The organism is Pseudomonas sp. JUb52 (assembly GCF_004341115.1).
Taxonomy (GTDB): domain Bacteria; phylum Pseudomonadota; class Gammaproteobacteria; order Pseudomonadales; family Pseudomonadaceae; genus Chryseomonas; species Chryseomonas oryzihabitans.
In genome coordinates this window covers 112076-225011 of the sequence record NZ_SLYS01000002.1, presented here as the reverse complement: position 1 = coordinate 225011, position 112936 = coordinate 112076, and the positions used below count along the sequence as shown (strand labels likewise).

The following is a 112936-nucleotide window of genomic DNA, read 5'->3' as shown; positions in this document are numbered from 1 at the left end:
CGACGGGCGCCCGGCCAGTTCGTGGTCGCGCCGGCAGGCCAACACGAATTGCTCCTGCACCAGGGGCACGAATTCGATGTCCGGGTGCTGACCGCTGAGCATGTTGATGCCGAAGTCGGCTTCGCCGCGCAGCACGGCTTCCAGTCCGTCGTTGGCGCTGAGGTCCAGCAGGCGGATGCGGATCTTGGGGTATTGCTCGTTGTACTGGCGGATCACCGAGGGCAGGAAGTAGAAGGCCGCGGTGGGGATGCAGGCCAGGGTGACCTGACCGGTCTGGCGCTCGGCCAGCTCGCGGATGCTGAGGATGGAGTCCTCGAAGTCGTCCAGCAGCCGCCGCGCCTTGGGCAGGAAATCGCGCCCGACGCTGGTGAGGCCGACGCGACGAGTGGTGCGTTCGAGCAGGGGCGTACCCAGGCCGTCTTCCAGCTTCTTGATGCGCCGGCTCAGGGCCGGCTGCGACAGGTGCAGGGCATCGGCGGCCTCGTGGAAGCTGCCCAGTTCGGCGATTTTCACGAAAGATCGAATGTCTTGCAGCTCGTAGTCCATGAACGCCCCGTTTCGGAAAGCCGGCTTTATTGATTATTCAAGTGGAATAATAACGCTGATATTTGCATTGGATAGATTTATATCCGGCTGCCAATCTTGTTCCCAGAACATCAATAACCGCTATTGATCAATAAGAGTCAGCAGTCATGCAACGTATTCCCTGCGTTCTCATGCGAGGCGGCACCTCCAAGGGCCCCTTCTTCCACGCCAGCGACCTGCCCAGCGATCCCGCCGCGCGCGACGAGATGCTGATCGACCTCATGGGTGCCGGCCACGAGCTGGAAATCGACGGCATCGGTGGCGGCAGTCCCCAGACCAGCAAGGTCGCCATCATCAGCCCGTCCAGTCATCCCGATGCCGACGTGGATTACCTCTTCGTCCAGGTGATGGTCGCCGAGCGGCGCGTAGATACCGCACCCAACTGCGGCAACATGCTCTGCGCCGTGGGGCCCTTCGCCGTGGAGCAGGGGCTGGTTGCCGCGAGAGACGGCAAGACCCTGGTGCGTATCCGCAACCTCAACACCAACAGCTTCGTCGATTCCCTGGTGCATACGCCCGGCGGCCTGGTGCGCTATGAAGGCGACACCGCCATCGACGGCGTGCCCGGCACCGCCGCGCCGGTGCAGCTGACCTTTCTCGACGCCGTGGGCAGCAAGACCGGCACGCTGTTTCCCACCGGCCAGGCCACCGACGTCTTCGACGGCGTGCCGGTGACCTGCATCGACATGGCCATGCCGATGATGATCGTCGAGGCCCGCCACCTGGGCGTGACCGGCAGCGAGCGGCCGGCCGAACTGGACGCCAACGCGGCGCTGCTGGCCCGGCTGGAAGCCCTGCGTCTGCAGGCGGGTCGGGCCATGGGCCTGGGCGATGTCAGCGGCAAGGTGATCCCCAAGCCGGTACTGATCTCCCCGCCCCAGCAGGGCGGCACCCTGCAGGTGCGCTATTTCATGCCGCACAGCTGCCACCGGGCGCTGGCCATCACCGGCTCCATCGGCCTGGCCACCGCCTGCGTCACCCCGAAGACCGTGGTAATGGCGCTGCTCGGCGAGTCGGCGCGTGACCTGACCCACGTCCGCCTGGAGCATCCCAGCGGCGGGATCGACGTGGTGCTGTCGCGCGGCGGCGCGGACGGCACTACCATCCAGGCCTCGGTCGTCCGGACCGCGCGCCGTCTGTTTTCCGGTCATGTCTATGCGCCTACCGCGCGGAGGCTCGCCGGCTAACGCGACACCCCCAACCACCAGCGCATCCGCACAACTTCAATAAATGGTGATGCCCCATGAAACTTGCCAAATCGCTGTACTTCCAGATCCTCTGCGCCGTGGTCCTCGGGGTGCTGGTCGGTCACTTCTGGGCGCAACAGGCCGTCGCGCTCAAGCCCCTGGGTGACGCCTTCATCAAGCTGATCAAGATGATGATCGCCCCGGTGGTGTTCTGCACCATCGTCACCGGCATCGCCGGCATGACCGACAAGAGCACCCTGGGCCGGTTGATGGGCAAGACGCTGCTGCTGTTCCTGGTGCTCACCGTCATCAGCCTGTTCATCGGCCTCGGCGCGGTCTATCTGTTCCAGCCCGGCGTGGGCATGAACATCGATCCCGCGACCCTGAGCACCGCCAGCATCGCCCAGTACACGGCGTCGGCGGCCAAGCTCAGCGTGGTGGACTTCTTCATGCACATCATCCCGGACACCTTCATGGGGGCGTTCAACAAGGGCGAGGTGCTGCCGGTGCTGTTCATCGCCGTGCTCTGCGGCTTCGCCCTGTCCGCCATGGGCGAGCGCGGCCGGCCGGTGCTGGACGTGCTGGAGTCGGCGTCGCAGATGGTCTTCCGCATCTTCGGCTACCTGATGCGCTTCGCCCCGGTGGGTGCCTTTGGCGCCCTGGCCTTTACCGTCGGCCAGTACGGCATCACCTCGCTGGGCTCCCTGGCCAAGCTGATCGCCACCCTCTACATCGCCTGTGCCTTCTTCGTCTTCGTGGTGCTGGGCGCACTGTGCCGCTCGCGCGGCTTCAGCCTGTGGAAGCTGTTGCGCTACTTCCGCGAGGAATTCCTGGTGGTGCTGGGCACCTCGTCCACCGAGCCGGTGCTGCCGCGCATGCTGCAGAAGCTCGAAGGCCTGGGCTGCAAGAAGGGCGTGGTCGGCCTGGTGCTGCCCACCGGCTACTCCTTCAACCTGGACGGCACCGCCATCTACCTGTCGCTGGCCGCGGTCTTCATCGCCCAGGCCTGCAACATCGACCTCACCGTCGGCCAGACCCTGACCATGCTGGCGATCATGCTGCTGTCCTCCAAGGGCGCGGCAGGGGTGACCGGCAGCGGCTTCGTCGCCCTGGCCTCGACCCTCACCGTGATCCACGACATCCCCCTGGCGGGGCTGGCGCTGCTCATCGGCATCGACCGCTTCATGTCCGAGGCCCGCGCTCTCACCAGCCTGGCCAGCAACGCCGTGGCCACCGTGGTGATCGCGCTGGGCGAGGGCGCCTGCGATCGCGACAAGCTGATGCGCGCCCTGGCCAGTGGCAAGGCCGAACCCGTGGCGCTGCCCGAGGCCGCCGAGTGGACGGCACCGGACGTTCGTCCCCACGCCTGATCGTTCCAACCCCGCTACCGCTGCAATCCCACCTCCGCGCCGTCAGCTGGCCGGAGGCGGGGATCGGCTGGCCCGCGGCCGGCCAGACCCACAACAAGAACAAGGGATATGCCTATGCTCGCGCTTCTCGGTCTGATCATGGTGGTGACCTTCACCTACCTGATCATGAGCAAACGTCTGTCGCCCATCGTGGCGCTCACCGTGGTGCCCATCGTCTTCGCCCTCATCGGTGGCTTCGCCCCCACCACCGGCAAGATGATGCTCGACGGCCTGAAGATGGTGGCGCCCTCGGCGGCGCTGCTGCTGTTCGCCATCCTCTTCTTCGGCCTGATGATCGACGCCGGGCTGTTCGATCCGCTGATCCGCAAGATCCTCAAGCGCGTCAACGGCGACCCGGTCAAGATCGCCATCGGCACCGCGCTGCTCTCGCTGCTGGTGGCCCTGGACGGCGATGGCACCACCACCTACATGATCACCTGCGCGGCCATGCTGCCGCTGTACAAGCGTATCGGCATGAATCCCATGGTGCTGGCGACCGTCTCCATGCTCTCGCTGAGCATCATGAGCGGCATGAGTCCCTGGGGCGGCCCGGCCACCCGCGCCATCGCCGCGCTGGGGCTGGACGCCACCGCCTACTTCATTCCCATGCTGCCCACGGTGATCGGCGGAGCGGCCTGGGTGGTCTTCACCGCCTACCTGCTCGGTCGCCGCGAGCGCGCGCGCATCGGCAACGTCGCCCTGGAGAGCGGCGGGGCGGCCGGCGGCAAGTGCTACATCGAGGAGATCCTCGGTGATTCGCCGACCAAGCGGCCGCGCCTGGCCTACGTCAACCTGGTGCTGGTGATCGCGGTGATGACCGCCCTGGTCATGGGCGTGATGCACGCCGCCATCCTGTTCATGATCGGCTTCGTGCTGGCGCTGATGATCAACTATCCGCAGCTGGAGTTGCAGAAGGAGCGCATCCTGGCGCACTCCGGCAATGCCATGACCGTGGTGCTGCTGGTGTTCGCCGCGGGCATCTTCGCCGGCATCTTTTCCGGCACCAAGATGGTCGATGCCCTGGCCCAGACCCTGGTCGACTGGATTCCGCCGGCCTGGGGCCACTGGTTCCCGCTGGTGGTGGCCATCACCAGCATGCCGCTGACCTTCGTGCTGTCCAACGATGCCTACTACTTCGGCGTGGTGCCCATCCTGGCCAACGCCGCCGCGGCCTACGGCATCGATCCGGTGGAGATCGCCCGCGCCTCGGTGCTGGGCCAGCCGGTGCACCTGATGAGTCCGCTGGTGGCCTCGACGCTGCTGCTGGTGGGCATGGTCGACCGCGACATCGGCGACTTCCAGAAGGCCACCGTCAAATGGGCGGTGCTGACCTCCCTGGTCATCACCGCCATCGCCCTGCTCACCGGCGCCATCTCCTTCTTCGTCTGACGCCGGCGGCCTGGTCCTTATTGCTGCGTGGGAATGGGCTTGAGACCGCTGTCCTCGATGGCCTTGGCGGCGTCTTTCGAGGCCAGGTACTGCAGCAGGGCGCGCGCGGCATCCGGGTGCGTACTCTTGCTGACCACGGCGCCGGAGTAGAGGGTCATCTTCTGCGCCTGGTCGGGGATCAGGCCGACGATGTCGATGCCCTGCACCGGCTTCAATTCGCTCAGCTGCTGAAAGCCCAGCTGCGCCTCGCCACGGGCGACGACTTCGCCCACCGGCTCGGCGGGGATCATGCGCGCCTTGGCCTTGAAGGCATCGCTCAGCTGCATGCGCGGGAAGAGGATGTGGGCTAGGTAGACGCCGCTGGCGCTGTCGGAATAGGCCACCGACTGGGCGCCTTCCAGGCTCTGCTTGAAGGCCTCCATGGTGGAGATGTCCGGCTTGGGCGCGCCCTTGCGCACCGCCATGGCGATGAAGGATTGCCCCAGGTCGACGCGGCTGTCCTTGAGCGCCTGGCCGTTGGCGACCAGCTTGTCCAGCGCCGAACCCACCATCAGCACCACGTCGGCCGGCTCGTTGCGGGCCAGGCGCTGGGGGATGGCCTGGGGCGTGTCGCCCATCGACGGCGCGGCGGCGATGTCCAGTTTCACGCCGGTGGCCTTTTCATAGGCCGGGGCGACTTCGCGAATGGCGCCCATGATGCCGCCCGAGCTCAGCACCGTGAGGGTGGTGACGGGTTGCGCGGCCAGCAGCGGCGTGGAGGCCAGCAGCAGGGCGCCAAGGGCGAGGGTGGGCAGACGTCGAAACATGGTGAGGACTCCAGGGTGAAAAGACCGACGATAGACCGCGGGCGAGGCGGAAGCGCGTTAGTCCGAATGAAGAAAAATTTAATTTACCGACCTGGTCGTTTTCCCTAGGGTGTCCGGTCCGCCAGACCGGGCGCCAGATCCAGAGGCCATCATGACCCAGGCTTTGGTCATCGAAGACGACGAGGTGACCGCCCACGCCATCGCCAGCGAATTGCGGGCGCAAGACTATCAGGTACGTTGGGAAAGCACCGGCCGCGAGGGCCTGGCCGCGGCCATCGCCGGCGGCCACGACATCATCACCCTCGACCGCATGCTGCCGGACTTCGATGGCCTGACCATCGTCAGCACCCTGCGTGGCCTCGGCATCGCCACCCCGGTGCTGATGCTCAGCGCCCTGTCCGATGTCGACGAGCGCGTACGCGGCCTGAGGTGCGGCGGTGACGACTACCTGACCAAGCCCTTTTCCCTGGTGGAGATGATGGCCCGCCTGGAAGCGCTGCTCAGGCGGCCGGGCGCGCAGTCCGCCAGTCACCAGTTGCGGGTCGGCGAGCTGACCCTGGACCTGATCGAGAACACCCTGACCCGGGCCGGCGAAGCCATCGCCCTGCTGCCCACCGAATTCAAGATCCTCACCTACCTGATGCGCAACGCCGGGCAGCTGGTGACCCGCACCATGCTCTTCGAGCAGGTCTGGGGCTATCACTTCGATCCGGGCACCAACATCATCGACGTGCACATGGGGCGGCTCAGACGCAAGATCGAGCGGGCGGGGCGGCCGCTGGTGCATACCGTTCGCGGAGCCGGCTATGTCCTCGTCGTCCCGGACTAGGCGCTGGCGCTCGGGCAGCAGCCGCCTGCTGGCACTCTATGCGCTGCTCTTCGTGGCCTGGGGAGCGGTCTTCACCGGGGTGCTCTACTGGCAGATCTCCGGTTACCTGGGCGCCGTGGCGGAGCGCACCCTGCTGCAGCGGGCGCACTACTACGGCAAGGTGGCCGATGCCGACCTGCTGGGCGAGCTGCAGGCCAGCGAGGTCTATTCCATGCCCGGCATCGACGCCTACGGCCTGTTCGAGGCCGATGGGCGCTATGTGGCCGGCAACCTGGTCAAGCTCCTGCGCAACCTGCCGGACGACGGCCGGGTGCACTACCTGCAGCGCGGGCTCAGGACCACCGACGCCCTGGACGAGACCCGCAGCAGCCATGCCTTTCTGCAGCGCCGCGCCGACGGCCGCATCCTGGTGCTGGCCCGCGACGGCGGCTCCATTTCGGCGGTGGGCGGCATCATCGGCCAGGCGCTGTTCTGGGGCCTGTCGCTGACCCTGATCCCCGGCCTGGTCGGCTGGCACCTGTTGCGGCGACGACCGCTGCGGCGCGTCGAGCGCCTGCAACGCAGCCTGGAACGGATCGTCGCCGGTCACCTGGAGGAAAGCCTGCCACTGTCGCCGCGCCACGACGAGCTGGACATGCTGGCCGATGCGGTCAATACCACCCTGGCGCAGCTGGAGCGCTCGATGCACGAGGTGAAGGGCGTCTGCGACGGCATCGCCCATGACCTGCGCACGCCACTGACGCGGCTGCGGGCGCGCCTGCACCAGCTGCAGCAACTGCCGCTGGCCGAACCTCAGGCCGAGAGCCTCGGCGAGGCGCTGGCCGAGACCGAGGCCATCATGTCGCGCTTCCAGGGCCTGCTGCGCATCTCCGAGCTGGAGGACACCCGGCGGCGCATGGCCTTCGCGCCCCTGGACCTGGCCGCGCTGCTGCGCCAGGCCCATGACTTCTACGAACCCCTGGCCCAGGAAAAGGCCCAGACCCTGAGTCTGGAACTGGGCGAGGCGCTGCCGGAGGTGCAGGGCGACGCCGAGTTGCTGTTCGAGGCGCTGGTCAATCTGCTCGACAACGCCCTCAAGTTCGCTCCCGAAGGGGGCAGGGTGCGGCTGGTGGCGCGTGGCGTCGGCCTGGCGGTGCGCATCGAGGTGATCGACGACGGCCCCGGCATTCCCGAGGCCGAGCGCGAGAGCGTGCTGCGCCGGCTCTATCGCGGCGATGCCAGTCGCCAGCAACCGGGCTATGGCCTGGGCCTGTCGCTGGTGGCGGCCATCGTGCGGTTGCATGGCTTCAGCCTGAGCATCGAGGCGGCCGAACCGGTGGGCGCGCGGGTGATCATCACCAGCGCCGGGTGAGGTGCGCCTTCCTAAATTTTTCTTCATTTTGCTTCATTTGAGACCGGGGCAGGGCTCTCCCAGGATGGCGGGCCCCTCCTGCCACACCGGATCTGCCGCTCGTGAAACACCCCTTGCTACTGGGCCTCGCCGCCCTGGGTCTCGCCTGGCTCGGCCAGGTCGAGGCCGCGCCCGCCGCTGCGCCCGCCGCCACCGTGCTGATTCCTTCGCCACCCCAGCTCTCGGCCAAGGCCTGGGTGCTGATGGACGCCACCACCGGCCAGGTGATCGCCGAAGAGAATGCCCACGAGCACCTGCCGCCGGCCAGCCTGACCAAGCTGATGACCGTCTATGTGGCGACCCGCGACATCCAGGCCGGCCAGCTCAAGGCCGACGACCCGGTCACCGTCAGCGAGCACGCCTGGCGCACCGAAGGCTCGCGGATGTTTCTCGATCCGCGCAGCCAGGTGTCGGTCCACGATCTCCTGCAGGGCATCGTCATCGACTCGGGCAACGACGCCAGCGTGGCCCTGGCCGAGCACATCGCCGGCAGCAACGAGAGCTTCGCCAGTCTGATGAACGCCACCGCGCAGCGCCTGGGCCTGCACGACAGTCACTTCATGAATCCCACCGGGCTGCCCGACCCCGAGCACTTTTCCTCGCCCTACGACATGGCGCTGCTGGCCCGCGCCATCATCCAGGACGAGTCGGCCTACTACGAGCTCTATGCCAGGAAGTACTTCACCTGGAATGGCATCCGCCAGCCCAATCGCAACCTGCTGCTCTGGCGCGACCACACCGTGGACGGCCTCAAGACCGGGCATACCGAGGCGGCTGGCTATTGCATGGTGACCTCGGCGCTGCGCGACGGACGCCGACTGATCACCGCGGTGTTCGGCTCCAACTCCATCAACAACCGCGCGGCGGACACCCAGAAGCTGCTGACCTATGGCTATCGCTTCTTCGACAACCTGAGCCTCGACAAGGCCGGCGTCGCCCTGGGCACCCCGGCGATCTGGGAGGGCGAGCAGGCGACCCTGCCGGTGGGCGTGACCGAGGACGTGGTGCTGACCCGCCCCAAGGGCCAGCAACCGCCCGAGCGCCGGCTGGTACTGAACGAGCCGCTGGTGGCGCCCATCGCCCAGGGCGCGGTGGTCGGCCGCCTGGAGCTGGTGGAGGGCGACCGCGTCCTGCAGACCCGCCCGCTGGTGGCCCTGGAGGCGGCGGCGCAGGGCGGCTGGTGGTCGCGTTGGCCGGAGCACCTCTACCGGCTGGTGCTGCACTGGTTCGGCCGGGTCTGACCCGCGCGGGCGGCCTCAGGTCGCCTGCTGCAGGTGCTCGCGCAGAAAGGCATTCATCCTTTCCAGGGTCCAGCGCACGCCTGGCAGCACCCCGAGCATCTCGATGAAGCCATGGATCATGCCCGGCAACTCGTGGTACTCCACGGCGTTGCCGGCGCCGATCAGCGCCTGGGCATAGAGGCGGGCATCGTCGCGCAAGGCGTCGCATTCGGCGCCGAAGATCAGCGCCGGCGGCAGGTTGGCGTGGGAGGGGGCATAGAGCGGCGAGACGCGCGGATCGCGGGTGTCCACGTCCTGGAGATACATCCCGGAGAAGTAATCCATCATCGGCCGGGTCAGCGGCGGGACCTGGGCGTTCTCGATGCGCGAGGGGTGATTCCAGGCCTCGGGCGTGTTGTCGACGCCGGGGTAGATTAGCACCTGGGCCTTGAGCCTGAGCGGTCCTTCGCGCAGGTGCAGCGCGGCCATGGCCGCCAGGCCGCCGCCGGCGCTGTCGCCGGCCACGGCGACGCGGTCGAGATCGAGATTCAAGGCGCTGCCGGCCTGGGCCAGCCAGTGCAGGGCGGCCAGCACATCGTCGGGGCTCGCCGGTGCCGGATGCTCGGGGGCGAGGGCATAGTGCACCGCCAGCACCGCGAAGCCGGTGCCCAGGGCGATCTGGCGGCAGAGCGAATCATGGCTGTCCAGGTCGCCGATCACCCAGCCACCGCCGTGCAGATAGACCACCAGCGGGCGCGGTCGATCGTCTTCCGCATAGGGGCGGTAGAGGCGCAGCGGGATGGGGCCGAGCGGACCGGGAGCGCTGAGCGCGTCCACCCGCGTCACCGGCGCCGGCGGCAGGCCGAGGGTGCGATTCAGCTGCACATAGGCGGCGCGCGCCTGCGCCGGGGTGAGGCTGTCCAGCGGCGGCTGCGGGTGGGCGGCCAGCCGCGCCAGCAGGCCGGCAACCTCGGGACTGAGGCGCGCGAAGACGTCGGGCATGGGGCTTCTCCTGTGGTCCCGGGCGCCAGGATGGACGCCGGGTCGCCGCCAGCCTCGCCGCAGGCTTGGGGCGGGTCTATCGATCAGATGAACGATGGCGGCGGCTGTTGGACCTCGGCTAGCCCGCGGCCGTTGCGCGGGCGCGCCCGTGGCTGAGGGTGGCCTATCCTGCATCTGAACGATAGGCGCGCCGCTGCGGTACGGTAGACTCGGACCCAAGCCAGGCCTCGTCAGGGGGCCGGCATCCTACCCAAACAATCAAAACAATGGGGGTAGCATGGATCAGTCAGCCGTCGTTTCCTGCAGTGTGCCCAGCGACGTGGTCGCACGCTTCAGCCAGGTCGTCCTGGCGTTGCAAGCCCGCCTGCGGGGCGGGGCCATCACCGAATTCCATGCCCAGGCCCTGGCGCAGCTGCAGCGCCTGGTCGCCTTCGACAAGGCCTGGTGGGGCAACTCCGCCTGGCGCGACGGCGTCCCCGTGGCGCACAGCACCTTTCTGCTGGGGCTGCCCGGCAGCTATACCCGCGAATGGGATGCCCTCAAGGCCGACGACCGCACCCTCGGCGACCTGCACCTGGTGCAGGGACGCTGCCAGGTGTTCGACTGCCGCGACCTGACGGCCTCGCCGAGTCTGGCGGCCCTGGGGCAGCGGTATGGCCTGGCCCATGGCCTGCGCATCGTGCTCACCGACGACCAGACCCGCCTGGGCGTGCACCTCACGCTGTTCCGCGAAGATCCCACCACCCCCTTCACCGCCCTGGAATGCCAGCTGGTGGAATGGCTGATGCCGCACCTGCTGCATGCCGAGCGCGAGAGTTGCCTGCGCACCCTGGCGACCCTGAGAGACAGCCAGGGCAGCTTCGACGAACTGGCCCTGGCGGTGTGCGATCGCTATGGCGTGCTGCTGTCCATGGAGCCCGGCTTCGCCGCCCTGCTGGCGGGGGAGTGGGAGGGCTGGCAGGGCAATCGGCTGCCGCCCGCCTGCGATCCCCAGGGCACCTACCAGGGCCGTACCCTGCAGCTCGATGCCCAGCCGCTGGGCGATCTGCTGCTGCTCAAGGCGCGCCGGCGCAGTTCGGCGGAACGCCTCAGTGCCCGCGAGCTGGAAGTGGCCCAGTGCTTCGCCCTCGGCCAGACCTACAAGGAAGTCGCCCGCAACCTGGGCATGGCGCCGGCCACGGTCCGCCATCACCTGAGGCGCATCTACGAGAAGCTCGGCGTCAACCGCAAGGCGCAGATCGCGCAACAGGTCGCCGCCGCGCCGGACTGATCTCCCCCTGATCCCTATGCCAAGACCGGGCGCCTCGCGTGCCCGGTGAGGCCTCGCTCGCCCGCTCGAAAGCCCTGAGGAATCCCGCCATGCCGTCTCTGCCCGGAATGCTGACCCGCGCCGCCGTCCTGTCACTCGCGGCGCTGGCCGCCACCACCCACGCCACCGAGAAGGGCATGCCGACCACCGCCGCCGGGGTGCAGGACTTCGGCGCCGGCTTCATGCCGCCGTCGACCCCGGTCGGTACGGTCGGCATGCGCTTCAGCGACTACCAGGCGCGGGTGATCAAGGACAGCCATGGCCGGGACGATGGCAACGATTTCAACATCAACGTCCTGGCCATCGGCCTGGCCTATCTGCGCATGACCGATCAGCAGCTGTTCGGCGCGCGCTACGGCTTCGGCGCGGTCTCGGTGTTCTTTCGCATGGATGCGGACCTCGGTATCAACGCCGGCGGGCAGCGGGTGTTCAGCGACAGCGCCGAGCTGTTCCGCCCGGCCGACCTGCAGCTGATCCCGCTGATCCTCGCCTGGGAGCCGGCGCCCGGCGTGGGCATCAACACCCAGCTGTCGATCCAGGCGCCCACCGGCGACTACGACAAGAATCGCCTGGTCAGTCCCGGGACCAACCACTGGACGGTCTCGCCGATCTTCAATGCCAGCTACATCAGCCCCAGCGGGCTGGAGCTGTCGTCCAGCTTCCAGGTCGACATCAATGCGCGCAACTCGGCCACCGACTACCGCAGCGGGGTGGAGTATCGCCACGAATTCGCCGTGGGCCAGCACGTCGGTCCCTGGACGGCGGGGCTGGGCGGCTACTATTACCGCCAGCTCAGCGACGACGACGCCCCCGGCCTGACCCGTGGCAACCGCGCCCGCACCCTGGCGCTGGGGCCGGCGCTCAGCTACTTCGACCCCGCCTCTGGGCTGCCGGCCATCTGGCTGCACGCCTACAAGGAATTCGAGACGCGCAACCGGGCGGAAGGCTATACGGTGGCGCTGAAGATCGGCGCCAGCTTCTAGCGGGGTGGACTAGCCGCCCATCATCTCGCGCACCCGCGCCGCCAGGGTGTCCACGGCGAAGGGCTTGGTCAGGATCTCCATGCCGGGGTCCAGGTGGCCGTTGCCGATGGCGGCGTTCTCAGCATAGCCGGTGATGAACAGGGTCTTGAGCCCCGGGCGTGACTGGCGCCCCGCATCGGCCATCTGCCGGCCGTTCATGCCACCGGGCAGACCGACATCGGTGATCAGCAGATCCAAGTGCACATCGGACTGCAGGATCTTCAGGCCGGTGAGGCTGTCGGCGGCTTCGATCACCGCGTAGCCGAGGTCTTCGAGGATATCCACCACCAGCATCCGCACCGTTGGCTCGTCGTCGACGATGAGCACCGTCTCGCCCTGGGCGCTGCCGGCCATGTCCAGGCGCGTGGCCAGGTCTTCGTCGGCCGGCGCCTCGCCTAGGTAACGCGGCAGATAGATGCACAGGGTGGTGCCCTGGCCGACTTCGGAGTAGAGCCGCACCTGGCCGCCCGACTGGCGCGCGAAGCCATAGATCATCGACAGGCCCAGGCCGGTGCCCTGGCCGATGGGCTTGGTGGTGAAGAAGGGCTCGAACACCCGGGCCGCCACCTCGGGCGGGATGCCGACCCCGGTATCGGTCACGCACAGCGACAGGTACTGGCCTTCCGGCAGATCCTGGGCGCGGGCGGTCTCGCGATCCATCCAGCGATTGGCGGTCTCGATGGTGATGCGGCCGCCGTCGGGCATGGCGTCGCGGGCATTGATGCACAGGTTGAGCAGCGAATTTTCCAGCTGGCTGGGATCCACCAGGGCGGGCCAGAGGCCGGCGGCACCGACCGTCTCGACCTGGATGCTCGGACCCACGGTGCGCTGGATGAGGTCGGTGAGGCCATCGATCAGCTGGTTGACGTCCACCGGTCGTGGCGCCAGGGTCTGACGCCGGGAAAAGGCCAGCAGCCGGTGGGTGAGGGCGGCGGCGCGCTTGGCCGCGCCCTGGGCGGCCACCAGGTAGCGATCGAGTTCGCGCAGCCGACCCTGGGCGATGCGCGTCTCCATCAGTTCCAGCGCGCCGGAGATACCGGCCAGCAGGTTGTTGAAGTCGTGGGCGAGGCCGCCGGTGAGCTGGCCGACGGCTTCCATCTTCTGCGACTGGCGCAGCTTTTCCTCGGCCTGCATCAATTCGGCCGAGCGTTCGGCCACGCGCACCTCCAGGGTGTCGTTGAGGGCGCGGAGGGCGGCCAGGGCCTTGTCGCGCTCGGCCTCGATGGCGCGGCGCTCCTCGACGTCGATGAGCACGCCGGGAAAGCGCAGCGGCGTCCCGTCGGCGGCATGGTCGACCCGGCCGTTGGCCTCGATCCAGTAGTAGTGGCCGTCGGCGCGGCGCACCCGGTACTGATGGGCGAAGGATCCGGCCTGGGCGATCACCACCTCGATGGCCCGGGCGAGGCCCTCCTTGTCATCGGGATGGACGTTGGTGACCACCTGCGCCAGGCTCAGGCCCTCGCGGCCCAGCTGCGCATCGAGGCCGAAGACCGTGGCGAAGGCTTCGTCCACGGTGAATCTGTCGGTCGGCAGGTCCCAGTGCCAGGTGCCGATGATGGCGCCCGCGGAAAGCGCCAGCTGCACCCGCTCGATGTTCTCCCGGGCCAGGGCCTCGCTGACGCGCAGCCGTTCCTCGGCGTTGCGCCGCTCGGTCACGTCGCTGAAGAGGATGGCGATCTGGCGCTCGTCCGGGTCGCCGACCCGCACGGCGCGCACGTCGAACCAGCGTTCGAAGGTGTTGGCGTAGTTCTCGAAGGTGGCCGGTTCGCCGGTCTTGGCCACATGGCCATAGGTGTCGAACCAGAACTGCTCCAGGTTGGGGGCGAACTCGGTCACCCACTTGCCGCGCAGATTGACCCCGGCCTGGCGTTCGAAGGCCGGATTGGCCTCCAGGAAGCGGTAGTCGATGGGTTTGTCGTCGGCATCGAATTTAACCTGGACGATGGCGAAGGCCGAGCCGATGGTCTCGATGATGGCGCGAAAGCGCTCTTCGCTCTTGCGCAGGGCGGTTTCCGCCGTCTGCAGCTGACTCATGTCCAGCATGGCGCCGATCATCCGCGTGGGGCGGCCGTAGACATCACGGATCACCCGACCGCGGTCGAACACCAGCGCATAGGAGCCGTCCGCACGCAGAAAGCGGTATTCGTCGGTCCAGACCAGGCCGTCGCCATCGATCACCCCATGGATGGAGGCGTCGATCCGCGTGCGGTCGTCCGGATGGATCTGGGCGAGCCACCAGTTGCCGGTAGAGTCCACCGCTTCCGGGGCGTGGCCATAGGCCGTGGTCAGGGCTTCGTTCCAGCGCACCTGGCCGGTGCTGAAGTCCCAGTCCCAGATGGCGTCGTTGGTGGCTTCGGCCACCAGCCGGTAGCGTTCCTGGGTTTCCTTGAGCGCCAGGCCCGCCAGGTGTTCGACGGTACGATCGCGCAGGATCTTGACGAACCCCAGGGGCTCGCCGTCGTCGTCGGTCAGCGCCATCATCTCGCCCGAGGCCCAGAAGCGCTGGCCGTCCTTGCGCAGGTGCCAGCGCTCGTCCATGGCGCTGCCATCCCGCAACGCCTTGGCCATCTCGTACGCGGCACGACGGTTGGCCCGGTCCTCAGGGGTGAAAAAGCGCGAGGCATCCTGGCCGATCATCTCCTGGGCGGTCCAGCCCATGACCTGCTCGGCGCCCGGATTCCAGTCCGTGATGAGCCCCTCGCGGTCGCAGACCACGATGGCGAACTGGGTGGTGCTTTCCAGCACGGCGCGGCTGCGTGCCTTGCTGGGGCGGCGGGGGGCGTCTTTGTCCGGCAGGGCCTCCTGCAAGGCGGCGCGCAGGCGCAGCACCTCGGCTTCGAGTTCGGCGCGCGTCAGCGTGGCCAGGGGTCCCTCACTCATCTTGCTGGGCATCCTCGGGGGAAGGGATCTTCAGGGTCGTTCGACCGCAAAAAGTCGGAGAGTGTGGCAAGGGCCCGCGAGGGCGAAAAGGCCCTGCCGCTGATCGGCAAACCCGGCGGATCGGTGGCTTGCCGGTGGCCGGGCAAAACCGCTGCATGCCAGCGAAACGGTGCGCTCGCGCGGGCTCCCGGGCTAGACGAGGGCAAGCGCAGCGGCGGCTGGCCGGCAGCCGGGGCCCAGGATCGCGCTGTGCCCGCGCGCCTGACCGTCCGGCCCGGGGGACGAACGGTCAGGGGCTGGAACCCGGTCGGCGCGTGGGCTCTCTACGGTTGCACGCGACGGGTTCGGCAAGGGCCCGCGTCCGTCTCTTCGACCGCTCCAGGAGCACCACGCCATGGCCACGGAATCTTCCCCCGCAACCACCACGCTCAAACGCGCCATCACCCTGCCCATGCTGCTGTTCTTCATTCTCGGCGACGTGCTGGGCGCGGGTGTCTATGCCCTGGCGGGGACCATCGCCGGGCGGGTCGGCGGCGCCATCTGGGCCCCGCTGCTGATCGCCTTGCTGTTCGCCCTGCTGACCGCCGCCTCCTATGCCGAGCTGGTCACCAAGTACCCGAGGGCGGGCGGCGCGGCGGTCTTTGCCGAACGCGCCTTCGGCCGGCCCTGGCTGTCCTTTCTGGTGGGTTTCTCGATGCTGGCCGCTGGCGTCACCAGTGCCGCGGGGCTGGCGGTGGCCTTTGCCGGTGGCTATCTGCAGGCGCTGGTGCCCTGGCCGGCCGGCTGGGTCTGCCTGGCCTTCCTGGTGCTCATCGGCCTGCTCAATGCCCGGGGCATCAAGGAATCGCTGTCGGTCAATTTGGTGATGACCCTGGTCGAGTTGTCGGGCCTGGTGATCGTCATCGTGGCGGCGGCCTGGTTCATCGCCCAGGGGCAGGGTGAGCCCGCGCGGCTGCTGGAGGTGGATGCGCCCTCGGCCACGGTGGCCATTCTCAGCGCCTCGCTGCTGGCCTTCTATTCCTTCGTTGGCTTCGAAACCTCGGCCAACCTGGCCGAGGAGGTGCGCGATGTCAGCCGCGTCTATCCGCGGGCGCTGTTTGGCGCCCTGGTCATCGCCGGCATCGTCTACATGCTGGTGGGGGCGGGCGCCGCGCTGGTGCTGCCGGTGGCGCAGCTCAAGGCCTCGGGCGCGCCGCTGATGGACGTCCTCGGCGCCTCGGGGCTGGGCGTGCCGACCCGGCTATTTGCCGTCATCGCCCTGATCGCGGTGGCCAATGGCGCGCTGCTGACCATGATCATGGCCAGCCGCCTGGCCTACGGCATGGCCCGCCAGGGGCTGTTGCCGGCGGTGCTCGGTCGGGTGCTGCCGCGGCGACAGACCCCGGGGGTCGCCATCCTCGCCACCACCGCGGTGGCCATCGCCCTGACCTATACCAGCACCCTGGATGTGCTGGCCGAGACCGTGGTGCTCTTGCTCCTGGTGGTGTTCATCAGCACCAACCTGGCGGTGCTGGTGCTCAAGCGCGACCGGGTCGAACACCCGCATTTCCGCGTCCACTGGCTCTTTCCGGTGCTAGCCCTGGCCTCCTGTGCGCTGCTCCTGGCCCAGCAGGGCGCGGCGACCTGGTGGCGCGCCGCGCTGATGCTGCTGGTCGGCGCCGCGCTCTATGGGCTGACGCGGCTGGCCGGCGCGCGCCGGGTCACCGCCTAGCCGCCCACCAGCGCATAGAGGGTCTGCATGTCGGCCGGCTTGGTCAGGTGATGATCGAAGCCCGCCGCCAAGGCCTCGGCCTTGTCCTGGGCCTGACCCCAGCCGGTCATGGCGATCAGCTTGACGGCCTGCCCGGCCGGGATCCCGCGGATCGCCCGGGCCAGTTGGTGACCGGTCAGCCCCGGCATGCCGATGTCGGAGATGACGATGTCGGGGCCATAGCTCTGGAACAGCGTGAGCGCCGCCTGGCCGTCGTAGACGACCCGTACCTCGTGGCCATCCAGCTCCAGCAATTCGGCGATGGTGTCGGCGATGTCGGGGTTGTCGTCCGCCACCAGGATCCGCCGGGTGGCCGGCAGTGCTGGCTCCGCTGCGACGGGCTCGGCAATTGCCGCCGGAGGCGCCACGGTCAGCGGCAGGCTCACGGTGAAGCGGCTGCCCTGACCCAGGCCGGCGCTGGTCGCGGTGATGTCGCCACCCTGCAGCCGCGCCAGTTCGCGGGACAGCGCCAGGCCGATACCCAGGCCCGGCGAGCGTTCCGCCAGGCGCGGATCGATCTGGCCGAACATCTGGAACAGATCGGTCAGGCGTTCGGGCGCGATGCCGATGCCGTTGTCGGCGATCTCCACCCGCACCTCGTCGTCGCCCGTCCACACGGCGAGGGTGATGCGCCCACCCGCCGGCGTGTAACGGGCGGCGTTGCCCAGCAGGTTGATGAAGATCTGCTCCAGGCGCAGCGTATCGGCGTACAGCCAGAGCGGCGCCTCGGGCAGTTGCAGCATGAAGCTCTGACCCTTGTCCTGCATCGGCGCCTGGGCCGCGTCTGCCGCCGCCTGGAGCACCGTCTGCAGGGTAACGAAGGCATTGTGCAGGGTGATGCGCCCAAAGGTGATGCGTGAGATGTCCAGCAGATCGTTGAGCAGGGCGCCCATGCGTTCCACCTGCCGCTCGATGGTCTGGCAACTGCGCTGTTGCTGTTCGAGCGAGGCCTGGGGCGCGGCGATCAGCGCCGCCGCATGGCGGATGGGCGCCAGAGGGTTGCGCAGCTCATGGGCCAGCACGGCGAGGAATTCATCCTTTTGCCGATCGTTGTCGCGCAGCTGCTGTTCCTGGCGCTTGCGCTCGGTGATGTCGAGAAACCAGACCGCCACGTTGCCGTCGAAGGGCGTGGCGCTGATCTGCAGCCAGCGGCTGGTGCCACTGGCATCGGCGCCCTGTAGTTCGACGGACCAGGCCGCCTCGTCGGCCTGGTGCTCACCACAGGCCTGCAGGATGCGCGGACCGGCCCAGGGCAGGCTGGGATGCGCGGCGCTGCCGTCGTGGCCCAGGGTGGCGGCGCCGATGGGGTTGAGATAGTCCCAGACGAAGCCGCCTTCGGCAGCGGGCACGGCGATGCCGAAGGACACCTGCGAGCTCTCCAGCGCCACCCGCAGGCGGCGTTGCGAGTGCAGCGCCGCCTCCTGGATCCGGGCGCGATCGATCACCAGCGCCGCCTTGGAGGCGCACAGATCGGCCAGGCGCTGCTGGCGCGGCGTGGGTTCCCCGGCCTCCGGCAGGTGCACGGTGAGCGCGCCGAGGGTGCCGTGCAGGGTACTGCGCAAGGGCACGGCATGCAGGGCGGCAAAGCCCAGGCGGCGGCCAAGCGTGGCCAGGGCGGCGAACTCCGGCGCGGTCGCCAGCTCCGGTATCACCACGCGGGTACCGCTGCGCAGGGCGGCGGCACAGGCGCTGTCCTCGGGCTGCAGGGCGGCCAACTGGTCCTGCTCCTCGGCCGCGAAGCCCGGCGCGAAATACAGCTGCGGCGGCTTGCCGTCTTCCAGCAGCGAGACGCAGCCCAGGGACGTCTGATGAAAGTGGCAGAGGACCTCGAGGATCTCCCGCAACTGTTGCGACAGCGAGGGCAATTGCAGCAGACGATGATTGAGCCGTTGCAGGACCTCCAGATCGGCGACCTGCAGCTGCAACTGTTCCTGACTTAGCTGCAGGCCCCGCAGGTAGTCGTCACGCTCCTCTTCCAGCAGCCGGCGGGCGTCGGCTGCGGCCAGCAGGGCTTCGCCGACCTGGCGGATCTCCAGGACGTCACTGTCCGGCAGCACGAGTGGCTGGCGCTGGCCCAGCGCCTCGGCGGCGGCCTGCAGCGCCTGTACCGGCTGGCTGATGCGCCGCGACAGCAGCAGGGCCATCGCCCAGGCGAAAGCCACCGACAGCACCAGGCCGCCGCCATAGAGGGCGAAGGAGCGATTGGCGGCCGCGGTCACCTCTTCGGTGGGGATGGCGGTGGTCACGGTCCAGCCGGAATCGGGCAGCCGCACGAAGGCGGTATAGACCTGGCGGCCTTCGCGGGTACGGGCGGTGCCAACGCCTTCCTCACCCGGTTGCGTCAGGATCGCCGCCAGGCCTGGCAGGGCGGGCTCGCCCAGGCTTTCCTCATGCAGACTGGTACGGGCAATGCGCAGGCCATGGCGATCGAATACCGAGCCCACCCAGTCCTTGGGCAGGGCGCGGGCCAGACGCGCCGCGCGGATGCTTTCCGGTGTCATCACCGCGGTCAACACGAAGCTCAGCCTACCCTCACGCTGCACCGGCACCCTCACTGGCAAGGCCAGCTGGCCGGAGGGCCCCTTGCCCAGCTGACCGATGACCGGGCGCCGTCGGGCGACCACCTCGGCGAAGCTTTCCGGCTCGGCCAGCGAGCCCGCGGGTCGACGCTGTTGCGTCGAGATGCGCCGGACCACCTGGCCATCCGGTGTGGCGAGCAGCACCGAGCGCCATCCCGGCGCCAACGGCAGGACCCGCTCGACCAGGGTGGCGAAGCCCTCCAGGTCGCCCGCCGCCAGCAGGGGCGACTCGGCCAGGGCCTGGAGGATGGTCACCGAACGGCGCAGTTCGCTCTCGATGGTGGTGGCGGCCTGGCGGCTGGATTCCAGCGCCCGCTGTTCAGCTTCATGCTGCTGGTGATGGACGAGCAGCCACAGCCCCAGCCCGGCAATCAGCGCCAGGGGCACGATCCCGGCGAAGGCGATGGCCAGCAGGCGGTTGCGCAGCGGGACCAGGTGCGCGGGGCGGGACTTGATAGGCGACATGGGCATTTCGATGGTGGAGAAGGCTCATTCTAGCTTGAGTTCGAGTGGTCCTTTGCCAGGCTTGAGCTCCCGTCGTCGGGCCGGTGCATATCGCTGCAGGCCGCGCCAGCTCTAGCCTGCAGCTTATCGAGGGGGTGCCGCTGATCGGCGATGGGTGGCTATTCAGTCAAGGGACGGTGACGCCGAACAGAAGGAGGTGAATCTGCCCTGTCTGCCCGGAGTCATTCCATGCGCACCCTGAGATTGTCGGCCCGTTCGGCCGTTTGCTTTGCCGCCGTCACCCTGTTGCTTCTGGTACTGGCGGTCACCTCGGCCGTCGGCCTGAATTCGCTCTATAAAGCGGAGCAGGACGTCGAGACCAACTGGATGGCCAGCATCGCCCAGACCGCCAAGATGGATACCCTGGTGCTCCGTCTGCGCCTGGAGACCTTGCGCATGGTGGCCTCGGAGGACGACCAGATGAAGCAGACCGCTGCTGCGACCATCGCCCAGACGCGCGGCCAGCTGCAGAAGGAGGTGGCGGCCTATCAGGCCCTGGTCGCCTCGCCTGAGGAGCAGCGGTTGGCCGATGCCGTGTCCGCCGGAGTCAAGGCCTACGACGCACGGCTCGACGAGATCGTTGCCATCGCTCGGACGCGTCCGGCCAGCGAAGGGACCGCCTACGTCAATGCCAACATCCGTCCGCTGACCAACGACCTGCAGGAGAAGATCGTCGCCCTGGGTGACTTCAACCAACGCGGCGCCAAGCAGGCGGGCGAGCTGGCCAACCAGACCTATAGCCGTAACCTCTGGCTGCTCGGGATCATCTCCGCCGTGGCCGTGGTCCTCACCGTGGTGCTGGCCGTGCTCTATACCCGCAGCATCCTGCAGCCGCTGCGCCAGGTGCTGGCCATCAACAAGCGCATTGCCGAAGGCGATCTGCGGGTGTCGGTTGTGGCAGAGGGTCGCGACGAGATGGCCGACCTGATGCGGGCCACGGTGCAGATGCAGCAGACCCTGCGCGACACCGTCAGCCACATCGGCGAAGCCTCGACCCAGCTGGCGTCCGCCGCCGAAGAGATGAATGCCGTGACCGAAGAAGCCAGCCGTGGCCTGCAACGTCAGAACGGCGAGGTGGAACAGGCTGCCGCGGCGGTCAACGAGATGACCGCCGCCGTGGAGGAGGTGGCGCGTAACGCCGCCTCGGCCTCGACCTCGGCGCAGCAATCCGAGCGCTCCACCGGCCTGGGCGCGGCCCGCGTCACCGAGACCGTCAATGCCATCAACTCCCTTACCAGTACCGTGTCCCACACCAGCGAGCAGATCGTCGCTCTGGCCGGACAGGCGCAAGGCATCGCCACCGTGGTCGATGTGATCCGCGGCATCGCCGAGCAGACCAACCTGCTGGCGCTGAACGCCGCCATCGAAGCCGCCCGGGCCGGTGAACAGGGTCGCGGCTTCGCCGTGGTCGCCGACGAGGTGCGCGCCCTGGCCCACCGAACCCAGGAATCCACCCGCGAGATCGAGCAGATGATCGGCGGCATCCAGAGCGGTTCGGAAGGCGCCGTGCAGGCCATGCAACGCAGCCGCGACGAGGCCACCGCCACCCTGAAGATCGCCCACGAAGCCGGCGCCGCCCTGGAGGAGATCGCCCGCTCCATCACCGAGATCAACGAGCGCAATTTCCTCATCGCCACGGCTTCGGAAGAGCAGGCCCAGGTCGCCCGATCGGTGGACCAGAATCTGGTCAGCATCCGCGATCTGTCGATCCAGACCTCGGCCGGTGCCCACCAGACCGCCGCGGCCGCCCATGAGGTCTCACGCCTGGCGGTGGACATGAATCGCCTGGTCGGTCGCTTCTCGGTCTGATCCAGCTGAACGCCTGGAAAGGCCCTGCCGAGAGCCCCTCGGCAGGGCCTTTTCGTTTCCAGTCTCCCGGCAGGCCGGCATGGCAGGACCAGCGGTCGGGAACCGGTCCGGGGTGCCAGGGGTCTGCAGCGAAAGATCCCAGGAGAGACGGCCATGTACCTCATCCAGTTGCTGCTACCCCTGAACGACAACGACGGCCAGCGCCTGCCCGGGGCGCTGTTCCAGGAGGTCCGTGAGGAACTGGTGGCGCGCTTCGGCGGGCTGACCGCCTTCAGCCGGGCGCCGGTGGAGGGCCTGTGCCAGGACGAGGCGGAGCGCGTCGAGGACGACGAGTTGCTGGTCTACGAGGTCATGACCGAGGCCTTGGACAGGGCCTGGTGGGCGGACTATCGGCGCCGGCTGGAAACGGCCTTTCGCCAGCGCGAAATCCTGATCCGCGCCCAGCCGACCGAACGCCTCTAGGCCTCGGCCAGCACCACCCGCGCCCGGCCGGCGCGCTTGGCCTGGTACAGGGCGCCGTCGGCGCGGCGGATCAGTTCATGGACATTGAGGCTGCCATCGGTGCAATGGGCGATGCCGATGGAGGAGGTGGTCTGGAGGCTGATGCCCTGCAGCTGCCAGGGTCGCTGCAGGGCACTGCACAGGCGCTCGGCCAGGGCCAGGGCCGCATCGGCGGAGGTCTCGCGCAGGAAGACGATGAATTCGTCGCCGCCGATCCGGCCAAGCAGATCGCCAGTGCGCAGGCAGGCGCTGACCCGGGCGACGAAGGCCACCAGCAGCAGATCGCCGAATTCGTGGCCGAATTCGTCATTGATGGCCTTGAAGCGGTCGAGGTCCAGATAGAACAGGGCGCAGGGCAGGTGGCCGGCAGCGCCAGCCCGGTAATGCGCGATCTGGTCGAGGATGCTGCGGCGGTTGGCGATGCCGGTCAGGGCATCCAGGTAGGCCAGTGACCGGAAGCGTCTTTCGCTCTCCTGCAAGGCGGTCTCGGCCAGTTTGCGCTCGGTGACGTTGCGACTGACGATGGTCAGCAGCCGCCGTCCACCCTGGGCATCGAAGTGCGGGGTCTTGACCACTTCCCAGGTATTGATGCGACCGTCCGGGCCCAGGAAGGACTTTTCGATCTGGGTGGGCGCGCCGTTCTGCCAGGCCTGTTCGTCGGTGTTGATGTTGTAGCGGAAGGCCTCGGCATGGGTCGGAAACCGCTCGATCAACTCGACATCGGTGATGCCCACATAGTCGAAGCCGACCATGGCATAGGCTTCGAGCACGATGCGATTGACGAATAGCCAGCGCCCCTGGCCGTCCTTGGCGACGATGAACTCCTGGATCGAATTGAGGAGGGTGCGCAGATCGACGTCGGAATCGGCGGGGGACATGGGCAGGGCCTGGCGGTCGCATGGGTTTCCAGGCTATCGGCCTGCCAGGGTAGGAAATGAGGTCCCTCGTCGGGTCACCCATCGCCTGGCTAGGAAGGTGGCTACAGGCGAAGCGGCGCGGACCGGCCGCCGACGAACGGCAGTGTTCCCGAGCCTGCGCCTTTGACGGCCACAAGCGAGGCGGCACGCTACAGCGCGGGTTCGGTCAGGAACCTAGGTCTCTCCCATGGGCCGAATGAGGTATTCATCAGCTGCCAGATGTGCCCCTCATGCAGACCACGACAAGAGCCGTTACCGGCCAGCACGCCGCCTCGAACCCGGTCACTCTCCAACCTGCCAAGGCGCTCTACCAGGCGTTGCTGGTAGACCACCCGGGTGCCCAGGCGCAGGAGCGGGCCCGTCTCTTTCTCGACGACCAGCTGCAGGCGGTAGCCGGCATGACCGCCGACCTGCCGGAAGACCCCGACGGCCTGGAGGCCTGGGTGCTGGAGAACAATGCCCGGGTCGGCGCCCAGTACCGCGACTACCTGGCCGCACGCAAGGCCGGAGCGCCGCGCCGCTATTTCGGCAACAAGGCCCATGCGCTGTATTTCCTGCGCGGCGTGGCGCCGACCAAACTGGTGGATGGCGCCTGGCTCTATGGCACCTTGGCCCACTGGGACGACCTGCGCTATCGCGCCGCCATCCAGATCTACCTCGAAGAACTGGGCGACGGCCAACCGGACAAGAATCACGTGGTGCTCTATCGCAAGCTGCTGGCGAGCCACGGCTGCGAGGACTTCGCCGACCTGAGCGACGATCACTATGTGCAGGGCGTCATCCAGCTGGCCCTGGCCCATAACGCCGATCATTATCTGCCCGAGGTGCTGGGTTTCAACCTGGGCTATGAGCAACTGCCGCTGCACCTGTTGATCACCTCTTACGAGCTCAACGAACTGGGCATCGACCCCTATTACTTCACCCTGCACGTGACCGTCGACAACGCCGGCACCGGCCATGCGCGCAAGGCCCTGCAGGCGGTGCACGACGCAATGCCCGCCGAAGGCCGCGCGGCCTTCTACCAGCGCGTGGTGCAGGGTTATCTGCTCAACGAACTGGGCGCCAGCACCAGCTCGGTGATCGCCGGCTTCGACCTGGAGCAGGCGGTGATCGAGGTGCTGGCGGAAAAGAGCAGCGTCGGCCGCTATGTGCATTCCGACTATTGCCGCATCGGCGGACGCAGCGTCAGCGACTGGCTATACGATCCGTCGCAGATTCCGGACTTCCTCCAGGTGATGCAGGAACAGGGCTGGATCAAGCGCCACGAGGACCCCACCAACAGCCGCTTCTGGCGGCTGATCCAGGGCGAACGCGCGGAGATGTTCGGCGTCTTCACCGCCTACGAGCAGCAACTGATCCACGACTGGATCGCCGGCGATTTCGTGCACAACGGCGCCCGCAAGCAGGCCACTGGCGAGCGGGTGGCCGTGCTGCCGCGCCGCGAGGTGAGCTTTCGCGCCCGCCAGCGCCAGCAGGAACGCCTGTGCCCGGCGCTGGAAGCGGAGCAGGGCGGGGCGGCCAATGCGAGCAGGGCCCAGACCAGCGATTTCGACAGCGAGGAAGCCGCACTGGAGCAACGGCTGGCAAGCCAGCCCAGTCGCGCCGCCGCCATGGCGCTGCTGGTCGAGCAGCTGTCGCCGGCGCGCCATCACAGCCGCGCCGGCCTACTGGCGACGCGGCTGTTCGTCTCGCTGTTGGGCTGACGCCCAGGCCAGGACCCGCGAGGGTCCTTTTTTCATTTCGATTGCCACCTAAGGACCTGCCCGTGACGGCCATGGAACACCCCGAACACCCCGCGACGACCCCGGACTCGACCAAGGCGCTGGAGCTGTTGGTCGAGACGCTGCGTGCAGCCGACTATCACTTCATCACCCCGACCCCGGCCTCTCACGCCCGGGTCAATGCCCGACCCGGCAATGCCTGGGCGCGGGATCTGCAAGGCGTCTTCGGCTGGAGCCGGCCGTTTTCCCGCGAGGTGCTGCCGGAGTCCCTCATCGACGCCCTGGCCGCGGCCGAGCTGCTGACCCCGGTGCCCGGCGGCTGGCGCAGTCGGGTGCGGGTATCGAGCCTGGGCGATCAGCTGTTCGTGCATTCCGCCTATCCCACCGAAGAAGCCGATGCGGTGTTCTTCGGCCCCGATACCTATCGCTATGCCAATGCCCTGGAAGCCCAGTTGCGCTTCGAGACCGAAACCATCCGCCGCGCGGTGGACATCGGCAGCGGCGCCGGTCCCGGTGCCATCCTGGTCGCCCTGGCGCGGCCCGATGCCGAGGTGCTGGCGGTGGACATCAACCAGCGCGCCCTGGCACTGACCCGGGTCAATGCCGCGCTGGCCGGAGCCGACAATCTGCGGGCGTGCTACAGCAACCTGCTCAAGGACGTGGACGGAGACTTCGACTTCATCCTGTCCAATCCGCCCTATCTGGTCGATCCGGGCGAGCGCGCCTATCGTCATGGCGGCGGCCCGCTGGGCGCTGGTCTGTCGCTGGCCATCCTCGACACGGCGCTGGAGCGCCTGGCACCCGGTGGCACCCTGCTGCTCTATACCGGCGTCGCCATGGTCGAGGGGCGCGATCCCTTCCTGGAAGAGGTCCGCACGCGTCTGGCCGACCAGGACGTGGCCTGGCGCTATCGCGAGCTGGACCCGGATGTCTTCGGTGAAGAACTGGAGAGCGGCGTCTATGCCCATACCGATCGCATCGCCGCGGTGGTCCTAACGGTGACCCGACCGCACTGAGGGCGTACGCCAGCGGCTACACTGGCGGGCACGTCTTTATTGCCCACCCGTGTCCCGGAGTCCGCCATGCAACTGCTGCTGAACCAGACCTCGCCCTATGCCCGCGCTGCGCGCGTCACTGCCCTCGAAGCCGGCTTCGGCGCGCGACTGACACTGGTGTGGAGCGATCCCTGGAACGACGATCCGACCTTGCTGGCAGCCAACCCGGGCAACAAGGTCCCGGTCCTGATCACCGACGAGGGCATTGCCCTCAGCGAGACCCTGCTGATCTGTGTCCATCTGCACCAGTTGGGTGGCGGCAGTCCGCTCGCGGCCGAACGCCTGCAACTGGCCGGCCTGGGCCAGGGCCTGATCGACGCCGCCTTCGGCACGGTGATCGCCCGCAAGCATGGCGGCGCGGCCCAGGATGACTCGGTGCTGGGTGCCCGCCGACTGGCGGCCATCGACCGGCTGCTGGCGCGCTTGGCGGAGACGTCCGCGCTGGAGGCACAGGACCTCGATTTCAGCCACTACCTGGTGGCTGTCGGCCTGGACTACCTGAGCTTTCGCCTGCCGGAGATCGACTGGTCCGCGCACCGACGGCTGGGGGCCTTCCACCAGCGCCTCACCGCACGCCCGAGCTTTAGCGCGACGACCTTCCAGTAGGGCGAGAAAAACCCCACGCGGCCGGCCGCGTGGGAAAGGCCTACAACTCGATCAGGATCTTCAACTGGGTCCCGGCCTTGTCCAGCAAGGCCTCGAAGCCCTGTTCCACGACGTCGTCCAGGGCGATATAGCGGGTCACCACCTTTTCCGCCGGCAGCTGGCCACTGGCGATCAGGGCTGCTACCTGGGGCCACATCAGCGTCGAGTAGCACCAGGAGCCGCGCAGGTCGACGTCCTTGTAGGTCAGGGTGAAGCCGTCCAGCGCTGGCGGCTTGCCCTGCATTCCCACCTGCACCACCACGCCCTGGCGGCGCACCGCTTCCAGGCACAGCCCCAGCGGGGCCTCGGCGCCGACGCATTCGAAGGCCACGTCCACTCCGACGCCACCGGCGGTGTGGGCGCGCACCTCGCGTAGCACATCGGTGCTGCCGGGATTGAGGGTGATGAGGCCGTCCACCAGGCGCCGGGCCATCTCCAGGCGGTTGTCGTTGAGATCCACCAGAAAGATTCGAGTGGCCCCGGCGGCGCGCGCGGCCATGACCTGCAACTGGCCGATGGGCCCGGCACCGGCCACCAGCACGCTGTCGCCGGGTTTCACCCCGCCCCTGTGGGTGGCGTAGACGGTGACGGCCGTGGGTTCGATCAGCGCCGCGTGCGCGGTGCTGAGGTCGTCCGGCATGGGGATGGCGTTGTAGTCCTCCACCAGGGAGTACTCGGCCATGCCGCCCCAGGGATGGGACAGGCCGATGATCGCCAGCTGTTCGCTTAGCTGGTACTGGCCGCGGCGGCCGTAATAGTCGTCCCGCGGCGAGACCATGGGCTGGATGGAGACCCGGTCACCGGGTTTCACCGCGGTCACCTGGCTGCCCACGGCCTCCACCACGCCGGAATACTCGTGGCCGAGGATCTGCGGCACCTGGCCGCCGGTGTAGCTGTGCGGCGCGGTGGGAATGAAGATGGGCCCGCCCAGGTACTCGTGCAGGTCGGTGCCGCAGATGCCGCAGAACTGGTTCCTGACCAGCACCTGGGTGGGGCCCGGCGCGCCGGGTGGCGGGACGTCTTCCACCCGGATGTCGCGGGCGGCATGGAAACGGGCTGCTTTCATGGCGAGGCTCCTCTAGCGTTCGCAACGGGGCAGAAAGGCCTGGATCAGGGCGTTGACCCGGTCGGCGGCTTCCATCTGCACCATATGGCCCTGGCCCTCCAGGATCTCGACCTGGACGGCCGCGGGCAGGCCATCGGCATGCTGGACCGGAATGATGGCGTCGGCCTTGCCCCAGATCAGCAGTGCGGGAATTTCACCGCCCAGTAACTGGCGCAGCACCTGGGCCTGCTGGCCATTGGGGAAGAGGTTGCCCGCCAGCTGGTGCAGCGCCTGGTCCACGCCTTCCAGCCGCTTGTACTTCAGCAGATCCTCCAGCAACGGTCGGGTGACCAGTCCCGGATCGCTGAACAACAGGCTGACCGGGCCCTTGAGCTGGTTGCGGCTGGTGGCGGCGACGAAGCCTTCGAGGTAGTCACCGTTGATCTCCGCGCCCAGCCCGGCACTGCCGATCAGCACCAGGCCGGCGACCCGCTGCGGCGCTACCTGCGCCAGGTGCAGGGCCACGGCGCCCCCCATGGAGTGACCGACCAGCACGGCGCGGGGGATGTCCAGGTGGTCGAGCAGTGCCAGCACCGCGGCGCCCAGCTCGGCGAGGTCGCCCGTGGCCAGCGTCTTGCCGGACTGGCCATGGCCGGGCAGGTCCAGGGCGATCACCCGGCGCTCGGCGGCCAAGGCCTCGTGGTTGAACAGCCAGTTGTCCAGATCGCCGGAGAAACCGTGGATCAGCATCACGGGCAAGCCACCTTCACCGCGCTCCAGATAGCGCAGCGGCCGGCCGTCGAGTTCGATGCGCTGGGCCTGGGGACCGGCCTCGGCGGCGTCTTCGCCACCGGGCACGAAGTCTTCCTCGAACCGTGCGATCACGGCGTCGATCTCTTCGTCGCTGGCCTCGCCTTCCACCACGATGGCCAGCAGGGCGCCCACCGCCAGGGTCTCGTCCTCGCGGGCCAGGCAGCGGCGCAGGGTGCCGGAGAAGGGCGCCTCGACGCTGCTGCTGATCTTGTCGGTCTCGACGTCGAGCACCTCGTCGCCCTTGGCGATTGGGTCGCCTTCGGCCTTGAGCCAGGCGTTGACCCGGCCCTCGCTCATGGACAGGCCCCACTTGGGCATGGTCAGGGTATGGATCTGGCTCATGCGGCCTGCCTCCCTTGGGTGATCTTCAGCACGGCGCGCTCGATCTTGGCCGCGTCGGGGATGTAGAGGTCTTCCAGGGCATCCGAGAAGGGCACCGGGGTGTGCGGCGCGGTCACCAGCTGCACCGGGGCGCGCAGGTCGTCGAAGGCCTGTTCGGCGAGCAGGGCGGCGATGTCGGTCGCCACCGAGCAGCGCGGATTGGCTTCGTCGATGACCACCGCGCGACCGGTCTTTTCCACGCTTTCCAGGATGCTGTCCCTATCCAGCGGGCTGGTGGTGCGCAGGTCCAGCACCTCGCAGGACACCCCCTGGCGCGCCAGGTTGGCGGCGGCGTCCATGGCCAGGTGCACCATGCGGCCATAGGTGATGAGGCTGACGTCGTCGCCCTCGCGCAGGAAGCTGGCCTCGCCGAAGGGGATGGCATAGGACTCTTCCGGCACCTCGCCCTGCATGCCATAGAGCAGCTTGTGCTCGCAGAAGATCACCGGGTCGTTGTCGCGGATGGCCTGGATCAGCAGGCCCTTGGCGTCGTAGGGGGTGGCCGGGCAGACCACCTTGAGCCCGGGGATGTGGGTCCACCAGGAGGTGAGCATCTGCGAATGCTGGGCCGCGGCCCGCAGGCCCGCGCCGACCATGGTGCGCAGGACCAGCGGGGTGACCGCCTTGCCGCCGAACATGTAGCGGAATTTGGCCGCCTGGTTGAGGATCTGGTCCAGGCAGCAGCCGGCGAAGTCGACGAACATCAGTTCGCACACCGGCCGGGTGCCACGGGCGGCGGCGCCCACCGCCGCGCCGACGTAGCCGATCTCCGACAGCGGGGTGTCCAGCACCCGCCCGGGAAACTTGTGGTAGAGCCCCTTGGTGACCCCGAGCACGCCGCCCCAGGCGTCCTGTTCGCCGGGCGCGCCGGCGCCGCCGGCGTTGTCCTCGCCCATGAGGAAGACGGTGGGATCGCGGCGCATCTCCTGTTCCAGGGCTTCGTTGATGGCTTGCTGGTAGCTGATCTTTCTGGCCATGGTGGCGCTCCTTGTTGTTTTCCGATCAGGCGTAGGTGACGTAGACGTCGGTGAGCAGGTCTTCCGGGCCAGGCTTGGGATCGGCCTTGGCCTTGCGCACGGCGTCCTCGATGAGCTGCTCCACCTCCTGGTCGATGCTGTCGAGCAGGGCGGGTTGCAGCTGGCCGGAGCGCGTCACCCGCTCGCGGAATTGCATGAGGCAATCGCGCTGCTCGCGGGCCTGCTTGACCTCGTTGGGATCGCGATAGGTCTGGGCGTCGCCCTCGAAGTGGCCGAAGTAGCGGGTGAACTTCACCTCGATCAGCGAGGGGCCTTCGCCGGCCCGTGCGCGGGCCGCGGCGGCCGCGGCGGCTTCATGGACGGCGAAGAAGTCGAAGCCGTCCACCGTCACCCCCGGCATGCCGAAGCCGGCGGCGCGGTCGGCGATGTGGTCGCAGGCCACCGACCAGTTCGAGGCGGTGGCCTCGGCATAGCCGTTGTTCTCGGCGACGAAGATGCAGGGGAGATTCCACACCGAGGCCAGGTTCATGGCCTCGAACACCGCGCCCTCGTTGGAGCCGCCGTCACCGAAGAAGGCCACGGCCACGGCGTCGCTGCCCTTGAGCTTGGCCGCCAGGGCGGCACCGGCGGCCAGGGGCGCGCCGGCGCCGACGATGCCATTGGCGCCGAGCATGCCCTTTTCCAGATCGGCGATGTGCATGGAGCCGCCCTTGCCCTGGCAGACCCCGGTCTTCTTGCCGTAGATCTCGGCCATCATGCCGTAGACGTCCACGCCCTTGGCGATGCAGTGGCCATGGCCGCGGTGGGTGGAGGCGATACTGTCCTCGTGGCCCAGGTGGGCCATGACGCCGGCGGCCGAGGCTTCCTCACCGGCATAGAGGTGGACGAAGCCGGGAATCTCGCCGGTGGCGAATTCCACGTGCAGCCGCTCCTCGAAGGCGCGGATGGTGCGCATCACCCGGTAGGCATGGCTCAGGTTTTCGACGCTTGGGGTCTCGCTCATCTTATTGTTCTCCAGGATTGCCGAGGGCCGACGCGGGCCGGCGGCGGACCAGCAGGCGCTGCTGCGCCGCCAGCTCCAGCACCCGCTCCACGTCGATGCTCAGGGGGCCGTCGAGGTCCAGCGTCACCTGCGGACGCGCCTCGGGGCCGAATTCGATTTCCCGCTCGCCGTCCAGCGCCAGGGTGCCGGCGGCCAGCGACAGGGTGCGTGGCTCGCCTGGCAGCAGCAGGCCGCTGGCGGCGATCCCGGCCTGGGCCAGCACGCCGGGGGCGAGGGGGATGGTCAGTTGCGCTGGCGCCTCGGGCTCCAGCCGCACCCAGCCGCCATGGGGAGCGCTGCGGGCGACCGGATGCCAGAGACCGCAGAGGGCCGACAGGCCGATGGCCCAGGGTTCGGCAAAGGTGGTGAAGACCTCGGCCAGATCCTCCACCCGGGTGACCGCCCGGGCGCCGAGATAGGCCTGGCGACAGACCGCCACGTCCACCAGCGCCCAGTCACGGATGCTGCGCTCCGGCACCTCCACCCGCAGCCGCTTGTTGCGCCGCAGCGCCAGCGTCGGATCGACCCGACCACTCGCCACCAGGCCGCCGGCCAGGCCCGCGCTGGTGGCCTCGCGCAATTCGGGAAAGGCGTTGTTGGTGCCGGTGGACAGGGTCAAGAGCGGCAGGTCGCCCACCTCGGCGGCCACCGCCTTGTGGGTGCCGTCGCCGCCGAGCACGGCGATCACCGCCGCGCCCTGGGCCAGCAACAGCCGCGCGGCGCGGCGGGTGTCGTCCACGGTCTGGGTCAGCGGCAGATTGAGAAACACCAGCTCCGGCCAGCGCTGCTCGCGGGCCTGGCGACTGCCGCTGGCCTTGAGCACGGCGGCGGCGATACCGGTCATGTCCGGCGGTAGGAGCACCCGCTCCACCCCGGTGGCACCAAAGGCCGCCAGCAGGCGCATCACCACCCCGGCCTTGTCGGTGCTGGAGGTGAGGGCGGCGTTGCCGGTCAGCCGGCGCAGGTCACGCCCCGAGGCGGGGTTGGGCAGGATGCCGACGGTTATGGGCATGGCTGACCTCCGAGGCCTCGACCATCGGTCAGGGCAGCCGTGCGGCGATGCCGGGGTGCGCTCATGGGTCTGGCCCTCTTGTCGTTGTCTTGGGAGCGTCGCAGAGCCCTGAGCAAGGCGGGTGCCAGGTCGCTATAGTTTCGCTGCAGGCCAGGCTGGGTGCGGCTTTGCGGGGGATGGCCAGGTCCGGCGGGACGGCCGCGTCGCGCCGGGGCGTCTCAGGGCTGCGACGGCAGGGCGAGACGCTGAGACGATTCGTCTCAGGCCGCGGCGGACTTGAAGGCCGGGGCCAGGGGGCGCTAAATGAAGGGCAGAACAATGACCGGCCTTCCATGCCATGACCGGAATTCAGGGAGAGACGCCCATGTTGTCTACCCAGGCCCGCTATCACGCCCGCGCCATCGACCAGGCCCTGCGTGCGCCCTTGCGCACGGCCAGTCCACCCGGGCGCATCCTCGATTCCTGGCGTCGTTCCTTCGAGCAGTATCAACTCGACCCGGGCAGCCTGCGCGGTCCGCGCATCCTCTCGCGCTACGAATTGCGCCAGCACCAGCAGGCGGCGGAAGACTTCCTGCGCGTCGCCGATGGCGAGCTGGGCGCCCTGCATGCGCGGGTCGAGGCGGCCGACTACTGCGTGCTGCTGGCCGACGCCCAGGGCCATACCCTGGATTACCGGGTCAGCGATCGGCTGGACGACGAATGCCGCCGCGCCGGGCTCTACCTGGGCACCTGCTGGTCCGAGCAGGAGGAGGGCACCTGCGGGGTCGCCGCGGTGCTCACCGACCGGGCGCCGGTGACGGTGCACAAGGCCGATCACTTCCGCGTGGCCTTTACCGGCCTGACCTGTACCGCCGCGCCGGTGTTCGCGCCGAGCGGCGAGTTGCTCGGGGTACTGGACGTCTCGGCGCCGCGTTCGCCGGACGATCGCCGCAGCCAGCTCTTGATCCAGCAGTTCACCCGCGACAGCGCCCAGCGCATCGAGAATGCCTACTTCATGCACAGCGCCCGGGGCGACTGGGTGCTCTGCGGCCATGCCCAGGCTAGCTATCTCGACACCCAGCCGGAATTGCTGCTGGCCTGGGATCAGAGCGGACGCCTGACCGGCCTGAATCGCCCGGCCCGGCAACTCTGCCTCGCTCAGCTGGGCTATCTGCCGCAGCGCCTGGACGAGCTCTTCGGTCGCGATGCCCCGGCGCGGTTGCAGGAGGACCATGGCGAACCCCTGCGCCTGGGCGAAGCACATTTCCACGCCCGGGTACGGGCGCCGCGTCAGCGTCTTGGGGTGGTGATCCCGCTGGTCCGCGAGCCGCGTGCGGCGGACCCCGAGGAGGAGCCCCGGGTCAGCCAGGCGCTCGCGACCGCCCTGCGGCTCTATCGCCATGGCCTGCCGATCCTGGTGACCGGCGAGACCGGCACCGGCAAGGAGGTCTTTGCCCGCGGCCTGCACCAGGGTGGCGATCGTGCCGGGCGACCCTTCGTCGCCCTCAATTGCGCGGCGCTGCCGGAAAGCCTGATCGAGAGCGAATTGTTCGGCCATGCCGCGGGGGCCTTTACCGGCGCCCAGCGCCAGGGTCGCGATGGTCTGATCGTGGCGGCCGATGGCGGCACCCTGTTTCTCGACGAGATCGGCGACATGCCCCTGGCGCTGCAGACCCGGCTGCTGCGGGTGCTGGCCGAAGGCGAGGTGCTGCCGGTGGGCAGCGCCCAGCCGCGGCGAGTGGATGTGCGGCTGGTCTGCGCCACCCATCGCGACCTCCAGGCGCAGGTCGCCGCCGAGCTGTTTCGCGAAGACCTGCTCTATCGCCTCAATGGCGCCGTCTTCCAGCTGCCACCGCTGCGCGCGCGTGCCGACCGCCTGGCGCTGGCGCGGCGGCTGCTCGAAGAGGAATGCGGCGAGCGTCCGGCGCCGGAGCTGGCGCCCCAGGTGCAGGAGGCCATCCTGGCCCATGACTGGCCGGGCAATGTGCGCGAATTGCGCAACGTGCTGCGCTACGCCTGTGCCCTGTGCGACGGCGCCCTCATCACCCTCGATCACCTGCCGGCCAGTCTGCGGCCCGGCGGCGCGCCGGCCATCGAGCCGCCGCCCGAGGCCGACAGCCCCGAGCGGCGGGCGATCCTGGCGGCCCTTGTCCGCCATCGCTGGAAGGCGATTCCGACCGCCCGGGCGCTGGGGATGTCCCGGGCCACCCTCTACCGGCGGCTCAAGTTGCACGGCATCGCCATGCCGCATCGCCAGTCCGAGGACTGAGGCGTTCCGCCGAACGGTCATGGCCAGCAGGGGCTGCCCTGGCACGGTGGTTACCGCAGACAACCGAAACGGCGGGCGCCGGCAACGCTGGCCCCGGTCGTCTCGCTGCGGGACGTCAGCGCGGTCGCCGAGGAGTCACACCTCAGACACAGACCCTGAGGAAGCCCCCCTGATGCGTACCCTGCCGCTGTTGCTTGCCCTGCCTGCCGCCCTGGCTCTGCTGAATCGCACCTCTTCCCGGCGTTCGCCGCAGATCGATCGCCAGCAGCTGAATGGCCGGACTATCGTTGTCACTGGCGCCTCCAGTGGCGTCGGCCGCGGCGTGGCCCTGGCACTGGCCCGGTACGGTGCCAACCTGGTGCTGGCCGCGCGGCGCAGCGAGGCGCTGGAAGCCCTCGCGGTCGAGGTCCAGGCCCTGGGCGTGGCCGCCCTGGCAGTGCCCACCGACGTGGCCGACGTGGCGCAGATGACCGCCCTGGCCGAGCAGGCCGAGCAGCGCTTCGGCCGCATCGACGGCTGGATCAACAATGCCGGTGTGGTGGCGGTCGGGCGTTTCGAAGAGGTGCCCCTGGAAGACCACCTGCGCCTGCTGGATACCAATGTGAAGGGTGTGGTGATAGGTACCCACCTGGCCCTGCAGCGTTTCCGCCGCCAGGGCTACGGCCGGCTGGTCAACGTGGCCTCGGTGGACGGCGAGATTCCCCACGCCTACCAGGCGTCCTATTCGGCATCCAAGGCCGCGGTGCTCAGTCTCGGTCGGGTGCTGCAGCAGGAATTGCGCCGTGGCCGCCAGCCGAACATCCAGTTGTCGACGGTGCTGCCCTGGGCGCTGGATACGCCGATCTGGGGCCATGCCGCCACCTACACCGGGCACCGCGCCGACCTGCCCACCAAGGATTCGCCGGACAAGGCGGTGCAGGCCATCGTCGGCGCGCTGCTGCAGCCACAAAAGGAGATCACCGTGGGCTACAAGGCCAAGCTGGCCTACTGGGGGCATCGCCTGGCGCCGGAGCTCAACGAGCGCTTCACCGCGGCCGCGGTCCAGCGCGCCGAGATCGACTGGAATCCGGCCAAGGCCGCTACCTCGGGCAATCTGCAGCAGCCCGATCAGGCGGGACGGACGATCAGGGGTTCGAACTTTTAAGGCATGGACGTCCTAGCTAGTGCCAGGACGCGCTATCCGCCCCGGTACGCGCTTCGGGACCGGTGATGGTCAGCGAGCGTAGCGCGCCAGGGTATAGGGCGGTCTGGAGTGTCTGGGCCAGGATAGCCTGGGTGCAGAGCAGGGCGGTCGGAGCAGCGCCTTGCAGGCGGGTGGCGAGCTCGGGCCCACACAGGATGGCTGCCGGATCGAGCTCCAGGCAGGGCAACAGGGGCAACCCCTCCGCCAGCATGACCTGACTGTGAGCCTGCAAGTCGGCGATTGGCGGCTCACCGGCGGTGACCAGCAGGATTCGTCGATGCCCGAGCGCGATCAGCCGCTGGGTGGCCAGCGCGATGCGCTGGCCGTGCGCCTCGGCGGAGCGGCAGTGGCCTGAGTCGGTAGTGAGCGCGAGCCGCTGCGATGGCGTGGCGAAAGGGTCGAGCGGGCGGATTGCGGGACGAGTATCCATGGATGGGCCTCTGCCACGGCGTGGTGGTCAAGAGGTCCAGCGTGCCGGTAGTGGATGGCAGCTTCGTGACAGCCTTGCGTCCTGCTTCCGCGCCAGCGCCTGCTCAGAACGCGCTGGTATCTCCAGTCGGCGGACAGGCCCCGAATAGAGACCTTGCGTTCTTCGCCGAGGCGGCTAGCCTGAAAAAGTGACGTTCCTTCGGGAGCCTGTAGATGAACAGGTTGCATGAACGCTTGGCCCAACTCGATCCGCCCGTGCGCCACGAGCTGGAGCGGCGCAGCGACGGCTTGCTGATCACCCTCATCGAGGCCGATCGCAATGTGCGGGTGTCGCGCCTGCTGAAGGCGGACGACATGCGTGAGGTGGAGCAGGTCAATCTGATCCTGCTGCACGCCATCAACGAACTCAGACGCAAGGGTGCCCAGGTGCCCCTCGACAAGGACACCGTTCTGCTGACGCGGCTGCCCTGCGCGGGGGTCGGTACTCCGGGTTGAGCGGCGTCTCTAGTCCTCCAGCTCCAGATCCAGCAGCGCCGCACCCAGGGCCTTGCCGTGGGCGTCCAGCGCCAGCGAGCGGGTGACGCCGCCGCGCAGGGCACCGGGCAGCACGAAGTTCAGCGCGCCCAGGGCCGGCAATTCGTAGCGGCGCACCGGCGCGGCATCGGCTGGGCGACTGTCAGTGAACCAGGCGGCGACCCGTTCCGCGGTAAGCGCCTGGCGCAGGCGGTCGAAGTCTTCGCGGCGATAGGCGATCACCGCCATGTTCGAAATGTCCCCCTTGTCGCCGGTACGGACGTGGGCGATCTCGCGCAATTTCATGGCAGCGTCTCCAGCTCCAGGGTAGGGGTGACGGCCGCACGCGGCCACAGCAGCGAGGCCACGGCGATGACCTCGCGGACCGCCTTGGTGGCGCCGCCACCGCCAGCCGGGCCATTGGTGTACAGCGTTTCCACCTCGTTGCCGATCTGCACCGCCGCTGCTCGGCTGGCGCAGCGGCCGACGACGCGCAGGCGCACCTCCCAGGGTTCGCCGCTGGCCCGGGCCGCTAAGGTGGCGCCGTGCAGGGCGTCGCAGCCGATCAGTTCGCAGCGCAATTCCTCGACCGGTACACCACAGAGTTGCAGGCGTTCGCGCACCACGTCAGCCGCCAGCCTGGCCCGGCCCACGGCGCCCGGGCCGGCGTAGGAGATCTGGCCTTCGCCATGCCAGCCGTCGCGATAGCCCACCGAGACCTTGAGCTGTTCCGGGCGCGGCTTGCCCCGGGCCCCGCTGACCGCGACCCGATCAGGTGCGGACTGCTCCAGGGCGACGCCGGAAAAGTCGGCGGTCACGTCCGGCGTCAGGTAGGCCGCCGGGTCGTGGACCTCATAGAGCAATTGTTCGGTGCAGGTCGCCGCGGTCACGCAGCCGCCGGAGCCGGCGACCTTGGTCAGGGTCGCCTGGCCGTCGGCGTCCACCTCGGCCAGGGGAAAGCCCAGGCGGGCAAGGTCGGGGACGTCCTTGAAGCCGGGATCGGCGAAGTAGCCGCCGGTGACCTGACCGGCGCATTCCAGGAGATGGCCGACCAGGGTGCCGCGTCCGCGACGCTCCCAGTCATCTGCCGCCCAGCCGAATTCATGCACCAGCGGCGCCAGGAACAGCGAGGGATCGGCCACCCGCCCGGTGATGATGACATCGGCGTCCGCCTGCAGGGCCTGGACGATGCCTTCCACGCCCAGGTAGGCGTTGGCCGAGATCAATCGGTCGCCCAGTTCGGCCAGGGTCTGGCCGTTGTCCAGCCGGGCGTCGGCGGGCAACTGGGCCAGCACGTCGTCGCCGGCCACGGCGGCGATCTTCAGACCGGTTACGCCCAGCTCCCGCGCCAGGGCCGCGACCTTGCGCGCCGCGGCGGAGGGATGGGCGGCGCCCATGTTGGTGACTACCCGCAGGCGCGGTCGCCCGGCTTGGCGAAGCAATGGCAGGATGCGGCGCATCCTGGCTTCCAGCAGCGGATCGAAACCGGCCTCGGGATCGGCCAGCCGCGCCTGTTGCGCCAGGGCGATGGTGCGTTCGGCCAGGCATTCGAAGACCAGGTAGTCGAGCCGGCCGTGCTTGGCCAGTTCCACGGCGGGTTCGATGCGATCGCCGGAATAGCCGGCGCCGCAGCCGATGCGAAGAAGACGGCTCATCTAGAAGACTCCCAGGAGCAGGGCGGTCAGGGTCATCAGCACCGAGGCCGCGAACAGGAAGGGGATGGTGAAGCGCTGGTGATCGGCCAGGTCCAGCTTGCACAGGCCCACCAGCAGGAAGGTCGCCGGGGTCAGGGGGCTGACCGGGAAGCCGGTGGTGTGCACCCCGAGCAGCGAGGCCTGGGCCACCTGCACCGGATCGACCCCCAGGTTGCGGCCGACCTCGGCGATTACCGGCATGACGCCGAAGTAGAAGGAATCCGGATCGAACAGCAGGCTCAGCGGCATGGAGAGGAAACCCACCACCGCCGGGATCAGCTGGCCATGCCCGGCCGGGATGCCGGCCACCGCTACCTGGGCCATGGCCTTGAGCATGCCGCTGCCCTGCATGATGCCGGTGAAGACCCCGGCGGCGAAGAGGATGCTGGCCATGGTCAGGGCGGTCTTGGCGTGGGCGTCGATGCGCGCCTTCTGGGCGTCCACCGAGGGGTAGTTCAGGCACAGCGCGGCCACGGTGCCGAGCATGAACATCACCACCGGATCGACCCAGCCGGCGATCATCACGCCCATCACCACCAGGGTCAGCAGCAGGTTGATCCAGAAGCGCTGCGGGCGACGCAGGGCACGCTCGGCGTCGCTGAGCACCCGCTCCGGCGCGGCACCGACGCCGCCGACGGCCAGCCACGGCGCCTGGCCGGCCAGGGTCAGGCGCTTCTCCTCGCGCCGCCCGAGCCACCAGGCGCTGGCGAAGACGAAGGCCAGGCCCACCAGCTGCACCGGGATCAGCGGCTGGAAGAGGTCGGCCACCGGCACGTGCAGGGCGGCGGAGGAGCGCAGCACCGGCCCGGTCCAGGGCAGGAAGTTGACCCCGGCGGCCATGGCCGCCACGCAGGCGAGGATGCGCCGGTCCAGGCCCAGGCGGGTATAGAGCGGCAGCATGGCGGGAATGGTCACCAGGAAGGTCACCGCGCCGGAGCCGTCCAGATGCACCAGCAGGGCGAGCAGGGCGCTGCCGCAGACGATGCGCGTCGGCCGGGTGCCGACGGTGCGCAGGATGCGGTCGATGATGGGATCGAGCATCCCGGCGTCGGTCATGATGCCGAAGAACAGGATGGCGAAGACGAACATGCCGATCACCGGGGCGACACCCTTGATGCCGGCGATGATGAAGGCGCTGGTGCCCAGGCCGAAGCCACCGATCAGGGCCGCGGCGATGGGGATGACGATCAGGGCGACCAGGGGCGAGACGCGTTTGCTCATGACCGCGACGAGCAACGCGAGAATGGTGACGACACCGAGCAGGGCGAGCATGGCGGACTCCTTGGACCGTGGCGCGGCAGGCGGGCGCACGGGAGGTTTTGTTGTTGTGGGTCCAGTATTCGAAGACGTCCGATGTCCTGTAAATTGGAATCTTCCGAAGCAGCGTTCAGAAAAACAAAATGAAGAATCTGCTCCAGCACGTGCAGGCCTTTCTCGCCGTGGCCCGCCAGGGCTCCTTCGCCCGGGCGGCGGAGGAATTGCACCTGTCACCCCCGGCGCTCACCGTGCAGATCCAGCAACTCGAAGCCTGGCTGGAGGTGCAACTGCTGGAGCGCACCCCGCGGCGGGTCCAGCTGACCACCGCCGGGGAAGAATTGCGCGGCCCCCTGGAACGCATCCTGGTGGACCTGGGCGATGTCCAGACCCACGCCCGGGACCTGGCCGGCCTGCGCCGCGGGCGGGTCACCCTGGCGGCCTTGCCGTCCTTCTTCATGGGGCCCTTTCCCGAGTTGCTGAAGACCTTCCAGGCCCGTCATCCGGCCATCGAGGTTCGCCTGCAGGACGTGGTGGCCGGCCGGGTCGAGGCGCTGGTCAGGGAAGGGCAGGTGGACCTGGGCATCGGCGTCTGCCCGCGGGCCGTGGGCCTGGACTTCCAGCCGCTGTACGTCGATCACCTGCAGCTGTTCGTCCCCCGCGACCATCCCTGGGCAGGCCGCACCGAAGTCACCCTGGCCGAACTCGACGCCGTGCCCCTGCTGCTCACGGGTCGTGACAGCAGCGTGCGCGAGTGCCTGGACTTCGCCTTCGCCGCCGCCGGCCTGCGCCTGGTGGCGGCGCTGGAGGCCCACTACATGAGCACCCTGCTGGCGCTGGTGGCGGCCGGGCAGGGCCTGGCCCTGCTGCCGGAATCGGCGGGTGGCGAGGCCCCGGTGGTGGCCCTGCCGGTCCGCGGCGAGAGCCTGGCCCGGCCGCTGGGCATCCTGACCCTCGCCGGGCGCAGCCTGACCCCGGCGGCCCAGGCCTTCGTCGACTTGCTCAGGGAGCGGCTGCAGGTGCTCTAGTACTCGAAGGGCTGGCCCAGCTCCTGTTGCAGCCAGTCCAGAAAGCGCCGCACCCGGGCGTAGCGTGAGTGCGCCCGGGGAAACACCAGGTGGTGAGCGGCCACCGGCAGGTCGTCGTCCTGGGGCAGCACCCGCACCAGATCACCGCGGGCCAGATAGTCCGCTGCCAGCACCGTGCTCTCCAGAGCGAAGCCCAGGCCATGGCGGGCGGCTTCCAGGGTCATGTAGGAGCGATCGAAACTCAGGGTGTAGGGGCGTTCCGGCAGCGCCAGACCCTGCTGGGCGAACCAGTTGGGCCACTTCATCAGGGTAGCCTCGGACAGAATCAGCTCGCTGTGCAGCAGATCCGCCGGCGAGTGGATCGGGCGTTTTTCCAGCAACTGCGGCGCGGCCAGGACCGCCAGGCGTTCGCGCTGCAGGGAGCGGATCTCCAGGTTCGGCCAGCTGGGCAGGCCGTGGCGGATGTCGATGTCGACCTTGTCGCGGCTGAAGTGCAGGGATTCGTAGGAGCAGGAGAGATTGATCTGCAGGTCGGGATGGCTCTGGCGGAACTGTTCCAGCCGTGGCATCAGCCAGAGCAGGCCGAAGCTCGGCGCCGAGTGCAGGCGCAGGCATTCCAGGCCGGCATCGCTGGCGGCGCGATCCGTGGCCATGGCCAGCCGGTGCAGCACCTCGCTGACCTCTTCGAGGTATTGCTCCCCGGCCGGGGTCAGGGTCATGCCGCGCGCGCCGCGGACGAAGAGGGCGCGCCCCACCAGGGCCTCCAGCTTGGCCAGCTGATGGCTGACCGCCGAGGGCGTCAGCGCCAGTTGCTCGGCGGCGCGGGCGACGTTGGCGAAGCGGGCGGTCTGCTCGAAGGCTTGAAGGGCTTTCAGGGGTGGCAGGGAAAGCGTCTTGCCGGAATCCATGAGTTGCGGGTCCTGTGGCCAGTTCGAGGTCGATTCTCAGGTGGTAAGACCCGACTGCCAAGCCGCAGGCATGAATTTTATTCAGCGCGGTCTGACGCAGGCTGCGTTGCTGGGGCCCTGGGGCGGGGGCACTCTGGCCCTCAGCGAAAGCCCTCCACAACAACAAGAAGGATAGCGTCATGCCCCTGCATTCCCTGCTGCTGCAAGACAAGATCGCCCTCGTCACCGGTGCCGCCTCCGCCCGCGGCATCGGTCGAGCCACGGCCCAGGCCTTCGCCGCCCAGGGCGCGCGGGTCATCATCCTCGACCTCGATGCCAGCGCCGCGCGGGATGCCGCCGCCAGCCTCGGCGAAGGTCACCTGGGCCTGGCGGCCAACGTGGCCGACGAGGCCCAGGTCAGGGCCGCGGTCGACCAGGCGCTCGCCCACTACGGTCGCCTCGACGTGCTGGTCAACAATGCCGGCATCACCCAGCCGGTGAAGACCCTGGAGATCGGCCGCGCCGACTACGACCGCATCCTCGACGTCAACCTGCGCGGCACCCTGCTGATGTCCCAGGCGGTGATCCCGGCCATGCGCGAGCAGGGCGGTGGCAGCATCGTCTGCCTGTCCTCGGTGTCCGCGCAGCGTGGCGGCGGCATCTTCGGCGGTCCCCACTACAGCGCCGCCAAGGCCGGGGTGCTGGGCCTGACCAGGGCCATGGCCCGTGAATTCGGGCCGGACGGCATCCGCGTGAATGCCCTGACCCCCGGCCTGATCCAGACCGATATCACCGGCGGGCTGATGCACGACGAGCGCCGCCAGTCGATCATCGACGGCATCCCTCTGGGTCGTCTCGGCGAGCCCAGGGACGTGGCCAATGCCGCGCTGTTCCTGGCCAGCGATCTTTCCGGCTACCTGACTGGCGTCACCCTGGACGTCAATGGCGGCATGCTGATCCACTGATCGCCCCCTCGTTTTCAACGCTCTGCATCGACAAGGACGCCCGCGGCTGCGGCGTCCATAACAACAAGAGATCAGACCATGACTACGCTCACCCTGGCAGCGGCCACCTCGGCGCGCGCCAATGCCTATCGCAAGACCGCCTGGCGGCTGATGCCCTTCCTGATGCTGTGCTACTTCTGCGCCTATCTGGACCGGGTCAACGTCGGCTTCGCCAAGCTGCAGATGATGAACGACCTGGCCCTGAGCGAAGCCGTCTACGGCCTCGGCGCCGGCATGTTCTTCCTCGGCTATTTTCTCTGCGAGGTGCCCAGCAACATCATCCTGCACAAGGTCGGCGCCCGCCGCTGGATCGCCCGCATCATGATCACCTGGGGCATCCTTTCCGGGATGTTCGCCTTCGTCGAGACGGCCTGGCAGTTCTACCTGCTGCGCTTCCTGCTCGGCGTGGCCGAGGCCGGCCTGGCACCGGGCCTGCTGCTCTATCTCACCTACTGGTTTCCTTCCTACCGCCGCGCTCGCATGACGGTGCTCTGGTTCGTCGCCATTCCGCTGTCGGGCATGATCGGCGGACCGCTGTCGGGCTGGATCATGAATCAGTTCGCCGGGGTCCATGGCTGGGCCGGCTGGCAGTGGATGTTCGTCATCGAAGCCATCCCCACGGTGGTGGTGGGGCTGATGGTGCTCGGCTATCTCAAGGACGGCGTGCACCAGGCGACCTGGCTGGACGACGAGGAAAAGGCGCTGATCCAGAAGGAGTTGGCCGAGGACAACCAGCACAAGACCGAGCACGCCAGCGTGCGCGACTTCATCCGTGATCGCCGGCTGTGGCTGCTGGCCGCCATCTACTTCTGCGTGGTCATGGGCCAGTACGCCATCACCTTCTGGCTGCCGACCCTGGTGCGCAATTCGGGGGTCGCCGATCCGCTGCACATCGGCCTGCTCACCAGCCTGCCCTATATGTGCGCCATCGTCGCCATGCTGCTGGCTGGGCGCAGTGGGGACAGGCACCGCGAGCGCCGCTGGCATCTGGTGATCCCCATGCTGCTGGGCGCCTGCGGCCTCAGCCTCGCGGCGGTGTTCGGCCACAACGTCACCCTGTCGATCCTCAGCCTGTGCCTGGCCGCGGCCGGCATCCTCTCCGCGTCCTCGCTGTTCTGGATGCTGCCCACCACGCTGCTGGGCGGGGTCACCGCCGCGGCCGGCATCGCCGCGGTGAACAGCTTCGCCAACCTGGCCGGCTTCTGCTCGCCCTACCTGATCGGCTGGATCACCACCAGCACCGGTTCCAGCGCCATCGGCATGTTCCTCATCACCGGGGTGCTGGTGATCGGCGCCACGCTGGTCCTGCGCATTCCCGCCGCCCTGGTCAATCGCTAATCGAGGTACAGATCATGACCGCTTCTTCGCCACAACCCACAACGCTCTCGCTGGCCGAGCGCGCCCACAACATCCGCCGCCATGCCCTGCGCATGGGCCAGATCCAGGGCCAGGGTTATGTTGGCCAAGCCCTGGGCGTCGCCGACGTCCTGGCGGTCGCCTACTTCCATGCCCTGAGCTACCAGCCCCAGGATCCCGAGTGGGAAGGGCGCGACCGCTTCTACCTGTCCATCGGCCATTACGCCATCGCCCTCTATGCCGCGCTGATCGAGGCCGGGATCGTGCCGCAGGAAGAACTGGAGACCTATGGCTGCGACGACAGCCGTCTGCCCATGTCGGGCATGGCCGCCTACACCCCCGGCATGGAGATCACCGGCGGTTCCCTCGGCCAGGGCCTGGGCATCGCCGTGGGCGCCTGCCTCGGCCTCAAGCGCAAGCAGTCGAAATCCTTCGTCTACAACCTGCTGTCCGATGGCGAACTCAACGAAGGCGCCACCTGGGAAGCGGCCATGTCGGCTTCCCACTGGCAACTGGACAACCTCATCGCCCTGGTGGACGTGAATAACCAGCAGGCCGACGGCCACTGCCGCGAGATCCTGGCGTTCGAGCCCCTCGCCGAGCGCTGGCAGGCCTTCGGCTGGTTCGTCCAGCGCGTCGACGGCAACGACCGCGCGGCGCTGGTCGCCGCCTTCGACCGGGCTCGCCAGCACCCGGGCGCGCAGCCCCGGATCATTCTCTGCGATACCCGCATGGGCAAGGGCGTGCCCTTCCTGGAAACCCGCGACAAGACTCACTTCATCCGCGTCGAGGCGCACGAATGGGCCCTGGCCCTCGACGCCCTGGATGCCGGGAGGGACTTCTGATGACCACCACCGCCACCAAGCCACGCCTGACCACCTCGGCGATGATCGCCAGCATCGCCGCCGAGGGCCAGCCGACCCGACCAGCACCGTTCGGTCATGCCCTGGCGGCCCTGGCCGAACAGCGCCAGGACATCGTCGGCCTCACCGCGGACCTCGCCAAGTACACCGACCTGCACATCTTCGCCAAGGCCCATCCCGAGCGCTTCTACCAGATGGGCATGGCCGAGCAGCTGCTGATGAGCGCCGCCGCCGGTATGGCCCGCGAAGGCTGCGTGCCCTTCGCCACCACCTATGCGGTGTTCGCCTCGCGACGCGCCTACGACTTCATCTGCATGGCCATCGCCGAGGAGAACCTCAACGTCAAGATCGTCTGCGGCCTGCCCGGGCTGACCACCGGCTACGGCCCCAGCCACCAGGCCACCGACGACCTGGCGATCTTTCGCGCCATGCCCAACCTCATGGTGATCGACCCCTGCGATGCCCTGGAGATCGAGCAGGCGGTGCCGGCCATCGCCGCCCACCAGGGGCCGGTCTATATGCGCCTGCTGCGCGGCAACGTGCCCCTGGTGCTGGATCGCTACGACTACCGCTTCCAGCTGGGCAAGGCGCAGGTGGTGCGCCCCGGACGCGACGTGCTGGTGGTGTCCACCGGCCTGATGACCATGCGCGCCCTGGAGGCCGCCGAGGCCCTGGCCGCGGATGGCGTGGACGTTTCGGTGCTGCACGTGCCGACCATCAAGCCGCTGGACGAAGCGACCCTCCTGGCGGAAGCCCGCAAGCCGGGGCGGCTGGTGGTGGCGGCGGAGAATCATTCGCTGATCGGTGGCCTGGGGGAGGCCGTCGCGACCACCCTGCTGCGCAACGGCGTGACGCCCACCTTCCGTCAGATCGCCTTGCCCGACGCCTTCCTCGACGCCGGCGCGCTGCCGACCCTGCACGACCGCTACGGCATCTCCACCACGGCGGTGTGCCAGCAGATAAAGGGTTGGTTATAGGGAGTAGGGCTGCGGACCGCACTCGGCGGCGCCGCAGTCCAGCGCCCCACTACGTCAACGGGGCACTTCGTCTTCACCCAGCTCCCGCGCCAGGCGCACGACGGTGACACCGCTACCCAGGTGGCGGATCGAGGGCTGGATCAGCACGCAATTCGGATAGGGAGTGCGGATCTCGCGCTCGCCATCGGTGGCGATCAGGGTATCTGCCTCGGGGATGGTTTCCAGACCCTTGAAGTCCTGGCTAAAACGAAAGTCCAGGGTGTCGGCGACGATGGCTTCGGTCACCCGCAGAAAACGCTGGCGCTTTGGCTTGGCTACCTGCAGCAGGTCGGCCACCGCGGCCTCGTCCACTACCTCGGCCAACAGCAGGAAGCGGGCGACACAGTCGAGGGCGATCTGTCGGCTCACGGCCAGTACGTGTTGGCCGGTTTCAATCAACAGGGCATTTTTCGGGCTGTTGGGTTGGCCGAAGCCACCAAAGTCGCGCAGCCGCCGGCCGTTCTGGTGGCCCTCGTCGGCGATGACGAATTCCGGAGTGCCCAGCTGCGCGGCCAGGCGCAAGCCCTTCTCCAGCGGCCCGGTCATCATCAGCGGCGCGGAATGCTCGTGCATGGAGTGGATGTCCAGCAGCCAGTCCACCTCGTCGATCAACGGACGCAACTGCTGTGCACGGGCCAGATCGGCCGTCGTTGCCGGCCCCTGGAGCCGCTGAGGCAGCCAGACGCGATTCATGTCCTCTTCCAGGTAGCGGGTGGCGTCTATGTCGTCCGGGTCGAAGGCGTGGTAGGCGGCCACGTTGCCAAAGGCCAGGGTCAGCTTGCCTCGGCTTGGCCGGATACCACGACGCAGCAGCTCATCCACGGCAATGGCGCCGCTGACCTCGTTGCCATGGGTCAGGGCCATGATGGCGACATGTGGACCTTCGATGCCGCTGTCGAAGCTGTGCACATAGTCGATGCCGGTATTGCCGGTCTTCCAGCGCTCGATCTCGGGGAATTCGACCTCGATGGGATAGCGGGGCAGACCGGCACGGATCTGGGCGAGGGTGGTCATGGCAGACTCCTAAGGGTAGGCAGACCGGGGCCGCGCCCCGGTGGGGGATCAAACCGGGGTATGGCGACGGGTGCGGGTCAGCGCCAGGATGGAGATCAGACTCAGGGCAGCGGTGCCCATCACGTAATAGCTTGGCGCCAGGTTGTCGCCGCTGCTGTTGATCATCCAGGTCACCACCAGCGGGGCGAAGCCGCCGAATGCCGTGACCGAAAAGTTGTAGCTGAGTGACAGTCCCGAGCCGCGGGTACGGGTGGGGAAGGCGTCGGAGAGCATGGCCGGGATGGGACCTAAGGACGCGGCGATCAGGACGCCCACCAGTGCCTGCACCAATAGCAGGGTAGTGATGGAAGGCAGGGCATTGAGCAGCAGAAACAACGGATAGGAAGAAAGCCCTACCAGCGTCATGGCGATGCCCAGTACCCGCAGCCGGCCGAAGCGGTCGGAGAGGATGCCGAACACCGGCGACATGAGCATGATGGCGAGGCCGGTGATGAAGGCACCGAGGAAGGAGGAGGTGGCGGCGATGTGCAGCTGCTTCATGGCATAGGTGGGCATGTACAGCTTGTGCACGTAATTGAAGGCGGTGGCGCCGGACACCACGCCGATGCACAGCAGCAGTACGGCCCAGTCGGCCTTGAGCAGATCCCGTACCGGGGTCGGCTCCGGGCCCTCGCGGCGGGCCAACGCCTTGAATTCCGGGGTCTCGTCCATCTGCCGGCGGATATACAGGCCGATGGGACCGATCAGCAGACCGATGCCGAAGGCGATTCGCCAGCCCCAGTCATCCAGTTGTGCCGGACTGAGCACATAGCTCAGGGCCGCCGCTACGCCAGCGGCGAACACCGTGGCCAGGCCCTGGGTGGAGAGTTGCCAGCTGGCGAAGAAGCCGCGGCGACCTTCGGTGGCGTTCTCGGCCATGAAGGCTGTGCAGGCACCGAATTCGCCGCCGCTGGAGAAGCCCTGCAGCATCCGCGCGACGATCACGATCAGCGGAGCCAGCAGGCCGATCTGGCCATAGGTGGGCACACAGGTCATCAGCAGGGTGCCGATCATCATCAGGGCGATGGACAGCGTCAGCGAGGCCTTGCGGCCACGACGGTCGGTGTAGGAGCCCAGCACTACGGCGCCTAGCGGCCGCATGATGAAGGAGATGGCGAAGGTGGCCACGCTCAGGAGCAGCGACGTGGTTTCGTTCTCGGCTGGAAAGAACTGTCGGCTGATGATCACGGCGAAATAGCCGTAGATCAGCAGATCATAGAATTCCAGGGCATTGCCGATGCCGGCCGCGCAGATTTCCTTCCAGGAGCCACGCCGGGCCGCTGTGGCGGCCTCGGCGCTGGCAAGGGTCGATATGGAGTGCGACATGACCGGGTTCCCCTTGGCGGAGCGCCGCCAGGGGTGGCAGCGCCTTCACGATTGAGGCTTTACCTTGGGTCAATCCCAGGCACCGGCTCAATTGCCGTTTCGGCACAGGCCTGGGCCGACCAGGCACAGGTGCTCAAGGTCGTGCTTGTCCCTATGGGTTCAGGTGCTGATTATTTTGTCGTGCACCGCTATGGGGCGCTCGTCGCAAGGGTTCGCCAGATATGTTCGAGGCGTTCATCGTGCGGCCCGCGCAAGCGATGCAGGCAGATATCGAAGGTGGCGATCAGCCCCTTCGATCCGGCCAGCACCAGACTGCCCTGGGTCAGGGACTCGCGCACCACCATGCGGGGCAGCCAGGCCAGGCCGTGTCCACGGCGCGCCATCTGGTGGATGGCCGGATAGGAATCGGCCTGGTAGATCATGCGCATGGCCAGCTTACTCGGCAGCCGGGAGAGGTGCCGAGCCAGTACGCCGCGCAGTGCCAGCGACGGCGCGAAGGCCAGCCAAGGCACCGCAGCGGCGCCGTCTTCCAGTCGATAGCGCGGTTGTCCGTCCCCATCCGGTACGCAGACCGGCAGCAGCTCGTCCTGACCGATGACCAGGGTTTCGAAACGTGCAGGGTCCAGCAACCGCTCGGTGAGCGGACTGCTGAAGATCAGCATCAGGTCGGCATCGCCTGCGGCCAGCCGACCGATGGCTTCCTGGGCGCCACTGGTGATGAGCGAGACGGGAAACTCGCCGAACCGTGCGCTCAAGCTGTCGTACCACTCCGGAAAAAAGTCGCTGGCCAGGGTCCGGCCGGTGGCGATACGGATCGGCTGTTCGCGCTGCAGGGCGGCACCCTGAAACAGCGAGCGGCATTCACTCAATCGGTCGACGACCTCCCGTGCCGTTTCCAGCAACAGCAGACCTTCAGGGGTCAGGCTGATGGGCTGCTGGCGACGGATGAGGGGCGCCCCACACCAGTCTTCCAGGGCGCGGATGCGCCGACCGAAGGCTGGATGAGTGACAAAGCGATTTTCCGCCGCGCGCGACAGGCTGCGGGTGCGCGCGAGTTCGATGAAGTCTTCCAGCCATTCCAGTTGCATAGATCTCAGACCCGGGACGATGCCAGGGCAGGGTACGGGGTGAGGGCGGTCACGGCCAGTCCGGGCCGCAGCCCTCGACGCCGCCTGCCCATCCGGGCAAGGTGATCAGCTGTCTCTCACCGCCCGCTGGCCGCCATGTCCGATACCGATGACCTCACCCTGCGCAAGCTGGAGATCTTTCTGGCTTTCATGCGCAGCCGCAATCTGGCGCGGGCCGCCGCCGAGCTGGGCACCAGCCATGTCAGCGTGCACCGCGCCATCCATTCGCTGGAAAACGCCCTGCGCTGTCCGCTGTTCAAGCACGAGGGGCGTACCCTGACGCCGCTGGACGGCGCCTTCGTGCTGGAGGCGCGGGCCGAGCGACTGATGCAGGACCTGGCCGAGACGGTGCGGCTCACCCGGCAGGCGGCGGGCTTCTCGGCCGATCGCTTTCGCCTGGGTGCGCTCTATTCGCTGACGGTCAAGACCGTGCCCCAGCTGATCATGGGCCTCAAGCTCAGGCGCAGTGAACTCAACATCGACCTGGTACTGGGTTCCAACGCCGATCTCGCCGAGCAACTGCACGACTTCAAGCTGGACGCCATGCTGGTGGCCCTGGACGACGCCGTGGTGGATGCCGATTGTGAGAGCGTCGAGCTGTTCAGCGACGATATCTTCCTGGCCGCACCCAGCGACTCGCCCTTTGCCGACCAGGCCGAGGTGGACCTGCGCGATCTCGCCGGGGTGCCCTTCGTGACCCTGACCCAGGGCTTCGCCACCTTTCGCGACGGCCGCCAGGTGTTCGCCCAGGCCGGCTTCGAGCCGGAGGTGATCATGCAGGTCAACGACATCTTCTCGCTGATGAGCATGGTCAGCTCCGGGGTGGGCTATGCGCTGCTGCCGGGGCGGGTCGAGGCGGTCTACCAGAACCGCCTCAAGCTGCTGCCCCTGGCCCCGCGCTACCGGCTGCAGCAGCGCATCGGCGCGGTCTTCCTGCGCAGCCGCGAGCGCGATCCCAATCTGCTGGCCTTCGTCGCCGAATGCCGGATGTATGCGCGCGGCTAGCTCCGCTTCTCAACCACCGACAACGGCGCGGGTCGCCAGGAACAGCAGCGACGGACCGAGCAAGCACCCCAGGGCGGTGTAGAAGGCCGCCGTCAGGCAACCATAGGGCACCAGGCGCGGATCGGTGGCGGCGAGGCCTCCGGCCACGCCGCTGGAGGTGCCCATCAGGCCGCCAAAGATCACCGCGGTACGCGGATTGTTCAGGCCGATGTAGGGCGCCAGGAAGGGGGTGGCGATCATCACTACGATGGATTTCACCAGGCCGGCGGCGATGGACAGCGCCATGACATCCGAGCTGGCGCCAATGGCCGCACCAGTGACCGGACCGACGATATAGGTCACCGCGCCCGCACCTATGGTGGTCAGGCTGACCGCGTCGGTGTAGCCGAACGCCAGGGCGATGGCGACCCCGGCGATGAAAGAGCTGAACACTCCCAGCAGCAGGGAGATGACCCCGGCGATGCCGGCTTCGCGCAGCTCGCGCATGTTGACGCCGAAGGCCGTGGCGGCGATGGCGAAGTCGCGCAGCATGGCGCCGCCGAGCAGGCCTAGGCCCCCCAGCAGCGGCAGGTCGACCAGGCCCTTCTGGCCGCCACTGATGACCCCGCCGACATAGGCGAGCAGCAGGCCGAGAAAGATGGCGATGGCCGAGCCGTGCAGGCGCCCGCGGGTGAGCTTGTCGGAGAGCCAGTAGGAGACCCACATGATGACGCCGATGATGGCGAAGGACGCGATCAAACCGTAGGACTGGGTGGTCTTGCTCAGGGCTTCGATCAGCATGGCGGTCACCGGGCGGTCTGGCTAAGGGAAGCGGGGGTAGCGGTGGCCGGCTTCTTGCGGCCCAGGCGATCGAGCACCGGCACCAGCGCGAAGGCGATACCTACCGCTGTCAGGCCTGCAAGGATGGCCATGGGGCCGCTGTGCAGGGCGCCGACCACGTTCTGCTGCGCCGCCATGGCGACCACGATGGGGATGTAGATGGCACTCCAGAATTCCACGCCCTGTTCGGTCTTGGGCTTGAGGCCGGTGCCGCGGTTGCTGATCCAGCTGCTGAAGAAGATCAGCAGCAACATGGCGATGCCGACCCCGCCGACGTTGGCGGGCACACCGATGAGCCGGCCCAGGACTTCGCCGACGAAGATGCCGGCCAGGGTACAGAGGGAGAGTAAAGCGACACCGTAGATGATCATTGTTGTTGTCCTCGGTTGTGCTTGGGGTGGGGTGAAGCCTGGCACCGCTCTCGCTTTTTACCTCCTCTCCCTAGGAGAGAGGGCCGGGGTGAGGGCGGCGCCGTGTTTGAAGGTCTCTTTGGTTCCTGTGTGGATTGGATGGACGCTTGGTATCGCGCTCGCTTTTTACCCCCTCTCCCTCTGGGAGAGGGCCGGGGTGAGGGCAGCCGCCTTGGACGAAATACTCAATCTAGTCGCGCCGCCTCCTCGCGCCGCAGCGCCTCCAGGGTATCGGGGTGGGTATCCTGCCAGGCCAGAACACCGCTGGCGGGCAGCACGCGCCTGGCCAGCTGGGTGAGCACACTGCCCGGCGCCAGCTCGATGGCCAGGCGCACGCCGCGCTCACGCGCGGCCTCCAGCGTGGCGTGCCATTCGATGGGCCGCGCCATGTTGAAGGCCAGGTCGTCGCGCAGCTGTTCGGCGCGCACGAGCCGCCGTGCCGAGGTGCCGCTCAGATAGGCCAGGCGCGGCGCGCGCAGCTCGACGCCGGCGAAGGCCTGGTCCAGGGTCACAGCGGCTTCCGCCAGCAGCGGGCAGTGGGAGGGCACGCTCATGGCCAGGCGCTTGGCCGCCGCCGCGCCCTCGGCGCGCGCCGCCTCGGCCAGCACGGCGAGGCCCGCGTCGCTCCCCGCCACCACGTATTGCTGCTCGGCATTGGCGTTGGCCAGGTACAGCGGCGCGTCAGGACGCTGGTGGTCAGTAACCAGTTTCTCGACCGCGCCGCGCCCTAGGCCAATGATCGCCAGCATGCCGTAGCCGGACGGGTAGGCCGCCTGCATCAATTCACCGCGGCGGGCCACCAGGCGCAGGGCATCGGCGAACTCCAGGGCCTCGGCCACCACCGCGGCGGCATAGGCGCCGATGGACAACCCGGCCACCAGTTGCGGCGCCGGGCCGCGACTCAAGAGCAGGCGCGCCGTGGCGACGCCGGCGATCAGCAGGCAGAGCTGCACGGCGCGGGTGTGTTCCAGGGCCTGGGCAGAGTCCAGGCTGAGGGGATCAGATTCCAGCACCTCGGCGGCTTCCGCCAGCGTCCGCCGGATCTCGGCGTCGTCGGGCAGAGCGCGCAGCATGTCGGGCCGCTGGGCGCCCTGGCCGGGAAACTGGAAGAGGGTGCTCATGCGGCGCGCGCCTCCGGCCAGGGATCGCCTACCAGCTGGGGACCGGCAGCGGTCTTGAGCAGCACGCGTGGGGCGTCTCCGGCCCAATCGGCCAGGGCCACGCCGCCGAGCGGGGTTTCCAGCAGGATGTCCAGACGACACAGCGCTTGCCCCTGCAGGGACGCCAGCGCGGCCCGGGCCTGGTCGCGCGACAGTGGGGCGGCGCAGCGGATCAGCAGATCCAGATCGCTCCCGGCATGCAGCGCCGGCCAGCCGGAGGCCAATTCATAACCCGCGGCGCCGGTGGGTCCCCAGGGCAGCCCCAGGTCATCCAATAGCGGTTCGATAAAGGCCAGGGTCGAGAAGACCGGCAGGTCGCGGCAATCCTTCGAGATTCTCAGCGCCTCGGGTGAGAGCTGGCGTCTCACGGCAGCAGGCTCCAGCCAGGCCGCCATCCGTTCGGCGCGGCAGGTGCCGCGCAAGCCGACCGGAATGCGGTCTGACTTGGGCACAGCGCGGCGGACCACCACCGGCAGGCCGGCCTGGGCTATCGCTACCGCCCAGGCGGGGGCCCCTGAGGGCAGGGCGTCCGAGGTCAGGCCCCAGAGCAGGTCGTGGGGTCTGTATTGGGCTCCTATCGACCGCCCGCTCATTACGCGCTCCATCCCGCTCTCAGGCGTTCGCGCACCTCGCGAGAGGCCGCGCGATTGGCGCCCTCCAGCCGCAGCCTGAGATCAGTGGCTCCGCTGGCCAGGACATCCGCCTGGGCGTCGGCCAGGTCCTGGCGCACCTGCTGCACATCTTCGGCCGAGGGCTGGTCGGGCTGGGCCACTTCCAGCTGGCGCCAGAGCAGGCCCAGGGAGGCATAGCTGTCCAGGTCATAGGCCATGGGCGGGATGTCGGCCGCCAGGCGTTCCAGCTCCTCGACGCTGCGCAGGGTCACCCGCGCCGCCGAGGCCTTGCCCATGGCATGCACCTGCACCTGGGGATCGCGCAGGGCCAGCAGGCGATTGGCCTGGTAGCCATGGGCGAGAAAACCACCGGACATGGCCTTGCCCACCAGCAGCCCCAGCACCGGGTGCCCGGCCAGACGCGCCTCGGCATAGGCCCCGGCGGCCCCGGCCAGGGCCTGGTGGATGCCATAGGCTTCCTCGCGGCGCCCATAGGCCTGGCTGGGCACGTCCACCAGGGCGATCAGGGTGCGTTTCATCTCAGCGCCACCATCCTCGGCGATGGCCTGCTGGATGGCCCGGGCCAGGCCCCAGCCCTCCAGCAGGCCCACCTCGCCCAGGCGGGCGCGAGGAAAGGGATTCTCCGCATCCGCTACCACCGCCAGCCAGCGCGCGGGGCGTCCGGCCAGTTCGAGGTCGGCGACGCGCAGGGAGGCGGGCAGGCCCGTAACAGCCTGACCCTGGCCGGCCAAGGCCTGGAACCAAGTCAGGCCGCGTTGCGAAGGCTGGGTGCTCATGGCTGGTCTCCGGCATAGAGGTGGCGGACCGCGGCGGCGTCCGCCTGGGGACGGGTGTCGAGATCGGCGAGGTGTGCCAGATAGCGGTCGGCTTGCTGGCTGCGCAGGGGCATGGTGACGCCAGCGGCGAAACCCTGGCGGATGGCGGCGGTTACGGCGGCGCTGTCGTCAGCGACGAAGACATCGGCCAGGCCCGTGGCGACCCGCTGCTCGCCGCCGGTCAGGCTCCAGATGAAGGGCCGGTCGCGGGAATCGTATTCCTCGATCCCGGCTTCCTGCTCGATCACCTGAGGGCCGTTGAGTCCCAGCCGCGCCTCGCGGGTGACGATCAGCTGGCTGCATAGCCCCGCGGCGATGGACATGCCGCCAAAGCAGCCGACGCTGCCGGCGACGACGCCGATGACCGGCTGATGCGCACGCAGGGCGATGATGGCCGCCTGGATCTCGGCGATGGCCGCCAGCCCTAGGTTGGCTTCCTGCAGCCGTACACCGCCGGTTTCCAGCAGCAGCACGGCGCGGGTCGGAGTGCCGGCGAGATTGTCTTCCAGGGCCAGCTCCAGCGCCCCGGCAATCTTGGCACCGCCCACTTCGCCCATACTGCCGCCCTGGAAGGCGCCTTCGATGGCGCAGACCACCGCGGGCTCGCCGTCGATCAGCCCCTTGGCCACCACCACGCCGTCATCGGCCTGGCACACGATGCCCTGCCTGGGCAGCCAGGGCGACATCAGCCGCTCGAAGGGCCCGACCAGCTCGCGAAAGCTGCCGGCATCGAGCACCGTGCGCGCCCGTTCGCGGGCACCGAGTTCGACGAAGCTGCGGCTGTGCAGCAATTCCTGGACATCGGGAAGGGTGGCTTCAGCCATGGGTGCTGTCCTCCAGGTCGAGGGTTTCCAGGCCCTGCTCCAGGCGCAGGCGCACGACGCCTGGGGTGGCGCCGAAGTCGTGGATGTCCAGGGTCAGGGCGGGCAGGTCCTCACGGGTGGCGAACAGCCGGTCGAAGAGGGCACGCCAGCGCGGTTCGCTGCCATTGACCGAGGTGGTCACCTTGAGGGTGAAGTCGGCGGTGGCGGGTTCGAGGAGGACTTCGAGATCCCCCGAGCCGACGCAACCCACCAGGGCCCGACCCCGGCGGCGCTGGCTGGCCGGATAGCTGCAGCTGAAATGTTCCATCAGAGGTCTCCAGTGAGCCGTGGCTCCAGGCGATCGACGAGAAGGGTGGCGGCCAGGAGATCGGCGGCCCCACCGGGCGAGGCATTGGCGGCCAGCAGCTCCCGGTCCAGGGCCAGCAGCTGGCGGCGGCCGGCCAGACTGGCGCTGCCACCGGCGTCCAGTACCGCCTGGGCACCCTGGTGCATGGCGCTGAGGGCGGCGGGGCCGGCGCGGTGCAGCACGCAGGTGTCGTCCAGCCGGGTCATGATCGCCAGCAGGGCATCCAGACGGGCGTTCTGCTCGCTGGCGCCCGCCTGGCGGCTGGCGCGCAGTTGCGGCAGGCCGCGCTGGTGGATGGCAGGGAAGCCCGCGGCGGCTTCGGCCCGGGCGCCGCCGACGCCATAACATTGGGCGACGCGCTGGCCGTGGCTCGGCAGAGTGCTGGGAGCATCAGGATCCGGGAGGCTAGCCAGGCGACCTGCCGCAAGGCACAAGGCCTCAGCAGAGCCAGGACGCCCATGCACGGCCGCCGTCACCAGCAGCCCCAGCGCCCAGATGGCGCCGCGATGGGTGTTGACGCCACCGGTCACGTTCAGCATCGCGGCTTCGCCATCGCGACCCAGGCGGCCGATCAGGCGGCGCAGGTCGGCCGCGGGCAGCCCCAGCTCGGCGGCTTCGGCCATGGCCTGGAAACAGGGCCGCAGGGCCTGGGCGGAGGTCAGCATCAGGCCAAGGCTGAGGTCCTGGTGGGCACCCTGGCCGCGACGATCCACCAGGGCCGGCTTGGGCGAAAGTTCGGCTTCGTCCACCAGGGCCGTCACGGCCAGGTCGGCCAGGTCGGCCAGGCGTTCGGCGGGAGACGGGGCAAGACGGGCGAGGGCGCGCATCACCAGCTCCTGAATTTGGCCGGGGGTTGATAGAGGCCGCCGGACCATTCCACCAGTTCGCCGATGCTCTTGGCGGCGAGCAATTCGCGACTGGCGTCGGTGCGGCGGATGCCGAGGTCCTCGGGCAGTGCGACCAGGCCTTCCTGGCGCAGCCGCCGGGCCTCGGCCGGATCGCTGCGCAAGCCGATGGCAGTGACCCCGGCCACGGCGGCGATCATCGCCCGGCGCTCGTCCAGGGAGCGGGCGCGATAGAGATAGGCGATGCCTTCCTCGGTGAGCAGATGGGTCACGTCGTCGCCATAGACCATGATGGGCGCCAGGGGCATGCCGCTCTTGCGCGCCACCTCCACGGCATCCAGGGTGTCGACGAAGGTGGGTTTGCCGCCTTCCTGGAAGGTCTCGACCATCTGCACCACCAGCTTCTTGCCTCGCTCCAGCAGCGCCGGGGCGCTGTCGCCCGTCTGTTGGCGCATGTCCAGCCAGGCCGGGGTGGGATGGCGGCGGCCGCGAGGGTCATGCCCCATGTTGGGCGCGCCGCCGAAGCCGGCCAGGCGCCCGCGGGTCACGGTGGAGGAATGGCCATCGCCGTCCACCTGCAGGGTGGCGCCGATGAAGAGGTCGACGGCGTACTGACCAGCCAGCTGGCAGAGCAGGCGGTTGGATCTCAGCGAGCCGTCGCGACCGGTAAAGAAGACATCCGGGCGCTGGGCGATGTAGCCCTCCATGCCCAGCTCGGTGCCGAAGCAGTGCACGCTTTCCACCCAGCCGCTCTCGATGGCCGGGATCAGGGTGGGATGGGGATTGAGCGTCCAGTGCCGACAGATCTTGCCCTTGAGGCCGAGGCGCTCGCCGTAGGTGGGCAGGATCAGTTCGATGGCCGCGGTGTTGAAGCCGATGCCATGGTTGAGCGACTGCACCTGGTGGCGTTCGTAGATGCCGCGGATGGCCATCATCGCCATCAGCACATGCACCGGCTTGATATGGCGGGGATCCCGGGTGAACAGCGGCTCGATATAGAAGGGCCGGTCGGCCACCACTACGAAATCCACCCAGTCCGCGGGGATGTCGACCCGCGGCAACTCGGACACGTCGTCCACCAGCTGGTTGACCTGGACGATGACGATGCCGTCGCTGAAGGCCGCCGGCTCGATCAGCGCCGGGCTGTCCTCGGTGCTGGGGCCGGTATAGATGTTGCCGGCGCGGTCGGCCATGAAGCCGGCACTGAGCACCACCTTGGGGATGAGGTCTACCAGCAGCCGGGCATAGAGTTCGATGTAGGTGTGGATGGCGCCCACTTCCAGCAGCCCGTCTTCCAGCAGCTGGCTGATCCTCAGGCTCTGGGTGCCGGCAAAGGAGAAGTCCAGCTTGCGGGCGATGCCGCGTTCGAAGAGATCCAGGTGCTCGGCGCGACCGACGCTGGGCATGATCATGTGCAGGTCATGCAGCCGGGCCGGATCGACCTGGGCGAGACTGCGGGAGAGGAAATCGGCCTGCTTCTGGTTGTTGCCTTCCAGCACCACCCGGTCGCCGGGGGCAAGCAGCTGTTCCAGGGCCGCGACAATGGATGCGGTGGGCAGCACCTTGCCATCGGCCAGCGCGGCCACCCGGTCCAGGCGCTGCTGCTTGTCACCGCGGCGCCTGGCGATCCGAGCCGGTGGGTGGGATGTCGTTGTCATTGGAGTCTCCACGAATCACCTGTCGTGGAGTCACCCTAGACCTCGCCTCCCTGGCATTCAATCAACCTGAAGGCGGAATCGTTACGCTGAAGTTAACGATCCCGCCTGCATCAGGCCGCCGCGACCGCCTCAGGTCTTGTCGACCGGAGTGAACACCGTGGTGGTCTTGGAGAACCAGCCGGTGGGTGTCACGTCGACGTTGGCGTTATCGTATCTCAGGCTGTTCTGCACCTGCTTGAGCGTCAGGTTGGCCTGCCAGTATTGCTCGTGGCCCAGCTCCCGATTGGCCCTGTGCACCAGATCCAGGGTTTCCTGGGCCGGCAGCACGTCGGTGGAGTAGTCGACGTCGACGCCGGCCACCTTGAGGATCTCGCCGGCGGCCTTGGTATCGCCCTGCTGGATCTTCTCGTTGGCCTGGGCCACGGCCTGGTTCTTGGCCGGGGTGGCGACATAGTCGTCACGCAGCGCCATGCCGCTCCAGATCGGCAGCCAGGACGTAGCCTTGGCGTCCTGCGCGGAGACCTGCATGAGTTTGCCGTCCTGACCGCGCAGGTCCCTGGCCGACTTGAGGTAGGCGGTCTTGTCGGTCTGGGCGGTCTGCAGCGCGCTCTCGGCGGCGGCCAGGTGCTGCTTGGCCTGATCGACATGGGCCTCGAAGAGGTCCTGGCGGGCGGCGACCACGTCCATGAAAGCCTGCTGGCCCTGCTGGGAGATCGCCGGCAGGGTGGCGACCTGCTGGGTGGCGATGTCGGGTCGGGTGTCGGCCAGGGCGGCGGTGGAAAACACCGAGGCGATGGTCAGGACGAGGAGGCTCTTGGCGATACGACGATTGAGGTTCATGTGCTTCTCCCGGATACGAAAGTAACTGGAACCGCGGGGGTATCGGGCAGGGTTGCGAGATACCTTGGGGTCAGTGTCCATCCGGTGAGCTTAACGAACGCTTAGCAGGCTATCGGTAGGTGTAATTCCAGGTGTCGGACGCTGGAACGGAAACAGTGCCCGCCCCGGAGAGTCCGGAGCGGGCACTGTTGGCGGGCCGAAGGGCCTAGCGCACCAGGCAGGGCTTCTTGTTATCGAAGGTCCAGTTGGGCGAGAGGAATTGCATGGCCATGGCGTCGTCGCGCGCGCCGAGGCCCTTGGCCTTGTACAGCTCGTGGGCGCGGGCCAGGGCGTCCAGGTCCAGCTCCACGCCCAGGCCGCCCTGCTGCGGCACCGCCACCAGGCCGCCCTTGATCTCCAGCGGTTGCCGGGTCAGGCGCTGGCCGTCCTGCCAGATCCAGTGGGTGTCGATGGCGGTGATCTTGCCCGGCGCCGCGGCGGCGACGTGGGTGAACATGGCCAGGGAAATGTCGAAGTGATTGTTGGAGTGCGAACCCCAGGTCAGGCCCCAGTCGTTGCACATCTGCGCCACCCGCACCGAGCCCTGCAGGGTCCAGAAGTGCGGATCGGCCAGGGGGATGTCCACCGATTGCAGCTGGATGGCGTGACCCATCTGGCGCCAGTCGGTGGCGATCATGTTGGTGGCGGTGGGCAGGCCGGTGGCGCGGCGGAATTCGGCCATGACTTCGCGTCCGGAATAGCCGTTCTCCGCGCCACAGGGGTCCTCCGCATAGGCCAGCACGTGATGCTGGTCGCGGCACAGGCGGATGGCTTCCTTGAGCGACCAGGCGCCGTTGGGGTCCAGGGTCACGCGTGCCTCGGGGAAGCGCTCGGCCAGGGCGGTGACCGCCTCGATCTCGGCGTCGCCGCTGAGTACGCCGCCCTTGAGCTTGAAGTCCTTGAAGCCGTAGCGGTCGTAGGCCGCCTCGGCCAGGCGCACCACGGTCTCGGGGGTCAGGGCCTCTTCGTTGCGTACGCGGAACCAGGCGTCGTCGCTCTCGGCTTCGCTGCGGTAGTCCAGGGTGGTCTTGTTGCGGTCGCCAACATAGAACAGATAGCCGAGCATCTCCACGGCGTCGCGCTGCTGGCCTTCGCCGAGCAGGGCCGCCACCGGCACCTCCAGGTGCTGGCCGAGCAGGTCGAGCAGGGCGGCTTCCAGGGCGGTGACGGCGTGGATGGTGATGCGCAGGTCGAAGGTCTGTAGGCCACGGCCGCTGGCATCGCGACCGGCGAAGGCCTGGCGGACCTGGCCGAGGATGCGCTGGTACTGCCCCAGCGGCTGGCCGATGAGGAATTGGCGGGCGTCTTCCAGCGTCTGGCGGATGCTCTCGCCGCCGGGCACCTCGCCGACGCCGGTGCGGCCGGCGCTGTCCTTGAGGATCAGCACGTTGCGGGTGAAGTAGGGGCCATGGGCGCCGCTCAGGTTGAGCAGCATGCTGTCCTGGCCGGCGACGGGCACGACTTCCAGCGAGGTGACCACCGGGGTGCCGGTGTGCAGGGCGGGGGTGGCGTTGAATTGGGTCATGGTCGGGCTCCTTCGATCAGCGAGAGGTTTCAACGGCGAGCGGGGCTTCGGCAGGCGGCGTGGGTACGCCGCGCAACTCGACGCGCTTGATCTCGCCGACGACGAACAGGTAACTGATGGCGGCCACCAGGGCATTGGCACCGACGAACACCAGGGCCATCTTGAAGGAACCGGTGGCGGCGATGATGTAGCCGATGATGATCGGGGTGGTGATGGAGGACAGGTTGCCGATGGTGTTGAACAGGCCACCGGAGAGGCCGGCGATCTGCTTGGGCGAGGTGTCGGAGACCACCGCCCAGCCCAGGGCGCCGATGCCCTTGCCGAAGAAGGCCATGGCCATGAAGCCCACCACCATCCAGTCGGCGTCGACGTAGTTGCAGAGGATCATGCTCATCGACAGCAGCATGCCGGCGACGATGGGGGGCTTGCGCGCCACGCTCAGGCTGCTGCCGCGACGCAGCAGCCAGTCGGAGATCACCCCGCCGAGCACGCCGCCGATGAAGCCGCAGATGGCCGGCAGGGAGGCGATGATGCCGGCCTTGAGGATGGTCATGCCGCGTTCCTGCACCAGGTACACGGGGAACCAGGTGAGGAAGAAGTAGGTGAGGGCGTTGATGCAGAACTGGCCCAGGTAGATGCCGGCCATCATGCGATTGGTCAGCAACTGGCCGATGTAGCTCCACTTCGGACCTTCGCTCTTCTTGCCGGGGGTGTCCAGGTCGACCAGGCCGCCGTTGCTGGCGATGTACTCGACCTCGGCGCTGTTGGCGCGGGGATGTTCGCGGGGGCTGTAGATCACCGCCATCCACACCGCCGAGAAGGCGATGCCCAGGGCGCCCATCACCACGAAGACGTGCTGCCAGCCGAAGTGGTAGACGATCCAGCCCATCAGCGGCGCGAACAGCACGGTGGCGAAGTACTGCGCCGAGTTGAAGATGGCCGAGGCGGTGCCGCGCTCCTTGGTGGGGAACCAGGCGGCGACGATGCGAGCGTTGCCGGGGAAGGAGGGCGCTTCGGCCAGGCCGACCATGAATCTCAGGGCGAACAGCAGGAACACCGCGGTGCCGATGCCGAATTCACCGATGTAGCCTTGCAGCATGGTGAACACCGACCAGGTGAAGATGCTCGCCGCATAGACCTTCTTCGAACCGAAGCGGTCCAGCAGCCAGCCGCCGGGGATCTGGCCGAGCACATAGGCCCAGCCGAAGGCGGAGAAGATGTAGCCGAGGGAGACGGCACTGATGCCGAGGTCTTTTTGCAGGGCGGAGCCGGCGATGGAAATGGTGGCGCGGTCGGCATAGTTGATCGTGGTCACCACGAACAGCATGAACAGGATCAGATAGCGGACGCGCGTCTGCTTGGTTTCGTGCATGGAGAGCTCCCACTGGTTTGTTTTTGTGTGCGGGCTGACATCGTGTAGCGGGCTTAGGTTGTAAGTCGTCTGACAACGATAGCGTTATCATTAAACAGATAACGCTATCATTCAACCGTTAAATCTGTGGCCGGGCGCAAAAAAGTGGCTAGGAACTCTGGCGCTCGATTAGGGCAAAACCGGTGTCGAGGCTTACCGCAGTTTGATCGCCCGCGAGGCGGTCGAGCAGCGCCTGGGCGACACGCTGGCCCATGGCATCGGCGTTGACGCTGACCGTGGACAGCGCCGGGGTGGCGAAGCGGCCGTTGGTGGTATCGCCGAAGCCGACCACCGCCAGCTGTTCGGGGATGCGCAGGCCGCGGCTGCTGGCTTCGGCGACCACACCCAGGGCCAGGGTGTCGGAGCTGCACAGCACCAGTTGCGGGGGCTCGGGGCGTTCCAGCAGGCGCGCCAGGCCGATGCGGCCGACTTCCCAGGTGGCGGGTAGGGGCAGCACTTCCATGGGCAATTCGGGGATGCCCAGTTCGACCAGGCGGGCCTGCAGAGCCAGGTTGCGGCGCATGGCGCGAGGATCGTCCACCGAGATCACCCCGAAGCGGCGATAGCCGCGGGCGACGAAGTGCTCCGCCAGGGCGACGCCGACCTGCTCGTGGGAAAAGCCCACCTGCATGTCCAGGGCCTCGGCGCTCAGGTCCCAGGCTTCCACCACCGGGATGTTCAGCGCCGCCAGCCGCGCGCGACTGGCCGGGGTGTGCAGGGTGCCGGTGAGGACGATGCCATCGGGGCGGCGGCCGAGGATGGCTTCCAGCAGTTCCTCTTCCTTTTCCGGCGAATAGCCGGTCGGACCGATCAGCGCCTGGTAGCCCGCCGCGGTGAGGCGATCCATAATCGCCTGCACCACGGTGGCATAGATGGAATTGGCGATGGTGGGCAAGAGGATGGCCACCAGCCGGCTCTTGCTGGAGGCCAGGCTGCCCGCCAGCAGATTGGGTACGTAGCCCAGTTCCTTGACCACGGCCAGGACATGCTCGCGGGTGGCGGCGCTCACCAGGCTCGGGCGGTGCAGCGCCCGGGACACGGTAATGGGCGACACCCCGGCGGCGAGGGCGACCTCGCGCACGGTGAGGGGCAGCTCGGTGGTGCCATCGAGCTGGGCGAGTTCGCGTCGGGACTTCCTGGCCAAAGCGGGTCCTTGGATGAGAGAGGCCGCCATTATGAGAGCAAGCCCCGGCGGTTGCCATGGGCGCCGGCCAGAGCCCGGCTAGTTGACCGCTCGCGTTGCCCGGGCGCGGCCGACCCGCGATTGACTGGGGCGACCGAGCAGGGCGGAAACGTCCCGTCCGGCGTGGACCAGTCTCTCCAGGTCGACGCCAGACGCTATGCCCAGGCCATCCAGCAGATAGACCAGGTCCTCGCTGGCGACATTGCCGCTGGCGCCCTGGGCATAGGGACAGCCGCCGAGCCCGGCGACGGAGCTGTCGAACACCGCGACGCCTTCGAGCAGGCTGGCGTAGACGTTGGCCAGGGCTTGGCCGTAGGTGTCGTGGAAATGCCCGGCCAGTTGGCTGAGCGGCACCTCCCGGCCCAGTCGCTGCCAGAGCGCCCGGGTCCGGCCCGGGGTGCCGACGCCGATGGTATCGCCCAGGGAGACCTCGGCGCAGCCCAGCTCCAGCAGTTCGCGGGTCACGCTCGCCACCTGGTCGGTTGCGACCTCGCCATCGTAGGGGCAGCCCAGCACGCAGGACACATAGCCGCGCACCCGGATGCCCGCCGCCCGCGCGTCCTCGACCACGGGCACGAAGCGCGCCAGGCTCTCGGCGATGGAGCAATTGATGTTGCGCTGGGAGAAGCCCTCCGAGGCGGCGGCGAACACGGCGATCTCGTCCACCCCCGCTGCCAGGGCGGCTTCGAAACCTTTCAGGTTGGGCACCAGTACCGAACGCATCACGCCCTCGGGCCGGCCGAGTCCTGTCAGCACCTCGGCGGTCCCGGCCATCTGCGGCACCCAGAGTGGCGAGACGAAGCTGCCCACTTCCAGATGCTGCACGCCGCTGGCGACTAGCGCCCTGCACAGCTGGATGCGCTCGGCGATGCCCAGCGCCTGGGGCTCGTTCTGCAGGCCATCGCGGGGTCCGACCTCGACCAGCCGCACCCGGGACGGCAAGGCCTCGCTCATGGCGCCACCTCGTCCAGTTCTATCAGGGGGGTGCCCTCGGCCACCAGCTCACCGGGGCTGCAGAACAGCGCGCCCACGACGCCGGCACGGGGCGCGCGGATGCTGTGTTCCATCTTCATCGCCTCCAGTACCACCAGCGGGGCCCCGGCTTCCACGGTGTCGCCCACGGCCACCGAGACGGCTACCACACTAGCGTTCATCGGCGCGGTGAGGCCACCGGCATCCGCCTGGCGCGCGACCTCGGCCAGCGGATCGGCCCAGGTGACGGCTTCGAAACGGTCCTGCCATTCGACAAACAGCGTCGGCCCTCGGCGATGGAGGCGGGCGCTGTGGCGAACGCCGTCCACCTGCCAGTGGAGCCGATCACCGCTCAATGCGACGGCCCGCGGGTCGACCAGGCTCAGGCTGCGCACCTCGCCACGACAGGCCAGGCGCAGCGCGATGCGCGGTGGTCCACCCAGGCGCCAGCCCTGGCGGGACGCCCAGGGTGACGTGGGATCGGCAGCGGCGGGCAGCGTCGCCAGCCAGGCCTGGCCCGCCAGGGTCCAGAAGGTCTCCGGCAGTTCTGCGGGTGCGGGCAGCAAGGCCGCCTGATGCCGCTCGATGAAACCGGTGTCCAGCTCTGCCGCGGCAAAGGCCGGATGGGCGAGCAGGCGCTGCAGGAAGGCGAGGTTGGTGGCGAAGCCGCCCACCGCGGTGTCTTCGAGCATGGCCAGCAACCGCTTGCGCGCCTGTTCGCGGCTGTCGCCCCAGGCGATCAGCTTGGCCAGCATGGGATCGTAGAAGGGCGACACCTCGTCACCTTCCTCCACGCCGCTGTCCACCCGCCGCCCGGGACCGGCCGCGGGCTCGCGATAAAGCTGCAGGGTGCCCGAGGCCGGCAGGAAGCCCTGGTCGGTGTCCTCGGCATAGAGGCGCACCTCGATGGCATGGCCGTGCAAGGGCACCTGCGCCTGGGTGAGGGGCAGGGGTTCGCCCGCGGCCACGCGCAGCTGCCAGGCCACCAGGTCCAGGCCGGTGATGGCCTCGGTGACCGGGTGCTCCACCTGCAGCCGCGTATTCATCTCCATGAAGAAAAAGTCGCCACGGGCGTCGAGCAGGAATTCCACGGTGCCGGCGCCGACGTAGCCGATGGCCTGGGCCGCCTGCACCGCCGCCTCGCCCATGGCCCGGCGCAGGTCGGGCGTGAGACCCGGCGCGGGCGCCTCCTCGATCACCTTCTGGTGGCGGCGCTGGATGGAGCAGTCGCGTTCGTTGAGATAGAGGCAATGGCCGTGCGCATCGGCGAACACCTGGATCTCCACATGGCGCGGTTGCAGCACGTATTTCTCCACCAGCATCCGCGCATCGCCAAAGGCCGAGAGCGCTTCGCGCTGGGCCGAGGCGAGGCCCTCGGCCAGGTCGGCTTCGCGCTCGACGATCTTCATGCCCTTGCCGCCGCCGCCGGCGGTGGCCTTGAGCAGGACCGGATAGCCGATGCGCGCCGCGGCGTCACGAAAGGTGGCCAGGGACTGGTCCTCGCCGTGATAGCCCGGCACCAGGGGCACCCCGGCATCGGTCATCAGCGCCTTGGCCGCGGACTTGCTGCCCATGGCGCGGATCGCCGCGGCGGGAGGACCGACGAAGACCAGCCCGGCCGCGGCCACCGCCTCGGCGAAGGCGGCATTCTCGGACAGGAAGCCGTAGCCCGGATGGATCGCCTGGGCGCCGGTGGCCAGGGCCGCGGCGATGATGCGCTCGCCCAGCAGATAGCTGTCGGCCGGCTTGGTCCCGCCCAGGTCCACTGCCTGATCGGCCTGGCGCACATGGCGGGCGTCGGCATCAATGGCGCTGTGCACGGCGACGGTACCCAGGCCGAGGGCCTTGGCCGTACGCGTCACCCGGCAGGCGATCTCGCCGCGGTTGGCGACGAGCAGACGGTCGAAGGTCATGGCGAGGTCTCCTGCCAGGCGGGACGACGTTTCTCCAGAAAGGCCTGCAGGCCTTCCTGGGCTTCGGGGGTGACGCGTACCTCGGCGATCAGGCCCTCGGTGAAGGAGCGCACCTCGGCGCGGGGTGCGCCCGCGCCAGCGCCGTCCAGCAACCGCTTGCAGGCGCGCAATGCCTGGGGCCCGTTGTCCAGCAGCCGGGCGATCCAGGCCTCGACCAGGGTGTCCAGGTCGGCAGCAGGCGCCGTCTCGGCCACCAGGCCCAGTTCGGCGGCGCGTTCGCCGGAAAAGCGCTCGGCGCCGAGCATGTAGCGCCGCGCCATGCGCTCGCCCAGGGCGCGAGTCACGAAGGGCGCGATGACCGCCGGCACCAGGCCGATGCGCACCTCCGACAGGCAGAAGATGGCATCGCCCGCGGCCAGGGCCAGGTCGCAGCAGCTGACCAGGCCCACCGCGCCGCCAAAGGCCGCGCCCTGGACCACCGCCAGAGTCGGCATCGGCAAGGCCTGCAGGCGATACATCACCTCGGCCAGGCGCTCGGTGTCGGCGCGATTGGCGGCGGCGTCCAGGCGGGCCGAGGCCTGCATCCAGGCGAGGTCGGCGCCGGCGCAGAAGTGCCGCCCGCGGCCACGGAGCAGCAGAAAGCGCAGGGCTTGATCGCTGGCGATTTGGGCGAGCACGATCCCCAGCTCCGCGATCAGCTGCGCATCCAGGGCATTGTGGCGATCCGGGCGGTCGAGCCAGAGGGTGGCGAAGCCGCGTGGATCACGGATCAGTTCCAGGGTGTGGAAGTCAGTCATGGCCTACATCCGGAAGACGCCGAAGGTCGTCGGCTCGAGAGGGGCGTTGAGGCTGGCCGACAGGGCCAGGGCGAGGACTTCGCGGGTCTGGGTCGGGTCGATCACCCCGTCGTCCCACAGCCGCGCGCTGGAATAGTGGGCATGGGCCTGGCGTTCGTACTGCTCGACGATGGGGGCCTTGATGCGTGCCGCTTCCTCGTCGTCGAAGGCCTCGCCGGCGCGTTCGGCCTGCTCGCGCTTGACCTGCACCAGCACCCCGGCCGCCTGCTCGGCACCCATCACGCCGATGCGCGCGTTGGGCCACATCCACAGGAAGCGTGGATCGTAGGCGCGACCGCACATGCCGTAGTTGCCGGCGCCAAAGCTGCCGCCGATGATCACGGTGAACTTGGGCACCCGGGCGCAGGCCACCGCGGTGACCAGCTTGGCGCCGTGCTTGGCGATGCCGCCTTCCTCGTATTTCCTGCCCACCATGAAGCCGGTGATGTTCTGCAGGAACAGCAGCGGGATGCGGCGCTGGCAGGCCAGTTCGATGAAGTGCGCGCCTTTCTGCGCCGATTCGGCGAAGAGGATGCCGTTGTTGCCGAGGATGGCCACCGGATGGCCGTGCAGGTGGGCGAAGCCGCAGACCAGGGTGGTGCCGAATTGCGCCTTGAATTCATCGAAGACGCTGCCGTCCACCAGCCGCGCGATCACCTCGCGCACCTCCAGCGGCTGCTTGGGATCGGCCGGCACCAGTCCGTGCAACTCCTCGGCCGGGTAGAGGGGCGGGATAGGCGTCTTCAGCTGCAAGTCGCCCAGCTTGCGCCAGTTGAGGTTGGCGATGCAGCGCCGGGCCAGGGCCAGGGCATGGGCATCGTCTTCGGCGTAGTGATCGGCCACGCCGGAGGTCCGGCAATGGACATCGGCGCCGCCCAGCTCCTCGGCGCTGACCACCTCGCCGGTGGCGGCCTTCACCAGCGGCGGGCCGGCGAGAAAGATGGTGGCCTGCTGGCGCACCATGATGGTCTCGTCGCTCATGGCCGGCACATAGGCGCCACCGGCGGTGCAGGAACCCATCACCACGGCGATCTGCGGGATGCCCTGGGCGCTCATGGTCGCCTGGTTGAAGAAGATTCGCCCGAAGTGCTCGCGGTCGGGGAAGACGTCCTCCTGGCGCGGCAGGTTGGCGCCGCCGGAATCCACCAGATAGAGGCAGGGCAGGCGATTCTGCAGGGCGATGGCCTGGGCGCGCAGGTGCTTCTTTACCGTAAGCGGATAGTAGGAGCCGCCCTTCACCGTGGCGTCGTTGGCGATGATCATGCACTCGACGCCCTCGATGCGGCCGATGCCGGCCACCACCCCGGCGGCCGGTACCTCTTCCTCGTAGACGTCGAGGGCGGCCAAGGCGCCGATTTCCAGGAAGGGCGAGCCCGGGTCCAGCAACAGATCGATGCGCGCGCGGGGGAGCAGCTTGCCGCGCGCGGTATGGCGCGCCTGGGCCCTGGCCCCGCCGCCTTCGCGGATGCGCGCCAGCAGCCCGTCGAGCCGGGCCAGTTGTTCGGCCATGGCGGCGGCGTTGCGCTGGTAGTCCGGGGTGCGCCGGTTCAGCGTGGAGGTCAGCACGGTCATGAAGGCGTCCTCACCGGGTTTCGTTGAACAGCTCGCGGCCGATCAGCATGCGGCGGATCTCGCTGGTGCCGGCGCCGATCTCGTAGAGCTTGGCGTCGCGCAGCAGGCGGCCGGTGGGGTATTCGTTGATGTAGCCGTTGCCACCGAGGATCTGGATGGCTTCCAGGGCCATCTGGGTGGCCTTCTCGGCGGTGTAGAGAATCACCCCGGCGGCGTCCTTGCGGGTGGTCTCGCCGCGGTCGCAGGCCTGGGCCACGGCATAGAGATAGGCGCGGCTGGCGTTGAGGCCGGTGTAGAGATCGGCCACCTTGCCCTGGATCAGCTGGAATTCGCCGATGCTCTGGCCGAATTGCTTGCGGTCGTGGACATAGGGCAGCACCACGTCCAGGCAGGCCTGCATGATGCCCACCGGGCCGCCGGCGAGCACCACCCGCTCGTAGTCCAGGCCGCTCATCAGCACCTTGACCCCGCCATTGACCTGGCCCAGCACGTTGTCCTCCGGCACCTCCACGTCGTCGAAGAACAACTCGCAGGTGTTGGAGCCGCGCATGCCCAGCTTGTCGAACTTGCTGCCACGGCTGAAACCCTTCCAGTCACGCTCGACGATGAAGGCGGTGATGCCATGGGCCGCCTTTTCCGGTTCGGTCTTGGCGTAGATGACATAGGTGTGGGCATCGGGTCCGTTGGTGATCCAGGTCTTGCTGCCATTGAGCACATAGCGATCGCCGCGGCGTTCGGCGCGCAGCTTCATGGAGACCACGTCCGAGCCGGCATTGGGTTCGCTCATGGCCAGGGCGCCGACGTGCTCGCCGCTGACCAGTCCGGGTAGGTAGCGGGCCTTCTGCGCGGCGCTGCCATTGCGATGGATCTGGTTGACGCAGAGATTGGAATGGGCGCCGTAGGACAGGGCCACCGAAGCCGAGCCGCGGCTGATCTCTTCCATGGCCACCGCATGGGCCAGGTAGCCGAGTCCTGCGCCGCCGTATTCCTCGCCCACGGTGATGCCGAGCAGCCCCAGGTCACCAAAGGTGCGCCAGAGATCCATGGGGAAGCTGTTGCTGGCATCGATCTCGCCCGCGCGGGGCGCCACCTCGCGGGCGACCAGGGTGCGCACCTGATCGCGCAGCAGGTCGAGGGTCTCGCCCAGGGCGAAGTTGAGACTCGGGTAGCTCATGGGGTCACCTGTTGTTGGGATTGTCGGGTGCGAGCGGTCAGCCGAACAGGCGTGCGCAGGGCGGCCGCCAGGCACGGTGCGGAGCGGAAAGGGACAGGGCGGGGCGGCGTTATCGGCCAGGCGCGGGCGTTGTCCGAAAGCGATAGCCGCAAGGACGTCGGGCAGGGCCGCCGACGGCTGGGCAAGGGTGCGCTCGACGCGCGGGTGCGGAACGCGGGCGCCAGGGCGCTCATGGTCCGTCCTCCTGTTCATTGTTCTTGTCATGGCGACCGCAAGAGGAAGGCGGCGCGCCTGTGCCTCTGAGTCTAGGAGGAGATATGCGCTATCGTGAAACGATAAAAATAGAATCCAGGTATTGGAAAATCAGATGGCATTGCACCAGGACATCTCGATGCGGCAGCTGCGCTACTTCGTCGCCGCCGCCGAGAACAGCCAGTTTTCCCTGGCCGCCAGCGCGGTCAACGTCAGTCAGTCCGCAGTCACCACGGCGGTCAGTCAGCTGGAGGCGAGGCTCGCCGTGCGGTTGTTCGAGCGCCTGCCCCATGGGGTAAAGCTCACCGCCGAGGGGCACCAGTTCTATCACCATGCCCGGCACATCCTCGACACCCTGCAGGACGCCGTCAGCCAGCCGCTGTTCCAGAGTCATGCCCTGACTGGCCAGGCGCGCGTCGGCGCCTCCTATGCGGTGCTCGGCTACTACCTGCCGACCCTGCTGGCGCGCTTCAAGCGCAGCTATCCGCAGATCGACATCGACCTGCGCGACATGGACCGACCCAGCATCGAAGCCGGCATCACCGACGGCACCCTGGAGCTGGGTCTCACCGTCATCTCCAACGTCGACGCCACCCAGCCCTTCGAGCGTCATCTGCTGATGCGCTCGCCGCGTCAGCTCTGGCTGCCCAGCGCCCATCCGCTGCTGGCGCCGGAGCGCGTCACCCTGGCCGATATCGCCCCCTATCCCTACATCCTTGCCACGGTGGACGAAGGCGAGACCTCCACGTTGCGCTATTGGCGCGCGGCAGGCCTGGAACCCAACGTGGTGTTCAAGACCTCGTCCATGGAATCCCTGCGCGGCCTGGTCGCCCACGGCTTCGGCGTGACCATCCTATCCTACATGCTCTATCGCGGCTGGTCGCTGGAAGGCCGCAAGCTGGAAGCCCGCCCGGTGGCCGATGCCATCCCGCCCATGGAGCTGGGCCTGATCTGGAGTCCCGAGGAACGCCTGGGCACTGGCGCTCAGGCGTTTCGGCAATTCCTGGTGTCGGCGGCGGGGTAGCGGGGCAAGGCGCCTCGACCTCAGCCCTTGGACTGCGCCGGGTCCGCACTGCGTGGATAGGTACGCTCTTCCTCGATGCGGCCATCCGCGGTGTGGATCTTGACGCTGCCGGTCTTGCCGTCCAGGTATTGCGCGGCCTGGTGGACGATGGCGTCCTTGGTCGAGGCCTTCAGCAGGGCGCGATCGCCGTGCTCTTCCTTGAATTCCCAGCCGGTGTCGGTGGGTAGGATGTGGTAGTTCTGCATCTGGTCTCCCTGGGGCCCTTGGCCCTTGCCTGGTCTTGGGTTGCGCCTGTTTCGACCCGCTTTGGCTCAAGAACATTCGAGCGAAGCGGCGCAGTCAGGCCAGAAACAGGCCGCGCTACTCAGCCCTGCAGATAGACCACCTGGGTGTGGGTGTACTCATAGAGGCCGTGCTTGCCGTCGGCGCCGCCGATGCCGGACTTGCGCACCCCGGCATGGTAGCCCTGCATGGCTTCGAAGTTCTCCCGATTGATGTAGGTCTCGCCAAAGTCGATCTCGCGCATGGCGTGCATGGCCTTGCCCAGGCTGCGGGTATAGACGGAGGAGGTGAGGCCGTATTCGCAGTCGTTGGCCAGGGCGATGGCTTCGTCGAGATCATCGACTATTTGGATCGGCAGCACCGGGCCAAAGATCTCTTCGCGCATGATCGGCATGTCCGCGCGACAGTCCGCCAGCACCGTGGGCTGGAAGTGAAAGCCGCGACCCAGGTCGGCACGACGGCCACCGGTGACCAGCCGGGCGCCCTGGCCGAGGGCGACGTCGACCTTGGCCGCCACCTTGTCCAGGCCGGCGGCGTTGATCAGCGGTCCCATCTCCACGCCGGTGTCGGCCTGGGGGTCGCCATAGCGGGTGGCGGCCATGGCGCGGCCGATGCGCTCGATGAAGTCCTCGGCCACCGCTCGCTCCACATAGACCCGTTCGGCGCAGTTGCACACCTGCCCGGTGTTGATGATGCGTGAATCGCGGATCGCCCGGACCGCCAGGTCCAGGTCGGCATCGGCCAGGACGATGGCCGGCGCCTTGCCGCCCAGCTCCAGGTTGAGCTTGGTCAGATTCGGCGCAGCAGCGGCCATGATCCGCGAGCCGGTGGCGACGCTGCCGGTAAAGCTGACCATGTCGATGCCGGCATGGGCGCTGAGCTGGCCCCCCACGGAACCGGCGCCGCTGACCAGGTTGAACACGCCGAGCGGCAGATCCGTCTCGGCCACCAGGCGGGCGAATTCATGGGCATTGATCGGGGTTTCTTCGCTGGACTTGATGACGATGGTGTTGCCGGTGAGCAACGCCGGCGCCAGCTTGCGGGCGATCAGGAAGAAGGGGAAGTTCCAGGGCAGGATGCCGGCCACCACGCCCAGTGGCTTGCGCAGCAGAAAGATCTGCTCGTCGGGTCTGTCGCTGGTGATGATCTCGCCTTCGATGCGCCGTGCCCACTCGGCCATGTAGTCGAGGTAGTCGGCGGTGAAATTGACCTCCACCTCGGCCAGACCGTGGATCTTGCCCTGTTCGGCGACAATCGTTTGGGCCAGTCGTGGTGCCTGCTCGCGCAGCTTGGCGGCGATGCGTCTGAGATGGCCGGCCCGCTCGATCGCCGGTTTGCGGGCCCAGGCCTTTTGCGCGCGGCGGGCGGCGGCGATGGCCTGGTCGACGTCGTCGCGGCTGGAGGCCGGCACCCGGGCTAGGGCCTCGCCGGTGGCCGGGTTGTGGACGAGAAAGTCCTCGGCGGCCGGCAGGAAACGGCCATCGATGTAGTTCTGGTAAAGGGGCAGATCGGCCATGGCGGACTCCAGGTCAGTAGGTGCGAGAGGGCGCCTGGGGCGCGTCGAGGGGGCGATAGCGGGCCAGGTTGGCCAGCGCTGCCTGGCGGAACAGGCTGATGTCGATGCCGACGGCGACGAACTGGCAACCCCAGTCGCGATAACGCCGGGCATCGTCTTCCTGGGGCGCCAGGATCCCGGCCACCTTGCCGGCGGCGCGGGTGGCGTCGATGGCGGCGCGGATGCGCGCCTGCACCTCGGGATGGCCCGGATTGCCGGCGTGACCGAGGCCGCTGGAGAGATCGGCCGGACCGACGAAGACGGCATCCACCCCTTCCACCGCGGCGATCTCGGCGACGTTGTCGCTGCCCAGTCGCGATTCCACCTGGACGATCAGGCACAGCTCGGTATGGGCGTTGTGCAGGTAGTCGGGCACCGCGTCCCAGCGGGTGGCGCGGGCCAGGCCGCCGCCGACGCCACGGATGCCATGCGGGGGATAGCGCATGGCCCGCACCAGGGCGCGGGCCTGGTCGGCGGTCTCCACCATGGGCACCATCAGCGTCTGCACGCCGATGTCCAGCAACTGCTTGATCAGCACCGCATCGCCAGTCACGCAGCGCACGACCGGCGCCGTGGGGTAGGGCGCCACCGCCTGCAACTGGGCGAGGATGCTCGGTACCGTGTTGGGTGCGTGTTCGCCGTCGATCAGCAGCCAGTCGTAGCCGGTGCTGGCGGCGATTTCGGCGGCATAGCCGGTGGCGAATCCGGCCCAGAGGCCATAGAGGGTATCGGTGCCCGTGAGGCGGGCCTTGAAGGGATTGCGTGGCAGGTCCATGACGTTGGTCTCCAGGGGAATCAGCAAGGGGTGTCGGGCAGGCGCACCAGCAGGCCGTAGCTCAGGGCGCCGGCCACCGCGACCGCGGCGGCGATGCCGAGGGCGAGGCCGAAGGAGCCGGTCTGCTGGACGATCATGCCGGTGATGACCGGGGCGAAGGCGCCGCCGAAGTAGCCGCCGAAATTCTGGATGCTGGCCAGCGAGGCCACCTGGTGCGAGGGCACGGCGACACTCACCAGCGACCAGGTGCCGGCCACCGCCACGTTGAGGCTGAACAGCGCCAGGCTGAAACAGAGGATGACGCTGCCGATGCCGATCACCCCGGCGCTGCACAGAGCGAACAGCCCGGCTGCGACCAGACCGCCGCAGATCGGCAGCTTGCGGCTGAAGGCCAGGCTGCGCCCGCTACGGGTCAGGCGATCCACCAGCAGGCCACCGCCGATCACGCCACAGGCGCCGGCCAGGAACGGCAGGCTGGCGACCCAACCGGCCTGGGACAGGGACAGGTGATGGACCCGTTCCAGGTAGGCCGGCAGCCAGGTCAGGAACAGCGACAGCATGTAGATGATGCCCACGTAGCCGATCACCACGCCCCAGGTCAGGCGGCGGCGGAACAGCCCCAGCCAGTCGGCGAAGGTCAGTCGCTGGCCGGCGTCCTGGGGTAGCAGCCCGGCGTCCAGGTGCGCCCGCTCGGCGGCGTCCAGCGCCACCTGGACCCGATCGCGATAGCTCAGGTACCAGAGCGCCGCCACCAGGACCCCCAGCACGCCCATGGCGATGAACATCTGCCGCCAGCCCAGCCACAGCAGCAGGGCGGTGAGGATCGGCTGGGAGATCGCCGGTCCCAGGGAGGAGGAGAGGTTGAAGATGCCGGAGGGCAGGCCGCGCTCGCGTACGTTGAACCACTCGCTGACCACCTTGGCGCCGGCCGGGAATTGCGGCGCCTCGCCGATGCCCAGGCCGACGCGGGCGAGGATCATCAGGTGCAGGCTGCTGAGGAGCCCGAGCACGCCCTGGGCGATGGACCAGAGGCAGATGCCCAGGCCCAGGGTCAGGCGCGCGCCGAAGCGATCCAGCAGGCCGCCGATGGGCAGCTGGGCGAAGGCATAGGCCCAGGCGAAGGCCGACAGCAGCAGGCCCATCTCGGTCGGCGTGAAGCCCAGCTCGCCACTGATGGTCTGGTTGGCGATGGCCAGGGTGCTGCGGTCCAGGTAGTTGACGAAGCCGGCCAGCACCAGCAGCGCCAGAGCGATCACCTGGACCCGCTTGAGGCGGGCACTCTTGGGTGGCAGCGGCGTCGCCGCGGGGCGCGCATCCGGCAGGGGCGTCGCCAGGGTGTCTTGAGTCGCTTTCATCCAGCCCTCCTGGGCAACGCCTCAGCGGCGATAGGGACGTTCCAGGGCGCACTCCGGATTGAGGCGCACGCCGAAGCCGGGCCGATCCAGCGCCGAGGCGCGCATGCGGCCGCGCACCGGGACGGGTTCGTCGAGCAACTGCGGATGAAACATGGGCACCACCTCGTCGGCCTTGGGCGCCATCATCAGGAACTCGGCGAAAGGACTGTTGGTGCGGGTGATGACGAAGTGGTAGCTGTAGACCGAGGAGCCGTGGGGCACCACCAGGGCGTTGTGGGCATCGGCCAGGGCCGAGATGCGGATCAGCTCGGTGAGGCCGCCGCACCAGCCCACGTCCGGCTGCAGGATGTCGCAGCAACCCATTTCCAGCAGCAGGCGAAAGCCCCAGCGGGTGGCCTCGTGCTCGCCGGTGGTGACCAGCATGCCCTTCGGCACGTTGCGTTTGAGTTCGGCATAGCCCCAGTAGTCGTCCGGCGGCAGCGCCTCCTCGATCCACTTGAGCCCGAATTGCTGGGCGCCCTGGGCCAGGCGGGTGGCGTAGTTGAGGTCCAGGCTCATCCAGCAGTCGAGCATCAGCCAGAAGTCGTCGCCGACCCGTTCGCGCATGGTCGCCAGGGCCTCCAGGTTCTTGCGCAAGCCTTCCTCGCCTTCGGCCGGGCCATGCTGCAGCGGCAACTTGCCGCCGATGAAGCCCATCTCTTTAGCCAGGTCCGGCCGGGCGCCGGTGGCATAGAACTGCAATTCGTCGCGCACGGCGCCGCCGAGCAACTGGTGCACCGGCTCCTGGCGCAGCTTGCCGAGCAGGTCCCAGAGTGCGAGATCCACCCCGGAGATGGTGTTGAGCACGATGCCCTTGCGCCCGTAGTAGAGGGTGGAGAGGTACATCTGGTCCCAGATCTTTTCCAGGTCGGTGACCTTGGCACCCTCCAGGAAGCGCGCCAGATGCCGCTCGACGATGAAGGCGCCCAGCTCGCCGCCGGTGGTGACGGCGAAGCCCACGGTGCCGTCGCTGGCCTCGACTTCCACCACCAGGGTGCCCAGCACATTGATGCCGAAACTGCGCCGGCTCTGGCGGTATTCCGGGTACTTGGCCATGGGCGTGGCGATGTGGTCGTCGATCCAGTGGCCGTCGCCCTGGTCGTGGTAGTCGGCGCCGCCGCCGCGAAGGGTGTAGGCGCGCACCTGCTTGATGGTGGGTAGGGTCATGGCGAGGCTCCCTTAATGACTGGGCGTGAGCTGAGGTTGGGGATCGGCCTGGTCGCGGCGGCGCAGGCAGAGGATCAGGGCGGCGGCGACCAGGGTGGTGCCGGCGAGCAGATAGAGGCCGGCGCCGGGGTGGGCGAAGGTCACCTCGGCCCAGCGCTTGGCCAGGGGCGCGATGAAGCCGCCGATGGCGCCGCAGGTATTGATCAGGGCGATGCCGCCCGCGGCGGCGCTACCGCGCAACTGGTCGGACGGAAAGGTCCAGAACAGTGGCTGCACGGCGATGAAGCCGGCGGCGGCGAAGCACAGGGCGATCAGCGCATAGAGCGGCGAGAAGGTCACCGAGGCGGCGATGCCCAGACCGGAGAAGGCCAGGGTGGCGGCGGCGGTGCGCCGGCGTTCGCCGGTGCGATCCGACCAGCTGGGGATCAGCCAGGCGGCGAGCAGGGCGCAGACCCAGGGAATCGCCGAGACCAGGCCGACCAGCAGCCCGACCTTCTGCCCGAGTAGCCCGGCCACCTGGGTCGGCAGATAGAAGACCACGCCATAGACGCTGGCCTGGATCAGCAGGTAGATGCTGCACAGTAGCAGGATGCGCGGCTGTCCGAGCAGGCGCAGCAGGCCGCCGTGGTGCGGCTTGGCGGCGTCCTCGGCGTCCAGCGCCTGCTGCAGCGTCTGCTTTTCTTCCGCACTCAGCCAACGGGCATCGCGCGGCCGATTGTCCAGGTAGAACCAGGCCCAGACACCCACCAGGCTGGCCAGTAGCCCTTCGACCAGGAACATCCATTGCCAGCCGTGCAGACCGGCGAAGCCGTCGAATTCCAGCAGCAGGCCCGACAGCGGACTGCCGAAGATGAAGGCCAGGGGCGCGCCGAAGTAGAAGAAACCCAGGGCCCGGGCGCGGTAGCGCGAGGGGAACCAGTAGGTGAGGTAGAGGATGACGCCCGGGAAGAAGCCGGCTTCGGCCACCCCGAGCAAGAAGCGCAGCACATAGAAGGCCGTCGCCGTGTGGGCGAACATCATGGCGGCGGAGATCAGACCCCAGCTGACCATGATCCGGCACATCCACAGCCGGGCGCCGACGCGGTGCATGATCAGGTTGCTGGGAATCTCAAGAAAGGCGTAGCCGACGAAGAAGACCCCGGCGCCAAAGGCGAAGGCCGCGTCGGAGATGCCGGTGTCGGCCTGGAAGGCGACCTTGGCGAAACCCACGTTGGCCCGATCGAGAAAGGCCATGACGTACATCAGCAGCAGGAAGGGCAGCAGGCGCCGGGTGACCTTGGCGACCAGCCCCGGTGACAGGGTGGTGTGCATGGCGATCTCTCTTGTTGTTGTGATTCGGCCACGGCTCAAGGTAGTCGCAGTTGCAATGCCTGGATAATTGCTTTTTGTTTAGGACCGATACCCTTAAGGTATCGATTCGCGCGCGGGGCTTGGCCAGAGCCTTCCCGCCCTGCAGGACCGCCGCCGCTCGCCCCATCAGGACGCCGCCAATGAACGCTTCCCCCCATGCCCGCGCGCTGTTCAGTCGCCTGCGCTACAAGCACCTGCTGATGCTGGTGACCCTGGCCGGCACCCGCAATCTGCACCGCGCCGCGGAAGCCCTGCACATGTCTCAGCCAGCCACCACGCGGATGCTGCAGGACGTCGAGGAAGCCTTTGGCTGCGCGCTGTTCGAACGCCAGGCGCGCGGCCTGAAGCCCACGGCGCTGGGCGCGGAGATCCTGGAGTTCGCCCGGCGCGCCCTCAATGGCCTGGATCGCTGCGCCGAAGACCTTGATGCGCGGCGCTCCGGTGGCTATGGGCATCTGGCGGTGGGCGCCATCATGGGCGCCTTGCCCGATCTGGTGGTGCGGGCCATCGCCGAGAGCAAGGCGCGCCAGCCGGGCCTGCAGCTACGCATCCTCGGCGACACCAGCGACCAGCTCACCGAGCTGCTGGAGCAGGAACGGATCGATGTGGCCATCGCCCGTTTCACCCAGCCGGCCGATCTCGGTCGCTTCACCTTCGAGCCCCTGGGCAACGAGCACCTGGCGGTGGTGGTGCGCACCGGGCATCCGCTGGCCGGGCGCGCCGCGCCCGATCTGGCCGAACTGGTGGCCGAGTGGCCGTGGATCCTGCAGCCCGAAGCCAGTCCGGCCCGGGTGGCGCTGGAGGCCGCCTTCGCCCGGCGCCAGTTGCCACCTCCCGCGGACGTCATCGAATGCGGCTCGGTATTCGCCATGCTGCAACTGGTACAGATCACCGACGCCATCCTGGTGCTGACCGAGGCGGTGGTGCGCGATCACCTGCGTACCGGGCTGATGGTCTCGCTCGACCTGGAGATCACCGAACCCCTGACGCCCTTCGGTATCCTGCTGCGCACGGGGCAGGTACCCAGCGCGGCCCTGGAAGGCTTTCTCGGCCTGCTCAGGCAGCAGGCCGCTGGCGCCGCGGCCTGAACGAGACGGGGGACGCCGCCGGCTGTGCACGGCGAGAAATATTTTCGCTACGCCTGTTGTTTCTTCCCTGAAAAATCAGTATCTTAGCGGCCGCTGGTGCAGAGAACCCCGCTGAACAGGTTCTCGGCAAGTGCCAGCAGGATGCCGCAAGGCTTCCATGCGCAGCGGTAGTTCAGTCGGTTAGAATACCGGCCTGTCACGCCGGGGGTCGCGGGTTCGAGTCCCGTCCGCTGCGCCACCTACCACCCGCGAGCTCTGGCTTGCGGGTAACGAAAGAAGCGGCCCTCGAGGCCGCTTTTTTTCGTCCTGCACTTTTGTCGCCAAGTCTTGCCGCCAGGAAAACCCCGACGCTTCGTTAGTCTCCAATGGCCTAACGTCGATGCGTAGGAGTGGCCATGAAGATCGCCTGTCTGGGTTGGGGGTCGTTGATCTGGAAGGCGGCGGAATTGCCGGTCGCCTCGGACTGGTTCGAGGACGGCCCCAAGTTGCCCATCGAATTCGCCCGGGAAGGTGACAGCGGCGAGTTGGCCACGGTCATCTGTGACGGTGTGGCCGAGGTCCAGGTGCTCTGGGCCTATCTGGCGGTCGACACCCTGGAAGAAGCGCGCGACGCCCTGCGTGAGCGCGAGGGGGTGCCAAGAGAGCAGCCCGAATGCATCGGCAGCTGGCCGAGTGGTCCGCATTCGCCCTTTCAGCCGCGCATCGCCGCCTGGGCCGCGGAGCAGGGCGTCGACGCCGTGGTCTGGACGGCCTTGCCGCCGCGCAGTGGTGGTCTGAATCAGCGCATGCCCACGGCGGCGGAAGCGCTCCACTATCTGCGCACCCTCGATCACGAGCGGCAGGCCCATGCGCGGGACTATATCCGGCGCACGCCCGTGGCCATAGATACCGAATACCGCCGGGTAATAGCCCAGACCTTCAACTGGCAGCCCCTGCCCGAAGCCCAGCCAGACCTGGACGCCTCGGCCTGACGCGCATGCCAGAGCGTCTAGCCAGGTCCAAGCCCGGAAGTTTTGCCAACTTCTGCATGATTATGCAGTTTAGTTGAGCGTTCTTACTTGGCTGGCTGTTCTTTGATGGCTTCGGTTACTACCGGGTAACTTGCGAAGAGGCCTCGCAAGACCTTGTTGGCGCCAATCCGCCGGCCTGGCTTAAGGTTTTCTTAATATTCAAACTTGCAGACACAAGAAGTGGCCTCTATTTTTTCAAAAGGATTACTTGTCGCTGGCATCCGGGGCATCAATCCTTTATTGTCGCGTGCAACTTTCGCCCGCGGGCGAAGTTTCCACCCGCTTTTTCAAATAGCCCTCAGGAGTGCCCATGTCCCGTCTCGCCGAATTCCGTGCCGCCGAAGAGCAACTTCGCGCCCAATTGCAGCTGCTCGAAGATCTCAAGCAGGACAGTTCCCTGCAAAAAGAAATCGAATTCGAAAGTAAGCTCCAGGCCCTGATGGATGAATACCACATGAACCTGGGCGATATCATCGGCATCCTGGATCCCAACGCTGCCCCCAAGCACAAGGCGCAGACGCCGCATCCGGAAAAGCCGGCAGGCAAGCGTCGTCCGCGCAGCACCAAGCGTTATCAGCATCCCAAGACCGGCGAAATCATCGAAACCAAGGGCGGCAACCACAAGTTGCTCAAGGCTTGGAAAGCCGAACACGGCGCCGATACCGTGGAAGGCTGGTTGCAGTAACGTCTCGACGGGATTGCAGTCGGTAGCCGTTCAAGGCGAGTCTACCGACTGGAATCTTTTCCCACCGCTGGAGCCTCTTCACCTCGCGCACTTCCGCCCTCTTCAAGTCCTTACCAGGGACGAATATGTTCCAGGCAGCTGCTCTAGCTGCAATCACCCCCGCATTCATCATATCTTTTAGTCGCCTCTAGGCTCATAAGAAAGGCCAGTGCCATTCAGACTTATGCAGAGGGTCTAGGGTGCGGGGATAACGGCGAAGGCGGCTTGTTTCCGCACTGGATAAGCGGCATTCAGCCCAGCAAGGCTAACCTTCGGCGCGCAGGCGATAACCCACGCCGGGCTCCGTGACGATATAGCGCGGTGCTACCGGATCGTCCCCGAACTTCTGTCGGAGATGGCCAATCACGATGCGCAGATAATGACTGTCCTGCGCATGGGTCGGGCCCCAGATATCGATCAGCAATTGCCGCTGGGTCACCACCCGTCCCGGATGTTGGGCGAGGGCGGCCAGCACGGCGTATTCCTTGCGCGTCAGGGCCACTTCGCTGCCGCCCAGTGTGACCCGGCGATAGGCGAAATCCACTTTAAGATCGCCAACCTCCAGCGCCGCCACCTGCTGGCTCGCCGTGGCCGAGGTCTGGCGCAACAGGGCGCGACTGCGCGCCAGGAATTCCTGGATACCGAAGGGCTTGGTCACGTAGTCGTTGGCGCCGGCATCCAGGGCGCGGACCTTCTCGCGTTCGTCCGCCCGCACCGACAGCACCAGCACCGGTACCGCGGACCATTCGCGCAATTCGACCAGCACCTCCTGGCCGTCGCGATCGGGCAGACCCAGGTCGAGAATCACCAGGTCCGGCTGGCCCAACGCCGCCTGGGCTAGGCCTTCGGTGCCGGTGGCGGCTTCGCTGACCTGGTAGCCCTGGGCCGCGAGACTGATGCGCAGGAATTTGCGGATCTGAAGTTCATCGTCGATGACGAGGACGTGAGCGGGCATCTGAACGGGTTCCACACGAGAGGGCGTCATCATAGCCGCTGCGGCTGCCGCATGAGCCAGTCTTATGCCGCCGGAGGAGCGGGCAGCGGCAGGTGCATGCGCATCGTGGTGCCGCGACCGTCCAGGCCGTCTTCCACGCTGACCCGTCCGCCATGGGCGCCAACCATGCCCTGGCAGATCGCCAGACCCAGACCGGTACCCTGGCCACCGCGATCGCCGCGCGCCGCGGTATAGAACATGTCGAAGATCCGCGTGCGATCCTCGGGCGGAATGCCCGGGCCTTCGTCGGCCACGGCCAGCTGCAGTTCATTGCCCTGGCGCAGCAGGCTGATCTCCAGCCGCCCGCCGGGTGCGGAGAAGCGGATGGCGTTCTCCAGTACATTGACGAGCGCCTGTTCGATCAGCGCCGGATGAACCCAGAGCAGCGGCAGACCCGGCTCGATCCGGGTGGCTACCCGCAATCCCGTCAGCAGCGGCTGCAGGCGTTGCAGGGCACTGGCGAGGATGTCGCCGGGGTCGACCCAGTCCCGCGCCAGCTGCAGGCTGCCGTGGCCGAGGCGGGTCATGTCCAGCAGATTCTGGATATAGCGGTCTAGGCGTTCGGCCTCCTGGCGGGTGGCGTCCAGCAGCTCCTGGCGATCGCTGGCGGGTATGGCTTCGCCCAGAGTCGCCAGGGCATCGATGGAGCCGCGCATCACCGTCAGCGGTGTGCGCAGGTCGTGGGACACCGAGGCGAGCAGGGCGCTGCGCAGCTGTTCGGTCTCGCCGTGCAGGCGCGCGGCCTCGAGATCCTCGCTGAGGCGCACCCGGGCCAGGGCCTGGGCCAGCGGCTGCGCCAGGCTGGCCAGCTGGCGACGCTCGGCGTGATCCAGCGGCTGGGCATCGTCACGCCGTACGCCCAGCACGGCCAGGCTGCCGCCCTCGCCGAGCAGCGGCCACCACCACCAGCCGCCGGAGGGCAGGGTATCGGTGCCGCGACCCGCCGGCTTTTCCTGCTTCCAGGCCCATTCGGCGGCGATGCGTTCGTTGTCGGCCAGGTGCAGATCGCCCGGTTGGCTCACCAGCTGCCCCGCCTTTTCCGGCAACAGCAGGCAGACGTGGCGAGTGGCGTCGCCCAATTGCTTGAGGGTGACGCTCGCCACCGCCTGACGATCGCTGGCAGCGCTCAGCTGGCGGGTGAAGTCCAGCAGCGCCAGGGTCTCGCGCTGGGTCCGGCGCAGCGCCTGCAGCTGGCGCCGCTGACGGGCGGCCAGGTCGCCGGTGAGCAGGGCCATCAACAGGAAGAAGGCCAGGGTGAGGACGTCCTGCTCGCGGTTGATGGTCAGCGAGAAGGCCGGCGGGATGAACAGGAAATCGTAGGCGAGAAAGCCCAGCAGGGCGCAGAACAGCGCCGGACCGCGACTGCTGCGTACCGCCACCAGCAGGACGGCGGCCAGAAAGATCAGCGAGATATTGGGCAGTTCCAGCAGTCCCGATAGGCCTTCGGCGATGGCCGCGGCCACGGCGGTCGCCAGGACGGCGGCGCCATAGGGTCCGGGCTTGATGGACCGGCGCGGGCGGGCGGCGGGCGGGGCGTCGCGATCCAGATCGAGGATGGCGATCTCCAGCCCCTGGGCCAGGCGCAGCAGGCGACTCGCCAGACGGCGCCGCAAGCTGAAGCCGCGCGGCCGGCCGCGGCCGATCAGCAGCACGCTGGCGCGCTGGTCGCGGGCATGGCGGACCAGGGCGCGGGCCGGATCGCTGTCTCTCAGGGTCAGCACCTCGCCGCCCAGGCGTTCGGCCAGGCGCTGGCTGGCCTGGAGGTTGGCGCGGGCGGCGTCGTCCAGCGGCTGGCCGGTGTCGACGTGGACCAGGGTCCAGGGCAGGTGGCGCTGGTCGGCGAGGCGACTGGCATGGCGCACCAGGCGCTCCGCCGAAGGTGCGGTGCCGGCGCCGACGATCAGGCGACCCAGTAGCGGCGGGGCGGCCTGGCCCTGCTGGCGGTATCTCAGGGCGAGCGCCGAATCCACCTGGGCGGCGGCGGTGCGCATGGCCAGCTCGCGCAGGGCGGTGAGATTGGTCTGGCTGAAAAAGGCATCGATGGCCGCGCGCGCCTGTTCGGGCACATAGACCTTGCCCTCGCGCAGGCGCTCCAGCAATTCCCGCGGTGGCAGATCGATGAGCGCCAGGTCATCGGCGTCGAGCAGCACCTGGTCCGGTACCGTCTCGCGCACCTGGACGCCAGTGATGTCGCGCACCTCGTCATTGAGGCTTTCCAGGTGCTGGACATTGACCGTGGTGTAGACGTTGAGGCCGGCGGCGAGCAGGTCTTCGACGTCCTGCCAGCGCTTGGCATGGCGACTGCCGGGGGCGTTGCTGTGGGCCAGTTCGTCGACCAGCACCAGTTCCGGCGGATCGGCCAGCAGGCCTTCCAGATCCAGTTCGCTGAGCTTGAGGCCGCGGTGCTCGACCCGCCGCAGCGGTTGCTGCGGCAGGCCGGCGAGGAGGGCGGCGGTCTCCCGCCGCCCATGGGTTTCGACGATCCCGGCGCGCACCCGGCGGCCCTGGCGCAGTGCGGTCTGGGCCGCCTGCAGCATGGCGTAGGTCTTGCCCACGCCGGGCGCCGCCCCTAGGAAGACCTTGAGGCGGCCACGGCCTTCGCGGTGTTCGGCGAGCAGCGCTTCGGCGCGCCCGGTGCTGTCGGTCATTTGCTCAGGTCTGCCAGGGCCAGGTTGAGGAGCAGGACATTAACCGTTGCCGGACCGAAGCGCGAGGTGCGCGTCTGTTCGTTCACCAGGGCTTGCAGGCGTTCCGGGGCCAGGCCGCGCGCGGCCGCGACCCGGGCGATCTGATAGCGGGCGCCGGCCGGGGTGAGGTCCGGGTCGAGGCCGCTGGCGGAGGTGGTCACCAGCTCCTGGGGCACCGGGCCCTGGCCGGTCACCTGGACCTCGGGCAGTGCCTTCTCGATCCGCTCGCGCAGCGCCGGTGCCGACTGGGCCAGGTTGCTGGCGCTGCTGGAGACGGTGGCGTAGTCGCCAGCCGAGGGGCGCGGCTGGAACCACTCGGGGCCGCTGAATTTCTGCGCGATCAGGCGTGAGCCGACCACGCTGCCGCCGGCGCGCTGGATCAGGCTGCCGCCGGCCTGGTCGGCGAACAGCACCTGGCCGAGCACCGTCACCAGCAGGGGGTAGGCGCCCCCGGTCAGGGCGCTGAGCAACAGGAGCATCAGCACGGCGGAACGCAATTGCATGAGCATGGCGGTCTCCTCAGACCAGACCCAGGGCGCCGAGCGCCAGGTCGATAGCTTTGATGCCGACGAAGGGCACGACGATGCCGCCCAGCCCATAGATCAGCAGGTTGCGGCGCAACAGGGCGGCGGCGCTGGCGGCCTTGACCCGCACTCCGCGCAGCGCCAGGGGAATCAGCGCGACGATGATCAGGGCGTTGAACACGATGGCCGACAGGATGGCGCTCTGCGGACTGGCCAGGTGCATTACGTTGAGCACGTTCAGCTGCGGATAGATGCCGGCGAACAGCGCGGGCAGGATGGCGAAGTACTTGGCCACGTCGTTGGCCACCGAAAAGGTGGTCAGGGCGCCGCGGGTCACCAGCAACTCCTTACCCACCTGTACTACGTCCAGCAGCTTGGTGGGGTCCGAATCCAGGTCCACCAGGTTGGCGGCCTCGCGGGCGGCCTGGGTGCCGTCGTTCATCGCCATGCCGACATCGGCCTGGGCCAGTGCCGGGGCGTCGTTGGCGCCGTCACCGCACATGGCCACCAGCTTGCCCTCGGCCTGTTCGCTGCGGATGCGCTCCAGCTTCTTTTCCGGCGTGGCTTCGGCGATGACGTCGTCCACCCCGGCCTCGGCGGCGATGGCGGTGGCGGTCAGGGGGTTGTCGCCGGTCACCATCACGGTGCGGATGCCCAGGGTACGCAGCTCGGCGAAGCGCTCGCGGATGCCCGGCTTGACCACGTCCTTGAAGTGGATGGCGCCCAGCAGCCGGCCTTCGCCGCAGACCAGCAGCGGGGTGCCGCCACTCTTGGCGATGGTCTCGATCTCCCGGGCCAATACCTCCGGCAGGTCGGCGCGGGTCTGGCCGAGAAACATCAGCACGGCGTCCACCGCACCCTTGCGATACTCGCGGCCCTGCCAGTCGATGCCCGACAGGCGCGTCTCGGCGCTGAAGGGAATGGGGATAACCTGGGCGCGCGGCGGCTCTTCCAGCGGGTGCAGGTTGCGCAGGTACTCCACTATCGAGCGGCCTTCCGGGGTCTCGTCGGCCAGCGAGGCGTAGAGCGCACCCTCGGCCAAGCCCTTGGGCGTGATGCCGGGGGTAGCGTACAGGGCGCTGCAACGGCGGTTGCCGAAGGTGATGGTGCCGGTCTTGTCCAGCAGCAGGGTATGGACGTCACCGGCGGCTTCCACGGCGCGCCCCGAGGTGGCGATCACGTTCAGTCGGACCAGGCGATCCATCCCGGCGATACCGATGGCCGAGAGCAGGCCGCCGATGGTGGTGGGGATCAAGGTCACCAGCAGCGCCACCAGGAACAGCAGCGGCAACTCACCACCGGCCAGGGCAGCGAAAGGCTGCAGGGTCACCACCACCAGCAGGAAGATCAGCGTCAGGCCGATCAGCAGGATGTCCAGGGCGACCTCGTTGGGGGTCTTCTGCCGCTTGGCGCCTTCCACCAGGGCGATCATGCGGTCCAGGGTCGACTCGCCGGGGTTGGCGGTGATGCGCACCCGGATCCAGTCCGACACCACCCGGGTGTTGCCGGTGACCGCTGAGCGATCGCCACCGGATTCGCGGATCACCGGTGCCGATTCCCCGGTAATGGCCGCCTCGTTGACCGCGGCCACGCCTTCGATGATCTCGCCGTCACCGGGGATCAGTTCGCCGGCTTCCACCCGCACGATCTGGCCCTTGCGCAGCGAGCTGGCCGGCACCATCCGGTGCTCGCCGTTTTCCTCCAGGCGGGCGGCGAGATTCTGGCCGATGCCCTTGAGGCTGTCGGCGCGGGCCTTGCCACGCCCCTCGGCGAGGGCTTCGGCGAAGTTGGCGAACAGCAGGGTGAACCACAGCCAGAGGGTGATCTGCACTGCCACCCCGGTGCTCACGCCATTGTCCGGCGCCAGGCACAGCAGGGTGGAAAACAGCGCGGTGATCTCGACCACGAACATCACCGGCGAGCGGATCTGCTGGCGCGGGTCGAGCTTGACGAAGGCCTGCCGCAGCGCCTGGCGCCACAGGGTGCCAGGGGTAGGAGTGGGCAGGGTGTGGGTCTGGGCATCCATTTCAGCGGACTCCGAACAGTTGCAGATGGTCGGCGATCGGCCCCAGGGCGAGCGTCGGCAGGAAAGTCAGGCCGCCCACCAGCAGCAGGGTGATCACCAGCAGGGTGACGAACAGCGGGCCGTGGGTGGGAAAGCTGTTGGGGCCGAGCGGCACGGGTCGCTTGGCGGCAAGGCTGCCGGCGATGGCCAGGATCGGCAGGATGTAGCCGAAGCGACCGATCAGCAGGGCCAGGCTCAGCATCAGGTTGTGGAAGGGGGTGTTGGCGCTGAAGCCGCCAAAGGCCGAGCCGTTGTTGGCCGTGGCCGAGGTGTAGGCATAGAGCAGCTGGCTGAAGCCATGGGGGCCCGTCGCGCCGATCCCGGCCACGCCGGCCGGAACGCTGGCAGCGATGGCGCCCAGCACCAGTACGCCCAGCGGCATGACCAGCAGGGTCGCCACCAGCAGCCGTACCTCGGGGGCTTCCAGCTTCTTGCCCAGGTATTCCGGGGTACGACCCACCATCAGGCCGGCGATGAAGACGGCGATCAGCACATTGAGCAACATGCCGTAGAGACCGGCGCCGACGCCGCCGAAGATCACCTCGCCGAGCATCATGTTGAACAGGGCGATCAGGCCGGTCAGGGGGGCCAGGCTGTCATGCATGGCGTTCACCGAGCCGTTCGATGCCGCCGTGGTCACCGTCGCCCAGAGCGCCGAGGCGGTACCGCCGAAGCGGGTCTCCAGGCCTTCCAGGGACGCCCCCTGGGTGATCGACAAACCGGCCAGCGCGGGGTTGGCGTGATTCTGGGCGCCGATGGCCACGGCGCCGCCGACCACCAGCAGGCCGAACATGGCGGCGAAGATCGCCCAGCTCTGTCGCCGATCCTTGACGTAGTGGCCAAAGCTGAACACCAGCGCGGCCGGAATCATCAGGATGGCGGACAGCTCCAGCAGATCGCTCAGCGCCGTGGGGTTCTCGAAGGGGTGCGCCGAGTTGACGCCAAAGAAGCCGCCGCCGTTGGTACCCAGCTGCTTGATCGCGATCTGGCCGGCCGCCGGGCCCAGCGGCAGGGTCTGGCTGGCGCCCTGCAGGGTGGTGGCATCGACATAGGCGGCGAAGGTCTGGGGCACGCCCTGCCAGATCAGCAGCAGCGCCAGGGGCACGCACAGCGGCAGCAGCACATAGAAGGTGGCGCGAAACAGATCGACCCAGAAATTGCCGATCTCCTGGGCGCTGCGGCGGGTGATGCCGCGGGCCAGGGCGGCCAGCACGGCGACGCCCACCGCGGCGCTGACGAAGTTCTGCACGCCCAGGCCGACCATCTGGCTGAAGTAGCTCAGCGAGGCTTCGCCGCTGTAGGCCTGCCAGTTGGTGTTGGTGACGAAGCTGATGGCGGTGTTCAGCGCCAGGGTCCATTCCAAGCCGGGCAGGTGCTGCGGATTGAGCGGCAGTTCGCCCTGCAGCAGCAGGATGGCGAACAGCAGGATGATCCCCAGCAGGTTGAACAGCACCAGGGCAATGGCATAGGTGCGCCAGTCCTGGCCACGGCCATCGGTGCCCACCACCTTGAGGGTCAGGCGCTCCAGGGGCCCGCCGACAAAGGTCAGCCAGGTCCGCTCGCCTTCCAGCGCGCGGTAGAAGTAGCGCCCCAGGAAGGGCGCGGGAAGAAAGGTCAGGGCCAGGAAGGCCAGGATCAGGAACGCGGCTTGGCTGTCCATGCCGCCTCCCTAGGACCGGCCGGCGCGCAACAGCGCCGCCAGCAGATAGACGAACAGACCCAGTGCCAGGAGCAGGGCCAGAAGATTCCAGGGGGTCATCGCGAGTTCTCCAGAGACGGCCGTTGCCGCGTGGAGAAATTGTCGGGAGGAGGTGTGTAAAGAAGCGAGGCGGGGAGCGGTGGCGGGGCGTAAAGAAAGCGTTAAATCGGCCCCGCTCGCCAGTGCTGGTGGGGCCTTGCGACTATTGCTTGGGCGCGGCCTGCTGTTCTTCCTTGGCCTTCTTGTTGGCCTCGTGGTGCCCGATGGCGCAGCCCGCAGCGGCACCGGCGACGCCGTGACCACCGGCGACATGACCGGCGGCGCCGCCGACCACGGCGCCCTTGACGCAACCGGCGGCGAAGGTAACTTGGCTGGCGCCGAGCAGCAGAGCAGACAGGGCAAGGGTAGGCAGGAGCTTCATGGTGGCGACCTCTCGTGGGTGCGAAGTAATGTCCTGTAACAATTGACCTGGCGAGGCTCCGGGGGTTCGCCGCCTTGTGCAAATCTTCCGTGGAAGAGCCGCACGCCAGAGCCTGCTAAACGACAGGCTACGGGTGGGGCGCCTGATGCAACACGGCCCAGTAAGCCGGCTTCGGCCGTTGCTGGCGGTCGAACAGCAGCGGCTGGTCGTCTCCCGGTACCCCCGGCGGGTTGTTCAGATAGCTGTGGTCGTCGGCCACGCCCCACCAGGTCACGGCGCTCACCTCGCGGTGGCTCAGGACCATGGCCATGAGGTCGCGATAGCGTTCGGCCTGAAGGTCCAGCCGCTGCGGCGGACCGAGTACGGGGTGGTAGTCGTGGTGCTGATAGAGACTCATGTCCAGCTCGGTGATCTGGTTTTCCATCCCCAGCTTGGCGAAGGTGGTGAGCGACTGATCGATGGCCGCCAGGGACGGCCAGTAGATACTGATATGGGTCTGGTGGCCAATGCCCTGCACCGGCACGCCCTCGGCCAGCAGGCCCTTGACCACCCGCGCCAGGCAGTCGCGCTTGGCGGGCTCGTGGGTGTTGAATTCGTTGATGAACAGACGGGCCTGGGGATCGGTGGCATGGGCGGCGCGAAAGGCCTCGGCCAGATAGTCCGGACCGACCACCTGCAGCCAGCGATCGTCACGCAGGCAACTGGGCTGATTGGGGTCTATGGCCTCGTTGATTACGTCCCAGGCATAGACCCGCCCGCGGTAGTGGCCGACCACCGTGGCGATATGCGCCCGCAGGCGCTGCAGCACCTGCTCCCGGGTGGCCGGCTGACCATCGGAACCCTGCCAGAACCAGTCCGGGGTGTGGCTGCCCCAGAGCAGGGTATGACCGCGCACCGCCAAGCCGTGCTGCTCGGCGAAGGCGACGATGGCATCGGCCGGCCCGAAGACATAGCGATCTTCCTGCGGATGGATGCGCAGGGGCTTCATGGCGTTCTCGGCCACCAGGCTGCCGAACTGCTGCGCCAGCAGCGCCCGTCCGGGCCTGCCAGTTGATCGGGTTCGATGGCGGCGCCGATCTTCAGGCGCCCGCCATAGGCCGCCGCCAGGGAGCGGGTAGCGATCGGCTCCGCGGCCAGGGCAGCGGCACTCCAGAGACCCAGAGACACCAGCAGGGCGAGCAGAGCGCGCGGCATAGTGATGATCTCCCAGCAATCGGTAGTGGGTGGCGGACGGCCGTTCAGCCATGAGTATGCGGCGACTCTTCCTTGGCCTTGGCCGCCAGGTGGTGGCCGATGACGCACCCGGCCACCGCACCGGCGATGGCATGGTGACCGGCGACATGCCCGGCCACCCCGCCGACCACGGCACCCTTGATGCAACCCGCCGCCAGACTCGCCTGGCTGAGGGCAAGCAGGAAAAATGACAGGGTGATGACCGCAAGACGTTTCATGGCAGGTATCCGAGGCGTGCTGGAGCGCCGAAGGTAACGGCACCCGGGTTAACAGGCGCTTAAGACCAGCGCCTATGCCGCTGCCCGCGTAGCGTGGAAAACGGCGCAGCCTTTTCCACCGACAGCCATCAAAGCCTCTCCCGGCGGCTACGTGGACAAGCTTCGCGTTGTCCACCCTACGGCGAAACCCCCATAAAAAAACCGCCCCGAGGGGCGGTTTTTCAGTACCGAACGCTAGCGTCAGACTTCGACGGCGGCGATACGGGCCTTTTCCGCGCTTTCACGGAATTCGGCGATCTGATCGAAGCTCAGGTAGCGGTAGACGTCCGCAGCCATGCTGTCGATGCTCTTCGCGTATTCCATGTACTCCTCGACGGTGGGCAGCTTGCCCAGGATCGAGGCCACCGCTGCCAGCTCCGCCGACGCCAGGTAGACGTTGGCGCCGTCGCCCAGGCGGTTGGGGAAGTTGCGGGTGGAGGTGGAGACCACGGTGGCGTTGGCGGCAACGCGGGCCTGGTTGCCCATGCACAGCGAGCAGCCCGGCATTTCCATGCGCGCACCGGCCTTGCCGTAGATGCCGTAGTAGCCTTCCTCGGTCAGCTGGTGCTGGTCCATCTTGGTCGGCGGCGACAGCCACAGACGGGTCGGGATCGAACCCTTGACCTTGTCCAGCAGCTTGCCGGCGGCGCGGAAGTGGCCGATGTTGGTCATGCAGGAACCGATGAACACCTCGTCGATCTTGTCGCCGGCCACCTGGGACAGCAGACGGGCGTCGTCCGGATCGTTCGGAGCGCACAGCACCGGCTCGTTGACCTCGGACAGATCGATCTCGATGACTTCGCTGTATTCGGCGTCGGCATCGGCGGCGAGCAGTTCCGGATTGGCGATCCAGGCTTCCATGGCGCGCGCGCGGCGCTCCAGGGTGCGCGGGTCACCGTAGCCTTCCTCGATCATCCAGCGCAGCAGGGTGATGTTGGACTGCAGGTACTCGGTGATGGACTCGGGCGACAGCTTGATGGTGCAACCGGCGGCGGAACGCTCGGCGGAGGCATCGGACAGCTCGAAGGCCTGCTCCACGGTCAGGTCTTCCAGGCCTTCGATCTCGAGGATGCGGCCGGAGAAGATGTTCTTCTTGCCCTTTTTCTCGACGGTCAGCAGGCCCTTCTGGATGGCGTAGTAGGGGATGGCATGCACCAGGTCACGCAGGGTGATCCCGGGCTGCATCTTGCCCTTGAAGCGCACCAGGACCGACTCCGGCATGTCCAGCGGCATGACGCCAGTGGCCGCGGCGAAGGCCACCAGGCCGGAACCGGCCGGGAAGGAGATGCCGATCGGGAAGCGGGTGTGGGAATCGCCACCGGTGCCGACGGTGTCGGGCAGCAGCATGCGGTTCAGCCAGCTGTGGATGATGCCGTCGCCCGGACGCAGGGAGACGCCGCCACGGGTGCGGATGAAATCCGGCAGGGTGTGGTGGGTCTTGACGTCGATGGGCTTGGGATAGGCCGCGGTGTGGCAGAAGGACTGCATCACCAGGTCAGCCGAGAAGCCCAGGCAGGCCAGGTCCTTCAGCTCGTCGCGGGTCATCGGGCCAGTGGTGTCCTGGGAACCGACGGTGGTCATCTTCGGCTCGCAGTAGGTGCCGGGGCGCACGCCCTCGACGCCGCAGGCCTTGCCGACCATCTTCTGCGCCAGGGTGTAGCCCTTGCTGCTCTCGGCCGGCTGGTCCGGCTTGTTGAACAGGTCGGTCGGACCCATGCCCAGTTCGGCACGCGCCTTCTCGGTCAGGCCGCGGCCGACGATCAGCGGGATACGGCCGCCGGCGCGGACTTCGTCCAGCAGCACGGGGGTCTTGAGTTCGAAGGTGGCGAGCACCTCGTCACTGCCGTGGCGGGTGACCTTGCCGGCCTTGGGATAGACGTCAATGACGTCGCCCATTTCCAGCTCCGATACGTCGAATTCGATCGGCAGGGCGCCGGCGTCTTCCATGGTGTTGTAGAAGATCGGGGCGATCTTGGAGCCGAAGCAGAAACCACCGGCGCGCTTGTTGGGCACGTAGGGGATGTCGTCGCCAAAGAACCACAGCACCGAGTTGGTGGCGGACTTACGGGACGAACCGGTACCGACCACATCACCGACATAGGCGACCGGGAAGCCCTTGGCACGCACTTCCTCGATCTGCTTCAGCGGACCGATGCTGCCTTGCTGCTCGGGCACGATGCCGTCGCGAGCCATCTTCAGCATGGCCAGGGCGTGCAGCGGGATGTCCGGACGCGACCAGGCGTCAGGCGCGGGAGAGAGGTCGTCGGTGTTGGTTTCGCCCGGCACCTTGAACACGGTCAGGGTGTACTTCTCGGCGATTTCCGGACGCTTCTTGTACCACTCGCCCTCGGCCCAGGACTGCATGACGGCCTTGGCGTGGGCATTGCCCGCCTTGGCCTTCTCGGCCACGTCGTGGAAGGCGTCGAACATCAGCAGAGTGTGCTTGAGTTGTTCGGCGGCCACAGCGCCCAGTTCGGCGTCGTCCAGCAGCTCGACCAGGGTGGCGATGTTGTAGCCGCCCTGCATGGTGCCCAGCAGCTCGGTCGCGCGCTGCTTGGAGATCAGCGGGGACTGGGCTTCGCCCTTGGCGATGGCGGAGAGGAAACCGGCCTTGACGTAGGCGGCTTCGTCGACGCCCGGCGGCACGCGGTTGGTAATGAGGTCGACGAGGAATTCTTCTTCGCCGGCCGGGGGATTCTTCAGCAGTTCGACCAGACCGGCCGTTTGCTCGGCGTTCAGCGGCTGGGGCACGATGCCCTGGGCGGCACGCTCTTCTACGTGTTTACGATAGGCTTCAAGCACAGGTTGACCCTCATCAGTGGTCCAATATTGCGTCCGGGGGCTGGCGCCCCGAAATGTATCCGGCAGGGTAAGACGGGGGAGGCTGCGGGCAGGACCGCCGTCGCGCCGGACGCATTCCGCTGGAAGCTGTTTTCAAAGTTTTACGCCGGCTGCTGAAAAGCTGATCGGCAGCAGGGCGGTTGATGAGGCCGCCGCTGCCGGATCGCCGGATACTTTGCTCGTGACGCTTTGAAAACAGCTTCGTATCGGACATTGCGCCTATAAGGCTGCCTAATTCTACGCCAAGCCTCGAGCGAAGTTAAGCGCCGCGTTGTCGCATCGCTGCGTCGGCTGATTAGACCTTGGCCGCAGGCTGCTACCGGCCCAGGTGCGCGAAGCGTCCGCTGAAGGGTTTGGCGATGGGGTAGGCCAGGTCACCGTGCTTGCTGGTGCCCAGGCCCAGGTCGACCAGGGATTCGGCCAGCTTGACCGCGGCGCTGACGCCTTCGATCACCGGAATGCCGATGGCTTCGCTCAGGGCCTCGCGCAGATCGGCCATGCCGCCACAGCCGAGCACTATGGCGCCGGCGCCTTCCTCGTCACGGGCGCGGCGGCCCTCGGCGGCGATCAGTTCGATCAGGCTGTCGTCGGCGGCTTCCAGGGCCAGCACCGGCAGGTCAATGCAGCGCACCGAGGTGCACAGCTCGGCGAAGCCGTAACGCTGCAGCAGGTGCTCGGCGATGATGCGCGTGCGGGTGAGGGTGGTCACCACCGCGAAGCGGGTGGCCAGCAGGCTGGCCAGGTGAAAGCCGGCCTCGGCGATGCCCAGTACCGGCCCCTGGGCCATTTCCCGGGCGGCTAGTAGGCCCGGATCGCCAAAGCAGGCGATGACGTGGGCCGCGCAGCCTGCCTCGACGCCCTTGCGCATCTCTTCGATCACCCCTACCGCGGCCACGGCCTCGTCGTAGTGACTTTCGATGGACACCGGACCGGCGTCCGGATTGCTGGCGAGAATGGTGGTGCCCGGTCGGGCGATGGCCTGGGCCGCGCGACCGATCTTGGCGGTCATGCTGGCGCTGGTGTTGGGATTGATGATCTGAATCTGCATGGGAGCCTCAGCTGCGTTTGAAGATGCTGCGGAAATCGGGCTCGGCGGCCGTGGGCCGGTCGATCCGGAGGGATTCGCGGATGAGGCGCAGGTGCTGCGCCATCCACTCGCTGGCGGCCGTGCCGTCGCCGCGGGCGAGCAGGTCCAGCAGGTCTTCGTGCTGACCGCAATCGCAGCCCAGGCTGTGCCGCGAGCCATAGATGGCGATCAGCAGCGAAGAGCGACTGGCCAGTTGGGCCACCTGTTCGGTCAGCACCTGGTTGTCGGCCAGGGCGGCGAGTTCGACGTGAAAGCGCGCGGACAGCTGGATCGCCAGGCTGTGGCGGCCGCCATGCTGCGCTTCGTGCTCTTCGAGGCACAGTTGCCGTAGGGGCGCGAGCTGGGCGCTGTCGACGCGGGCGGCCACCAGCGGCATCAGCGCCGGTTCGATCAGTTGGCGCGCGGCGAGGATGTCCTGAGCCTCCTTGGCGCTGGGTTGGGCGACCTGGGCGCCGCGATTGGCGCGCAGGGTCACCAGCCGCTCCAGGGCCAGCCGCTGCAGCACCTTGCGAATGCCGGTGCGGCTGATGCCGAAGGTTTCCGCCAGGGTGTCTTCCGGCAGCCGGGTGCCCGGGGTCAGGCGATGCTCGACGATGGCTTCGAGAATGTCCTGGTAGATCCGTTCGTCTCGGGGCGAGGCGGCAACGGCGAGCGGCGAGGGTACTGCACTCATGGACTGACTCCGGCGGTTTGCCTGAATTGTATACAAAGTCTTGGGCGACGACGATGGGCGAATGCGTCCCGCTTTGTGCGCCAAGGTAGCGCCTGTCTGCCACCAAATGCCCCAGAGAAGTGCATATGCGGTAACGCTTGCAGGCCTGGGTTAGAGCCTTTTTTCTCTAAAATTCTCTATCGAGCCAGGAGGTTAAGGACATTTTCCGGTAGCTGGCACGTTCTCTGCCTGGTGGATTGTATACAAAACAAGGCGGGCGCCGTATGCAGGTGCCCGCTACCACGGAGGAGGCGATTCATGAACCAGCAGATTCCCCCGGGCTACAGCCCACGCCTGTACAACGAAGACCTCGGCCCGGTCGAGCAAAAATGGAGCTGGTACAACATCTTTGCCTTCTGGATGAGCGACGTGCACAGCGTCGGCGGCTATGTCTTCGCCGCCAGCCTGTTCGCCCTGGGGCTGGCCAGTTGGCAGGTACTGATCGCGCTGCTGGTGGGGATCTGCATCGTGCAGGTGGTCGCCAACCTGGTCGCCCGGCCCAGCCAGCAGGCCGGCGTTCCCTATCCGGTCATCTGCCGGCTGGCCTTCGGCGTCTTCGGCGCGAACATTCCGGCGGTGATCCGTGGCCTGATCGCGGTCGCCTGGTATGGCATCCAGACCTACCTGGCCTCCAGCGCCCTGGTCATCGTGGTGCTGCGCTTCTTTCCCGCGCTGGCGGTCTATGGCGACAGCAGCTTCCTGGGCCTTTCCTACCTGGGCTGGGGCGGCTTCCTCACCCTCTGGTTCCTGCAGGCCTGCGTCTTCTGGGCGGGGATGGAGTCCATCCGCCGCTTCATCGACTGGGCCGGTCCCGCCGTCTATGCGGTGATGTTCCTGCTCGCCGTCTGGATCGTCTGGCGCGCCGGCTGGAGCAACATCAGCTTCACCCTGGCGGAAAAGCAGCTGACCGGCTGGGCGGCCTTTGGCCAGGTGATCGTCGCCATCGCCCTGGTGGTGTCCTATTTCTCCGGGCCCACGCTTAATTTCGGTGACTTCAGTCGCTACTGCCGCTCCATGCAGGATGTCCGGCGCGGCAATTTCTGGGGCCTGCCGATCAACTTCCTTGCCTTTTCCCTGGTCACCGTGGTGATCGTATCCGGCACCCTGCCGGTATTCGGCGAGATGATCCACGACCCCATCGCCACCGTGGCCCGCATCGACAACACCACCGCGGTGCTGCTGGGCGCCTTCACCTTCGTGACCGCCACCATCGGCATCAACATCGTCGCCAACTTCGTCTCGCCGGCCTTCGACTTCGCCAACGTGGCGCCAAGCAAGATCAGCTGGCGCGCCGGCGGCATGATCGCGGCCGTGGCGTCGATCTTCATCACCCCCTGGAACCTGTTCAACAACCCCGAGGTGATCCACTACACCCTGGATGTCCTGGCCGCCTGCATCGGCCCGCTGTTCGGCATCCTGCTGGTGGACTACTACCTGCTGCGCAAGGGCCGGATCGACGTCGATGCCCTGTTCGACGATTCCCCGCAGGGTGCCTACTGGTACAGCGGTGGCGTCAACTGGGTCGCGGTCCAGGCGCTGCTGGCCGCGGCGCTGATCGGGTTGTGCTTCACCTTCGTGCCCTGGTTCAAGCCGATCGCCAACTTCGCCTGGTTCACCGGCTGCTTCCTCGGCGGGCTGTTCTTCTATGCCCTGAGCCGGCGCAGCGCCAGCCCGCTGCCGAGCCGCGGCGTGGCCGCGGTGTGATTTGACCTGAGGTTCTGCACGACCGGCGCGGGCCACCCGCGCCGGTCGTTGCCGTTTCCGGCTAGACTAGACGTTTTGCTCCAAGGCTTGCCGCCCATGCCCGCTCCTGTCATCAAGACGCCCTGCGTCGGCCTGTGCTCGACGATGTTCGGCGACCACGTCTGCCGTGGTTGCAAGAGATTCCACCACGAGGTGGTGAACTGGAATCTCTACGGCGAAGAGGAGCGTCGCGCCGTCTGGGCGCGCCTGGAGCTGCTGCTGGTGCAGGTGGTGTCGGCCAAGGTCGATGTCTTCGATGCGGGGCTGTTGCGCCAGCAGTTGCAGCAGCGCAGCATCCGCTTCCGGCCGGATCAGTCCGAGTATTGCTGGGCCTATCAGTTGCTGGCCCGGGGTGCGCGCCATATCCAGCAGCTGGACGCCTATGGGGTGCGCCTCTTGCCGGAATTTCGCGAGCGCCCGCTGGCCGAATTGCGCGACGCCATCGACCGGGAATTTTTCCTGCTCTCCGAAGCCCACTACGACCGCTACATCGCCCCGCGCTTCCTGCTCGAAGGTGTCGACAGCCGCGTCTGAAGGCCAGCAGGCGAGCGGCGCTGCCCAGGCGCGCGCCTTTCTCTATAATGCGCGGCTTTTGCACGGGATTACGCTGATGTCCTTGCCCGAGATGAACGAATTCCTCGGTTGCCGTACGCCGGATGCCTGGGTCGAGGCTGCGCTGCAGGATCTGCCGACGCTGCTGCAGGACCACGCCAACAACGAGAAGAAGGCCGCCGGCGCCGCCTTCCACTATCTGTTCACCTATTCCAATCGCGCCGAACTGTCCTGGAAGATGTCGCGCATCGCCCGCGAAGAGTTGCGCCACTTCGAACAGGTGCTGCAGATCATGAAGCGCCGCGGCATCGAGCACCGCAACGTCAGCTCGGCGCGCTATGCCGGCGCCCTGCGCAAGCTCTGCCGCAACCATGAGCCGCTGAAGCTGACCGACAGCCTGGTGATCGGTGCCTTCATCGAATGCCGCTCCTGCGAGCGCTTCGGCGCGGTGGCGCCCCATCTGGACGCGGAGCTGGGCAAGTTCTACAGCGGCCTGCTGGCCTCCGAAGCCCGGCATTTCCAGGACTATCTCAAGCTCGCCTATCTCTATGGCGAGCGCGACGACGTCGACGCCAAGATCGCCGAGGTCCGCGCTCTGGAGGTGGAACTGATCACCTCAAGCGATAGCGAGCTGAGATTCCACAGCGGTATTCCAACCGCTGCCTGAGTCGCGCTACTTGCAGGCCTTGGTCTGGCCCACGTAGGGATTGCCATGGCCCATGATGCAGGCCAGGCGCTGATTGCGCTGGCGCTCCCAGGCCTCGGGCGGGTACTGCTTGGTCCAGGCGGTGTAGAGCTGGCTGTCCTGCTTGGACAGCCGCAGGCCGTAGCGGTCGCTCATGTAGAAATAGGTGCGGGCGACCATGCCGCGGATCTCAGGACGCGGCATGGCGGTCTTGGCCTTGAAGTCCACCACCATCTGGCAGGCGCCGTACTGGCTGGGTTTTTGCGGCAGCCAGCCAAAGGCGAAGTTGCTGCGATCGCCATTGACCTCGCCGACCACTGGCACCAGATTGAAGAGATCGGCTTCGGCCTTCTGGTACACCGGATCGCTAGCCGTGCAGTTCTTGCGACCGCCTTTCTGCCAGCACTGGCGCTGGTGACCGATCACCCACGCCGGCACGATGTGCTCCCACTCGATGCGGCTGGCGCGCTGGGCGCTCTTGCGCGGGACGTAGCCGCAGCTCTTCAGATCCACGGTCTTGCCGCTGTAGTGGCAGCCGCAATAGAAGTCCACGCCCTGCTTGGCATAGACCTTGGTCGCGACCACCTTGGCTTCGCTGAAGGTGCGGGGTGGCTGGGGTGTCGCCAGGGCGCTCAGGGAAGCCAGGCTCAGGCAGAACAGCAGGGCAGGGCGCAACGACATGGAGAATCCGTCCGAAAAAGCGCGGATACTACCGACCCGCCTGGGGTCGCGGTGTGACTGGGTTCACTGGAATCCGCCGCGCATTACCCGTCGGCTGAAGCGAAACACGATTCGATATCAATGACTTAGAGGTATGGCATGGCAGCCTGGGACATCTTCTGCACAGTGGTGGACAACTATGGGGACGCGGGTATCACCTGGCGTCTGGCCCATCAGCTGGTCGCTGAGCATGGACAGCAGGTCCGCCTCTGGATCGACGACCTCTATCCCCTGGCGCGGATCCAGCCGGGGGTCGATGGCACGGCCGAGCAGCAGTGGCATCGCGGGGTCGAGGTACGCCTCTGGCGTGCCGACTGGACGCCGGCCGAGCCGGGCGACGTGGTGGTCGAGGCCTTCGCCTGCCAGTTGCCGGAAGGCTTCATCACCGCCATGGCGGGGCGCGCCGAGCGACCGCTCTGGCTCAATCTGGAATACCTGAGCGCCGAGGAGTGGATCGAAGGCTGTCATGCTCTGCCGTCGCTGCAGCCCACCGGCCTGAACAAGTACTTCTTCTTTCCCGGCTTTACCGCCAAGGTCGGTGGTCTGCTGCGCGAGCGTGACCTGCTCAAGCAGCGGGACGGCTTCCAGCAGGCGGCCGCGACACGGGACGATTTCCTTGCCGGGCTGGGTGTCCACCGGCAACCGGGCGAGCGCCTGTTCTCGCTGTTCGCCTACGAGAATCCGGCGCTGATCGACTGGCTCGACGCCCTGAGCGCCGCTAACCGGCCGACCTGCCTGCTGGTGCCGGAGGGGCGGGTACTGGCCAACGTCGCCGCCTGGCTGGGCGTCGACTGGCTCAAGGCCGGCGACAGCCACGGCCGTGGCGCCCTGCGGGTGCAGGTGCTGCCCTTCGTCTCCCAGCAGCAATACGACCGCCTGCTGTGGTGCTGCGACTTCAATGCCATCCGCGGCGAGGACTCCTTCGTCCGCGCGCAATGGGCCGCGCATCCCTTCGTCTGGCACATCTATCCGCAGGAAGAGGACGCCCACTTCGTCAAGCTCGAGGCCTTCCTGGCGCGCTATGTGGCGTCCGGCACCCCTGAACTGGGCGCGGCGGTCAGTGCCCTGTGGCTGGCCTGGAACGGTCGTGGCGACCTGGCTGCGGCCTGGTCGGCGCTGGACGCACAGGTCGAAAACTGGCGTCTGCTGGCGCGTGACTGGAGCGATCGGATGGCTTCTCACAGCGATCTTGCCGCCAGCCTGGTGCATTTCCATACAGATTGGCTATCATATGGCGCCTCGAAATCCCGTTCTTCCATCCATACGGATAACCGCATGAAAACCGCACAAGAGTTCCGTGCCGGCCAAGTGGCCATGATCGACAACGCTCCCTGGGTCATCCAGAAAGCTGAATACAACAAGTCCGGCCGTAACGCTGCAGTGGTCAAGATGAAGCTGAAGAGCCTGCTCTCCGGCAGCGCGACCGAGACCGTCTTCCGCGCCGACGACAAGCTCGAGCCGGTGATTCTGGATCGCAAGGAAGTAACCTATTCCTACTTCGCCGATCCCCTGTACGTCTTCGTCGACGCCGACTACAACCAGTACGAAGTGGAGAAGGACGACCTGGGCGAAGCCATCGCCTTCATCGAAGACGGCATGACCGACGTCTGCGAAGCGGTGTTCTACAACGACCGCGTCATCTCCATCGAATTACCCACCACCATCGTGCGCCAGATCGCCTACACCGAGCCGGCCGTTCGCGGCGACACCTCGGGCAAGGTCATGAAGACCGCTCGCCTGAACAACGGCTACGAGCTGAAGGTCTCCGAGTTCTGCGATATCGGTGACCACATCGAGATCGACACCCGTACCAACGAGTACAAGTCGCGCGCCAAGGTCTAAACCAGGCGTCTCGACCAGAAAGCCCGGCTTGCCGGGCTTTTTGCTGTCTGGGCTTTCGCCGCAGGCCGGCCTGGCCGGTCTCTCCAAATCCGTTCGCCGCTGGATAGAATTGCCGTGGAATCGCTGTTTACCTTGTTGATCGATGTCGTCCTCGGGGCGGTGCTGGGTGTGGTGGGTGGGCTGTTCGGCATCGGCGGTGGCCTCATCGCCATTCCGGTGCTGGCGCTGCTGTTCGGCCTCGACCAGCAACTGGCCCAGGGCACCGCTCTGGTGATGGTGGTGCCCAACGTGCTGCTGTCGGTCTACAAGTACAACCAGCGCAACCGCATCGACTGGCAGCGCGCCGCCTTGCTCGCCGCTGCCGGCATGGTGTCGGCCTTGGTCGGCACGGCGCTGGCGGTGTCGCTGGATGCCCGCTCCATGCGCCACGGCTTCGTCGGCTTCCTGCTGCTCCTTGTGCTCTACAACCTCTGGCAGCTCTATCGCCGTGGCCAGCCACCGCTGACCACCCCGAGCCGTCTGGGCCTTGGCGTGCTGGGGCTGGTGGCGGGACTGGTCGGCGGGCTGTTTGGCGTCGGCGGGGCGGTGATCGCCACGCCCATCCTGGCGGGCGTGATGGGACTGACCCAGGTCGCGGCCCAGGGCATGTCCCTGGCCATGGCCTTGCCCACCACGGGCGTCACCCTGGCCAGCTATGCCTGGCATGGCGAAGTGGATTGGAGCGTCGGCATTCCCCTTGCCATCGGCGGCCTGCTCAGCGTGAGCTGGGGTGTGAAGCTGGCCCACCAGCTGCCCGAACGGCTGCTGCGCCTGCTGTTCTGCGGTTTTCTGCTGCTCTGCGCGGTGCTGCTGGCGCTTCGCTGACTACTGCCGAAAGCCCTCGGCGATATGCTCGGCGAGGGTGTCGATGATCGGCGAGGCGCTGCGTGGATTGCGCAGCAGTTCGATGGAACAGGAGGGCAGGTCGGGCATGCCGTCGGCTTCTCCCAGCCGGCGCAATTCGCTCGGCAGCAGGCTCTCCAGCTGCGCGGTGACCGCCAGGCCTGCCTTGACGATGCCCAGCAGCGCGGCAAGGCTGGGGCTGCTGTAGGCCAGGCGATAGCCACGGTCGCGATTGTCCAGGGCGCGCCGGGCCCATTCGCTGAGAAAGCAGGAGGTATTGAACATCGCCAGCGGCAGCGGATCGCGCTGGTGGATGTCGAAACCAGGCGCCTCGGCCCAGACGAAGCGTTCCCGCCGCAACGGCAGACCGATCTCGTTGCCCGGTTCACGTGTGACGATGGTCAGATCCAAATCCTGGCGTTGCAGCAGACCCGCGGTAGGCTCGCAGTGGACATCCACCTGCACCAGCGGGTAGGCCTTGGCGAAGCCCGCGAGGATGCCCGGAATGAACCTCATGACGTAGTCGTCAGGGGTGCCGATGCGCACCGTCCCCACCATGTGCGGCTCGCGCAGGGTGGTCATCACCTCCCCATGCAGCTTGAGGATCCGCCGGGCAAAGCCCAGCAGGACCTGGCCTTCCGCAGTCAGACGGACCTGGCGGCCGTCACGCTCGAACAGTCGCCGCTGCAGCACGTCCTCTTCCAGCTTGCGCATCTGCATGCTCACCGCCGACTGGGTGCGGTTGACCACCTCGGCCGCGCGGGTGAAGCCGCCCTGATCGGCGATGGCGACAAAGGTGCGCAGCAGATCGGTCTCTATGCTGGGGTAGTTCATGGCATCAGCTCGGTGAATGGATCGCATCAGAAAGATTCGTTGGATTGATGTTAAGCCAGCTTCCAGACTTGAGCCATACCCTCTGGAGAAGGAGATGCACCATGGCTCAGCTCATAGCTCACCGAGATTCGTCCAGGCGTTCCCCTGGTGTTGCATGCGTCACCTCTCGTCTGCGGCAGGCCTGGGCGTGGTTGCGGCGGGCGATAGAGCTCTCCCGCCAACGCCGAGCGCTCTATCGGCTGGATGAAGGCGCGCTGCACGACCTCGGCCTGAGTCGCGCCGATGCCTGGCAGGAGGCCGACAAGCCGTTCTGGCAGCAGCCCGCAGAGGAGCGCCGCCGCCAATCCTGCTAGGGTGAAAGATCCCTTCCTCTATCGGGAGCCCGGATGGACAGCCTTTCCCTGCGCGAGGCCCGGCGTCTGGCCTTGCGCGCCCAGGGTTTCGGTAATCAACCCAAGGGTGGCGCGGGTCCGGCCGCCCTGTATCGCCAGGCCGCACGCCTGAACGTGCTGCAGATCGATTCGGTCAATGCGCTGGTGCGCTCCCACTACCTGCCGCTGTTCAGCCGTCTCGGCCACTATGCCTTCGCCGATTTCGATGCCCTGGCTTGGGGGCAGGGGCGCAAGCGCCAGCTTTATGAATGCTGGGCCCACGAGGCTTCGCTGGTGCCGGCCGAGGTCTGGGCCGAGCTGCGCTGGCGGCGCGATCAGGCGCGCCAGGGCATCGGCATCTATCGGCAGCTGGCGCGTTTCGCCGTCGAACAGCCGCAGGTCGTCGCCCAGACCCTGGAGGCGGTGGTGCAGCGGGGTGCCCTGGGCGCCGGCAGCCTGGCCCGGCGGGTCGAGCAGGCCGGTCCCTGGTGGGACTGGAGTCCGGGCAAGCTGGCGCTGGAGTGGCTGTTCGCCGCCGGTGAGGTGACGGTGGCCGGGCGGCGCGGCTTCGAGCGTCTCTATGACCTGCCCGAGCGGGTGCTTCCAGCGGAGATCCTTGCGGCGCCGGCCGTTGCGCCCGAAGCCGCCCGCCGCGCCTTGCTGCTGCGCAGCGCCCGTGCCCTGGGCGTGGCTAGCGGGGTCCAGCTGCGTGACTATTTTCGTCTCAGTCCGGCCGAAGCCCGCCAGGGCCTCGCCGAATTGCTGGAGGAGGGCAGTCTGCAGCCCATCCAGGTGCAGGGCTGGTCGAAGCCGGCCTATGTCGCAGAGACGCCCAATCCCGGGCGCCCCGTGCGCGCCGCGGCGCTGCTGTCGCCCTTCGATTCGCTGGTCTGGGAGCGCGAGCGCACCGAGCAGCTGTTCGGCTTTCGCTATCGACTGGAGATCTACACGCCGGCGCCCAAGCGGGTCTTTGGCTACTATGTGCTGCCCTTTCTCTATCGGGAGCGGCTGACGGCGCGGGTGGATCTGCGCGCCGAGCGGGCGCAGTCGCGGCTGGCGGTGCATGCCGTGCATCTGGAGGCGGCGGGGCTGGATGACGAGGGGCTGGACGCCCTGGCGGGGCAGTTGCGTGCCCTGGCCGACTGGCTCGGTCTCGCCGACCTGCAGTTGCACGGGCCGGCGGACGTCTTGCGCGAGGCGGTGGCGCGGCACTAGAGCGCGCCGCGCTCTTCCTTAGCGGCGAATGCCCTTGAGCGTCTCGGCGATCATGAAGGCCAGTTCCAGGGACTGGTCGGCATTCAGGCGCGGGTCGCAATGGGTGTGGTAGCGATCGGACAGGGCGTCTTCGGTGACCGGGCGGGCGCCACCGATGCATTCGGTGACGTTCTGGCCGGTCATCTCGATATGGATGCCGCCCGCGTAGGTGCCCTCGGCCTGGTGCACGCCGAAGAATTCCTTGACCTCGCCCAGCACGCTGGCGAAATCCCGGGTCTTGTAGCCGGTGGACGCCTTGATGGTGTTGCCGTGCATGGGGTCGGAGCTCCACAGCACCTGGCGACCCTCGCGCTCGACGGTCTGGATCAGGCGCGGCAGGTGATCGCCGACCTTGCCCACGCCCATCCGCACGATGAGGTTGAGGCGACCCGGATCGTTCTCGGGGTTGAGGGTGTCGATCAGGCGGATCAGGTCTTCGCTGGTAGTGGAAGGACCGACCTTGACGCCGATGGGGTTGTTCACGCCGCGCAGGAATTCGACGTGGGCACCGTCGGGCTGGCGGGTGCGGTCACCGATCCAGAGCATGTGCGCCGAGCAGTCGTACCAGTCACCGGTCAGGCTGTCGCGGCGGACGAAGGCTTCTTCGTAGTTGAGCAGCAGCGCCTCGTGGGCGGTGAAGAAGTTGGTTTCCTTGACCTGGGGCGCGGTGTCCAGGCCGCAGGCACGCATGAAGGCCAGGGTCTCGTCGATGCGGTCCGCCAGCTGGTGGTAGCGGTCGGCCAGCGCCGAGTTGGCGATGAAGTCCAGGTTCCAGCGATGCACCTGGTGCAGATCGGCGAAACCGCCCTGGGCGAAGGCGCGCAGCAGGTTGAGGGTCGCGGTGGACTGGTTGTAGGCCTGGATCAGGCGCTGCGGGTCGGGGATGCGGCTGCCTTCGGTGAAGTCGATGCCGTTGACGATGTCGCCACGGTAGGCCGGCAGGGAGACGCCGTCCTGGACCTCGTCGCCGGAGGAGCGCGGCTTGGCGAACTGGCCGGCCATGCGGCCGACCTTGACCACCGGGCAACCGGCGGCGAAGGTCATGACCACCGCCATCTGCAGGAGCACCTTGAAGGTGTCGCGAATCTTGCCGGCAGAAAATTCGAAGAAGCTTTCCGCGCAATCGCCGCCCTGCAGCAGGAAGGCCCGGCCCTGGGTGACCTCGGCGAACTGCCGGCGCAATTCGCGGGCTTCGCCGGCGAACACCAGCGGCGGATAGCCGGCCAGGGTGCGCTCGACATCGGCGAGACGGGCTTTATCGGGGTATTCGGGCTGTTGCTGGATGGGCAGGCCTCTCCAGCTGGTGGGGCTCCAGGGCGCGGACATGATTCTCTCTAAGGGTGCGATGAAGCCGTCCATGGTAACCGATAGCGGCGGCATGGCTCGATAGACAGTGCCCATCGCGGCTACCATGGACGGCTATAGAGGAGGGTGGTGATGGTCGAGACGGAAGTGTTGCTGGAAGAGGTCGTCGATGACCATGGCCGGATCCGGGTGGTGGAGGTGGGGCCTTATCGCTTCCTGGAGTTTGGCGAGGAGGTGGAGCAGAGCTGCGTCTTCACCGCGGACCCCGCTTGGCTGGAATACGACTACAACCGCGCCATGCTGCTGGGCGCGCTCTGCCACCCGCAGCCGCGGCGAGCGCTCTTTCTCGGCCTGGGCGCCGGCACCCTGACCCAGGCCTGCCTCAAGTGGCTGCCCCTGGAGGCGGTGGAAGCCCTGGAGCTGCGCCCCGCGGTACCGCGCCTGGCACGCCAGCATCTGGGCCTCGACGAGGACCCGCGCCTGGTCATCCGCATCGGCGATGCCCTCGACCTGCTCGACAGCGCGGCGCCTGCCGATCTGATCTTTGTCGACCTCTATACCGATGTCGGCCCCTCCAGTGCCCACCTGGCCTGGCGCTTCCTGGAAAACTGCCAGGCCAAGCTCAACCGCGGCGGCTGGCTGATGATCAACCAGTGGAGCGCCACCGACGGCAAGCCCCTGGGCGCCGCACTGCTGCGCGGCCTGTTCCGCCATCATTACTGGGAGTGCCCGGTGGTCGAGGGCAATGTCATCCTGCTGGTGCCGGCCAGTCTGGAGCAGGAGCTGGACGAGGCGGGCACGCGGCAGCGCGCCCGCGAGTTGACCCCGCGGATAGGCTTCGATGTGGAGGCCTATCTGGACAACCTGCGTGCGGCAACCTGACCACAAAAGTAGACCAAGGTTCTCTGGAGAAATGTCCAGGGTTCGGGTATCATTCGCCCCGGTCTTTTTGACCTTCCGTTCAGGAACTGCATTTTCCCGGTCCGCCGCCATGGCCACACCGGTCGTGCGTTCGCCCGACGGCGAACAATCCTAGACGCTTCACCCCTTTTTCATCCGCTATTTCGCAAAAAGCTCACACCTTGGCTGCCTGGGCGACTTCGGTCATTCGGATAAGCGCAGCTCTTGGCTTTGGGGTCTTTGCGAAGCACACGAGGCAAGACAATGACCCAGGACACCAGCGGTTTCGCTGCGCTCAATCTCAATCCCGCCATCCTCGCCGCCATCAAGGCCGTCGGCTACGAAGAGCCGTCGCCCATCCAGTCGCAGTCCATCCCGGTGATTCTCTCCGGCCACGACATGATCGGCCAGGCCCAGACCGGTACCGGCAAGACCGCAGCCTTCGCTCTGCCGCTGCTCTCCAAGCTCGACCCGTCCCGCCGCGAACCCCAGATTCTGGTGCTGGTTCCCACCCGTGAACTGGCCCTGCAGGTGGCTACCGCCTGCGAAACCTATTCCACCGAGATGCCCGGCGTGAAGGTCGTGGCCCTCTACGGCGGCGCGCCCATGGGCCCGCAGCTGAAGTCCCTGCGCATGGGCGCCCAGGTTCTGGTCGCCACCCCCGGTCGTCTGTGCGACCACCTGCGTCGCGACGACAACCTGCTGGCCACCGTCCAGCACCTGGTGCTCGACGAAGCCGACGAGATGCTCAAGCTGGGCTTCATGGATGACCTCGAATTCATCTTCGAAGCCATGCCGGAATCCCGCCAGACCGTGCTGTTCTCGGCGACCCTGCCGCCGTCGATCCGCGCCATCGCCGAGCGTCACCTCAAGGAGCCGCAACACGTCCGCATCGCGGCCAAGACCCAGACCGTCGCCCGCATCGAGCAGGCGCACCTGATGGTCCACGCCGACCAGAAGCCGGCCTCGGTGCTGCGCCTGCTGGAAGTGGAGAACTTCGACGCCCTGATCGCCTTCGTGCGCACCAAGCAGGCGACCCTGGACCTGGCCGAGCTGCTGGAACGTCAGGGCTATCGCGTCAGCGCCCTGAACGGCGACATGCCTCAGGCCCAGCGCGAGAAGACCATCGAGTCGCTGAAGGATGGTTCGCTGGACATCGTGGTCGCCACCGACGTCGCCGCTCGCGGCCTGGACGTGGCGCGCATCACCCACGTCCTGAACGTGGACATGCCCTACGATCCGGAATCCTACGTGCACCGTATCGGTCGTACCGGCCGTGCCGGTCGTGAAGGTCGCGCGCTGCTGCTGGTCACCCCGCGCGAGCGCCGCATGCTGCAGGTCATCGAGCGCGTCACCGGTCAGCGCGTCGGCGAGATCCGTCTGCCCGACGCCGAAGCCGTGCTGGAAGCCCGTATCTCCCGCCTGGCCGATGGCGTGGGTTCGCTGCTGGCCGATGCCGACACCACCCATGGCGCCCTGCGCCAGGAGCTGTGCGAGCGTCTGCAGTGCGATCCCTCGACCCTGGCCGCGGCCCTGCTGGCCAAGCTGACCAGCGGCCGCGCCCTGGACATCGAGTCGGTCCGTCGCGAGCAGCCGCTCACCCCCGGCGCCGGCCGTGGCGAGCGTCCCCGTGGCGAGCGCAGCGAGCGGGGCGATCGTCCCGAGCGTGGTGAGCGTCCGGACCGTGGCGAGCGTCGTCCGATGCAGCCGCTGCCGGAAGGCCGCGTGCGCTGCCGCACCGCCCTGGGCGCCCGTGATGGCGTCGCCGCCAAGAACCTGCTGGGTGCCATCATCAACGAAGGCGGCATGGATCGCGAGGCCATCGGCCGCATCCAGATCCGTGACTCCTTCAGCCTGGTGGAGCTGCCCGAAGAAGGCCTGGAGCGTCTGCTGACCAAGCTCAAGGACACCCGCGTAGCCGGCAAGGCCCTGCGCCTGCGTCGCTATCGCGAGGATTGATCCCCGCGGTCACATGAAAAAGCCCCGGATATCCGGGGCTTTTTTCTGCCTGCAAGAAAAGCGGGCGGTTAAAGGATCACCTTGTCCTTGAGCTTTTCCGCCGCCAGCTGCAGCGCCTGGATGACCCGCTCCTTGTCGTAGTTCTGGATGTTGTTGGTATCCAGGTACATGGAGAAGCCCGGCAGTTCGTGCTCGACATAGCTGGGGGAGGCGCCCAGGTCGCGACGGAAGTCCACCACCTGATAGATCTGCACCGGCTTGCTGAAGCCCTTGACGGTGATCCAGCTCTTGTCGCGGCACATGATGGTTTCCTTGACCAGCGAGTAGGTCTCGTGGCTGATCAGGATCTCGCCGGCATCGGCGGCATTCTCCAGGCGGCTGGCCAGGTTCACTTCGCGACCGATGATGGTGTAGTCCATGCGCGTGCTGGAGCCGAAGTTGCCGACCGTGCAGTAGCCGGTGTTCAGGCCCATGCGGATCTCCAGCGGCTTGTTGATGCCCTGGCTGCGCCACTGCTGGCGCAGGACCTTCATGTGCTTGCGCATGGCGATGGCCATGGAGACCGCGGCCACGGCGTCCTTCTTGGCGCCCTGGCTGTTGGCGTCGCCAAAGAACACCATGACGCAGTCGCCGACGAACTTGTCGATGGTGCCGCCGTATTTGACGGCGATCTTCGACATCTCGTTGAGGTAGTTGTTGAGCATGTCGGTGAGGGCTTCGGCCTCGAGTTCTTCGGACAGCTCAGTGAAGCCCTTGATGTCGGAGAAGAACACCGTGATCTTCTTGCGCTGGGTACCCAGAGCGATGTGCTGCTTGCCGGTGAAGATGGATTCCCAGACCTGGGGCGAGAGGTATTTGGCCAGGTTGTGCGCCAGGATCGCCGACTTTTCCTGCTCGCGCTTGAGGTCGTCGTTGATCTGGATGAGGCGCTTGCGCTGGCGATGCAGGAAGTAGCCGGTGCCCCAGAGGTGCAGCATGGTGCCCACCACGCTGGTGACCGCCACCAGCAGCGGACTGGTGAGGTCGACACCCTGGAAGAAGGTGGCGCTGCCCAGCGCCGCGGCGCTGGTGGCGAACAGCAGGCACAGGCCGAGCAGGCGCGGACCGCCGCGCAGCATGCTGGTGTAGCCGAGCATGAACAGCAGCATCAGGGTGGGCATCAGCGGGAAGCGCAACACCACCGCGGCCATGCCGACATGGATGGCGTCCAAGGCGGCAAGGATGATATCGGTCTGGGCGCCGCGATCGCGTCTGAGCTTGAGGCTCAGGGTCTGGGCCACATGGGGGTAGAGCAGGGCATAGGGGATCAGCCACAGGCCCACCGCATCGGCCTGGGTGTAGTACCCGGCGGTGACGCTGGCGGCAGCGATCAGATAGGCGAATACCCGGGCGTAGTAGACGCCCAGGCTGTCACCGGACGCAGCGAGGAACCGGTTGAGCGCAAACTTCATCTGTCGGGTCCGTTTCGAAAAAGGCGAGAGGTCGGGATAACTCCGTTCGCGACGATGAAAGCGGCCGGGTTTTCTAGCATTCGCGATCTTAGCCGACCGCCCCGGTAGCGGCCAAGAATGTCAGCCATTCCGCTGCTGTGACAGCCAAATTCGGCAGTCGTCCCTGGGGTACACTGCGGCATCTTTACAGGAGAGACGCTATGGATGCCCTCGAAGCCCTTTGCAATCGTGCCTCGGTCGGTCGCCTGACCGAACCGGGCCCAACGCCCGCGCAACTCGAGATCCTGCTGCGCGCCGCGGACCGGGCGCCGGACCACAAGCTGCTGGGCCCCTGGCGGTTGATCCTGGTGAGCGGCGCCGGCCGAACGGCGCTTGGCGAGCTCTATGCCGACGCCCTCTGCCGGCGCGAGCCCGACGCCGATGCGGCGGCCCTGGACAAGGCGCGGCGCATGCCGCTGCGGGCTCCCCTGGTGATCGCCGTCGTCGCCACGCCCCAGGAACACCCCAAGGTGCCGGTCCAGGAGCAGATCATCACCGCCGGCTGCGTCGCCCACGGCCTGGTCAACGCGGCCTTCGCCCTGGGCCTGGGTGCGGTCTGGCGCTCCGGTGAGTTCAGCTACGATCCCTGGGTGCTGCAGGGGCTGGGACTGGCCGAGGACGAACAGCTGGTGGGCTACATCTACCTGGGCACGCCGGAGATGGCGCCGCGGATCCCGGCGCCGCGTGATCTGAGCGGCCAGGTCAGCCATTGGTCAGGACCGGTCTGAGCGGCAGGGTGACGGTGGCGAGAAAGCCGCCGTCCGGGTGATTGCTCAGGTGCAGCTCGCCACCATGGCGTTGGATGGCGCGGCGGGCGATGGCCAGCCCCAGGCCATAGCCGGTGGCCTGCTGCTGATCCGAGCGGAAGAAGGGCTCACCCAGCCGGGGCAGGTCGTCGACCTTGACTCCGGGACCATGGTCACGCACCTGGATGCGCACCTCGCCCGCGGCGGCGGTCGCCGAGATGACGATCGGCAGGGCGGGCGGGTTGAAGCGCAGCGCATTGCGCAACAGATTGTCCAGGGCCCGTTCCAGCACATCGGGCCAGCCGTCCAGCCGCAGGGCGGCGGGAACGTCCAGTTCCACCTGCTGCTGGGGGGCGCTGAGCTGGGCGTCCTCGACCAGGCCTTCCAGCAGCGGGTGCAATTCCAGCTGCTCGGGCGGACCAGGATCCGCTTCCTGGCGGGCCAGGGCGAGAATCTCGCCGATCAGGGTTTCCAGGCGGTCGCATTCCAGGGTCAGGCGCGGCCACATGTTGCCCAGGTCATGGGGATCGGAGCGTTCGGCCAGCGCCAGGGCGATGCGCAGGCGGGCCAGGGGGGAGCGTAGCTCGTGGGACACATCGCGCAGCAGCTGCCGCTGGCTGTCGATCAGGCGCTGCAGATGGGCGCCCATGCGATTGAAGTCCTCGGCCAGCACGCCCAGTTCGTCCTTGCGGCGGGCGAGGCGGGCGAGGGTGTCCTGCTGATAGGCGGTCTGCCCGAGATCATGGACCGCACGCCTGAGATGATTGAGCGGGCGGGTCAGGCTGAGGGTCAGCAGCAGGCTGAACAGGGTCAGTACCACCGTGGCGATGGCCAGCATGCCGACCGGCCAGAACAGGCTCTGGCGGCGCCAGGCGCCCAGTTCGGGGGTGGGCAGGTGGTAGATGAACAGGTAGGTCTGGCCGCTCGGGCTGGTGTATTCGTCGGTCAGGCGTCGCCAGGGCAGCGGCCGGTTGGGGTCGCGGGCGCCAGGGCCGGGGCGCTGCTGACGCTGCGGCTGGTCGAGATCCTGGTCGAAGATGCGCGGTGGCAGGGTGCCGCGCACCAGGGGCGAGCCGTTCTCGCCCAGCACCAGCACATCGATGCCGTAGCGGCCCTTGCGCTGTTCGAGCAGGCCTTGGGCGGCGGCGGGACCGTCGTTTTCATAACGTTGCACCCACTGTTCGGGGAGGTCGCGCAGGCCGGGATGCTGCGCGAGTATCCAGGAATCCTGGTCGGCCAGGTGGCCGAGCAGCATGGTCAGGCCGACCGCGGACAGGATGGCCAGCCAGAAGGTGGCGAAGATGCGCCAGAAGAGGGAACGAAAAACCATGCAGTCGCCTTAGAAGCTGCTCAAAGTCTGCTGCGCGTCGGCCAAACGGCGTTGAAAATGCCTTCGGAATGCTCATTTACCACTCGTAAACTCCGCTTCCTCAGGCATTTTCGCCTTGTTTGTCTCTAGCTCGCGAGACTTTGGGCAGGTTCTTGGTCAGACGCTGCGCCGAGGACCATCGGCGCAGCGATCGGGGATCAGGAGGACTTGTGGTCCTGCTTCCACTGCTGGAACTCGGCCCACTCCTTGGCGCGATCCTCACGCTTCTTTTCCATTTCGTCGAAGCGCTTCTGCTGATCGGGCTTGAGCAGGGCGCGAATGGACTGACGGGTCTTGTCGCGACTGCCATCCAGCTGATCGTGCAGGGCCTTGCGCTGATCCTCGGGCAGCTTGTCGAGGTAGCTCTTGACGATCTCGCGCTGCTGCTGGCGTTCCTCGCCCATCAGCTTGCCGACCTGCTCGCGTTGCTCGGGGGTCAGCTTGAGACCGCGCAGGGGGCCATCGCCACGCGGACCGCCGTCCATCAGCTTGCCGTGGGGCGGCGGGGTGATGTCGGTGCTGTCCTGGGTAGCGGCCAGGGTCAGGGTCGGCAGCAGGGCGGCGAACAGCACGGCGGGCATGAGTTTGCGCATCGGGAAATCTCCTTGGGATGACCGGTGCAACACCGGATGAGCCCAGTCTAGGAGCGGGGGAGTCAGTGGCGGTCAGCGGGGGTAAAGAGGGGGTAAAGGCTGCGCGGTGGGCTAGACGCTGTAGTAGTAGCCGCGGCCCCGCAGCGCCAGGATGCGCGGACGACCGTCGGCATGGCTGCCGAGTTTGCGGCGCAGATTGCTGACATGCATGTCCAGGCTGCGATCGTAGAGGGTCAGCTTGCGGCCCAGGGCCGCCTGGGCCAGGGCCTGCTTTTCCAGGGGTTCGCCCGGTTGCCGCAGCAGGGCTTCGAGGATGCGGCTCTCGGTGAGGGTCAGGGTGATCTCGGTTTCGCCGATGTTGGCGACGCCGCGCGCCAGACTCAGCGACAGGTCGCCCAGCTGCAGGCGGGCCGCGGGCTGGGCCGGATGACTGCGTCTGAGGATGGCTCGGAGGCGCGCGGTGAGTTCGCGCGGATCGCAGGGCTTGGCCAGGTAGTCGTCGGCACCCAGCTCCAGGCCGAGGATCCGGTCGAGGGGTTCGCCCCGTCCCGACAGCATCAGCACGGGCAGTTGCGGATGATCGCTGCGCAGCTACTTGAGCAATTCCAGGCCACTGCCGTCAGGCAGCATCACGTCCAGCACCACCACATCCGGTGTCGCCTCGCGCAACTGGGTGCGGGCGTCGCTGCCGGCATGACAGGCGTTGACCTCGAAGCCTTCCTGTTTCAGCCAGGCACCGAGCAGGTCGCACAGTTCCTGGTCGTCGTCGATCAGCAGTATCTGACTCATGGGATCAGTCTCGCGGTTCATCCATGGGTTGCAGATGGCGCGCCAGATAGAGGCCCTGACCGAGCATGAACACCAGGGTCATCGCCAGACTGCCAAAGACCTTGAAGTCGACCCAGAAGCTTTCGTAGGTGAAGGCCACGTAGAGATTCGCGCAGCCGCAGACGATGAAGAAGACGATCCAGGCGATGTTCAGCCGCGTCCAGATGGGGGCTGGGAGGCGCACCGCGTGGCCCAGCATGCGCTGGATCAGCGGCTTGTCGCCGATGAAATGGCTGCCCAGGAAGGCCAGGGCGAACAGCCAGTTCACCACCGGCGCCTTCCATTTCAGGAAGGTCTCGCTATGGAAGGCCAGGGTCATGCCACCAAACACCAGGCAGGCGATCAGCGTCAGCCACTGACTCTTCTCCAGCCGGCGCTGGGTCGCGAAGATCGCGCCGTAGACCACCAGGGAGGCGATGATCAGCACCGCGGTGGCACTGAAGATGCCGCCCAGGGTAAAGGCGTGCCCGGCGAACTCCACCGGACGCGGATCGAGCTTGTAGACCAGGAAGAACAGGAGCAGAGGGATGAAATCGATGAATTGTTTCATTAACGCAGCCGATAGCAGTGCATCGCGGCATAATACCTGATGAAGCCGGAGGAGAAAGCCATGCGTATCGACCTGCACTGTCATACCACCGCGTCGGACGGCGCCTTCGCGCCCGCCGAGGTGGTCAGACGCGCCCATGAGCGCGGGGTGCAACTGCTGGCCATCACCGACCACGACACCCTGGATGGCTATGCCGAAGCCCTGGAAGCCGCGGACGGCCTGGGTCTGCGCCTGCTGCCCGGGATCGAGATGTCCTGTACCTGGGGTGGGGCGACCCTGCATGTGCTGGGCTACAACTTCGCCCCCGAGGCGCCCGAATTGAACGCTGCGCTGGAAGCCCTGCACGAGGGACGCTGGGAACGCGCCCGGGAAATCGACCGGCGGCTGGCGGCCAAGGGCATGCCCGGCACCCTGGACGGCGCCCGGGCGGTGC

101 protein-coding genes, 1 tRNA gene and 2 pseudogenes (2 of these 104 cut by a window edge) are annotated in these 112936 nt (G+C 67.7%); 40 read left to right on the top strand and 64 right to left on the bottom strand.

The features are described 5' to 3' along the window. Positions 1-546 carry the 5' portion of a LysR family transcriptional regulator gene (locus EC839_RS04220; RefSeq protein WP_007158583.1) on the bottom strand. 354 nt of this gene lie to the left of the window's left edge, so the window shows 546 of its 900 coding nt (coding positions 1-546); its start codon is at positions 544-546; its stop codon lies beyond the left edge, outside the window. A 146-nt stretch (positions 547-692) separates the two neighbouring features. Here EC839_RS04220 and EC839_RS04215 point away from each other — a divergent pair, with 146 nt between their 5' ends. The 3 genes from EC839_RS04215 to EC839_RS04205 all read left to right on the top strand — a co-directional run bounded on the left by EC839_RS04215 (position 693) and on the right by EC839_RS04205 (position 4570). Next, positions 693-1772 carry a 4-oxalomesaconate tautomerase gene (locus EC839_RS04215; protein WP_007158582.1) on the top strand — a complete coding sequence of 360 codons (1080 nt, stop codon included), beginning with the start codon at positions 693-695 and terminating at the stop codon, positions 1770-1772. Positions 1773-1828: 56 nt separating this feature from the next. Continuing rightward, positions 1829-3142 carry a C4-dicarboxylate transporter DctA gene (dctA, locus tag EC839_RS04210; RefSeq protein WP_007158581.1) on the top strand — a complete coding sequence of 438 codons (1314 nt, stop codon included), beginning with the start codon at positions 1829-1831 and terminating at the stop codon, positions 3140-3142. A 114-nt stretch (positions 3143-3256) separates the two neighbouring features. Next, on the top strand, positions 3257-4570 hold the full coding sequence (locus EC839_RS04205) for a CitMHS family transporter (protein WP_007158580.1): 1314 nt from the start codon (positions 3257-3259) through the stop codon (positions 4568-4570). Positions 4571-4587: 17 nt separating this feature from the next. Here EC839_RS04205 and EC839_RS04200 read toward each other — a convergent pair whose 3' ends face one another. Next, entirely contained in the window at positions 4588-5376 is a 789-nt protein-coding gene (locus EC839_RS04200) for a substrate-binding domain-containing protein (protein ID WP_007158579.1), read from the bottom strand. Positions 5377-5527: 151 nt separating this feature from the next. On the opposite strand from EC839_RS04200, the gene EC839_RS04195 reads away from it, so the two are divergent. From EC839_RS04195 to EC839_RS04185, 3 genes are all read left to right on the top strand, one after another. Further along, on the top strand, positions 5528-6205 hold the full coding sequence (locus EC839_RS04195) for a response regulator transcription factor (RefSeq protein ID WP_007158578.1): 678 nt from the start codon (positions 5528-5530) through the stop codon (positions 6203-6205). Further along, positions 6183-7556: a HAMP domain-containing sensor histidine kinase gene (locus EC839_RS04190; protein ID WP_132832214.1), complete on the top strand. Its 1374-nt coding sequence runs from the start codon at positions 6183-6185 to the stop codon at positions 7554-7556. Before EC839_RS04195 ends, EC839_RS04190 begins: the two co-directional genes overlap by 23 nt. Before the next feature lie 113 nt (positions 7557-7669). Beyond that, a complete protein-coding gene (locus tag EC839_RS04185; protein ID WP_007158576.1) occupies positions 7670-8836 on the top strand; it encodes a D-alanyl-D-alanine carboxypeptidase family protein in 1167 nt (388 codons plus the stop codon). 15 nt (positions 8837-8851) lie between these two features. Here the strand turns inward: EC839_RS04185 and EC839_RS04180 are convergent, their stop codons facing one another. Further along, entirely contained in the window at positions 8852-9817 is a 966-nt protein-coding gene (locus tag EC839_RS04180) for an alpha/beta hydrolase (protein WP_007158575.1), read from the bottom strand. A gap of 277 nt (positions 9818-10094) precedes the next feature. On the opposite strand from EC839_RS04180, the gene EC839_RS04175 reads away from it, so the two are divergent. Then, complete coding sequence (locus EC839_RS04175; protein ID WP_007158574.1) at positions 10095-11087, top strand: helix-turn-helix transcriptional regulator; 993 nt, start codon at positions 10095-10097, stop codon at positions 11085-11087. Positions 11088-11194: 107 nt separating this feature from the next. Further along, positions 11195-12109: a transporter gene (locus EC839_RS04170; protein WP_165904656.1), complete on the top strand. Its 915-nt coding sequence runs from the start codon at positions 11195-11197 to the stop codon at positions 12107-12109. A gap of 9 nt (positions 12110-12118) precedes the next feature. Here EC839_RS04170 and EC839_RS04165 read toward each other — a convergent pair whose 3' ends face one another. After that, positions 12119-15028 carry a PAS domain-containing protein gene (locus EC839_RS04165; protein ID WP_007158572.1) on the bottom strand — a complete coding sequence of 970 codons (2910 nt, stop codon included), beginning with the start codon at positions 15026-15028 and terminating at the stop codon, positions 12119-12121. A gap of 394 nt (positions 15029-15422) precedes the next feature. Between EC839_RS04165 and EC839_RS04160 the strand changes: the two genes are divergently transcribed. Next, a complete protein-coding gene (locus EC839_RS04160) occupies positions 15423-16739 on the top strand; it encodes an APC family permease (RefSeq protein ID WP_007158571.1) in 1317 nt (438 codons plus the stop codon). Here EC839_RS04160 and EC839_RS04155 read toward each other — a convergent pair. After that, complete coding sequence (locus tag EC839_RS04155; protein ID WP_007158570.1) at positions 16736-19822, bottom strand: ATP-binding protein; 3087 nt, start codon at positions 19820-19822, stop codon at positions 16736-16738. The genes EC839_RS04160 and EC839_RS04155 overlap by 4 nt on opposite strands. 228 nt (positions 19823-20050) lie before the next feature. On the opposite strand from EC839_RS04155, the gene EC839_RS04150 reads away from it, so the two are divergent. Both EC839_RS04150 and EC839_RS04145 read left to right on the top strand, forming a co-directional pair. Then, on the top strand, positions 20051-21670 hold the full coding sequence (locus EC839_RS04150) for a methyl-accepting chemotaxis protein (RefSeq protein WP_007158569.1): 1620 nt from the start codon (positions 20051-20053) through the stop codon (positions 21668-21670). Between the two features lie 153 nt (positions 21671-21823). Continuing rightward, positions 21824-22132, top strand: a complete 309-nt coding sequence (locus EC839_RS04145) for a hypothetical protein (protein ID WP_007158568.1) — start codon at positions 21824-21826, stop codon at positions 22130-22132. Here EC839_RS04145 and EC839_RS04140 read toward each other — a convergent pair. Next, positions 22129-23049 (bottom strand): GGDEF domain-containing protein, encoded by a 921-nt coding sequence (locus tag EC839_RS04140; protein WP_007158567.1) that lies wholly within the window; start codon positions 23047-23049, stop codon positions 22129-22131. The two genes, EC839_RS04145 and EC839_RS04140, sit on opposite strands and share 4 nt — an antisense overlap. A gap of 269 nt (positions 23050-23318) precedes the next feature. Here EC839_RS04140 and EC839_RS04135 point away from each other — a divergent pair, with 269 nt between their 5' ends. The 3 genes from EC839_RS04135 to EC839_RS04125 all read left to right on the top strand — a co-directional run bounded on the left by EC839_RS04135 (position 23319) and on the right by EC839_RS04125 (position 26470). Beyond that, on the top strand, positions 23319-24791 hold the full coding sequence (locus tag EC839_RS04135; protein WP_132832213.1) for an iron-containing redox enzyme family protein: 1473 nt from the start codon (positions 23319-23321) through the stop codon (positions 24789-24791). A gap of 71 nt (positions 24792-24862) precedes the next feature. Beyond that, complete coding sequence (locus tag EC839_RS04130) at positions 24863-25825, top strand: class I SAM-dependent methyltransferase (RefSeq protein WP_007158565.1); 963 nt, start codon at positions 24863-24865, stop codon at positions 25823-25825. A 66-nt stretch (positions 25826-25891) separates the two neighbouring features. Beyond that, entirely contained in the window at positions 25892-26470 is a 579-nt protein-coding gene (locus tag EC839_RS04125) for a glutathione S-transferase family protein (RefSeq protein ID WP_007158564.1), read from the top strand. Positions 26471-26510: 40 nt separating this feature from the next. On the opposite strand, the gene EC839_RS04120 is transcribed toward EC839_RS04125, so the two are convergent. From EC839_RS04120 to EC839_RS04100, 5 genes are read right to left on the bottom strand one after another with little or no spacing between them, the layout of a single operon-like run. After that, positions 26511-27575, bottom strand: a complete 1065-nt coding sequence (locus tag EC839_RS04120) for a 2,3-butanediol dehydrogenase (protein WP_007158563.1) — start codon at positions 27573-27575, stop codon at positions 26511-26513. A gap of 12 nt (positions 27576-27587) precedes the next feature. Continuing rightward, positions 27588-28709, bottom strand: coding sequence for an acetoin dehydrogenase dihydrolipoyllysine-residue acetyltransferase subunit (locus EC839_RS04115; protein ID WP_007158562.1), 1122 nt, complete (start codon positions 28707-28709; stop codon positions 27588-27590). Then, positions 28706-29725 carry an alpha-ketoacid dehydrogenase subunit beta gene (locus EC839_RS04110; protein WP_007158561.1) on the bottom strand — a complete coding sequence of 340 codons (1020 nt, stop codon included), beginning with the start codon at positions 29723-29725 and terminating at the stop codon, positions 28706-28708. Before EC839_RS04110 ends, EC839_RS04115 begins: the two co-directional genes overlap by 4 nt. A 25-nt stretch (positions 29726-29750) precedes the next feature. Further along, complete coding sequence (locus EC839_RS04105) at positions 29751-30728, bottom strand: thiamine pyrophosphate-dependent dehydrogenase E1 component subunit alpha (protein WP_132832212.1); 978 nt, start codon at positions 30726-30728, stop codon at positions 29751-29753. A gap of 1 nt (position 30729) precedes the next feature. After that, the gene (locus EC839_RS04100; RefSeq protein ID WP_007158559.1) at positions 30730-31779 is read right to left on the bottom strand and encodes an ATP-NAD kinase family protein; all 1050 of its coding nucleotides are present in this window, start codon (positions 31777-31779) and stop codon (positions 30730-30732) included. A 364-nt stretch (positions 31780-32143) separates the two neighbouring features. On the opposite strand from EC839_RS04100, the gene EC839_RS04095 reads away from it, so the two are divergent. Further along, positions 32144-34027, top strand: coding sequence for a sigma-54-dependent Fis family transcriptional regulator (locus EC839_RS04095; RefSeq protein ID WP_007158558.1), 1884 nt, complete (start codon positions 32144-32146; stop codon positions 34025-34027). A 172-nt stretch (positions 34028-34199) separates the two neighbouring features. Beyond that, positions 34200-35171, top strand: a complete 972-nt coding sequence (locus tag EC839_RS04090; RefSeq protein WP_007158557.1) for an SDR family oxidoreductase — start codon at positions 34200-34202, stop codon at positions 35169-35171. 16 nt (positions 35172-35187) lie between these two features. Here EC839_RS04090 and EC839_RS04085 read toward each other — a convergent pair whose 3' ends face one another. After that, positions 35188-35640, bottom strand: a complete 453-nt coding sequence (locus EC839_RS04085; RefSeq protein ID WP_007158556.1) for a hypothetical protein — start codon at positions 35638-35640, stop codon at positions 35188-35190. A gap of 212 nt (positions 35641-35852) precedes the next feature. Between EC839_RS04085 and EC839_RS04080 the strand changes: the two genes are divergently transcribed. Beyond that, positions 35853-36134 carry a hypothetical protein gene (locus EC839_RS04080; protein ID WP_007158555.1) on the top strand — a complete coding sequence of 94 codons (282 nt, stop codon included), beginning with the start codon at positions 35853-35855 and terminating at the stop codon, positions 36132-36134. A 9-nt stretch (positions 36135-36143) separates the two neighbouring features. Here the strand turns inward: EC839_RS04080 and EC839_RS04075 are convergent, their stop codons facing one another. From EC839_RS04075 to EC839_RS04065, 3 genes are read right to left on the bottom strand one after another with little or no spacing between them, the layout of a single operon-like run. After that, complete coding sequence (locus tag EC839_RS04075; protein WP_007158554.1) at positions 36144-36458, bottom strand: hypothetical protein; 315 nt, start codon at positions 36456-36458, stop codon at positions 36144-36146. After that, positions 36455-37807 (bottom strand): acyclic terpene utilization AtuA family protein, encoded by a 1353-nt coding sequence (locus tag EC839_RS04070; RefSeq protein WP_007158553.1) that lies wholly within the window; start codon positions 37805-37807, stop codon positions 36455-36457. The genes EC839_RS04075 and EC839_RS04070 overlap by 4 nt, the downstream gene beginning before the upstream one ends. After that, positions 37808-39118: a CitMHS family transporter gene (locus EC839_RS04065; protein ID WP_007158552.1), complete on the bottom strand. Its 1311-nt coding sequence runs from the start codon at positions 39116-39118 to the stop codon at positions 37808-37810. A 128-nt stretch (positions 39119-39246) separates the two neighbouring features. Between EC839_RS04065 and EC839_RS04060 the strand changes: the two genes are divergently transcribed. After that, positions 39247-40128: a LysR family transcriptional regulator gene (locus EC839_RS04060; RefSeq protein WP_007158551.1), complete on the top strand. Its 882-nt coding sequence runs from the start codon at positions 39247-39249 to the stop codon at positions 40126-40128. On the opposite strand, the gene EC839_RS04055 is transcribed toward EC839_RS04060, so the two are convergent. Beyond that, a complete protein-coding gene (locus EC839_RS04055; RefSeq protein ID WP_007158550.1) occupies positions 40125-41036 on the bottom strand; it encodes a LysR substrate-binding domain-containing protein in 912 nt (303 codons plus the stop codon). The genes EC839_RS04060 and EC839_RS04055 overlap by 4 nt on opposite strands. A gap of 194 nt (positions 41037-41230) precedes the next feature. On the opposite strand from EC839_RS04055, the gene EC839_RS04050 reads away from it, so the two are divergent. The 4 genes from EC839_RS04050 to EC839_RS04035 all read left to right on the top strand — a co-directional run bounded on the left by EC839_RS04050 (position 41231) and on the right by EC839_RS04035 (position 45215). Next, positions 41231-41980 (top strand): SDR family NAD(P)-dependent oxidoreductase, encoded by a 750-nt coding sequence (locus EC839_RS04050; RefSeq protein WP_027599557.1) that lies wholly within the window; start codon positions 41231-41233, stop codon positions 41978-41980. A gap of 78 nt (positions 41981-42058) precedes the next feature. Next, on the top strand, positions 42059-43357 hold the full coding sequence (locus EC839_RS04045; protein WP_007158548.1) for an MFS transporter: 1299 nt from the start codon (positions 42059-42061) through the stop codon (positions 43355-43357). 14 nt (positions 43358-43371) lie between these two features. Continuing rightward, entirely contained in the window at positions 43372-44220 is an 849-nt protein-coding gene (locus EC839_RS04040; protein ID WP_007158547.1) for a transketolase, read from the top strand. Further along, a complete protein-coding gene (locus EC839_RS04035; protein ID WP_007158546.1) occupies positions 44220-45215 on the top strand; it encodes a transketolase family protein in 996 nt (331 codons plus the stop codon). Before EC839_RS04040 ends, EC839_RS04035 begins: the two co-directional genes overlap by 1 nt. A gap of 54 nt (positions 45216-45269) precedes the next feature. Here the strand turns inward: EC839_RS04035 and EC839_RS04030 are convergent, their stop codons facing one another. The 3 genes from EC839_RS04030 to EC839_RS04020 form a co-directional block, all read right to left on the bottom strand. Beyond that, positions 45270-46268, bottom strand: a complete 999-nt coding sequence (locus EC839_RS04030) for a succinylglutamate desuccinylase/aspartoacylase family protein (protein ID WP_007158545.1) — start codon at positions 46266-46268, stop codon at positions 45270-45272. Between the two features lie 48 nt (positions 46269-46316). Beyond that, positions 46317-47633: an MFS transporter gene (locus EC839_RS04025; RefSeq protein WP_007158544.1), complete on the bottom strand. Its 1317-nt coding sequence runs from the start codon at positions 47631-47633 to the stop codon at positions 46317-46319. 188 nt (positions 47634-47821) lie between these two features. After that, complete coding sequence (locus EC839_RS04020) at positions 47822-48721, bottom strand: LysR family transcriptional regulator (RefSeq protein WP_007158543.1); 900 nt, start codon at positions 48719-48721, stop codon at positions 47822-47824. A 135-nt stretch (positions 48722-48856) separates the two neighbouring features. On the opposite strand from EC839_RS04020, the gene EC839_RS04015 reads away from it, so the two are divergent. After that, positions 48857-49765 (top strand): LysR family transcriptional regulator, encoded by a 909-nt coding sequence (locus tag EC839_RS04015; protein WP_007158542.1) that lies wholly within the window; start codon positions 48857-48859, stop codon positions 49763-49765. 9 nt (positions 49766-49774) lie between these two features. Here EC839_RS04015 and madM read toward each other — a convergent pair whose 3' ends face one another. The 18 genes from madM to EC839_RS03925 form a co-directional block, all read right to left on the bottom strand. Then, positions 49775-50545: a malonate transporter subunit MadM gene (gene madM / locus EC839_RS04010; RefSeq protein ID WP_007158541.1), complete on the bottom strand. Its 771-nt coding sequence runs from the start codon at positions 50543-50545 to the stop codon at positions 49775-49777. Positions 50546-50550: 5 nt separating this feature from the next. Next, on the bottom strand, positions 50551-50955 hold the full coding sequence (madL, locus tag EC839_RS04005; RefSeq protein WP_007158540.1) for a malonate transporter subunit MadL: 405 nt from the start codon (positions 50953-50955) through the stop codon (positions 50551-50553). A gap of 224 nt (positions 50956-51179) precedes the next feature. Further along, positions 51180-52115 (bottom strand): malonate decarboxylase subunit epsilon, encoded by a 936-nt coding sequence (mdcH, locus tag EC839_RS04000; RefSeq protein WP_007158539.1) that lies wholly within the window; start codon positions 52113-52115, stop codon positions 51180-51182. After that, positions 52112-52747, bottom strand: a complete 636-nt coding sequence (locus EC839_RS03995; protein ID WP_007158538.1) for a malonate decarboxylase holo-ACP synthase — start codon at positions 52745-52747, stop codon at positions 52112-52114. The genes mdcH and EC839_RS03995 overlap by 4 nt, the downstream gene beginning before the upstream one ends. Next, positions 52747-53562, bottom strand: a complete 816-nt coding sequence (mdcE, locus tag EC839_RS03990; RefSeq protein WP_132832211.1) for a biotin-independent malonate decarboxylase subunit gamma — start codon at positions 53560-53562, stop codon at positions 52747-52749. Before mdcE ends, EC839_RS03995 begins: the two co-directional genes overlap by 1 nt. After that, positions 53559-54425 carry a biotin-independent malonate decarboxylase subunit beta gene (locus tag EC839_RS03985; protein WP_007158536.1) on the bottom strand — a complete coding sequence of 289 codons (867 nt, stop codon included), beginning with the start codon at positions 54423-54425 and terminating at the stop codon, positions 53559-53561. The genes mdcE and EC839_RS03985 overlap by 4 nt, the downstream gene beginning before the upstream one ends. Beyond that, on the bottom strand, positions 54418-54732 hold the full coding sequence (locus EC839_RS03980) for a malonate decarboxylase subunit delta (protein ID WP_007158535.1): 315 nt from the start codon (positions 54730-54732) through the stop codon (positions 54418-54420). Before EC839_RS03980 ends, EC839_RS03985 begins: the two co-directional genes overlap by 8 nt. Next, positions 54732-55598 carry a triphosphoribosyl-dephospho-CoA synthase gene (locus tag EC839_RS03975; RefSeq protein WP_007158534.1) on the bottom strand — a complete coding sequence of 289 codons (867 nt, stop codon included), beginning with the start codon at positions 55596-55598 and terminating at the stop codon, positions 54732-54734. Before EC839_RS03975 ends, EC839_RS03980 begins: the two co-directional genes overlap by 1 nt. Next, positions 55598-57274 (bottom strand): malonate decarboxylase subunit alpha, encoded by a 1677-nt coding sequence (mdcA, locus tag EC839_RS03970; protein WP_007158533.1) that lies wholly within the window; start codon positions 57272-57274, stop codon positions 55598-55600. The genes EC839_RS03975 and mdcA overlap by 1 nt, the downstream gene beginning before the upstream one ends. 129 nt (positions 57275-57403) lie before the next feature. Then, a complete protein-coding gene (locus EC839_RS03965) occupies positions 57404-58114 on the bottom strand; it encodes a YfdX family protein (protein WP_007158532.1) in 711 nt (236 codons plus the stop codon). A 205-nt stretch (positions 58115-58319) separates the two neighbouring features. Beyond that, positions 58320-59678, bottom strand: coding sequence for a glucarate dehydratase (gudD, locus tag EC839_RS03960; protein ID WP_007158531.1), 1359 nt, complete (start codon positions 59676-59678; stop codon positions 58320-58322). Between the two features lie 16 nt (positions 59679-59694). Beyond that, positions 59695-61050 carry an MFS transporter gene (locus EC839_RS03955; protein ID WP_132832210.1) on the bottom strand — a complete coding sequence of 452 codons (1356 nt, stop codon included), beginning with the start codon at positions 61048-61050 and terminating at the stop codon, positions 59695-59697. Between the two features lie 148 nt (positions 61051-61198). Beyond that, positions 61199-62233, bottom strand: a complete 1035-nt coding sequence (locus tag EC839_RS03950; protein WP_007158529.1) for a LacI family DNA-binding transcriptional regulator — start codon at positions 62231-62233, stop codon at positions 61199-61201. Between the two features lie 78 nt (positions 62234-62311). Next, positions 62312-63226: a hydroxymethylglutaryl-CoA lyase gene (locus EC839_RS03945; protein WP_007158528.1), complete on the bottom strand. Its 915-nt coding sequence runs from the start codon at positions 63224-63226 to the stop codon at positions 62312-62314. After that, complete coding sequence (locus tag EC839_RS03940) at positions 63223-65157, bottom strand: acetyl/propionyl/methylcrotonyl-CoA carboxylase subunit alpha (protein WP_007158527.1); 1935 nt, start codon at positions 65155-65157, stop codon at positions 63223-63225. The genes EC839_RS03945 and EC839_RS03940 overlap by 4 nt, the downstream gene beginning before the upstream one ends. Further along, positions 65154-65954: an enoyl-CoA hydratase-related protein gene (locus EC839_RS03935; protein WP_007158526.1), complete on the bottom strand. Its 801-nt coding sequence runs from the start codon at positions 65952-65954 to the stop codon at positions 65154-65156. Before EC839_RS03935 ends, EC839_RS03940 begins: the two co-directional genes overlap by 4 nt. Before the next feature lie 3 nt (positions 65955-65957). Then, positions 65958-67565: a carboxyl transferase domain-containing protein gene (locus EC839_RS03930; protein WP_007158525.1), complete on the bottom strand. Its 1608-nt coding sequence runs from the start codon at positions 67563-67565 to the stop codon at positions 65958-65960. A gap of 10 nt (positions 67566-67575) precedes the next feature. Further along, on the bottom strand, positions 67576-68739 hold the full coding sequence (locus EC839_RS03925) for an isovaleryl-CoA dehydrogenase (RefSeq protein ID WP_007158524.1): 1164 nt from the start codon (positions 68737-68739) through the stop codon (positions 67576-67578). Positions 68740-69106: 367 nt separating this feature from the next. On the opposite strand from EC839_RS03925, the gene EC839_RS03920 reads away from it, so the two are divergent. Beyond that, positions 69107-70015 carry a LysR family transcriptional regulator gene (locus tag EC839_RS03920; protein ID WP_132832209.1) on the top strand — a complete coding sequence of 303 codons (909 nt, stop codon included), beginning with the start codon at positions 69107-69109 and terminating at the stop codon, positions 70013-70015. Between the two features lie 20 nt (positions 70016-70035). On the opposite strand, the gene EC839_RS03915 is transcribed toward EC839_RS03920, so the two are convergent. The 6 genes from EC839_RS03915 to EC839_RS03890 form a co-directional block, all read right to left on the bottom strand. Then, positions 70036-70260, bottom strand: coding sequence for a DUF2188 domain-containing protein (locus tag EC839_RS03915; protein ID WP_007158522.1), 225 nt, complete (start codon positions 70258-70260; stop codon positions 70036-70038). 119 nt (positions 70261-70379) lie between these two features. Continuing rightward, on the bottom strand, positions 70380-71813 hold the full coding sequence (gene aldA, locus EC839_RS03910; protein ID WP_007158521.1) for an aldehyde dehydrogenase: 1434 nt from the start codon (positions 71811-71813) through the stop codon (positions 70380-70382). Positions 71814-71826: 13 nt separating this feature from the next. After that, entirely contained in the window at positions 71827-72627 is an 801-nt protein-coding gene (locus EC839_RS03905; protein ID WP_007158520.1) for an aldolase/citrate lyase family protein, read from the bottom strand. 20 nt (positions 72628-72647) lie between these two features. After that, a complete protein-coding gene (locus EC839_RS03900; protein ID WP_007158519.1) occupies positions 72648-73982 on the bottom strand; it encodes an MFS transporter in 1335 nt (444 codons plus the stop codon). A gap of 21 nt (positions 73983-74003) precedes the next feature. Continuing rightward, entirely contained in the window at positions 74004-75188 is a 1185-nt protein-coding gene (gene rhmD / locus EC839_RS03895; protein WP_007158518.1) for an L-rhamnonate dehydratase, read from the bottom strand. 12 nt (positions 75189-75200) lie between these two features. Next, entirely contained in the window at positions 75201-76499 is a 1299-nt protein-coding gene (locus EC839_RS03890; RefSeq protein ID WP_132832208.1) for an MFS transporter, read from the bottom strand. Between the two features lie 179 nt (positions 76500-76678). On the opposite strand from EC839_RS03890, the gene EC839_RS03885 reads away from it, so the two are divergent. The 4 genes from EC839_RS03885 to EC839_RS03870 all read left to right on the top strand — a co-directional run bounded on the left by EC839_RS03885 (position 76679) and on the right by EC839_RS03870 (position 79321). Next, positions 76679-77626: a LysR family transcriptional regulator gene (locus tag EC839_RS03885; protein WP_007158516.1), complete on the top strand. Its 948-nt coding sequence runs from the start codon at positions 76679-76681 to the stop codon at positions 77624-77626. A gap of 161 nt (positions 77627-77787) precedes the next feature. Beyond that, positions 77788-77864, top strand: a tRNA-Asp gene (locus EC839_RS03880). A gap of 157 nt (positions 77865-78021) precedes the next feature. Next, positions 78022-78597 (top strand): hypothetical protein, encoded by a 576-nt coding sequence (locus tag EC839_RS03875; RefSeq protein ID WP_007158515.1) that lies wholly within the window; start codon positions 78022-78024, stop codon positions 78595-78597. Between the two features lie 349 nt (positions 78598-78946). Further along, positions 78947-79321: a histone-like nucleoid-structuring protein, MvaT/MvaU family gene (locus EC839_RS03870; protein ID WP_007158514.1), complete on the top strand. Its 375-nt coding sequence runs from the start codon at positions 78947-78949 to the stop codon at positions 79319-79321. A 304-nt stretch (positions 79322-79625) separates the two neighbouring features. Here the strand turns inward: EC839_RS03870 and EC839_RS03865 are convergent, their stop codons facing one another. The 13 genes from EC839_RS03865 to EC839_RS03810 all read right to left on the bottom strand — a co-directional run bounded on the left by EC839_RS03865 (position 79626) and on the right by EC839_RS03810 (position 93841). Beyond that, a complete protein-coding gene (locus EC839_RS03865; RefSeq protein ID WP_007158513.1) occupies positions 79626-80315 on the bottom strand; it encodes a response regulator in 690 nt (229 codons plus the stop codon). A 62-nt stretch (positions 80316-80377) separates the two neighbouring features. Continuing rightward, positions 80378-83002, bottom strand: a complete 2625-nt coding sequence (locus EC839_RS03860; RefSeq protein ID WP_007158512.1) for a sensor histidine kinase KdpD — start codon at positions 83000-83002, stop codon at positions 80378-80380. Further along, positions 82999-83550, bottom strand: coding sequence for a potassium-transporting ATPase subunit KdpC (kdpC, locus tag EC839_RS03855; RefSeq protein WP_007158511.1), 552 nt, complete (start codon positions 83548-83550; stop codon positions 82999-83001). The genes EC839_RS03860 and kdpC overlap by 4 nt, the downstream gene beginning before the upstream one ends. Positions 83551-83560: 10 nt before the next feature. Then, positions 83561-85591: a potassium-transporting ATPase subunit KdpB gene (kdpB, locus tag EC839_RS03850; protein WP_132832207.1), complete on the bottom strand. Its 2031-nt coding sequence runs from the start codon at positions 85589-85591 to the stop codon at positions 83561-83563. A gap of 1 nt (position 85592) precedes the next feature. Further along, positions 85593-87290 (bottom strand): potassium-transporting ATPase subunit KdpA, encoded by a 1698-nt coding sequence (gene kdpA, locus EC839_RS03845; RefSeq protein WP_132832206.1) that lies wholly within the window; start codon positions 87288-87290, stop codon positions 85593-85595. Positions 87291-87299: 9 nt separating this feature from the next. Further along, positions 87300-87389, bottom strand: a complete 90-nt coding sequence (locus EC839_RS03840; RefSeq protein ID WP_017640468.1) for a potassium-transporting ATPase subunit F — start codon at positions 87387-87389, stop codon at positions 87300-87302. Between the two features lie 142 nt (positions 87390-87531). Further along, positions 87532-87750 carry a hypothetical protein gene (locus EC839_RS03835; RefSeq protein ID WP_007158508.1) on the bottom strand — a complete coding sequence of 73 codons (219 nt, stop codon included), beginning with the start codon at positions 87748-87750 and terminating at the stop codon, positions 87532-87534. Between the two features lie 127 nt (positions 87751-87877). Then, positions 87878-88738 (bottom strand): endo-1,4-beta-xylanase, encoded by an 861-nt coding sequence (locus EC839_RS03830; RefSeq protein ID WP_007158507.1) that lies wholly within the window; start codon positions 88736-88738, stop codon positions 87878-87880. Continuing rightward, positions 88735-88944, bottom strand: coding sequence for a hypothetical protein (locus tag EC839_RS24120; RefSeq protein ID WP_007158506.1), 210 nt, complete (start codon positions 88942-88944; stop codon positions 88735-88737). The genes EC839_RS03830 and EC839_RS24120 overlap by 4 nt, the downstream gene beginning before the upstream one ends. A 44-nt stretch (positions 88945-88988) precedes the next feature. Beyond that, on the bottom strand, positions 88989-89201 hold the full coding sequence (locus tag EC839_RS03825; RefSeq protein ID WP_007158505.1) for a hypothetical protein: 213 nt from the start codon (positions 89199-89201) through the stop codon (positions 88989-88991). Between the two features lie 240 nt (positions 89202-89441). Continuing rightward, the gene (gene acnB / locus EC839_RS03820; protein WP_007158504.1) at positions 89442-92042 is read right to left on the bottom strand and encodes a bifunctional aconitate hydratase 2/2-methylisocitrate dehydratase; all 2601 of its coding nucleotides are present in this window, start codon (positions 92040-92042) and stop codon (positions 89442-89444) included. A 355-nt stretch (positions 92043-92397) separates the two neighbouring features. Further along, positions 92398-93129 (bottom strand): aspartate/glutamate racemase family protein, encoded by a 732-nt coding sequence (locus tag EC839_RS03815; RefSeq protein ID WP_007158503.1) that lies wholly within the window; start codon positions 93127-93129, stop codon positions 92398-92400. Positions 93130-93136: 7 nt separating this feature from the next. After that, complete coding sequence (locus EC839_RS03810) at positions 93137-93841, bottom strand: GntR family transcriptional regulator (RefSeq protein WP_007158502.1); 705 nt, start codon at positions 93839-93841, stop codon at positions 93137-93139. A gap of 297 nt (positions 93842-94138) precedes the next feature. Between EC839_RS03810 and EC839_RS03805 the strand changes: the two genes are divergently transcribed. From EC839_RS03805 to EC839_RS03795, 3 genes are all read left to right on the top strand, one after another. Then, entirely contained in the window at positions 94139-95584 is a 1446-nt protein-coding gene (locus tag EC839_RS03805; RefSeq protein WP_007158501.1) for an NCS1 family nucleobase:cation symporter-1, read from the top strand. Between the two features lie 96 nt (positions 95585-95680). Next, positions 95681-96157: a DUF1289 domain-containing protein gene (locus tag EC839_RS03800; protein WP_007158500.1), complete on the top strand. Its 477-nt coding sequence runs from the start codon at positions 95681-95683 to the stop codon at positions 96155-96157. 73 nt (positions 96158-96230) lie between these two features. Next, positions 96231-96842 (top strand): tRNA-(ms[2]io[6]A)-hydroxylase, encoded by a 612-nt coding sequence (locus EC839_RS03795; protein ID WP_161796600.1) that lies wholly within the window; start codon positions 96231-96233, stop codon positions 96840-96842. Positions 96843-96848: 6 nt separating this feature from the next. Here EC839_RS03795 and EC839_RS03790 read toward each other — a convergent pair whose 3' ends face one another. Next, positions 96849-97541, bottom strand: coding sequence for an endonuclease (locus EC839_RS03790; RefSeq protein WP_007158498.1), 693 nt, complete (start codon positions 97539-97541; stop codon positions 96849-96851). A 138-nt stretch (positions 97542-97679) separates the two neighbouring features. On the opposite strand from EC839_RS03790, the pseudogene earP reads away from it, so the two are divergent. The 3 genes and pseudogenes from earP to EC839_RS03780 all read left to right on the top strand — a co-directional run. Further along, positions 97680-98807, top strand: a pseudogene (gene earP, locus EC839_RS24115) (elongation factor P maturation arginine rhamnosyltransferase EarP); the annotation flags it as partial. Positions 98808-98855: 48 nt separating this feature from the next. After that, entirely contained in the window at positions 98856-99422 is a 567-nt protein-coding gene (gene efp / locus EC839_RS24110) for an elongation factor P (protein WP_007158497.1), read from the top strand. Positions 99423-99545: 123 nt separating this feature from the next. Then, positions 99546-100286, top strand: a complete 741-nt coding sequence (locus EC839_RS03780) for a sulfite exporter TauE/SafE family protein (protein ID WP_027599518.1) — start codon at positions 99546-99548, stop codon at positions 100284-100286. Here the strand turns inward: EC839_RS03780 and EC839_RS03775 are convergent, their stop codons facing one another. Next, a complete protein-coding gene (locus EC839_RS03775) occupies positions 100287-101138 on the bottom strand; it encodes a LysR substrate-binding domain-containing protein (protein WP_007158495.1) in 852 nt (283 codons plus the stop codon). Between the two features lie 101 nt (positions 101139-101239). On the opposite strand from EC839_RS03775, the gene EC839_RS03770 reads away from it, so the two are divergent. Further along, positions 101240-101491, top strand: coding sequence for a DUF1127 domain-containing protein (locus tag EC839_RS03770; protein ID WP_007158494.1), 252 nt, complete (start codon positions 101240-101242; stop codon positions 101489-101491). 33 nt (positions 101492-101524) lie between these two features. Beyond that, positions 101525-102724 carry a winged helix-turn-helix domain-containing protein gene (locus EC839_RS03765; protein WP_132832205.1) on the top strand — a complete coding sequence of 400 codons (1200 nt, stop codon included), beginning with the start codon at positions 101525-101527 and terminating at the stop codon, positions 102722-102724. 18 nt (positions 102725-102742) lie between these two features. Here EC839_RS03765 and EC839_RS03760 read toward each other — a convergent pair whose 3' ends face one another. Beyond that, positions 102743-104089: a class II 3-deoxy-7-phosphoheptulonate synthase gene (locus tag EC839_RS03760; RefSeq protein ID WP_007158492.1), complete on the bottom strand. Its 1347-nt coding sequence runs from the start codon at positions 104087-104089 to the stop codon at positions 102743-102745. A 111-nt stretch (positions 104090-104200) separates the two neighbouring features. Between EC839_RS03760 and EC839_RS03755 the strand changes: the two genes are divergently transcribed. Both EC839_RS03755 and EC839_RS03750 read left to right on the top strand, forming a co-directional pair. Further along, on the top strand, positions 104201-104950 hold the full coding sequence (locus tag EC839_RS03755) for a spermidine synthase (RefSeq protein ID WP_007158491.1): 750 nt from the start codon (positions 104201-104203) through the stop codon (positions 104948-104950). A gap of 282 nt (positions 104951-105232) precedes the next feature. Then, positions 105233-106927, top strand: a complete 1695-nt coding sequence (locus EC839_RS03750; protein ID WP_007158490.1) for a DEAD/DEAH box helicase — start codon at positions 105233-105235, stop codon at positions 106925-106927. Between the two features lie 68 nt (positions 106928-106995). Here EC839_RS03750 and EC839_RS03745 read toward each other — a convergent pair whose 3' ends face one another. After that, positions 106996-108378: an adenylate/guanylate cyclase domain-containing protein gene (locus EC839_RS03745; RefSeq protein ID WP_007158489.1), complete on the bottom strand. Its 1383-nt coding sequence runs from the start codon at positions 108376-108378 to the stop codon at positions 106996-106998. 200 nt (positions 108379-108578) lie between these two features. Here EC839_RS03745 and EC839_RS03740 point away from each other — a divergent pair, with 200 nt between their 5' ends. Then, on the top strand, positions 108579-109145 hold the full coding sequence (locus tag EC839_RS03740) for a nitroreductase (RefSeq protein ID WP_132832204.1): 567 nt from the start codon (positions 108579-108581) through the stop codon (positions 109143-109145). Here EC839_RS03740 and EC839_RS03735 read toward each other — a convergent pair. From EC839_RS03735 to EC839_RS03715, 4 genes and pseudogenes are all read right to left on the bottom strand, one after another. Then, entirely contained in the window at positions 109120-110493 is a 1374-nt protein-coding gene (locus EC839_RS03735) for a HAMP domain-containing sensor histidine kinase (protein ID WP_007158487.1), read from the bottom strand. The two genes, EC839_RS03740 and EC839_RS03735, sit on opposite strands and share 26 nt — an antisense overlap. A gap of 197 nt (positions 110494-110690) precedes the next feature. Then, positions 110691-111125 (bottom strand): Spy/CpxP family protein refolding chaperone, encoded by a 435-nt coding sequence (locus tag EC839_RS03725; RefSeq protein WP_007158486.1) that lies wholly within the window; start codon positions 111123-111125, stop codon positions 110691-110693. Positions 111126-111236: 111 nt separating this feature from the next. Next, a pseudogene (locus EC839_RS03720) lies at positions 111237-111914 on the bottom strand (response regulator transcription factor). Between the two features lie 4 nt (positions 111915-111918). After that, positions 111919-112503 carry a septation protein A gene (locus tag EC839_RS03715; protein ID WP_007158484.1) on the bottom strand — a complete coding sequence of 195 codons (585 nt, stop codon included), beginning with the start codon at positions 112501-112503 and terminating at the stop codon, positions 111919-111921. A gap of 60 nt (positions 112504-112563) precedes the next feature. Here EC839_RS03715 and EC839_RS03710 point away from each other — a divergent pair, with 60 nt between their 5' ends. Beyond that, positions 112564-112936, top strand: the start of a protein-coding gene (locus tag EC839_RS03710; RefSeq protein ID WP_007158483.1) for a PHP domain-containing protein. Its footprint extends 500 nt past the window's final position; 373 of the gene's 873 nt are visible here — the first part of the coding sequence; the start codon lies at positions 112564-112566; its stop codon lies off the right edge, out of view.

Coding starts and splice junctions, on each gene's coding strand:
- kdpA (WP_132832206.1), bottom strand. CDS start 87,290: ATGGACAGCCAAGCCGCGTTCCTGATCCTGGCCTTCCTGGCCCTGACC.
- EC839_RS04205 (WP_007158580.1), top strand. CDS start 3,257: ATGCTCGCGCTTCTCGGTCTGATCATGGTGGTGACCTTCACCTACCTG.
- EC839_RS04065 (WP_007158552.1), bottom strand. CDS start 39,118: ATGCTCGCCCTGCTCGGTGTCGTCACCATTCTCGCGTTGCTCGTCGCG.
- EC839_RS03800 (WP_007158500.1), top strand. CDS start 95,681: ATGCCCGCTCCTGTCATCAAGACGCCCTGCGTCGGCCTGTGCTCGACG.
- EC839_RS03955 (WP_132832210.1), bottom strand. CDS start 61,050: ATGCACGAAACCAAGCAGACGCGCGTCCGCTATCTGATCCTGTTCATG.
- EC839_RS03995 (WP_007158538.1), bottom strand. CDS start 52,747: ATGAGCGGGCGGTCGATAGGAGCCCAATACAGACCCCACGACCTGCTC.
- EC839_RS03985 (WP_007158536.1), bottom strand. CDS start 54,425: ATGGCTGAAGCCACCCTTCCCGATGTCCAGGAATTGCTGCACAGCCGC.
- mdcA (WP_007158533.1), bottom strand. CDS start 57,274: ATGACAACGACATCCCACCCACCGGCTCGGATCGCCAGGCGCCGCGGT.
- EC839_RS03750 (WP_007158490.1), top strand. CDS start 105,233: ATGACCCAGGACACCAGCGGTTTCGCTGCGCTCAATCTCAATCCCGCC.
- dctA (WP_007158581.1), top strand. CDS start 1,829: ATGAAACTTGCCAAATCGCTGTACTTCCAGATCCTCTGCGCCGTGGTC.
- EC839_RS04150 (WP_007158569.1), top strand. CDS start 20,051: ATGCGCACCCTGAGATTGTCGGCCCGTTCGGCCGTTTGCTTTGCCGCC.
- EC839_RS04165 (WP_007158572.1), bottom strand. CDS start 15,028: ATGAGTGAGGGACCCCTGGCCACGCTGACGCGCGCCGAACTCGAAGCC.
- EC839_RS04090 (WP_007158557.1), top strand. CDS start 34,200: ATGCGTACCCTGCCGCTGTTGCTTGCCCTGCCTGCCGCCCTGGCTCTG.
- madL (WP_007158540.1), bottom strand. CDS start 50,955: ATGATCATCTACGGTGTCGCTTTACTCTCCCTCTGTACCCTGGCCGGC.
- rhmD (WP_007158518.1), bottom strand. CDS start 75,188: ATGACCCTACCCACCATCAAGCAGGTGCGCGCCTACACCCTTCGCGGC.
- EC839_RS04120 (WP_007158563.1), bottom strand. CDS start 27,575: ATGAAAGCAGCCCGTTTCCATGCCGCCCGCGACATCCGGGTGGAAGAC.
- EC839_RS04030 (WP_007158545.1), bottom strand. CDS start 46,268: ATGACCACCCTCGCCCAGATCCGTGCCGGTCTGCCCCGCTATCCCATC.
- kdpB (WP_132832207.1), bottom strand. CDS start 85,591: ATGGATGCCCAGACCCACACCCTGCCCACTCCTACCCCTGGCACCCTG.
- EC839_RS04180 (WP_007158575.1), bottom strand. CDS start 9,817: ATGCCCGACGTCTTCGCGCGCCTCAGTCCCGAGGTTGCCGGCCTGCTG.
- EC839_RS03770 (WP_007158494.1), top strand. CDS start 101,240: ATGGCTCAGCTCATAGCTCACCGAGATTCGTCCAGGCGTTCCCCTGGT.
- EC839_RS04125 (WP_007158564.1), top strand. CDS start 25,892: ATGCAACTGCTGCTGAACCAGACCTCGCCCTATGCCCGCGCTGCGCGC.
- EC839_RS03875 (WP_007158515.1), top strand. CDS start 78,022: ATGAAGATCGCCTGTCTGGGTTGGGGGTCGTTGATCTGGAAGGCGGCG.
- EC839_RS04070 (WP_007158553.1), bottom strand. CDS start 37,807: ATGAGCCGTCTTCTTCGCATCGGCTGCGGCGCCGGCTATTCCGGCGAT.
- EC839_RS03900 (WP_007158519.1), bottom strand. CDS start 73,982: ATGAAAGCGACTCAAGACACCCTGGCGACGCCCCTGCCGGATGCGCGC.
- EC839_RS04085 (WP_007158556.1), bottom strand. CDS start 35,640: ATGGATACTCGTCCCGCAATCCGCCCGCTCGACCCTTTCGCCACGCCA.
- mdcH (WP_007158539.1), bottom strand. CDS start 52,115: ATGAGCACCCTCTTCCAGTTTCCCGGCCAGGGCGCCCAGCGGCCCGAC.
- EC839_RS03735 (WP_007158487.1), bottom strand. CDS start 110,493: ATGGTTTTTCGTTCCCTCTTCTGGCGCATCTTCGCCACCTTCTGGCTG.
- madM (WP_007158541.1), bottom strand. CDS start 50,545: ATGCTGATCGAAGCCCTGAGCAAGACCACCCAGTCCTACGGTTTGATC.
- EC839_RS04045 (WP_007158548.1), top strand. CDS start 42,059: ATGACTACGCTCACCCTGGCAGCGGCCACCTCGGCGCGCGCCAATGCC.
- kdpC (WP_007158511.1), bottom strand. CDS start 83,550: ATGCTCATGCAATTGCGTTCCGCCGTGCTGATGCTCCTGTTGCTCAGC.
- EC839_RS03765 (WP_132832205.1), top strand. CDS start 101,525: ATGGACAGCCTTTCCCTGCGCGAGGCCCGGCGTCTGGCCTTGCGCGCC.
- EC839_RS04020 (WP_007158543.1), bottom strand. CDS start 48,721: ATGCAACTGGAATGGCTGGAAGACTTCATCGAACTCGCGCGCACCCGC.
- EC839_RS04190 (WP_132832214.1), top strand. CDS start 6,183: ATGTCCTCGTCGTCCCGGACTAGGCGCTGGCGCTCGGGCAGCAGCCGC.
- EC839_RS04100 (WP_007158559.1), bottom strand. CDS start 31,779: ATGCCCATAACCGTCGGCATCCTGCCCAACCCCGCCTCGGGGCGTGAC.
- aldA (WP_007158521.1), bottom strand. CDS start 71,813: ATGGCCGATCTGCCCCTTTACCAGAACTACATCGATGGCCGTTTCCTG.
- EC839_RS03980 (WP_007158535.1), bottom strand. CDS start 54,732: ATGGAACATTTCAGCTGCAGCTATCCGGCCAGCCAGCGCCGCCGGGGT.
- EC839_RS03715 (WP_007158484.1), bottom strand. CDS start 112,503: ATGAAACAATTCATCGATTTCATCCCTCTGCTCCTGTTCTTCCTGGTC.
- EC839_RS03840 (WP_017640468.1), bottom strand. CDS start 87,389: ATGACCCCCTGGAATCTTCTGGCCCTGCTCCTGGCACTGGGTCTGTTC.
- EC839_RS04200 (WP_007158579.1), bottom strand. CDS start 5,376: ATGTTTCGACGTCTGCCCACCCTCGCCCTTGGCGCCCTGCTGCTGGCC.
- EC839_RS03810 (WP_007158502.1), bottom strand. CDS start 93,841: ATGAGTGCAGTACCCTCGCCGCTCGCCGTTGCCGCCTCGCCCCGAGAC.
- EC839_RS04195 (WP_007158578.1), top strand. CDS start 5,528: ATGACCCAGGCTTTGGTCATCGAAGACGACGAGGTGACCGCCCACGCC.
- EC839_RS04135 (WP_132832213.1), top strand. CDS start 23,319: ATGCAGACCACGACAAGAGCCGTTACCGGCCAGCACGCCGCCTCGAAC.
- EC839_RS03740 (WP_132832204.1), top strand. CDS start 108,579: ATGGATGCCCTCGAAGCCCTTTGCAATCGTGCCTCGGTCGGTCGCCTG.
- gudD (WP_007158531.1), bottom strand. CDS start 59,678: ATGACCCAATTCAACGCCACCCCCGCCCTGCACACCGGCACCCCGGTG.
- EC839_RS04160 (WP_007158571.1), top strand. CDS start 15,423: ATGGCCACGGAATCTTCCCCCGCAACCACCACGCTCAAACGCGCCATC.
- EC839_RS03905 (WP_007158520.1), bottom strand. CDS start 72,627: ATGGACCTGCCACGCAATCCCTTCAAGGCCCGCCTCACGGGCACCGAT.
- EC839_RS03790 (WP_007158498.1), bottom strand. CDS start 97,541: ATGTCGTTGCGCCCTGCCCTGCTGTTCTGCCTGAGCCTGGCTTCCCTG.
- EC839_RS03885 (WP_007158516.1), top strand. CDS start 76,679: ATGAACGCTTCCCCCCATGCCCGCGCGCTGTTCAGTCGCCTGCGCTAC.
- EC839_RS04035 (WP_007158546.1), top strand. CDS start 44,220: ATGACCACCACCGCCACCAAGCCACGCCTGACCACCTCGGCGATGATC.
- EC839_RS04215 (WP_007158582.1), top strand. CDS start 693: ATGCAACGTATTCCCTGCGTTCTCATGCGAGGCGGCACCTCCAAGGGC.
- EC839_RS03925 (WP_007158524.1), bottom strand. CDS start 68,739: ATGAGCTACCCGAGTCTCAACTTCGCCCTGGGCGAGACCCTCGACCTG.
- EC839_RS03805 (WP_007158501.1), top strand. CDS start 94,139: ATGAACCAGCAGATTCCCCCGGGCTACAGCCCACGCCTGTACAACGAA.
- EC839_RS04115 (WP_007158562.1), bottom strand. CDS start 28,709: ATGAGCCAGATCCATACCCTGACCATGCCCAAGTGGGGCCTGTCCATG.
- EC839_RS03725 (WP_007158486.1), bottom strand. CDS start 111,125: ATGCGCAAACTCATGCCCGCCGTGCTGTTCGCCGCCCTGCTGCCGACC.
- EC839_RS03775 (WP_007158495.1), bottom strand. CDS start 101,138: ATGAACTACCCCAGCATAGAGACCGATCTGCTGCGCACCTTTGTCGCC.
- EC839_RS04040 (WP_007158547.1), top strand. CDS start 43,372: ATGACCGCTTCTTCGCCACAACCCACAACGCTCTCGCTGGCCGAGCGC.
- EC839_RS04145 (WP_007158568.1), top strand. CDS start 21,824: ATGTACCTCATCCAGTTGCTGCTACCCCTGAACGACAACGACGGCCAG.
- EC839_RS03825 (WP_007158505.1), bottom strand. CDS start 89,201: ATGAAACGTCTTGCGGTCATCACCCTGTCATTTTTCCTGCTTGCCCTC.
- EC839_RS04095 (WP_007158558.1), top strand. CDS start 32,144: ATGTTGTCTACCCAGGCCCGCTATCACGCCCGCGCCATCGACCAGGCC.
- EC839_RS04155 (WP_007158570.1), bottom strand. CDS start 19,822: ATGTCGCCTATCAAGTCCCGCCCCGCGCACCTGGTCCCGCTGCGCAAC.
- EC839_RS24120 (WP_007158506.1), bottom strand. CDS start 88,944: ATGCCGCGCGCTCTGCTCGCCCTGCTGGTGTCTCTGGGTCTCTGGAGT.
- EC839_RS03835 (WP_007158508.1), bottom strand. CDS start 87,750: ATGAAGCTCCTGCCTACCCTTGCCCTGTCTGCTCTGCTGCTCGGCGCC.
- mdcE (WP_132832211.1), bottom strand. CDS start 53,562: ATGAGCACCCAGCCTTCGCAACGCGGCCTGACTTGGTTCCAGGCCTTG.
- EC839_RS03760 (WP_007158492.1), bottom strand. CDS start 104,089: ATGTCCGCGCCCTGGAGCCCCACCAGCTGGAGAGGCCTGCCCATCCAG.
- EC839_RS03865 (WP_007158513.1), bottom strand. CDS start 80,315: ATGCCCGCTCACGTCCTCGTCATCGACGATGAACTTCAGATCCGCAAA.
- EC839_RS03860 (WP_007158512.1), bottom strand. CDS start 83,002: ATGACCGACAGCACCGGGCGCGCCGAAGCGCTGCTCGCCGAACACCGC.
- EC839_RS04060 (WP_007158551.1), top strand. CDS start 39,247: ATGAAGAATCTGCTCCAGCACGTGCAGGCCTTTCTCGCCGTGGCCCGC.
- EC839_RS03920 (WP_132832209.1), top strand. CDS start 69,107: ATGGCATTGCACCAGGACATCTCGATGCGGCAGCTGCGCTACTTCGTC.
- EC839_RS04105 (WP_132832212.1), bottom strand. CDS start 30,728: ATGAGCGAGACCCCAAGCGTCGAAAACCTGAGCCATGCCTACCGGGTG.
- EC839_RS03815 (WP_007158503.1), bottom strand. CDS start 93,129: ATGCAGATTCAGATCATCAATCCCAACACCAGCGCCAGCATGACCGCC.
- EC839_RS03830 (WP_007158507.1), bottom strand. CDS start 88,738: ATGAAGCCCCTGCGCATCCATCCGCAGGAAGATCGCTATGTCTTCGGG.
- EC839_RS04025 (WP_007158544.1), bottom strand. CDS start 47,633: ATGTCGCACTCCATATCGACCCTTGCCAGCGCCGAGGCCGCCACAGCG.
- EC839_RS03890 (WP_132832208.1), bottom strand. CDS start 76,499: ATGCACACCACCCTGTCACCGGGGCTGGTCGCCAAGGTCACCCGGCGC.
- EC839_RS03935 (WP_007158526.1), bottom strand. CDS start 65,954: ATGACTGACTTCCACACCCTGGAACTGATCCGTGATCCACGCGGCTTC.
- EC839_RS04015 (WP_007158542.1), top strand. CDS start 48,857: ATGTCCGATACCGATGACCTCACCCTGCGCAAGCTGGAGATCTTTCTG.
- EC839_RS04080 (WP_007158555.1), top strand. CDS start 35,853: ATGAACAGGTTGCATGAACGCTTGGCCCAACTCGATCCGCCCGTGCGC.
- EC839_RS03945 (WP_007158528.1), bottom strand. CDS start 63,226: ATGAGCGAGGCCTTGCCGTCCCGGGTGCGGCTGGTCGAGGTCGGACCC.
- EC839_RS03915 (WP_007158522.1), bottom strand. CDS start 70,260: ATGCAGAACTACCACATCCTACCCACCGACACCGGCTGGGAATTCAAG.
- efp (WP_007158497.1), top strand. CDS start 98,856: ATGAAAACCGCACAAGAGTTCCGTGCCGGCCAAGTGGCCATGATCGAC.
- EC839_RS03975 (WP_007158534.1), bottom strand. CDS start 55,598: ATGCGCGCCCTCGCCCGTCTTGCCCCGTCTCCCGCCGAACGCCTGGCC.
- EC839_RS04055 (WP_007158550.1), bottom strand. CDS start 41,036: ATGGATTCCGGCAAGACGCTTTCCCTGCCACCCCTGAAAGCCCTTCAA.
- EC839_RS04175 (WP_007158574.1), top strand. CDS start 10,095: ATGGATCAGTCAGCCGTCGTTTCCTGCAGTGTGCCCAGCGACGTGGTC.
- EC839_RS03965 (WP_007158532.1), bottom strand. CDS start 58,114: ATGAACCTCAATCGTCGTATCGCCAAGAGCCTCCTCGTCCTGACCATC.
- EC839_RS03930 (WP_007158525.1), bottom strand. CDS start 67,565: ATGACCGTGCTGACCTCCACGCTGAACCGGCGCACCCCGGACTACCAG.
- EC839_RS04170 (WP_165904656.1), top strand. CDS start 11,195: ATGCTGACCCGCGCCGCCGTCCTGTCACTCGCGGCGCTGGCCGCCACC.
- EC839_RS04110 (WP_007158561.1), bottom strand. CDS start 29,725: ATGGCCAGAAAGATCAGCTACCAGCAAGCCATCAACGAAGCCCTGGAA.
- EC839_RS03870 (WP_007158514.1), top strand. CDS start 78,947: ATGTCCCGTCTCGCCGAATTCCGTGCCGCCGAAGAGCAACTTCGCGCC.
- EC839_RS04130 (WP_007158565.1), top strand. CDS start 24,863: ATGGAACACCCCGAACACCCCGCGACGACCCCGGACTCGACCAAGGCG.
- EC839_RS04140 (WP_007158567.1), bottom strand. CDS start 23,049: ATGTCCCCCGCCGATTCCGACGTCGATCTGCGCACCCTCCTCAATTCG.
- EC839_RS03745 (WP_007158489.1), bottom strand. CDS start 108,378: ATGAAGTTTGCGCTCAACCGGTTCCTCGCTGCGTCCGGTGACAGCCTG.
- EC839_RS03755 (WP_007158491.1), top strand. CDS start 104,201: ATGGTCGAGACGGAAGTGTTGCTGGAAGAGGTCGTCGATGACCATGGC.
- EC839_RS04075 (WP_007158554.1), bottom strand. CDS start 36,458: ATGAAATTGCGCGAGATCGCCCACGTCCGTACCGGCGACAAGGGGGAC.
- EC839_RS03940 (WP_007158527.1), bottom strand. CDS start 65,157: ATGACCTTCGACCGTCTGCTCGTCGCCAACCGCGGCGAGATCGCCTGC.